The sequence below is a fragment of the Synechococcus sp. ATX 2A4 genome (genome assembly GCF_024346375.1).
Classification (GTDB): Bacteria; Cyanobacteriota; Cyanobacteriia; order PCC-6307; family Cyanobiaceae; genus MW101C3.
The window spans coordinates 1-82,875 of the sequence record NZ_JAGQCV010000013.1 but is presented as its reverse complement, the minus strand read 5'-3'; the positions used below and the strand labels follow the sequence as shown (position 1 = coordinate 82,875).

The window sequence follows — 82,875 nt, the reverse complement described above, 5'->3', positions numbered from 1 at the left end:
GGCTCCTGCATCACCTCCACTTCCATGAAGCTCGGTGCAGAAAGCCACAGCCCGGAGCCGTCAGCGTCAACAAGCCCGAACTCGCTGCAATCGGTGGACCGATTCTCTACGAGCAACAAACTCCTAGCTTTCGGATCATGCAACGTCAACCACGCCGTATCTCCATCACCATCAGCTATCAGGTGTACCAAACACTCCTGAACCGCTCGGAAGAGGAAGGCCGCTCCATGTCCAACCTCTGCGCCTTCCTGCTGGAGGAAGTGCTCCACCAACAGGCGCCTGCACCCAGCCAAGCGCCCTCCCCACAGCCGGTCAGCAGCGAAAGAAGCCAGCCTCAGTTCAGCCGCTACCTGCCTGATGGTGCGCTCACAACGAACGGCGCCTACTCCTGAGCTGGGCCGTTGGGCCGTTGCGGCGGCGAAGCCGTTGCAACGGAGGCAGACGACGGTGGCAGAGGGAGGCAGAACCCCTGAGATCAACCCTCAGGCCATCGCCTGCAGCTGTGGATGGGGAAGATCCAGGCAGTAGCCCATGCCATAGATCGTCTTGAGAAAGCGGGGCCGATGGGGCTCCGGTTCGATCTTGGTTCTGAGGTGGCGGATGTGGGTGCGGATGCACTCAATGTCGTCACCGGTGGGGTGGCCCCACACCTCCTTGAGAATCACCCCCCAAGACACCGCCTGGCCGTGGCGCTGCAGCAGGCAGTGCAGCAGTTCAAATTCCAGGCGGGTGAGGCGGATTGGCTGATCAAACCACTGCACTTCCAACTGCTCCGGGCAGAGCGTGAGCGGCCCGTAGGAAAGGATTTCGGGAGTGACCAGCGCCAGCGGGGTTTCCAGTTGGTGGCGCAGCAGCGCCCGGATGCGCACGAACACCTCCTCCACCTCGAACGGCTTGGTGACGTAGTCGTCGGCGCCGCAGTTGAAGGCCTTGATCTTGTCTTCCTTGCTGGCCAGCGCCGTGAGCACCATGACGGGCAGGCGGGCGGTGCGCTGATCACGCCGCAGGCGCTGGAGCACCGAGAGGCCGTCCAGCTTGGGCAGCAGCAGGTCAAGCACGATCAGATGGGGTTGGTGCTCCATGGCCATGGCCTGGCCGTGGTGGCCGTCATCGGCATGCAACACGCGCCAGCCCACCTGCTCCAGCAGGGGGGTGAGCACTTCGACCACCTGCGGCTCATGGTCGATGAGTTGGATCAGGGGCTGAACGCGCAACAGAAGGTAAGGACGATTGAACTGCCTCAATCCTGCTGACCTGCAACATCAAGTGAGTGGAATGTCTTGATAAAGAAATGATGAACCTCCTGATTTGCTTATGATTTCAATCAAGAATTCTTAGGGTTCTCAGAAACTCCTCAGCCTCGCGCCCCACTCAGGGTCTGGCACAGCCTCCCGGCTGTCCCCTGTCTTCGCCTGGGTTTTGGGTGGAAGCGTTCGGGTCGGTCTCGCCTTTGCTCGCCGGTTGAAGGCCCCTGAATCGATCGACGGATCAAGCCGCGTTGACAACTGGCCCACCAGAAGGACTTCGCCCGGCGCTCAGTTCGGCATCGTTACGAATTCCTCCGAAACGGTGGGGTGCAGCGCCATGGTGCGATCGAAATCGGCCTTGGTGGCCCCCATGCCGACTGCGATCGCTGCCATCTGAATGATCTCGGCGGCGTGCTCGCCCACCATGTGGCAGCCCACCACCTTGTCAGTGGCCACCTCCACCACCAGCTTCAGCAGGCAGCGGGGGCCGCTCTTGGGCAGGGCCTGGGCCATGGAGCGGAAGCGGGCCCGGTGAATGCGGATCGCGTCGGCGCCGAAGCGCTCGATCGCCGCCTCCTCGCTCAGCCCCACGGTGGAAAGCTCCGGCTGGCTGAACACAGCGCTGGCCACGAGGTCGTGGTTCACCTGGCGCGGTTTGCCGCCATACACGCTGTCGGCGAAAGCGCGCCCCTCATCCACCGCCACCGGGGTGAGGTTGATGCGGTCGGTGACGTCGCCCACGGCATAGATGTGGGGCACGTTGGTGCGTTGATCGGCATCCACAGGGATGCGGCCCCCTTCGCTGGTCACACCGGCGGCGGCCAGATGCAATGGCTCCAGCCGGGGCCTGCGGCCGGTGGCCAGCAGCACACCGCCGCAGGCGAGCTGCTCGCCGTCCTGGGTGGTCACCTGCAGATCGCCGGGGGTGCCGCTGATCGCGGCGGGGCTGTGGCTGAAACGGATATCGATGCCCTCTGCTTCCATGCCCTCGCGCACGGCGGCGGACAGTTCCAGGTCAAAACCGCGCAGCAGGTGATCGCCGCGCACCAACTGGGTGACGGCCACGCCGAGGCCCTTGAGGATGCAGGCGAATTCGCAGGCGATGAAGCCCGCACCCACGATCACCACGTGCTTGGGCAGCTCTTCGAGCAGGAACATGTCGTCGCTCACCCAGGCCAGCTCGGCGCCTGGCAGCAGTGGCCGCTGGGGCACACCACCGGCGGCGATCAGCACCCTCTCCGCCCGCAGGCGGCGGCTGGCGGTGCTGGCCGCTGCCTCACCTGCGGCGTCTTCGCTGGCCACCACATCCACGTGGTGCGAATCGGCAAACCGGCCCCAACCCCGCACCAGCTCCACGCCGGCTTTTTCAAGCAATCCGATGTGCAGGGCATTGAGCCGGTCGACCTCGGCGCGCACATTGGCCAGCAGCCGCGCCGGCTCACAGCGGGAGGCCTCCACGGTCCAGCCGAACGCCTCGGCGTCGTGAAGGAGATGGCGGTAGGCCGAGCCGTACACCAGCAGCTTCTTGGGCACGCAGCCGCGGATCACGCAGGTGCCGCCCACCCGATCGCCCTCCAGCACTGCCACCCGGGCGCCGTAGGAGGCCGCGCGCTTGGCTGCTGCCAGGCCGCCGGAACCGGCGCCGATCACCACCAGATCGAAGCTGTCTTCGGCGGGATGGGGAGATGCAGTCACGGCTGATCAGGGCACGATTTCCTTAATCATGCTGGGCCAGTGAGCGCACCAGCGCCGGCCAACCGCTCAGCCCGGCAGCTCATCGAGCTGGCAGGTCTGCAGGTCGCAGCCGCTCAGGTCGGCGCCACGCAGATCCGCCTGCCGCAGGTCGGCGCCGTAGAGGCACGCCCCCACGAAGCGGGCTCCTTGCAAGCGCACCCCCGAAAGGCGCGCAAAGCTGAGGTCGGCGTCGGTGAAATCGGCGCCGCTGAGGTCGGTGGGTTGATCCTGGCCCGGTCGGAAATCCGCCTCCACCAGCCGCGCTTCGCGCCACACGCTGCCGGCCGCCGCCACGCCGCGCAGGCAGCAGCGGTGCAGGGCGGCACGATTGAATTCCGCGCCCTGCATGCGGGCCCCGGACAGATCGGCCTCCTGCCAGGAGCTGCCGTGGGCCCTGAGCTGGCGCATGTCAGCGCCCCAGAGCAGGGCTTGCTGGAAGCAGGTCCCGGCCAGCTGACTGCCGCGCAGATCGGCGTGGCCGAGCCGGATCGCCCGGAACTGACCGCCCCGCAGATCACAACCCGCCAGCACGAGCTCCACCGCGTCGGCTTCCGGCAACGCCAGCCCCGGAAACGCCCGTTCGCCTGCCGCCAGGGAGGCGCGCAGGTCGCTGATGGTGGTGGGCAGCCGCGGGGCCATCAGAGGCTGGTGGAGAGAGCGTCGAGCTGTTGGCGCCGGGCGGCGAGCAGGAGGTCCTGGCAGGCGGCGATCAGCTGGAACACGTTGGAATCAATCACTTCGTAGAACACCAGGCTGCCTTCCGGCCGCCGCCGCACCACCCCGGCGATCATCAGCAGCTTGAGGTGTTTCGACACCAGCGCCTGGCTGAGACCGGTTCTCTCCACCACCGCTGTGACGTTGAGCGGGCCTTGGCGCAGGCACTGGAGCACAAGCAAGCGACTGGGTTCCGAGAAGACCTTGAAGTGTTCAGCCAGAGCTTCCATCATTCCTTCGCGCCCATCCACCGCCTTTGTGTCCAGACGCACACGTACGCGGTGAGCTTACCGCTCGCCGGGGCAACTCCCTGCCGCCGGGCTGGCAACCGCACAGGCGCAAAACAAAACTGATAGCACCAACTATCATAGAGAAATTGTGCCGAACTTGAACAGAGTGGTCGACAGCTTTGAGCAGCCGCCATCTGGAGCATCCGACTCTCCATTGAATGGCCATCAACAGCAAGCGCTGCAGCAATCACCAACAGCTGCCGATCACGATGAGTTGGCGGCGTTGCTGCTGTTAATCAGCGCTGGCATGTTTGCCTTCTTTGTGGTGTTGAACATATCGGCTTTGCTGCCGTTGCGAATACGCGAACCAGTTTGGGTGTTAACTGCAATCGGTTCAGTTTACGGCAGTATCTTTTACCCATTGCTGGCAGTAGGGATCATTATTCTGCTGGTGATTCTTCGGCCTGAGGATCCACGCCCCCGGCGCTGGCTTGCCCGCTGCCGCCGGCTGAGCATCGTGGTGATGCTGGGTTTCCTGCTATTGATTCCTCTGCAGATTTCAGGAATCGCCCGGCTGGCTGTTCTCCAGGATGTGCCTGCCACCCGCACACTCTCGACGATTACATCGGTGACCACCGAGGTGCGAGCCGCCACCACGGTTCCCCAGCTGGCGGCTGTGATCAGCAAGTTGCCGAATGCTCCCGAGCTCCCATCAAGCATCACCGCTGACACCTTCTCGCCTTTCAAAGAGCAATTGATTGGGGAGTTGGATCGCAACATCAAACGCCTTGAAGCAGAGCAGCGTGAGGCTCGGCAGCAGCGCTTTTTCAACGATGTCGGCACCGCTGTCAAGGGCACGGTCGTCTGTCTGCTGTTTTCCCTAGTGTTTGCGGGGCTGGCACAAAGCTCCCCCAGCAAGCCGTCGGTGCTGGGAGGGTTCCTGATGCAACGGGCCACCCGGCGGGAGCGCTCCGAGCAGCGGCGCCAGGAGTGGCTGGAAAGGCAGCAGCAACAGCGCCTCGACCGCGAGCAGGCCCTGGCGATGAAGAGTTTCCGCCAGATGGCCCAGGCCAACCGCAAGGCCACCGAACGGCAGGTCGAAAGCCAGCCCAAGCGCCAGGCGCCCCCTCCATTGCCAGGCGGCAAGCGCCGCTGGCTGCCTGGAGGCTGGGGCGCACCCAGCAACAAGGGTTTTGGCCCCACCTTTGATCGGGTTGATCCCTACATCAGCCAGCTCGCGGCGCTCAACGAAGCCGACGCCGCGGCGGATCCGGGTGAAGGGAAGGAGAATGGCAACGGAGCAGCAAGCCAGGATGCCGCAAACCAGCCGCCCAACCCTTAGCGCCTGCTCAACGTGCGCTGGGCCGGCGCTGGCTCAACAGGCGAGTGGCAACAGATTCTTGCTGGAGAGCTGCAATTCCTCTTTCAGGCACTGGCGCAGGTGCTGGGTAACCTGCTGCATCAGGGTCTTGAACGACGGTTGTTGTTCGGCGTAGGTGGCGCTGTAGGCGATGCCGATCACGTCTTCGTCGATTGGGGCCTGGTCAAGCAGGCAATAGGCATGGGGCTTGGGCAGTGCATGCACCTGCAGCTGGTTCACCACCCTGGCCACGGTGTGGTCGTGCTGCCGAGATTTGCGAATCGTGGCCGGGAGGATGCGGTAGCCCTCGGTTTCCAGGCGACGCACCAGCCGGGGATGGTGGAGTGTGGGGTCCAGCGCCAACCGGTCGAACCCGTTGCTGCCGATCGTTGCCGCCGCCAGACGCGGCGCCACCCGCCAGAGCGGAGTGCGAACCAACGCCTCCACGATCATCTGCTGGCCTTGGAATTGCACAATTTTGCGGCCCCGCTCCAGCTCCAGCTCATACAGGGAGCCGATGAAGGCATCGCACACCCGCTCGCCAAGCAACTGCAGGCTGCGGGAGATGTTGGCATGGCTGCGGGCCCAGCGCTCCAGCTTGAAGCCATGGGCCCCGAAGCGGATGAAGGGATCCACTTCAACCCGGCAAACCCCTTCGGCAGAGCGCATCTTCTGTGCTGTCGCACGCAGAGTGTCGAGCAGATCAAACAGATGACGGCTCTCCGCCTCAGCCAGCAACCCCTCCAAGCAACGATGGGCCCGGTTCAAGGTGGCCTGGGAGTATCTGCAATCAGCAGCGGCCCGGTTGCAACTTCCTGAGTAGGTGCACAGTTCGTAGAAGGGAAGCCACCGCATCACCATCCGGGTGTCTAGCCGTTCATCCATGCGGGCAGGCACTGAAGCAGAAGAACCTGCTACCACTCAACAGCTTCGAGAGGCGATTATCGTATTCTTGCTCAGAAGATGACCAACCTTTGGCGAGTATGCAGAAAATAGTTAATCCACACTATTTATTAAAGCCAATAGTCCCATTTTCAGCCAGCCCTGTCCTTTGTTGATTGGCAGCTGCATGGCGCGAATGGCTAGATGTCCCCGCAAGATGTCCCCGCAGCTGCCCCGGATGCTGGGTAGGAGCAAAAAACAACAATCACCCTGGTTTCAGGCGGCGAATCCCGCTCGCCTTGAAAGGCTCAGTCCATGGCTAATTGCCTTTCAGGTCTCCCGTCAGTGTGGCCGTGGCTACGGTCTGCCATGAAGTGAACATGCAACTGTGATAAATGATGCGGCCAGCTGTGCTATTTGTCGAACACCATGATCTGGCACTTGCTAAGCAGGCACGCTTTAAGTGTCTTGTGTGCTGGTCCTGTTGTCTGGCCTCGGCACTCGCCGGGACATGGGTGAACCATGGCCTGTTAGCCACCAAGTGCCTGCCTTCAGATGGTTGCCATGGGCTGGCTGCCTTCAGATGGTTGCCATGAGCTGGTTGCCATGAGCTGGTTGCCATTCCTTGCGGAAATCGGCCTGCTGGCGAGCCCCCGGCCCGGTGCGGCCTGCCTCTCCTGCCCTCTAGCGTGGGTTCTCGCCCCTCCCCCTGTCCCTTGCCGGACCTTCCCACCATTCCGTTGAGCTGGCCGGAGCTGGCAGCCTTGGCGCCTGAGCCCCCCGACCGGGTGCACGGTCCTTGCAATGCCCAGTCGCTGTTGCGCCTGTTCGGGCAACCGGAACGTGCCGTGCGCGTCACCCTGTTCCGTGACCATCACGCCTGGTGCCCTTACTGCCAGAAGGTGTGGCTGTGGCTGGAGGAACAACGGATCCCCTACCGGATCCGCAAGGTCACAATGTTCTGCTATGGCGAGAAGGAGGCCTGGTACGGCAGCCTGGTGCCCTCCGGCATGCTGCCCGCCGTTGACCTTGACGGCCGCGTCCACACCGAAAGTGACGACATCCTCGCGGCGCTGGAGCAGGCCTTCGGGCCCCTCGGCGATGGTCTGCAGGATGCGCGGGTGCTGCCCTTGCGCCAGCTGGAACGGGAGCTGTTTCGCGCCTGGTGCCTCTGGCTCTGCCGGCCGGGCCTGACCCCGCGCGCGGAAGAGCTCGCCGCCGCCGCCTTCGATCGGGTGGCTGCCCGGGTGGCTGGCGCCCTCGCTGCCACCACCGGCCCCTACTTTCTCGAACACTTCGGCACCGCCGATGTGGTGTTCACCCCCTACATCGAGCGTATGAGCGCCAGCCTTCACTACTACAAGGCCTACGGCCTTCGGCAGCGGCACACGGCAATCGCCGCCTGGTTCGAGGCCATGGAAACCCGCCCCACCTACCGCGGCACCCAGAGCGACTTCCACACCCACGCCCACGACCTGCCGCCCCAGATGGGAGGCTGCCACCCCAGCGGCACGCCCGCTCAGCAGGCAGCGGCCGAGCGTGTCGACCATGGGCCCTGGCCGCTCGGTGCGCCCGATCCCGAAACCTCCTGCCTTGAACCCTCCGGCGCAGCTGGAGAGGCATTGCAGCGGGTGTTGTGCCACCGTCACCACCTCACGGCCGTGAATCCAGCGCCGGTGGAAGCCTTTGATCTGGCGCTGCGCTGCGCGCTCACAGCCCTGGTGCAGGACGTCAGCTGCCCCCTGCCTGCCGACATCGATCCCCTCGCGGTCACCGGCCTGCTGTACCTGAGGGATCGCATCAGCGTGCCGCGCGACATGTCGTTGCATGCGGCACGCCGCCTGCGCCAGGCCCTCACCACCACCGCAAACGCTGCCACCGCAGCGATGGCGAGTGACCAGGCTCAAGCCATCCCCGCAGCGCCCGCCATTCCGCTGCGCCATCGCCGCGATCAGAATCCCGCCGCCTTTCACCGCCCCGCAGCGGCAGATGGTGAAGCGCGGCTGGTCGTCGGCCGGAGCCGTCCATGACCATGGCCCTGAGCTGGCCGGTTGCGGCTGCTCTGCCGATTGCTCTTGCCCTTCCCGACATCAGCACCGAGCAGCTGCAGTTGCTGCTGAGCCGCTGGGGCTACCTGGTGGTGTTCGCCGGCATGGTGCTGGAGAACGCCGGCCTGCCGCTGCCGGGCGAAACGCTCACCCTGCTGGGCGGCTATGCCGCCGGCAGCGGCCAGCTGCAGGTGGGCGGTGTGATCGGCGCGGCGATGGTGGGTGCGGTGATCGGCGACAACCTGGGCTATCTGGTGGGGCGCTGGGCCGGCTGGACGTTCGTGCTGCGGGTGGGCCGGCTGTTGGGCCAGCCCCCTGAGCAGATGGAAGATCTGAAGCGGCGCTTTCTGCGCCATGCCGATGCGTCGGTGCTGCTGGGACGGTTCGTAGCCGTGTTACGGGTGATCGCCGGCCCGCTGGCCGGGGCGGTGGGCATGCCCTACGGCCGGTTTTTGCTGTTCAACTTCGTCGGTGCCGCCCTCTGGTCCACCACGATGGTGACCCTGGCGTGGCTGGGCGGGCGCTGGATTCCCCTGGAGCGGATGCTGTCGAGTGTAGTGGGCTTCGGCCTTGGCGCTCTGGTGCTGATCGTGCTGATCCTGCTGCTGCCCCGCTGGCTGAGCAAGCTGGAATCCCCCCTGCTGGAAGCTCCCCTCTTTGAAGCCCCGCTGATTCAGCCGCCCACCAACGACACCCCCTGATGCTTCCCCCCACCCCCTGGCGAGGCAGCGCCCTCACAACCATCTTTGGCGAGCGCCCCGGCGCTTGCTCCGCCCGGCTCACTGCGTTCAAGGGCGCGATGGTGGCCTTGGCTCTGGTGCTTGCTCCTTCGCTGCCAGTGGCCGATCTCGAGCCCCCCGCGGCGGCGCTGGAGATCCGCGGCTCCACCTATTTCCGCAAGGGCCCCTTCCAGCTCAACATGATCACCTACTCCTCCAACGTGTCCCAACCGTGGCCGGAGTACTACGTGACGATCCCGATGCCGGAGCAGGCAGGGGCCAATCTCGGGGCGTTGGAGATTCAGCAGATCGGAGGCGCCGACTGGCAGTTCGGCTTTGATGCCAGCCGCACCCGCGCCTTTATCGGTAAGCCGCGTCGCGAAGGTCGGCAGGTGCCGGTGGAGGCCAGCTTCGATCAACAGCGGCGCCAATTTCTGATTCGTTTCCCCCAGCCACCCGTTCCAGGTGAAACCGTCACAGTGGCGCTGCGGCCGATCCGCAACCCCATTCAGGCCGACACCTATCTCTTTACGGTGAGGGCCTTTCCCGATGGGCCCCAGCCGGTGGCCACCCCGGTGGGGGTTGGCCGGGTGCGCATCTACGACCTCTACTGGGACTGATCCTCCGGGAGCAGCAGGTCTTCGCTGCTCTGATGCAGCTCGAAATCCTCGAAGCTGAAGCCGGGTGCCACACAGCAATGCACCAGGGTCCAGGGGCCGCTGCTGCGCGCCGCCTGCCACCAGCCGGCAGGAATCAGCTGGAAGGGGGCCTGCTCCGGCTGCGCTGGGCTGCGCGGACCGAGCACCAGCGCCTGCGGCGGCGCGAGGGCTGGGTCTTCCGCTCCGCGCCAGAGCAACAGCGGTGCACCGGCCAGGTGATGCCAGCTCTCCTCGGCGCCGTTCACCCGGTGCCAGCGGCTGGTCACCCCGGCCGGCAGCAGGAAATGAATCACGGTGAAGGCGGAGCGCAGGGCGCCGTCCTCGCGGCGCACCTGCAACGGCGAGCGATGGATCTCCCGGTAGAAGCCCCCTTCCGGGTGGGGCAGCAGGCCTAGCTCAGCGATCAGCTCGTTCATGGCGTCGACGGTGGTGCAGGGTCGGGGGAGCTTTCACCCACCCGATCGAGATCGGCCAGGCCGATCACCGCCTCGGGCTGGGCATACCACTTGAATTCAAGCCAGTTGCCTGAGGGGTCAATCAGAAAGAAGCTGCGGTGCTCCAGCAGCTCGCCGGGAAAGCGGGTTTTGGCGTCCACCCCGAACCGCAGTTGCTGCTGACGCGCCCGCTGCTCAAGGGCCTCGAAGGCGCTGGCTTCGGCAAACACCAGCCCGAAGTGGCGCGGGTAGATGCCCCGCTGTAGGGGTTGGAGGGCCTGAGCGCCGCAGTCCAGCACTGGATCCGGCCCCTGATCCGGCCCCTGATCCGGCACCAGATGGGCCACCAGCTGATGGCCGCCGAGGCCAAGCACCAGGGCCGTGGCGCTGCGGCGACCGCGCCGGCAGCCGAGGCCATCCACGTACCAGCTCTCGGTGGCCGCAAGATCGAACACCGGAAACGACAGATGAAATGGCGCCTGTGACGTCATCGCCGACTGGGGCGCACGACCGCCGAACGGGACTGGATCCCTGCGCTCAGAGCCGGCGGCGGAAGCCGTCGCTGAAGCCCGCATTGGTGGCACGTTCGTCGTCGCTGGAGCGGCGCAATTGCCACACGTTGCGGCCGACGCGCTCGGCCACGACGCCGGCCCGCCGCACCCGGGGGGCACCGGGCCGGGCACCCAGCAGCAGGCCCACCTCATGGGTGGAGAGCGGGGCCCCGGTGCTGATTGCCAGGGCGATCGCTTCGAGGCGCCCCTTGATGGATTGAAGTTGCACCGGGCTTTCCAGATCAAAGCCATCGCTGGGGGGCACCGGCAGGCCCATGGCCCCGCCGCCCATGCCGCGCATCAGGCCCAGCCCCACCACCGCCAGCGCCTGTTCCGGCTTGACCCCCTGGTCGATCGCGCCCGCGATCCAGCTGGCGAACGAACCGTCACCGTTCTGCTCGCGGGGGATCGGTGTGGTGGAGCCGGTGGTGGCTGCCGAAGAACTGGTGCGCTTGGTGGTCATGACCGGAGAGAGACACACGTGGCCGGAAATTACCGGTTCCAGTGCGTCTCAGCCAGTGGGTGGCACCCCTGAAGCCATCGCCGCGATCAGCCGGATCGGGAGACAACCGGGCGGCAGGCGCGGGATTGCCCAATTCCCGGCCGCCCAGCTCGTGAACCTGGCCCGCGTGCGCGCCGCGCCGAAGCCGCCACTCAGCCCAGCTGCGTGAGGGCCAAACGGTAGGATCCGCACCAATTGAACGCCCCACGCTCAGGGGAATCGGCCTGCGGTGCACAGGCCCGGCGGAGGCAAAGCCAGCCGATTGCACCCGTCCGCCGATCGATCCCACTGCCAGCGAACGTGTCCTTCAGCCCCGGCGATTCCAGAGCGCAGCCCGCCCGCCGGTCCAGCCTCACGCGTCTCACCGGCAGCCATAGCCCCTCGATTCAGCTGGGCGCCGAGATCGAGCTCAGGGCTTACGTGTTTCTCGATTCGCTCCAGCCCCAGCTGGCGGCCTACATGGGCACCGTTTCGCAGGGGTTTCTGCCGATTCCCGGCGATGCCTGCCTCTGGCTGGAGGTGGCGCCGGGCATGGCGGTGCACCGCCTCACCGACATCGCCTTGAAGGCCAGCACGGTGCGGCTGGGCCAGAAGGTGGTGGAGCGAGCCTTCGGTTCACTGGCGCTTTATCACCGCGATCAGAGCAGCGTGCTGCTGTCCGGCCAGGCCGTGGTGGATGCCATGGGCACCACGGTGGAGCGACGCGGGCGTTGCGAAGTCACATGGTCGGAGATCATCCGCGCCATCACCCCTGACCATGCGGTGCTGATCAACCGCCAGAACCGCCGTGGATCCATGATCCAATCCGGCATGAGCATGTTCATCCTCGAAACTGAACCCGCCGGTTATGTGCTGATCGCCGCCAATGAGGCGGAGAAGTCGTCGAATATCACCGTGGTGGATGTGAAGGCCGTGGGGGCCTACGGCCGCCTCACCCTGGCCGGCCGCGAGGGCGATATCGATGAGGCCTCAGCTGCAGCGATGCGCGCCATCGAGATCATCAACCGGTAGCTGGATGGCTTGAGGCTGCTTGGGGCAAGCGCTTGAGGCTGCTTGGGGCATGGGCGGCAAGAGGCTCCCAGGCCTGGGAGCCACCGGAACTCAGACGCCAAGCAAGCGCCGTAGCTCCGGCGCCAGCTGGCGTGCGGCTTTGGCGCGGCTGCCGAGCTTTTCGAGCTGGTGCGCGCCCATTTCGGCCAGCGTGCAGCCGGCCTCCCGCACATGCAGCAGGGTGTTGTAGCCGTAGCCGGGGGCCTGCACCGGCCGGGTGAGGATCTCGCCGCGGCAGATGCCCTCGGCTTCCAGCACGGTGCGGCCGCTGGGGTTCGCCAGCGCCAGGGCCGACACGATGGCAGCGCTGCGGTAAGGGGTGTCGCCCAGCTCCTGCAGCAGCCTGCTGATCCGCTCGGCGTCGGTGGGGGCATAGCGGGCCGAATAGATGCCCGGCGCTCCGCCGAGGGCATCGACGCACAGGCCGGAATCATCAGCCAGGGTCCAGCGGCCGGTGAGGGCGGCCACGGTTTCAGCTTTGAGCCGGGCGTTCTCCGCGAAGGTGGCCCCGGTTTCCTCGATGTCGAGGCCCTTGGGCTGGGGCAGCACCTGCAGGCGGGCCGCCGCCAGCATCGCCGCCAGCTCGCCAATCTTGTGCCGGTTGCCGCTGGCGATCACCAGCACCGGCCCCTCCAACGTTGCGGCGCGGCTCACCGGCTGGCGGGAGCCGGAGCACGCTTCTGGCGCGGCAGGGGGCCGTCGCGGTCGGAGCGGAAGATCAGCTCCAGGCCGGCGGCATGCAACGGCAGCAGATCGATCAGGGTTTGCAGGGTCTGGCGGGTGAGCGGAGCGCCTTTGGTCATGGCTTCGCCGCTCATCAGCACCACATCGAGCTCGGGGCCATCGGCCTGGGGTTGCACATCGGCGAACAACTGCACCGCCAACCCCTGGGGCGGAATCCGCAGCAGGCCGCTCAGATGCACCGGCCCCTGCTGATCGATTTCGGTGCCCAGCTGAACGAGTGCCGGCAGCAGAACAGGAATCAGATCCTGTTCGGCCGCCGGCCCGCGGGGCTTGAGAACCATGATCAATCGAGCCATGGGCGTCAGCGAATTTCCGCATCCTGGCTCAGCGTCCGCCCAAAGCGTCGCCGCCATACGCGAGACGCAACGCGAGCCAGGTGGTGGCTTCAGCGGTGCTCGATCAACTCCGCTGCGGTGTAGCGGATCTTCGCCAGGCTGGCGTACTTGTCGTCGGCGGAGCGGTAGCCGGCGACGCACACCACCGCGCTGCGATACGGCGAGGAGTCAAGCCCCAGCAGCCGGTCGTAGTCGGGGGGAGAGAAGCCCTCGATCGGGCAGGTGTCGATGCCGAGCAGGGCCGCCGCGGTCATGAAGGTGCCTAGGGCGATGTACAGCTGGTTGGTGGACCACTGGTCGATCAGGGCGCTGCGGGGACCATCCAGCAGATCTTTCTGCATCATCGAGCGGTAGAACGCCAGCTGCTCGATCGGTTGCTCGCGGATCGTGCTTGTGGCCTCGATCAGGCGATCGAGATCGGCGCCGTCGATCGTGCGTTTGGCCAGGAACACCACCAGATGGGAGGCGTCGGTGATCTGCGCTTGGTTCCAGGAGAAGGGGCGCAGCTCACTGCGCAGGGCCGGATCCTCGATCACCAGGAACTTCCACGGCTGCAGGCCGTAGGACGAGGGGCTCAGCACCAGGGATTGCTCGAGGCTGCTCCAGAGCGCAGCGGGAATGGTGCGCGCGGCGTCGAACGCCTTGGTGGCGTAGCGCCATTGCAGAGCCTCCACCAACGTGTTCGGGTCGGTGGCGGGGGTGGGGGGCATGGGGCGCGAGAGCGTGCTGAGGGGATTCTGACCTCAGGGGGCTGGTTTGGCCTGTCGTGATCGATAGGCTGGGCCGATGCAGCGGCCGTTGGGCTCCGATGGAGATGCGCCGGGGCAGCGGCGCCAGTGGGCGCTCAACCGCGCCAACTTCGATGGCCACTGGCAAGGGCCCACCCGCTGGTATCTCCGCGGGCCCGGCGGCTTCGATTTCCAGCGGCCTTCGCTGGAGATTCCGCAGAGCACCTACGCCATTTCGTTCAGCGATGCCGACCACGGCACCTGGCACGGCACCGGCCTGCGCTTCGCCCCCGGCAACGAGCGGATCCTGCCGCTCAGCCGCAGCACCTACAACAGCGGGGGCAGTTGCTGGCAGTTTCCCGGGGCGGGGGGCCAGTCGAGCCTGACGATGACCAGCGAGGCGCCGCGCTGCGGCCACGAAGTGAACCTGTTCAGCGGCCGCTCCCGCTCCATGCTGATCGCCCTCTATGCGCCGCTGGGTGATGGTGCCGTGCAGCTTGAATCGGTTGCCGCCACACCGTTTCGCTGCCAGCGGGGCGAGATCGATCCGCCCCGCGCCCCGCTCGCCTCCGCCGCCGAGTTGCTGGAGCGGGTGGCCGGTTGGCCGGGGGAGCGGCAGGTGCTGGAACCGGGCCTCTGGCCGGAGGCCTGCCCTGCCGCGGAGCCGATCGCCGGCTTCGAGCCGGTGGCGTTCGCCCTCCATGACCACACCACCGCCTTCGACGACAACCTGGTGTGCTCGCTGCCCGATCGCCTGCCTGCCGGAGCCTTTCAGCTGCAGTTCGGCTGCCTGCTGCAGGCCGACCACTTCGCGCAGGTCTGCCTCAGTTTTGACGCCAACCATCGCCTCAGCCGCTGGGAGTTGCGACGGCACCGGCCAGCCCCAGCGCCGCGAACCTCGGGGTGAGCCGCGTGGCCGCAGATCGGTGCGAGGTTGGGGCAGCAGGCAGGTGGCGAAAACCGTCCGCTCCCACCCCTTATCCGAAGTGACTATGACTTAACCTGACCGTGACGACGCCGCCAGGCGTTGCAGCGATCCGTACGTACCGCATTCCTTCCCATGGCTGTCATCGACCGTGTTCCCAGCGTGATCTTCAAGACTCGCGTGCGCGACGAATCCGTGGAGGGCCCCAACCCCTTCCGCTGGCAGGACCTGAGCACCGACGAGCTGTTCAAGGGCAAGAAAGTGGTGGTGTTCTCCCTGCCCGGAGCCTTCACCCCCACCTGCTCGTCCAACCACCTGCCCCGCTACGAGGAGCTCTCCGCCGAGTTCGAGGCGCTGGGCGTCGATCAGATCGTCTGCGTCTCCGTGAACGACGCCTTTGTGATGTACCAGTGGGGCAAGCAGGTGGGCGCCGACAAGGTGTTCCTGCTGCCTGATGGCAACGGCGAATTCACCCGCAAGATGGGCATGCTCGTGGAGAAGAGCAACCTGGGCTTCGGTCTGCGCTCCTGGCGTTATTCGATGCTCGTCAACGACGGCACGATCGAAAAGCTGTTCGTGGAACCCGGCTTCGACGACAACTGCCCCAGCGACCCCTTTGAAGTGTCCGACGCCGACACCATGCTCGCCTACCTCAAGGGCACCCAGTCGCCTGGCGTTTCGGCACCGGTGCGCGCCTTCGTGGGCTGATCGCCGATCCACTGCGCCGATCCCCTGAGCTGAACCTCAGGGATCACGCGTTCACCTTGCCCAGCGGTGTTGCCGCTGGGTTTTTTGTTTGTTCGAACGGTGATCCACGAAATGGTCTGCGCAGCTTCCGAGCCTTCGCTCACACCTGGGCCATGGCATCCTTGCCGCCAAATCAACGTCAACGACTGGTTTCCGGCCAGCTGCCGTGGGGTGATCAATGATCCGCTCGCAAGGCCCGACAACGTGATGGAATGCAAAGTACCCGTAGGCCCCCCGCGGCACAGGCCCTCCGAACCCTTCACCGATCTGGTGAGGTCCGTTCTGTGTTCGCTAACACCCGCTGAGCCGACCCATGTGTGAGCTGCTGGCCCTGAACGCCAATACCCCCACCGATATGGGCTTTTCCTTCCGGGGCCTGCGCCGGCGCGGGGGGGTCACCGGCGAGCACGCCGACGGCTGGGGTCTGGCCAGCTTCACCCCCGATGGCCATGGCCTCACCCTGTTGCGGGAGGACGCCCCTGCGGCCTTCTCCGCCCTGGCGGATCAGCTGGCGGAGCGCTCCCCCAAAGCACTGGTGAGCATCGCCCACATTCGTAAGGCCACCCGCGGCGTGGTGACCCTCGACAACTGCCATCCCTTCTCCCGTTCCTGGCAGGGTCAGCGCTGGGTGTTCGCCCACAACGGTGATCTGCAGGGGGAGATCCCTCTGGGAGAGCAGCACCGCCCCTGCGGCAGCACCGACAGCGAAGCGGCCTTCTGCTGGATCCTGCAGCAGCTCGACGCGGCCTGTCCCGATCCTGAACACCCCGAAACCCTCTTCGCCCTGTTGCACCGCTGCACCGCCGTGCTGGCGCAACGCGGCACCTTCAATGTGTTGATCAGCAATGGTCGCTGGCTGTTTGCCAGCGCCACCACCCGGCTGCATTGGCTCACCCGCCGGGCGCCGTTCGGCATGGCCACCCTGGCGGATGTGCCGCTGCAGGTGGATTTTTCCTCCGTCACCACCGCCAACGATGTGGTGACGATCCTGAGCACCGAGCCGCTCACCACCGATGAGCATTGGCAGCCATTCGCGCAGGGCGAATCGATGCTGCTGATCGATGGGGAAATCCGGCGTCGGCGGCAGCCCGGCAGAAAAGAGCTGATGAGCCTGCAGATGTAGGCGGGTGGCGGAAAGCCTTGCTGCGTGAGCAAACGGACAAGCCATCAGCTGTGAGCCTGTGGCAGCGCCATCAGCTGTGAGTCTGGAGCTCAGGTTTCAGATGTAAAACATCGGTTGGGGCTGGAGACGTTTGTTTGGCTCGGCCAGCAGATCGGCCAAGGTGGTGCTGGAGAGGAGCGACGCGCGCGCTTCATCCAGCTTCTGATCCAGTGCCTTGAGCACCTGAAATTCCGGATCTTCCCGGTCGCCTTGGCGCTCGTTGCTGGGTTCACCTTCCAGGCAGATCTCCACAGCGGCGATGGTGATCTCTTCCGGCGTCCGGGCCAGCTGGAAACCACCCCGCGGCCCGCGGATGCTGGTGAGAAACCCTCCTTAGCGCAGGGCCGTCAGCATCTGCTCGAGGTAGCGCAGCGGTATGCCGTGCCGGCGACAGATGTCGCCGGTTTAAAGCAACGCGCCGGTGCCATGGGCATCGGCCAGATCGATCAGGGCGATCAGGGCGTACTCCGTTTTCGCGCTGAACGCCATCTTGCTGAGTCCAGAAGGTCCACTGTGCCAGCCAAAGGCCGCTTCACCGGTAGGAAAGCCTGCAGGGCCGTGGTTGGCCAGCGGCTCAGAAGCAGAACGGCAGGAACTGGGTGCGGCAGGCGGCGTAGCCGTCGACCAGCGGGCCGAGGCCGATCTGGTGGGCGATGCCGGCGCCGGTGAGCGCTTCGGTGAGGATGCCGATCACGATGCCGAGCATGGCGGCGCGGCCGTTGAAACGCTCAGCGCGCTGGAGCTGCTCCATGTGCAGTTGCTGCTCATCGCGCTCAGGGGCATAGCTGGCGTTGATGGGGGTGTTGGTCATGGCTGGGGTGGCGACAGGAAGGAGGTGAAGGGATTGAAAAGCAGGTTCAGTCGGAGATCGGAGCGGGTTGGAGCAGAGCTCCTACCAACCAGGCACCGAAGAGAAGGAGCGTGAGGGTGGCGATCATTGGCGTTTCGAGGAGAGGTCGCTGGGGCGGGTGAGCATGAAGATCACCATGCCGGTGAGCACCACCACGAGGGCGAAGACAGCGGCAATGGCGGTGGTGTAGTCGGTGCCCATGGCGCTCAGGAGAGGCCGAGTTGGGAAAGAATGCCCTGACCGGTCAGCAGCTCCGTGCCGAGCCCGATCACGAAGCCGAGCATGGCCAGGCGGCCATTCCAGGTTTCGGCGAAGGCGACGAAACCGAAGCGGGAGGTGTCAGCCATGGGGTGTTGCGGAATGTTTCAAAGACTGTAACAGATTGTGACGGGTGCGTCGATTGGCTGCTGGCTTACCCGTTCCATATCGCCCCGCGCCGTAGGCGCTGGTTGAGGGTGTGGTGGATCTGCTGCAGAACCCAGACGGTGTCATCAAGGCCGGCGTTGAAGCGGGTCCAGCTGCCGGAAACGTGACGGGCACCCAGCGCTACCGAGCGGAGATGCTCCATATCGCGCGTCTTGCGCAGGATCCAGGGCTCCTTATCCCCACCCGCCGCCACAGCCCCGCTCGCCGAACCGCTGACGGCGATCAGGTGGGAGATGCAGGGCACGTTCTCCTTGCCCTTGCGGTGCTGGGGGCGGTGCAGTTCATCAGCCCTGAGCAGGGCCTGCCAGTTAGCGGCTCGTGATCACCACGGGATGTCTGGGGTTAGTCAAAGGGTTGGGGGCGTCCGTTGTTGAGCCGCTGCATCTGCCAGGTCACGAAGGTGCCCACCGGGCTCCAGAGCAGGTAGGGCACCAGCAGCAGGGCCGCCAGCGCTGACTCCTGCAGCACCACCACAGTGAGTGCCAGGCCCCACACCCAGCCAGCGAATCCCACGGCGGTGCCGTTGGCAAGGCGGCGGGTGCGGCAGATCAACCAGGTGTAGCTGTGCACCAGCAGCAGCAGGCCCAGATAGCCCGCCATCAGCCCCCAATTCCAGCTGGCATTCCAGGCCAACAGCGCCGAGGCGTAAAAGCAGGCGTAGATCGCCAGCCAGATCACCGGAATCAGGCGCTCGAAGGTGAGCCACACGGGCCGGCGCAGGCGGATGAACCAGGCGAACTGCTCGCGTCCGGGGTTGAGCAGCACCCCCACCGCCACCATCACCAGCAGGATCAGCAGGGCAGCAGCCATGGCGCTTGGTGGGGGCAGCTCCAGCCTGGCGCGCCCATCGCCACATGGGCCCCACCACGAACGCCCAAGCTGGGCCCGGAGTCTCTGGTTGCTGCCTTGGCTGACGCGCCCTATCTGATCTGTCTGGCCCTGCTGGAGCAGGACGCGCAGCGGGCCATGCCCCTCAATGGCCTCTCGCTCAAGCAGGCCATCGCCCCGGGCTCAGATCCCGGCGAGGCGGGGAAGACCCTGGCCCTGGAGCTGCTGATCCGTCTGTGGCAGCGCAGTGATGCGCAGCCCGTGAGCCGTTGCGCTGGCGAGGCCAGCCTGCTGCTGCTGCAACTCCCCCTGCCGGTGATGCAGGAGCAGCTGCCCGCGCTCAAGGCCCGCTGGATCCGCGATGGCGACAGCGAAGGATTTCTCGATCAGCTGCGCCGGCAGGGCGAAGGACTCTGGCGGCTGAGCCTGGCCCGCTACGAACCGCTTACGTTCACGGCGATGTGAGCCTGCTGCCGTGAGCCTTCAGCTGTATTCGCCGGGCACATCGTTTTTGCGCACCGTCACCTTGTCGAACTTCTGACCAGACGCCCGCAGCAGCTCATCCCCCGAGAATTCAAAGCCCAGCTTCACGGCGATCTGGGCCACATCGTCGGCGGTGGAGGACGCCAGCACCTGCTGCTTCAACGCGGCGTCGTTCTGCATCCGCAGCAGAAACGCCTTGAGCTGCTCGCGCGACATGGACCCCTTGTCAACCTGCCTGCATTGTCCCTGACGGCATCAGAAGGTGGTGGGTTCAGGGCTGAGGTTCTGAGCACTGGGCACGCGCCAGCCTTGGTGACCCGAAGCGCACAGATCAGACAATTGGGAACAGAGGAAGGCAGGGACAATCTGAAGCGCAGGCATGCATTCGAATCTGGCGGGGTAAGCGTATGGCCTGCACTGATGGCCTGCACTCTGTGATAGCGCGCAGCTTGGTTGCGGGTGGCTTGAGTGAATGCGGCTTGAGTGTTCGCGGCTTGATGATGAGCAGCTTGATCATGCGCGACATGATGATGGACAGCCGAGTGATGGGCTGCTGTATTGGGGGTATATCGATCAAACGATTGACGTTGTGAGTTGCTGCTTGGATGCTTTCCCCTAGAATGGCAATACACTGAGGCTATGACGCTACTTTTCAGTTGTACATCGGCAGGCCACTGCAGTGGTGATTCGAAGCTGATCTGAAGGCCCCTATGCGTCCAGGGTTGTCATTGCTCAGAGTTCAGTGAGGGCGAAGCGTTCGCCCTTTGGCCAATGCTCTCCACTCAATCAGTGCCGCGATATACTTGCCGTGATATCCACGCAGGGATAGACACGTCGGGACATCTACGCCGCGTTATCAGCTGTGACATCGCCTGCAAAGCCCACCATTCTCCTTCCCCACCTACCATCGAGCGAACGGCTCGATCCATGCAAAGCGCAGTGACAGACAGATCGGAGAAACCGATTCTCCTGTTGATCAACCTCCACTCCAGGCAGGGGCTGGAACGGTTTGGCGAGGTGGTGGCGGCGTTCAACTCCCTGGGGGTGAGATACATCATTGGTCAGGTGATGCGCTCGGAGGACTTTTCCCATTGCATTCGCTGGCATCAGGAGCAAGTGTCTGCAGTTGTGATCGGCGGTGGTGATGGCACCGTGAATCTCGCGATTGATGCGTTGCTGGAAACCAACCTTCCCCTGGGCCTCCTGCCCCTGGGCACAGCCAACGACCTGGCCCGCACCCTGGAGCTCCCTCTGGAGGTGGCCGAAGCCTGCAGCGTGGTGGCTGGTGGCCATCGCCAATCGATTGATCTGGGCAAGGTGAACGGCAAGTACTTCTTCAACGTGGCCAGTTGTGGATTGAGCATCAAGATCACAGATGCCCTCTCCAAAGATCTGAAACAGCGGTGGGGAATTCTGGCCTATGCGATTGCGGCGGTGAAGGCGCTGCTGACGCTGCGGCGCTTCGATGCCGAGATCCAGATCGATGGGGAACAGATCATCCATCGCCACACCCTGCAGATCGCCGTGGGCAACGGGCGGTTCTACGGCGGTGGGCTCACCGTGGCCAAAGATGCCGCGATTGACGATCAACGCCTCGATCTCTACAGCCTGGAAGTTCCCCATTGGTGGCAACTCTTCTTCGTGCTGCCGGCACTGAAATCCGGCCGTGGCAACTCGCGTTTTGGCATTCACCGTTGGCAAGGAAAAACATTTGAGCTGCGCACCCGATCCCACAAACGCCTCAATACCGACGGGGAGGTGACCACCAGAACCCCCGCCGTGTTCGAACTGTGCCCCGCCGCCCTCAATGTGTTTGTGCCGGCGCCAACCCCAACGGCGGACGCCTTGCCTGCTAATGCTTCCGCCCCCAGCTGATCAGCATCAGCACGCCCGCATAGGCCTCGCCGCTGCGGTAGTGATCGAGCCAATCCAGAGCTTCGGGGAACGCACCGGCGAGCTTGCGGGCATTGGCCTCAATGTCGAACAGCAGATCCGATTCCGCGAACCCATGGGTGGGCAGCCACACCTCCTCGCGTTGCAGTTCGCCCACCCCGGCAGCGCTGAGCAGGCCCGGCAGGGCACGGCCAATCCAGGGGTTCTCGAAGGAACGGATCCAGTCGTGCTGGATGCGCTCGCCCAACGCGCTGTGGGGGCCACCCAGCAGGAACGTGCCCCAGTCAGGTTCAGCGCACAGCACCACCCCGCCCCGGCGGGTGACGCGGGCCATCTCGCGCACCACCAGCTCCGGCTGGGCGATGTGCTGCAGCGCCCGGTCGATGCGCACCGCATCAAAGCTGCCGGAGGCGAACGGCAGGGCCTTGGCATCCGCCAGGTGGAACGTGGCAGAGCTGGCGGCATGGCGGGCCTCGGCGGCAGTCAGCAGTGTGCGGCTGCGGTCGGCGCCGACGGCGCGGGCGCCGGCAGCCACCATCTGGGCCACATCGTCGCCGAGGCCGCAGGCCACATCGAGGGCAGTACATCCAGCCACGAGCTGCAGCGCGGCGAGGGCGCGGGCCTTGTAGGCACGGCCGGCCGGCAGCTGGTGCAGGCAGTCGAGGCAGCGCACGCACTGCTCGGGTGCCGTGGCATCCACATCCCGGAAGCCGAGGGGCAGCGGTAGGGAGGGGGTGTCGGTCATGGCCGTCCGTCGGTGGGATCCAGCTGCTCGCCCAGCCAGGCCACCGGCAGCATCAGCAGCATCGGCAACGCGCACAGGGCCAGCTGCTCGAGGTTGAGCGGGGCGGTGCCGATCAGGCGGTTCATGAGCGCCGTCTGGCTGAAGATCCATTGCACCGCCAGGGTCCCGGCCATGCCCAGCGGCACGGCCGGCACAGCGGTGAGCGCCCGCCAGCCCAGGCGCGGCAGGGAGAACAGGGCGCGGCGCAGCTGGCTGATGCTGGCCAGATACACCAGGTGGGCCAGCACCAGGCCCTGCACCGCCATCGTGCGCGCCAGGGCCAGATCCCCGTAGCGCTCCAGGCTCCAGAGGAACAGGCCGAAGATTACCGCCCAGTTGAACAGCGACACCACCAGCAACCGCCGGATCAGGCCGGCGGTGAGCAGGGGCTGGTCGGGGGATCTGGGCTCCTGCTGCATCAACGCCGGGGCGATCGGCTCGAAGGCGAGCGCGATCGACATCGTGAGCGAGCAGATCATGTTGAGCCAGAGCACCTGCAGGGCGGTGACAGGCAGCGGGGTGCCGAGCACAGCGCCGAGCAGGATCGTCATTGACGCACCGCCATTCACCGGCAGCACGAAGGCCAGGGTCTTGCGCAGGTTGAGGTACACCGTGCGGCCTTCCTCCACCGCCGCCTCGATCGTGGCGAAGTTGTCATCGGTGAGCAGCATGTCGGCGGCCTGGCGCGCCACTTCGGTGCCCCCTTTCCCCATGGCGATGCCGATGTCGGCCTGCTTGAGCGCCGGGGCATCGTTGACGCCATCGCCGGTCATGGCCACCACCTCGCCGTTGGCCTGCAGGGCCTGCACCAGGGCGAGTTTCTGGTCGGGTGCCACCCGGGCGAACACATCGATCCGGTCCATGAGTTCAGCGATGGCATCCGGTGTCAAGGCCGCCAGCTCGCGCCCATCAATCGCCGCCACCTCCATCCTCTCGGCAGTGGCGTCTGTCTGTTCAGCGGTGGCATCTGCCTGCTCAGTGGCGGCATCTGCCTGTTTCGCCGCACCGGAAGGGCGGAAGGGTCGTCCGATGCCGATCTGGCGGGCAATCGCCCGGGCGGTTTCCACGTGATCGCCGGTGATCATCTTCACCTGGATGCCTGCGGCCTGACAGGCCGCCACGGCACTGATGGCCTCCGGACGGGGCGGATCGAGCATCCCCTGCAGACCGAGGAAGTCCAGGTCGGTGGCCACATGGTGGGGTTCCAGCTGGTGCGTGGCGGGATCGGCCTGGCCGATGGCGAAGGCCAGCACCCGCTCCCCGCGCCGCGCCATCACCGCCACCGCCGCCTCGATCGCCTCCCGTTGCAGCGGCTCCGGCTGCCCGCCGGCATCGAGCTGGCGGCTGCAGCGCTGCAGCACCGCTTCCACCGACCCCTTGATCAAGATGCGCGCGCTGCCATGCAGGGTGGCCATGTACTGCTGCTCTGAAGCAAAGGGGATCGCATCACGGCGCGGATGGCGATCAAGAGCGTTCTGGCGGTCCAGGCCCACCGAACGGGCCGCCACCAGCAGGGCCGTCTCGGTGGGATCCCCCACCAGGCCTTCCCGCTTGCCGGGACGGGCGTCGTTGCAGAGCAGGCCGGCCAGCACGGTTTCCTGCAGGGCCACGTTGGGCTGCTCGGCGCCGCCATTGGCGGTTGCCCGGCGGTTGGCGGGCCAGAGATCTTCGATCGCCACCAGCACACCGCCGCCATAGAGGTGCTGCACCGTCATCCGGTTCTGGGTGAGGGTGCCGGTCTTGTCGGTGCAGATCACCGTGGTGCTGCCGAGGGTTTCCACCGCCGGCAGCTTGCGGATGATCGCCCGCCGCCTGGCCATGCGGTTCACGCCGATGGCCAGGGTGATGGTCACGATCGCGGGCAGCTCTTCCGGGATCGCCCCCACCGCCAGGGCCACGGCCCCGTCGAACATCTCCTCGGCACCGCGGCCGCGCGCCAGCCCCACCAGAAAGGTGAGGCCCGCCAGCAGCAGGATTACCTTCAGCAGGGTGCGGCTGAAACGGCTGAACTTGCGGGTCAAAGGGGTGGTCAGATCCACCTGGTCCTGCAGGGAGGTGGAAATGCGGCCCACTTCGGTGGCATCGCCGGTGGCCACCACCAGGCCCTTGCCCTGACCAGCGGTGACGAAACTGCCGGCATAGGCCATGCCGATCCGCTCCGCCAGCAGCGCCGAGACCTCCACCGCCTTGGTGCCCTTGCTCACCGCCACCGACTCCCCCGTGAGCGCCGATTCATCCAGCTGCAGGTGGCGGCCGGCCAACAGGCGCAGATCGGCCGGCACCCGCGCCCCGGCCTCCAGCAGCACCAGATCCCCCGGCACCAACTGCTCTGACGCCAACCGCTGAGGCGTTCCGCCCCGCACCACCTCCACCTCGGTGCGCACCGACTGGGCCAGGGCCGCGATGGCGTTCTCGGCCTTGCTCTCCTGCACGAAGCCGATCACCGCATTGATCACCGTGACGCTCCAGATCACCAATGCATCGCGGGGGTGCCCCAGCAACGCCTTGATCGCCCCCACCACCAGCAGGGTGATCAGCAGGGGATTGTTGAACTGGAGCAGGAACTTCCACCAGCCGGGCGTGCCGCCCCGGTCGGTGAGGCGGTTGGGCCCATGGGCCAGCAGCCGGCGTTGGGCTTCCGCTTCAGGCAGGCCAGTGCTGCCGTCGCTCCCCAGCTCGCTCTCCACCTGCTCGGTGGTCAGGGCGTGGGCAGGAACAGTCAAAAGCGGCATGGCAGCGGGGCGAGGTTGGGCATGGCGAAGCGTGTCCTTCGTACTGCCTCCGCCTCAGGCCACGCACTTGCGAACCATAGGTTTGGGTGACGGCGGCGTCAGCCTTCTGCCCGACACCGTCGGTGTGGTGCAAGGCCGTTGCTTCTGCAGACCTGAACGGATGGCGATGACCTTCAGCACCGTGTTTCATGAGCTGGCCGCCATCTTGATCCTCGCGGGGGTGATCGGCATCGCGGCGCAGAAACTGCGCCAGCCGCTGATCATCGGCTACATCCTCACCGGCATTCTTGTGGGGCCAGCGCTGTTGGGCTGGGCCTCAGGTGGCAGTGAATTGAAGTTGCTCTCCAGCATCGGCATTGCGGTGCTGCTGTTCCTGGTGGGGCTCAAGCTGGATGTGGGTTTGATCCGCTCGGTGGGTCCGGTGGCCTTGGCCACTGGCCTGGGTCAGATTGTGTTCACCTCGCTCTTCGGTTTTCTGCTCACGCTGGCGTTGGGATTCACGCCGGTGAAGGCGATGTATATCGCCGTCTGCCTCACCTTCTCCAGCACGATCATCATCGTGAAGCTGCTCTCCGACAAGCGGGAGATCGATTCCCTGCATGGCCGCATTGCGGTGGGGTTTCTGGTGGTGCAGGACATCGCCGTGATTCTGGCGATGATCCTGCTCACCGCGTTCAAGGCGGATGCCAGCGGTGGCATGGCGGCGCCGGCGCTGCGGTTGGTGCTGGTGGGCAGTGTGTTCGTGTTGGGCACAGCCGCCACGATGCGCTGGGTGATGCCGCCGCTGCTGGGGCGACTGGCGCAGAACCAGGAGCTGCTGGTGCTGTTTGCGGTGGCCTGGGCGGTGGGGCTGGCGGCACTGGCGGATTCGGTCGACTTCAGCAAGGAGGTGGGCGCGTTTCTGGGCGGAGTATCGATTGCCTCCACCTCCTACCGCGAAGCGATTGCCTCACGACTCACCGGGCTGCGTGATTTCCTGCTGCTGTTCTTCTTCATTGATCTGGGCTCAGGCCTCAATCTGTCGGCGGCGGGCCTGCAGCTCTGGCCGGCCCTGGTGTTGTCGGTGTTTGTGCTTGTGGGCAACCCGCTGATCGTGGTGGCGATCATGGGGGTGATGGGCTACCGGCGCCGCACCGGCTTGCTGGCGGGTCTCACCGTGGCCCAGATCTCGGAGTTCTCCCTGATTCTGGCGGCGCTGGGGTTGAAACTCGGCCAGCTGGCAGAAGCCGACGTGAGCCTGATCACCCTGGTGGGCGTGATCACGATCGGCCTCTCCACTTACATGATCCTGGGCTCCGATCGCCTGTACCAGTGGTTGCAGCAACCGCTACGGGTGTTCGAACGGGCCAATCCCTACAGCGAGATTGCCGACAGCTCCGCCCGGCCGGCCCAGGTGGATGTCATCCTGCTGGGCCTCGGCCGGTTCGGCAGTGCGATTCACCGCCAACTGTTGCCGCACAACCTTTCGCTGCTCGGCATTGATTTCGATCCCCAGGCCCTGCGCCAGGCGGCCGCCAGAGGCATGGCGGTGCAGTATGGCGATTCGGAAGACCCGGAGTTCACCGCCTCGTTGCCGCTCTCGCCCACCACGGTGGTGGTGAGCACGTTGCCATCGGTGAAGGCCAATGCCGCCATCAGCCACGGCCTGCAATCCGCGGGCTTCCGTGGCCACTTCGTGGCCACCGCTCACAATGATGCGGAAGTGGCCCGGCTGGAATTCCTGGGCGCCCAGCGCACCTTGCTGCCCTTCCTCGATGCCGCCGAACGGGCTGCGGTGCTGATCGTTGACGACCTCAAGGGCCTGCAGCCGCAGGACTGAGCGGGCACGTCATGGCGGTGGCGTCACCAGCACCTTGTCCACGCGGTTGCCATCCATATCCACCACTTCAAAGCGATAGCCCTGCCAGAGAAAGTGATCCGACGACCGGGGAATGCGCTCCAGGACATGAATCACAAAGCCCGCCAGGGTGTGGTAGGGGTGCTGCTCATCGGAGCTGAGCAATTCAGTACCGAGGCGGTCATCGAAGGCGTTGATGTCGAGGCTGCCATCCACCAGCCAGGAGCCGTCTTCGCGGGTCACAAAGGCCGGATCTTCGTCGTCGTCGAGATCGGGCAGATCGCCCACAATGGCCTCCATCAGGTCGTTGAGGGTCACCAGACCCTCCACCCCGCCGTATTCATCGGTGACCAGGGCGATATGAATGCCCGTGCGTTTGAACTGCTCAAGCACTTGGAGTGCACGGCTCGACTCCGCCACGTAGAGCGGTGGCTGGCACAGCACCTCCAGATTCAACGGCTCATGCCCCAGCTGGGCAGTGAGCAGGCTGCGCACACGCACGATGCCGGCGCAGGCATCAAGGCTGCCGCGGCCCACGGGAAAACGGGAATGATTCGATTCCTTCACTTCAACGAGGACCTCAGCTTCTCCTGCTTCCAGGTCCAGCCAGCGGATGTCCGTGCGCGGGGTCATCATCGTCTTGATTGTGCGATCACCCAGGCGCAACACCCGTTGCACCATGTCGTGCTCGCTGGGCTCGAACACGCCGGAATCAGCCCCCTGGCGAATCAGCGCTTTGATCTCCTCCTCGGTGATGTCGGGCTCGCTGCTGGCGGAAACATTCAGGAGCTTGAGCAGTGCATCGGTGGAGGCACCGAGCAGGTGCACGGCTGGCGCACTCAACCGCGAGAGTGTGCGCATGGCCGGGGCGATGCGGCAGGCGATCGACTCTGGGTGGGTGAGGGCGATGCGCTTGGGCACCAATTCACCGATCACGAGTGAGAGGTAAGTGATCAGGGCCACCACCAGGGTGACGCTCAGACCTTCGCTATAGGGCTGCAGCACCGGCAGCTGATCAAGGAAGGGCTTGAGCTTCTGCGCCACGGTGGCGCCAGCCACAGCACCACTGAGCACACCGATCAAGGTGATGCCGATCTGCACGGTGGAGAGAAAATCGTTCGGCGATTCCGCCAGGCGCAAGGCGATGCGCGCCGGCCGGTTCCCCTTGTCGGCCAACTGCTGCAGCCGCACCTTGCGGGCTGAAACAATCGCGATCTCAGAGCCAGAAAAGATCCCGTTGGCCACGATCAACAACAGGATGAACAGAATCTCCAGCGCCAAGCAGGGATCAATGGCTCATGATTTGTTGATTCTACAGATATGGTCCTGGCAATGCCTGCAGGGGTGTGGCTGATCTGGCATGCCTGCCTGGCTACGGCTGCCTTGATACGGCTGCCTGGGTATGGCTGCCTTGATACGGCTGCCTTGATACGGCATCCTGGATATGGCGCTGTGGATATGGCTGTGTGGTTTGGGTGCGTAACGTTCCCGTTTCGGCCTGAAGGCTCGCAATATCTACGGGATGCATCAGCCACTTCAACAACTTTTGCTGCCCATAGAACGCTTGCTTCCGTTCAGGGCTGGCGGTACGGCCGATTTGGCGGCAGTCGAGCGATCACGATCGGTCGTGCTGACATTCGCTGGCTCAGATTCGATGGCAGAGCTTCGCCCGCTTGAGACAGACCGTAGAACCAGCGCCCAGATAGTCGAAAGAACAAGTCTCTGGCCATCATCAAGAAGCATTGCCGCCAGCGACATGCGAACGCATCAGAAGCCCATTGAAAAGGCAGCATGCGAACAGTCCATCATCAGCCGCAACACATCAGCCGCAACACATCAGCCGCAACACACCGGTATTCACCCTCAGTCTGCCACTCCAGGCACCTTCGCCATTGCCTCTAATGTTGTGGTGATGTTGCCAACGAACTCCTCATCCAGTTCGGTGGCGGTGATCTCTTCGCCCACCAGATCCTGGATCAGCGGATAAAAGCGCACATCAAACCACTTGCGGAACACGGGGTAGGTGCGTTCTGCCGGCCAGGCGCCGATGTCGCGGTGCCAGTAATCAAGCTCGGCTTCGAAGATCGCCTCGTACACCTCCGAGAGGATGTCTTCCGCCTCCTCCTGGGTGTCGTAGTCGGGGATCAGGTAAAGGCAGGGCTCCCGGGCTCCGGCCGCATCCACCTCCAGCTCCAGTCGCCGGGCCCAATCCAACAGTTGCTCACTGGGGTAGACCCCTACCGCACATCGGTTCACCACAGCCATGGCCACCTGGCGGAAACTTCTTCACGCTAGGCACAGCCTGCAAGGCGGGCATGGAAGCGTGGGTGCTGCAGCAAACCTGTGGCTGACGCCGCCACTGAGGTTGGGGCTCACGCCAGGGCGCCATCGGGCCCGACGGTGGCCGGCAGATGACCGGTCTTCACCCAGATCGTGCAGCCGGCCTCACTCCAGGGCCTGTGCACACTGCCGGGGGCATGGCGCAACCAGCTGCCGGCGCGATAGGTGCCGTGCTCATCCTGGAACACCCCCTCCAGCACGAAGATTTCCTCCCCACCGGGGTGGCCGTGCAGTGGAAACACTGTGCCGGGCGCCCAACGCACCAGCGCCACATGCTCCGAGCCAAAACCATGCAATGGCAGCACCTGCAGCCCACTCACCAGACCAGGCCGCCAATGGGCGCTGCCTGTGTCGATGCAGACGCGCTGCTGATCGGCCGGGTGCATCTGCTGCAGCTTCACCAGGATCGTGCAACCGGCTGCGCTGAACGGAGCGTGGCTGGAACCCACCGGGTTGCGCAGGTAGCTGCCGGCGGGGTAATCACCCTGCCCATCAGAAAAGATGCCGTCCAGCACCAGGAATTCCTCGCCGCCCCCATGGCTGTGCGGCGCAAAGTGACTGCCCGGCGCATAACGCACCAAGGAGGTGGCCCGCGCCACTTCGTCGCCCTGGCGGTCGAGCAGGCGCCGCTCCACCCCTGGCATCGGTGAGGGGCTCCAGGGGAGGGCGTTGGTGTCGACCACCACGCGCTGGCTCAGATCGGCATGCAGGTCCATGAACCGATTCTGCTGTGTTGCGCGTGCCTGCGGACACCGCCAAAACGGTGGTCAACGATTGAAGCAGAGTGCCAGCCACACCGATGCCTCCGATCACCCGCTGGCTCAGGCACGCATTCAACCCCTAACTCCCGACGCGGATGCCCCGCAGGTTGTCCGTCAGGCCCAGCAAATTAAGCAGCCAGATGACAACAGCGATGACAACAACAATATTGAGGATATTCTTGATTTTGCTATCCATCGGGATGTAGTTGTTGACAAGCCACAACAGCACTCCAACAACAATCAGTGTAATGATCAGTGAGATCAGCGTCATTGGATGGCTTTCCTGAAAACGAGCGTCATGAAGGGGCCGAAATGGAGCGTTGCATCGCAGCAGCCGAATCCGGCTTCCTGCGCCGCGCCATCACCACACCCCTTCCATGACTAGCCACGGTTCCGGCTGATTGGTCAACAAATCAGATGGAGACATGATGAATTGGGTCAGATGGTCATGGCACTTGCCGATGGGATGATGCAGATCTGCAGCGAACAAGGCGCTGATCTGCTGGCGGTTGGGCTCCAGATGGGGAAGTTGGTCTCGGGCCCACGTGAGCACAAGGGAGCGCGGGTCATCGCTGGTCAGCGCGGGTCATCTCCCCATCCTCAAGGGGCTGCTGGATTTCACAGCACTCAGCAGCATCGGCAGCGACATAGCCCTGGGCCCACTCGTCTCTGATCCCGTTGCACCAGTCGCGGCAGATCCGGCGGCCCCAGAGATCAGGGAACGGCTCCCACGTACAACCCGCGACGCGCCTGATCGCTTCGGAGGCGGGGCCAGCGCCCATGGGGGCTAGGAGGCGGGCCATGCGCCGATGCCGCTGTTGTCTTCCTGCCAGGGATCTTCCTTGGTGACATCGCTGAATGTCGTGCAGTGCCTCCAGGGTTGGGAGCACCCCCCGGCAAGCGCCTGGAGGTTCTTCCTCACCCGAGTGGCCCACGGATCAGCTTCCTTGGATGACGGCAATTTCAGCGATCACTGCTTGAGACACACCTCTAGCAGGCGCCATACAAGTCAACAATGACCGGAAATACTGTGGCCCAGCAATCCCGTTCAACGCCGTGCCAGACAGCCGTTGCTGGCGACAACAGCGAAAATCATGCTGGAAAGGTTCAGGCGGACGCCACAACGGAGATGCGTCATGGCGCTGGCCGGGAAGGACGCCTCCTGCTGGCAGGGACCCTGGTCGAGACATCTTGCATGCGGATTCCGGTTTAATCACGCCAAAGCCCCCAGAGGGCGTTGCATTGGGGAGATGCTCAGGTCCCAGGCGCGGCCCTGCAGGCGTTGATTGCCAGTGCTCGGTTCAGGTTCCTGGCAAAGGCTCTAACGGCAGACCGCGCAGTTCCGTTCAACACCCAACGCCCGCCAACCCCCACCCTCAAAGCCCCCCCAACCCCTGCTTCAACCCCTCAGTCACGTTGGCAAGAAAGGGCAGATCCAGGGTGTCGATCGTGTCGCTCATCTGGTGGTAGTGGGGATTGCGCAGGAAGGACGTGTCCGTCACCATCGCGGCGTTGTAGCCCGCATCCCAGAAGGGGCTGTGATCGCTGAGCCGCACCTCGGGCATGGCATGGCCGGCAGCGCGAACCGGCAGCAGCTTGGTGATCACCTGCTTGCCCATGCGGCTGACGATCCCCGACAGCAGCGGTGTGGCGCTGATGTTGCCCACCACAGCGATGAACTCACCGCGATCGCCATACACCGTCCGCATAGCCGGAATCGGGTAGCGCTGTGTGGCGCTGGTGAAGGCGAGCATCTCCAGGCTCACCATCAGCTTCAACTTCTGGCCACTGGCCTTGAGCTCATGGGCCAGCGCGCTGCTGCCGAGCATGCCCCATTCCTACTGATCAAAGGCCACGATCCACACTGTCCGGCGGGGTGGATGGGCCTGCCAGTGTTTGGCCAGTTCGAGCAGGGCCGCGAGGCCTGACGCGTTGTCGTCGGCGCCGATCGAATGCAAAGGGCCGTCGTAGTGGGCGGCCACGAGCAAGGGATCGAGATCTTCTTGCTGGCCAGGCAACTTGAGGATCAGGTTCGTGCCGGCATCAATGCCTTCGCAGAAGCAATGCTCTTCCACCACACCAAGGGCGCCGAGCTGCTCGCTGAGATAACTGCGAACTGCCATCAAGCCAAGCGGATCCCAACGGGCATGGCGCGGCCGGGCCAGGTGCTGCAGGTGCTCCAGCAGCCGGGAGTGGTCGGGAGCGGGAAGGGAAGCGGGACGATCGATACGGAATCAACTGCGGGGTGCCAAGCTTACCCACTTGACACCTGCACTGCAAGTGTGGATAATGGAGGGATGGTTAAGGTCTCCACTCCCGCTGATGCGCACTACGGCCTTGAGGACCTGCTCCTTGCGGCCGGTGAGCTCTTGGGTGAGGAGATTTCATCACGCACGGTGCGGCTCTATGCCACCCAGGGGTTGATCGATCGCCCCGGCAAAGCAGGCCGTAGTGCGGTTTATGGCCACCGGCACCTGTTGCAACTGGTGCTGGTGCGCGCCCTCGCCCGGCGCGGCCTCAGCCTCTCGGCCATTGCACCCCTGTGCGCACTGGATGATGTCGAACTGGAGCAGCAACTGGAGCAGCTCGATGGGGTTGGGGCGGCGGCCACCGCGCCTTCCTCCCTGGCCTCCAGCTCTGCCCTCGATTACCTCCGGGATCTGCAGTCCTCGGAGGATTCCACCGCCGACGATCTCTCTGCCTCCACCGACCTGCCCGCCTCCGCTGCCGCCTCCATCCACCTGTCTGGTTCCGCGGCCTCTCTCGCCTCCCGGCTGGGCAAAGCCCAACCCTTCAGCCGCATGCTCGGGATGCTCAGCGATCCCCTTTCCAGTCAGGTTCGAGCGGAACGTCCATCCTCCGGTTCCCGCACGGGCGGGAGCTCGCGGGAAGCCTCCAGCCGTTGGCGGCGTTACACGCTCGCCCCAGGCATTGAAGTCCACGTGCGCGAATCCGTGTCGCTTCCTCCCGCCGGCCCCAGGCGCGAGCAGTGGCTCAACAGCCTCCTGGCTCGGTTCAAGCAACTAATTCACGACCCCTCTGGCTGACGGCCTTCCTTACGCCCACCACCAACACTTCTCCCTCCCACAAACAAACACCCCACACCCAAACACCCAAATACCAAAACTCCCCACACCCCACACCATGACCCTCCCCCACCTTCGCTTCCGGCCGCTGCGGCCGGCGGTGGCTTCCGATGGCCCGTCGCGTCTGGATCTCCTGCTCACGATCACCACACCATCTGCCCCCACCGTTCCAGACCACGGCCGGCAGCAGCGGCCGCCGTTGAACCTGGCCCTCGTGATCGACCGTTCCGGCTCGATGAGCGGCACCAAGCTCAGCTATGCCCGCAAGGCGGCCCGCTTCCTGGCCGGGGAACTCACCAGCCGTGATCGTCTCGCCATCGTCACCTTTGACAACGACGTGAAGGTGGTCGTGCCTTCTACACCCGTGGCTGATCCGCAGCCCTTCATCAACGCGATCAACACCATCCACAGCGGCAGTTGCACGGCCCTCTTCGATGGCTGGTTGGTGGGAGCCACCCAGGTGGCAGAACACCTCGACCCCACCCACATGAACCGGGTGCTGCTGCTCTCCGACGGCCAGGCCAATGAAGGCCTCACCGATCACGCACAGATCGCCGCCAAGGTGGCGGGCCTCACCCGGCGCGGCATCAGCACCAGCGCCTTCGGCCTGGGGGTTGATTTCGACGAAGACCTGATGGGAGCGATGGCCGCTGCGGGTGACGGCACCCTGGCCCACATCGAAACCCCCAGCCAGCTGGCGGATCTCTATGCCTCCGAGCTGCAGGGCCTGGCCACCACCTGCGGTCGGCGGGTGAGTGTGGGTCTGCGCGCCAGACACGGCGCCACGGTGCTGGATCTGCTCAACGACCTCAAGTCCACCAGCGCCGGCAACCATCAACTGCCCAACCTGCGCGCCGGCCAGGAGATCAATGTGGGACTGCAACTGGAGCTGCCGGCCTGGAGCCCGAACCAGGAGATCCTCAGCGTGCGCCTGGCATGGGACGCACCCGGCAACAGCGAACGCCTGAGCCTGGTGGAGGTTCTGCGCCTGCCGGTGCTGGCGAGCGAGGATCTCGACCAGCTGGATACCGATGCTGAGGTGGCCGAGCAGTTGGCGCTGCTGGCGGCCAATCGTGAACGCAGGCGTGTGATTGAGGAGCTCGATCGTGGCGATCACAGCACCGCCAGCACCAGCTTGATGCACATGCGCGACAGCTTGATGTCGATGCCTGGCAGCGTCACGATCAGCAGGGAGCTGGATCTGCTCAACCAGAAACTGCTGTTGCTCAAGAGCGATCCCAAGCTCAGCCGTAAACGCCTGCGGCGCGAATCGCTGCGCTCCAACACCACCGTCTGGGAGAGCAACGATGACCAGGCCTGATGTGGTGGCGATCGGGGATGTGCACGGCTGCGCCGCTTTGCTTGAGCAGCAACTGCTGCCGCATCTGGATTCGGGAGTTGAGCTGATCTTTCTCGGCGATCTGATCGATCGGGCCCCCGAACCCGATGGTGATCGCAAGGTGCTGGAACGGGTCTGGCAGCTGCAGAACAACCCGGGCGCCTATGGCCTGGCGGCGGTGACGGTGCTGCGCGGCAACCACGAGCAAATGCTGCTGGAGTCGTTGGCGTCACCCAAACCAGGGCTCGCCTTCGATCTGTGGCGCAGCAACGGCGGCAACCCCGCGCTGCTCCCCCTGGCGCGTGAGCACCGGGAGTGGTTCGAGCAATTGCCGGTCACGGCGATTCGCGGCCGCCATCTGTTCGTCCATGCCGGCGTGCGGCCAGGTGTGCCGCTGGAGCGCCAGAGCTTCGAGGATCTGATCTGGATCCGCCAGCCCTTCCTCACCAAGCCCCATGGGCTTCCTTACATCGTGGTGCATGGCCACACCTTCCGGCCTGACTACAAGGTGATGCATCTGCCGCACCGCATCGGGATTGATACTGGGGCGTATGTCAGTGGCAGGTTGACGGCGTTAAGAATCGACTGTGGCTCTAGCTGAAAGCTTGAACCCATCGTGGCTGGCCAATTCAGTTGGCCTTACGCTTGTCATGGCGAGCTGATGAACGTGGTCAGGAGACTTCGGCCGCTGAATCAGGGTGATCCTTGATCGCCCTTAGACGTCATCCCTTTTGAGGCCGCAATCCAGCTGTTGTTGCAGCTTGTGAAGGGCCCAACCGATGGATTTAATCTTTAAAAGTCAATCGGGGCGACAGGATTCGAACCTGCGACCTAGTGCTCCCAAAGCGAAATTCCATCCCTTCCGCCCCAGGGCGCGTCTGATAGGATCCTAGTTGTAGCAAGGGATCTCGGCCGCAAGTTGCGGCAAGTGGACCAAAGCTGCAGCTTCCCAGCTCCCGCTCAGCTCCCGCCCATGCCCGTATTGATTGCCAAGTCCGGTCATCCCGTTCCCCCCTGGGTGCTTGGCCTGAGGCAGACCGTTTCCTCCAATCCAGGCAGAAAAAGCTGGTTGCTGACGGAGCACCGAGGAACCACAAAACTCCAGATCCGTGTTGGAACGACCCGCCCCTCCGTCAAGCTGCCTTTGGATTGGTGCCAGGCAAACGTTCCTGAGATCGTTCGCCTCTGTGACGCCATCGCGTTCCACTTGGAGAACGGGTCGAGCCTGGCCAATGCTGTCAAGGCGTCCATGAAGGGAACAGCTCGCGCGGGAGAAGCAGGAGCACTGGCACACCATGCAGGAGTGGCTGGTGACTGGCGAGCAGCTTCGGAGCGCTTCAAGACGCAGAAGCTTTTGCATGGCAATGCAATCAAGGCGCCCACCTGGCGGCTGACCTATGAGCCTGTGATTTCCGACGCTCTATCCCTGCTCCAATCGCCAAACCCACCAAGGACCTCGGCGGATCTCATCGATCTAACCGTCAGAGCATGGGCTCCTGGGTCGCGAACCCGTCAGATCCGGGCACGCAACCTCGCCCAGTTTCTCAATCATTGCGTCACCAGAGAGGGGTTTCCCCTTTTTTGGTCCCCGCCGGCTGATCTCGCTCCTCATATCGGTAGAAAGCCGGCCGGGACCCGTTCTGGCGGGGGAGATCCCTTTACCGATCAACAAATCCTCAACCTGCTCGCTGGCATACCTGACGATGCTGTGGGCCATCGTTGGCTCGATGCCCTGCGCCTTCTTGCCGAGCTTGGCTTAAGGCCCGTTGAGCTCGGTCACTTATCAGTGCGGTCCGATCCGGCTACGGGTGAAGCCCACTGGTGGTGCAGCTATGAAAAGGCCAGTGGTGGCGGGGTCACCAAGGCCCGCCGCATTCACCCGCTCCCCCTGGTCGACCACACGGGTGCTCTTGTTGAGTGGCAGCTACTGAGGCGTTGGCAGCAAGGACTGATCGAGCTTCCCCCGCTGGAGAGCGGGAACGGAGCTGGAGATGCCCTCGCTACCTATCTCAAGCGGCGAGCGGCCTGGCGGAACCTCAGGCAGGAACTTGCCTGCAAGGGTGAAGTCGCTGTCCCTTACAGCTTCAGGCACAGCTACAGCCTCCGGGCTCATCACAGAGGAATTGACCCAGGTGCCGTCTCCCAATCGATGGGCCATTCCCTTGAGTGCCATCTGCGCTCTTATGCCTGGTGCTCAGAAGGAACGACCGCCGCAGCGTTCAACCGTGCTGATCTGGCTTTGCGCAGGCGCTGTTCAAGCCAACTGAGCCTGGTAAGCAACCTGGTGACCCAGGACGTTGCGTGAAGCGTCCCCCACTCAGAGCCACTACGCAGCCCGTGGTTCCGGGAGCTGGTTCTTGGGCCGTCAATGCTCCGATACCTCCACGGTTGTCCCACCGTCCGACCTTGCGCCCTGCGATCTGATAGGGTTTTGAGAAGGGCCGGTTCATTACCGTCGCCAGCCCTGGCCTAAGCAGCCGAATGCTCACCCCAAATCAACAACCTCAATCATTCCACCCCAATCAGCCGCCCCCGAACGAACCCGCGATATCAATAGAAGCCGCACCGTCCTCGATACCACACCTTCGCTGAACTCCTAGGAATCCCCCTCGCCCCTTCGCCCAGCCAACTCTGGCCGACGAAGGGGTCTTGGGCCCACTGGAAAAATCACATATCCCAAGAACCACCAAAAAAATGAAACCAATCAGCAACTCGGAAAGCTCTTCTGCTGCTTAGGAATCCCCGACGGGAATTTCTAATCCAATGGCTCTCGCAGCCCCGTTCACTCAAGAAAAACCTCGCTGGGTCACAGAGCGCGAGCTCTGCGAGCTCATCGACTTATCGCGCGATACCCTCCGCCGTCGTCGCAAGGAGGGCTTGCTGAAGCCTGCCGTCCATTACCGAACGACCGGCTACAGCCGCAACAGCTGCTTGCGCTACGACCTTGAGGCCGTCAAGGCCGAAATGGCGAAGTGGGCCCGTACCAGAACCCGTACGTTCCAGACCGCGAGCCCGCTGACTGTCCGCTTCTCTGAGGACAGGGCATGACCTTTGACGACATCAAGCCCTTCGTCGAAGGCGACGAAGGCGGCAGTGCCAATGACGCTGCCAGCCCAGGCTCCGCCCTGGCTGGCGTCACGAACTCCGGTGTGGAGGGCCTTCGGGCCCCCGACGGTCGCTTGGTCTGCGACCACCAGTCGCCAGACACACCTCATACAACTGAGGTTCCGCTTCCAAAGGCAAGTGCCTCTACGCCACACACGGACAGAGCCGCTGACAAGAGCGGCTCAACCTTGGCCGACAGTGGCGAAAGGCTGGGTCCATCTCACCGCGCCAGTCGCAGCAGCACCGTTGAGCCCCCCGTCGTGGGCGCTGGAACTCGAGAAGGGCAGGAAGGACACCACCGTCCCATGGGTGTCGACGACCCCATCGTCGGCCCCAGTTCCGATGATTCCAAAACCAGCGTGCTGAACCAGAACGCTGAGATGGGCGATTGCTCGAACGCCACCTGCGACCCATTGACCCAGGCGACGGCCAATGCGCTTGCTCAGCTAGGGCAGTACGCCGGAGGACTCGTCAGGGACAACACCGCCCACCCCATGGTTCACCTGCGGACAAAGGCCCGTCAACTGAAGCTGCTCTGCAGCAAGGCGCAGCTTGAACTCATCCTTGGCGAAGCACAGGACCAAGCGTCAGAAGACCAGCGTCTGCCGCACAGGGGTGGTGACACCATCTCCCTGAAACCCACCACCTGGCTCTTGATGGGAGTCTTGATCAGGGGCGCTCTCAACGTCCTTGTCGGACCAGGCAAGATCGGGAAAACCGCTCTTGTCATGGGTCTTCTAAAGGCCATGACCCAAGGTGCGTCCTCTTATTTGGGACTCCCGGTCACGGGCCCTTGCCCTCCTGTCCTGCTGGTAGGCACGGACCAGCCGCTTTTGGACTGGACCTCAATGCTGTTGGAATACGGCCTCGCGTTTCGGCTGGACGACGGGAAGGTGCAGCTCAACCCTACGGTTTCAGAGCTTTACGACTCGCAGCATCCGCTCTGGCTCAACCAGAATGGGATTTCTGCTATCGAAGCGTGGTGTGTACGAAACCCAGGCGGTCTGGTCATTCTTGACTCTGCCGCCTCGCTGACCCTGGGCCTGGGCATCTCAGAGAACTCGCGAATGTTCGCCAGGCCCTTTTCGAACCTGATGACTGCGGTTTCTCCCCATGGAGCCACGGTCATCCTGATCCATCACACCTCAAAGGCGAGCAAAGGATTGGATCCAGCCCAGGCCTGTCGCGGTACATCTGCCCTTCCGGCCCTTGCTTCCCAGCTTGTTGGCTTGTTTCACTATCCGGCCGGCAAAGGATCGGTTTCAGACCCTCGCATCGTCTTGGTGAGCAAGGGTCGTGGGGGTGCTCCCACCGAATTGGTGATCGAAAGGTCTGAGGCTGCCACCTGGATCTCTCACGGCACGCTGGAGGAGGTGCAAGCGGCAGCTCAACAGTGTAACGTCCACATCACTCCCCTGAACGATCGCCAGCGTTCGATCTACGAAGCCCTTGAGGAGCAGCATCGTGCCACCGGACTGCTGCAGACAGCGACCCAGATCAGGTCGCACCTGCCAGTGGCCATCACCGACCTTGATGCTCGTTTGCTCCGCAGGGCCCTCGAACAGCTAGAAGCCAAAGGACTGCTCGTCGTCCAGCACGACGTCGCCACATCCAGAGGTCGTGAAAACCTCTACGGATCAAAGGCGGTCCAAGAGCAGATCGACGCCGACGAGTTGGCGAGGCAAGAGCAGGGAGAGGAAGTGGAGGCTGAACAGGGAGAAACGACGCCCGACGGTTCTACGCGTCTCCCCCTTGGCGACGAGAACAGCAGCGCTGGGGACTCTGTTGAGCTTCCCGGAGTGTCATCTTCACCAAGCACGCCTGGCGATTCCGAGTTGCCTGCAGCGAAACCGGTGTCCGACCCGTCCTACCCCTATTTCAAGGATTGGGCCAGTCTTCTCAAGGTACCGCGTCTTGATGACTAGCTAAACGACGAGGAGAGTTCTGCTGACAGCTGATGGATTCCCACATGGTCAGGCCTTTGACATCAGTCCACCCGGCCTGACTCAAGAGTCCCAGCCCTACTGAATGACCTCACTCGTGCCGAGGGAGTGATCACCTCCAGCCTTCCCACGGGGCCAACGCCAGCCCCCTGTCTTGCCAGACGGGGGGTTTCTCGTGTCACTGGATTGCTCGTCCGACATTCCACCCGCGCCTTGTTCGGCAAGATGTCCATTCCTCATCCTGGTTGTTACATCAGACATGGGTATCCATCAAGACCGCATAGCCGCCAAGACTGGCGCGTGCCTCCCAGAGGGGGAACAAAGCCCCAAAACTTCAGATTCTACTTATTACACCTAACGCCTTTTATAAGGCGATCTTATCACTGTGTTCGGTCATTGCCAACCCATTCGCGCCAGTCATCGCTGAAATCTTCAATTGAATCCTTCGGTTTCCCATCTACGCCCTTTTCAGCCACCTTCATCCCTGCAGGTAAAGCGGTGCAGCCCGCGACAGCGGAGCTGCACCGCCGGCCGTCAGGCCGAAACCTGCTCCCGCAGGGTGGCCAGCGCCTTCTTCTGGGCCCGCAGCACGGTCATCGGGCTGATGCCGAGTCGCCTGCCGGCCGCGCGGAGACCGAGCCCCTCCATCACCGTGAGCCTCAGGGCCGCTGCCTGAGCGGTGGGCAGCTGATCGACCATGGCCTCCAGCCCCAGGTCCCGCGCTTCTGCCGTTTCGGCAGACGTGTTGTCTGGGCTGGCCAGGCCATCGAGCCAGCTGCTGCCGCTTTCAGGGTGGACCTGATCGAGGCTCTGATGGGTCCAGTGGGCTTCTCCGCGAGCGTTCTTCGGCAGGCGCACCATCAGGGCCCGATCTCTGAGCCAGTGGGCCAGAGCGCCTTGGATGCAGCGCTTGAGATAGGCCGCTGCCGTGCTGTGGTCCTTGATGCGGCCGCAGGCCCTCACCAGCTCCAGCTGGGCCACACTGCGCGCCTCATCGGCCTCGATCAAGTTGGCGTAGCGGCGGTGGTACTGATAGGCCAGGGCACCCGCGAGGGAAAGGTATTGGTGCACAAGCTGGTCGCGTTGAGAGAGAGGGCGCATCGTGGTGGGGACGCAGGACGCCCCCCCAACCCGCAGCACCGCGTAGGGAAAATCGGGGGAAGACCAAGCCACCGCCACGACGCCTCTCGCCCCGCGTGCCGCGCCAGCAAGACCCCGAGATGTGAACCCGACAGACCACCGCCCGAGCCATCGCGCTGCCAAGGCGCTGAAACCCACCGGGGAGTGACAACGACCCGACCGCTGAGCTCAGCAGCTGCGGCCTGCTGGACAGTTCAACCAGCTCCAGCCCTGCCTCCAGCAGCAACCCCCACCCGCGCCACGGGCGGGCGCAGCGCAACCCCGAGCAGGCGCGAGCGGGTGGAGCGCAGCCCGCAGGCTGGGGTCATCCAACAGATCCCCTCCGGTTGAAATCAAGCCTTGGCGACAGCGAAAACTGAGCCGGAGGCGACCTCGATAGGCACTCTCTTCACCCTTCCCAGCAACACCCACCCGCGCCACGGGCGGGCGCAGCGCAACCCCGAGCAGGCGCGAGCGGGTGGAGCCGGCATCGCAGGCGCTGGGAACCTCCAGGCGCTGCTCGACGAGCAGCACGTTTCACATTAGGGAGAGGGAAAGGGGCCGCAGCCCCTCAGGCGTCAGTGCAGCTCCCAGCTGCGTTCACGGCGCCGCAGCTCCAGCTCGATCGCCAGCTTGCGCGGCAGTTGATGCAGAGGCCAGGCCAGCCCCACCAACCAGCGCAGCTGACGCGTGTGGCGGTAAAGCCACTTCCAGCAGGTGATCTTGTACAAGCGGCTTTTCATGGCTGAGGCGCCAAAGAACACCGCTCCCGAAACCCGGGGTCGGGTTTGTCAAGGGGGCCGCAGGCCCTTGCAACGCCCTTGACGGACCTGGCCGCAGACCCAAAGGCGCAGCCAAAGAACAGACCTGCCCACCGGGTTACGGTCTGCGGTGTCTGGCGCAGCGGTCATGAAACTGCCGCGTCAGGGCGCCTCAAAGGGATAGAAGCCCGGTTGCTCTTCCACCTGCTGGCGATCCAGATAGGGGTTGGAGGACCAGCTATCCCAGGCCGAACCCAGCAGGCCCTGGTCGGCAGCAGGCAGGGAGAGTTCAGCCTGCAGGCACTCCGGCTCAGGCTCCTGCCAGCCCTGGGCACAGGCAACCTGCCAGGCCTCGATCGTGGTGGCCAGCTGGGCGTCGGTAGTTGCAGGTTGGAGTGGAGTCGGCTCCATGGCAGGAACGGCGTAGAACACCGTCCCCAACCAGCGGCTGCAGCAACTCAGGCAGGGGGGACCTTCAGGTCCTCGCGTCAGCCCTTGCCGGTTGCTGCCCCCATCCCCTGAGCCAAGTGAAGGTCGATGGGGTGCCGCTGGATCATCGGGGTGGGGTTCGCCGGTCCTGCCAGAGTCGAGTCCGCTCCAGACAGAGCAGTCACTGGCTTTTTGCACCAGACCGCATCCTGGGTAGGTGGTTCAGTATTGCTAGGAAGCCATTTCCGCCCTTGCAGGCAAAACACGTCGCGGAGCTGTACCCGAAGAAGCGTGCAATCGGTGCATCCCCGCGTGTGAGGGAAAAACGTTGGCGGTGGCTCCGGTGGCGATCCCGTTGAGCGGTCCATCCCCTCGTGTGAGGGGAAAACGCGAAGCCTTCCCAGCCTTCGGTGCTGACGTGCGATCCATCCCCGCGTTTGAGGGGAAAACTCATCGCCCAAGTGCTGCGCGCCAGTCAGCAGCACCGCGGTCCATCCCCGCGTGTGAGGGGAAATCGAACCGCTGGCACCTGATCGATGCGGCGAAGTTCGGTCCATCCCCGCGTGTGAGGGGAAAACCACCGGCAAACCTCCCGCTCTTGTCCCGCTTGTACGGTCCATCCCCGCGTGTGAGGGGAAAACGCAGGAGAAGCTGCGCGCATTTGATCCCTCGACGGTCCATCCCCGCGTGTGAGGGGAAAACGGGCCAGCGCGGCGCCTTGCAGCAGATGCTCGCCCGGTCCATCCCCGCGTGTGAGGGGAAAACAGTCCATGGCCTGGGCGGGATGATGCCCCCGTTCGGTCCATCCCCGCGTGTGAGGGGAAAACGCGGGCGATGCTGAACTGTGAACGGCTCACGCCGGTCCATCCCCGCGTGTGAGGGGAAAACCGGCTTCCGACTTCGCCACCGCATCGGCATAGACCGGTCCATCCCCGCGTGTGAGGGGAAAACTCATCCTGGAGTTGCCCGATCCGGTCCTGATTGCGGTCCATCCCCGCGTGTGAGGGGAAAACCCAGCTCCTTCAGCCAGTTGTTCAGCGGTCAGGCCGGTCCATCCCCGCGTGTGAGGGGAAAACGGCTCTGATGCTGCTCACCGACACCCCGCAGGCCGGTCCATCCCCGCGTGTGAGGGGAAAACGTTGCGGTTGAACCAGCAACGCCAGCATCATGAGCGGTCCATCCCCGCGTGTGAGGGGAAAACTTTATGGCCCAGGAACCCAAGCGCCTGATGGTCGGTCCATCCCCGCGTGTGAGGGGAAAACTCCGCCAGCGCGTTGCCGCGCTCGTTGACCGTCGGTCCATCCCCGCGTGTGAGGGGAAAACGCCTCAGCCTGCGCAACACAAGCAACGCGAGCGCGGTCCATCCCCGCGTGTGAGGGGAAAACGCATGGGGCTGCCGGGCGGAACGTCAAACGAGCGGTCCATCCCCGCGTGTGAGGGGAAAACTTCGCGCTTCCCATTGCTTGATAGCGGCATCGGCGGTCCATCCCCGCGTGTGAGGGGAAAACCGCCGTTCTGCGAGCGCAAGGCAAGCCGTTTTACGGTCCATCCCCGCGTGTGAGGGGAAAACGGCTGAAATCCAGCGGGGGTCTGCCTGCCTCCACCGGTCCATCCCCGCGTGTGAGGGGAAAACGATCCTGCGCCACAAGGGAACACAGGTCTTCCACCGGTCCATCCCCGCGTGTGAGGGGAAAACGCAAGTGCTCTCATGAAGTCCAGCCGTATCGGCCGGTCCATCCCCGCGTGTGAGGGGAAAACGCTTGATACCACCTTGGGTTGGGGTGTTACCGACCGGTCCATCCCCGCGTGTGAGGGGAAAACCGGGGGGAGCCTGAGCCTCGCGTGGGGTATGACCGGTCCATCCCCGCGTGTGAGGGGAAAACCTGGTTGCTTGACAGCCTCAGCAAGCGCATGGACGGTCCATCCCCGCGTGTGAGGGGAAAACTCGCCTTCAGAGAGCACGTCGGCAGGGCGTTTGATCGGTCCATCCCCGCGTGTGAGGGGAAAACGCAGCGGCTCGGGCATCCGTGGCGTCCGTACGCGCGGTCCATCCCCGCGTGTGAGGGGAAAACGAAGGCGGAGGGGCCCCCGGCGGGGGCCGACAGCGGTCCATCCCCGCGTGTGAGGGGAAAACCCTGATGTCATCCAGGGTGGCGGTGGGGAAGTCCGGTCCATCCCCGCGTGTGAGGGGAAAACTTTTCTGTTAAACCGTCAATAGGGGAAGCTAAAGCGGTCCATCCCCGCGTGTGAGGGGAAAACTTGCGCCGGGTTGCTCGCCGGAGTCGCAGTAGCGCGGTCCATCCCCGCGTGTGAGGGGAAAACGGAAAATGTGTTGCGCTCTCAGCGTGAGCTTGATCGGTCCATCCCCGAGTGTGAGGGGAAAACTGGTATTGCCCGCTTGGGCGATGCTGGCTCGCGCGGTCCATCCCCGCGTGTGAGGGGAAAACTGGAAAACGTGCCGCCCAGTGGCAGATCCATCCCCGGTCCATCCCCGCGTGTGAGGGGAAAACGCGTTCAGGGCCCCTGTGAACGCCAGCCATGCCGGTCCATCCCCGCGTGTGAGGGGAAAACGCAATTCGCGCCAATCGTTCGGCGGTGACGTGCGGTCCATCCCCGCGTGTGAGGGGAAAACACTTGGACCCTACTGGCTTTGAGACTCGTTATTGCCCCCGAAGTCTCCCTCCACCTCAGTGGAGGAGCTGGCATGGAGCCGAAACCGAGCGCAAGCCTCCCGCCATGCAGCGTCCTTGATGGCGATCATCGGGATTCCTTCAAGGTCCAGAAGGGTGGAGGAGACCAGGCCATGCACCCGAAGGTCATAACCAGGCTCACCGCGGCGGCTCCAGATCTGGATCACTCGTCCGGAGCGCACCTTGCTGACCGCCAATGTCCAAAGCTCCTCGCGCACGAGCGCAGACACCCGGCCCACATGGACACCAGAGCCGACCGGAGTCAGCCAGCGGCTCAATTCGCCACGGAGAACCGTGGGAACCGACTCAAGAATCATCACGAGCATGTTGTACACCTCCGCATAGGTTCCCTGTTGGGTCCCAGATCTCAGTGACTTTTTCAGAAGTGGCGATTGCCGCATCCTCTGGCAGAGCTTGAAACAATCCAGGGATCAGCCGCGTGAGCCGATCCTGAATCCGCTCATGGCAACAGCGATCCCGCAGGATGCGACGGGCTCTTGATTCCACACTTTCAGCACCACCACTGGCGGCTTCAAAGGCTGCCGGAAAACTGGTTTCGGTCTTGACAAGATCAGCAACGTCATAAACGAAGGACAACTGCTTGCCGGTGTGAATGAACCCCAGAGATGGGCTGTAACCAAGAGAGTGCAGTCCAGCCAGAACGATGGCATATAGCGCTGCATTGGCGGCGGAGAGTGCCTTGTTCACAGGGTCTGCCGATTCCCATGCGGCCCGCTCATAGCGCCGACCCACCCAGGGGACGCCAAACTGCTTAGCGAGCCGATAGTAGGTGTCGCGCACACGAACACCTTCTTTCCCCCTGATCTGCTGAAGGCTGAGGCCGGCAGGCAGTGGATCAGTAAAACGTGCCGTGTACATCCGGCGCACAACGGCAAGGTGTCGGGCAGGATCGGCCCAATGGTGAGCCTGAAGCTCAATGCCGGTGCTCAAGCGCGTCTTTGCCTGGCCGCAGGCATAGAACTGAAGGCCATCGCCACCGGTCCACGCCACAACGCTGCCGCAGTCTGCCAACACCTTGATGGCAGCATGCGTAATGCGGGTGCCAGGGCCAAGGATCACACAACTGAGATTCGCAGCAGGAAGGGTGATCCTTCCGTCTGGTGTGAATGCAGCAATCGAGTGATCTTCCCGTTCGATCACGGCATGCTCCAGGTACACGTGGCTGAGGCTGTCCGTGTAGCGAGCGAGCGCTCGCAGATTCGGATTGGCCATCAGCTGCGGATCGGAGCCACCGACACCAGACCGAGGCCAAGCAATCGCGCATGGCCCACGCCCTGGCGGATGCCAGCGGCCAGCGCAGTTGGGTCAGCAATCACAGCCTGCCCTTCAAAGAGGGCGGCTGCGACCGTCAGCACCCCGCCACCGCGCCTGCACCGAAGCCTCGCAGAGCTGCTCACAACAGCGGCGACAGAAGCCAGACCGAGCTTGGCGGCCTGGCGTTCCATCCAGGCGAGCTGCTCCTCTTCTTTCCACAGTCCAAGGCGTTTGCGGTTGCCTCGCGCGACTGAGACCGGGCTCTCTTGGTTTTCAGGGGCTGGAGGGACCCGACAAACCGTTGGGTTCGCGCGAAGACGGAACCGCAGCCGCCGCCCCTGCCGCAGCACCTCCTCTGGTGACCAGGAACGGGCCTCCTGCTCGATCAGGTAGTTCAGGGGCAACTGGCCCCATTTCGGCTCACTTTCAGATTGCACCAGGACCTCGGGTGGTTGTGCCTCACGGCCTGGCTCAAGCCGCCAAAGAAAGGGGCGCACCTCTGACTCCGGGCTATCCGCAAAGGCGCGCACCAACGTGCGGTGCATGTCATAGGGATTGCCAAGATCCCGGCGAACGTCGCGCTGGCCCACATTCAGCCGGAGTCGGCTGAGGATCAAGCTCATCGATCCACTCCTGTCGAGGCGGTAGGAACGGCGGCGGAGAGGACGCGCACCCGCCGATTGCCAAAGCGACGCTCTGCGAACGGTCCGATCGGCTGGTCGGGCCGGCTTTGCGGCCCCTCAGGGTCTTCCAGGACGAGCCGATAACGCTCCAAACCGTCAGCGAGGGGAACCGCTTGCAGCAATGCCTCCTGCAAAGGAAGATCCAGCACTGTTCCGCTTCCTGGCGGGCAGGTCGGAGGACAGCTCTTACGGCCAAGAACAAGCGGCCAATGCGGCTGTTGGAGAGCCATGTGGATGCTGCGAAGCAGGTCGCATGGTCCCTCCAGTCCAGCCAGAAAGGCAGCATGGGCGAGATACCAGCGGTTGGAAACAACCGTCCGCAGATCGCTGCCACTGGCACCGATCACATTCATGGCCGTGTGAAAGTCGCGGGTGGAGCGGCCTTCCCGGTCCACGCGCACACCAAAACGCAGAGCGGCAAGATCGTCGATCGGCTCGCTGCGGTCGCGGCCCAGGGCAGCGCAGCAGAGGCCAATGACGCCACTCTTGCTGGGCTCAGAGGCGGATTGGCGCAAGGCGAAACGGGAGTCGAGGCCCCACGCCTGCAAGGGGCCAACCAGGGGAATCAGCAGTGTCGCGTTCATGCCACTGCCTCCAGTTCTGCTTCCACTTGAGCAAGCAATGCCTCCATGGAAGCGAGGCTTTCTCCTTTCCATGCACCCGAGAGGTCAAGCACCTTGAGCCCAAGGTCAAGACCGAAGGCCTGGCTCAGCTGGTTGGCATGTGTTTCAAGCCGTGCAACCGACGCAGCAGTGAGGCTCTGCTTGGTGTCTGCTCGAACGGGCTGCTCAAAGGCATTAGCAAGACTGATCGGCTGCGAATTGTGGATGGCAATACCGATAAAGGCTGGGAGATTATGTGCGGCAAACGTGTTCTGCCGGCCAGAAGGAATGGCCATGATCGCTGCACGCAGGAAGGCAAGCAAGCCCTTCCTGGCAAGCAGATCATCACCACCAAGATTTCTGGAGAGCTGATCTTGGTTGACCACTGCATACCGATACTGGCAGGAAGAGTTGAACTCCACGGTGCCCAGCATCCCAGCATCAGCTTCATCATCCTCGGTCCAATCATCCACGGCCGTGAAGAAGTCGGACTCCCGGTCGACCCGATGCGTAGAGATGGCATGGGCAACCTGCGCGGCAGCATCAACGTTCAGCTCTTTTCGATCAGCGAGCATGCGACCAAAGAGCGCTACATCAACCGCAGAAGCCGAGCCAATGCAGTCGTCGATCGCCTTTTTGGCCTCCCGGCTACTTTTGCCACTCTCCAGCAGCTCGTAATGGGCTTGGATCACCCCTGCCAGTTCATCAATGCAGGTGTTGCTGAGAAACAGCAGGTATTCCGTCTGCGAGACGGCCTCTTTGTTGGCAGGCCCATCATCATCCGCCAAGAATCCCTTGTCTTGCTTGCTCTTCACCTTGAGCTCAACGATGGCAAGAGCCTGCTCAATCGCTTTCTGCGGGGCATCAATTCCCTTGTCTTTCAGTTTCTCCACCAGCAAAGCCACGACGTTTCTGGTACGGATGCCGAGCTCATCCTTGTTCAGGAGCCCGAGGCTCGTGAAGGCAAGGCGAGAGGCCCTCTTCAGGCACTGGCTGGAGATGCGGCTGCGCCGGTAACCACCGAACATGGCGTCTTTCGGTGCTCCCGTATCGTCTCGGTTCAAGCAAGAGGGAGCGAAGTTCTGAATGATGTGAAGCTCAACGAACTGAGTCATGAGAGATGGTTGCGAATGAATGGAGGGACGATGCAAGGCATTCAGCTGCGGCTGGCCCTAACACTTGCTTTTGCTTTCGTTGCAGAAGCCGACCAGAACAAGCGCGCCCAGGCCGTCTGAACCCAGCGTTTCTCGCTGCCCCACTGCCAGAGGTCATCCAGCAGGGATGGCCAGTCAACAGCGATCGAGGCCGCCGCCAGTTGGGAGGTGAGATGGCGCAGACGCCATGGCAGCTCATCAGGATCTGCATCGAGCAGGGTGGTGAACCGAGCTTCGAGGCTTTTGCCGCCTTGCTGGTGATTCACCATCAAAGCCTTGACAGCAAGCGGAAGCCTGAGGGGGGCTCCTTTTTCGCGGCGTGCAGCCAACGCCCAACACCCCGCAACGAGATAGGCCGTAGCGCGGCGCTGCTCCCCAAGCTCCATCAGCGAAGGCTCGATGTAAGGAAAGGCTGGAGGGTAAAGGCCCGGTGGATACGAGGCTGATCGGCGCAAGGTTGCCACAAGCGCAGAATCAGACTCAGCAAGCTCTTGGAGCTTTTCAAAGAATGCAGTGGTGTTCATGAGATGCCAAGGCGGAAATGGTTTTGGACTGTGAAAGGGGTCATCGGGTTATGCCTTGATTCCCGCCACAACTTTTCCGAATTGATGACTTGTGTGGCTGGCCGCCTTGAGCGCTCGGGCATCGAGCCCCAAGGATGAAGTTGCTTGTTGCTGAGCGGCCGAAATAACAGCCCTTAGAGTATCGCGCCATTGATCAAGAGTTCTTTCAATATCACCTTTCTGGCTCAGATCATGAACAAACGACCAGAATTCAGGCTCCAGGCTGCTCCAGAAGAAGGCGCTGGCCTGAATCGATTCACCAAGGCTGCGCACCTTCTGCGGGTCGGGTTTGCCGTCGCCACTGCGTTGCAACCACTCGGTAAAGAGCGCATAGAGCGCCTTCCCTAAACCGACACCAGCGTTCTCCGCCAGCTCAAGAGCCTTATCAACGGCATCCTTCAGCCTGGGCTCACGCAAAAGATTCGGCGAAAGTCTGCGTTCTTCGAGCCGCCAGAGCACGATTTTTGCTTGATCAGGCAGCAACCCTCCCGCAAGGATCTCGATCGGCCGTTCGTTGCCCTGCTCCTCGCGAATCCCGCTGGCGTGGCTGAGGGTACCGGCAGGGGTGCTGCCCTTGCTCCCCACCAGAGACTGAAAGTCGCGCCACAGTGCCTTTTGCTCCGAGAGCAGAAGAGGCATGGGTCCTTTCTTTCCCTGCACCACCGCTGCCATCGGGTCAGCTGTGGGCGTGTTGGCATCAGTGGCAATCACTCCTTCCGCATAGAGCAGATGGGTCAGCTGCCCCCCGGAAGGCTGAAGAAGGATGGACCTGCTCAGCAATGTGTAGCGATGAGCAGGTCCTTTCAGTACAAGCTCCTGGGGATTGCGTAACTCCTCAAGGCTCAGCGGTGGCCTCTCCCAACTCGGCAGGTCTGCAGCAAATTTCTCCCCAGACTGCGGAACGATCGAGAACGCCAAGGTTTCCTGAAGGGTGGCACCGATTGGAAGCGTCAGGAGAACCCCGCAGGCAGGCCCCCGAACGGCAGAGGTGCGTAATGCCTTCACCAAGCCCCCCGGGGTGAACTGCAGATGCGCCACGAGAAGGCGTGCCGCTGCACTGAGCGTGAGAGGGCTGGGCGTCGCATCCATGCTGTGGTCCCAGATCATCCGGGCTGCACCCGAGGATCGCTCCATCGCCAGCCGGGTCCACGGTGATGGAGTGAGGTTCGCCTCGGCCAAGGCCGAAACCTGAAGAAAGGGAGTCGTTGGATGCAGCAGATCAAAGTGGTCGCTCCATCGCTCCAGATAGGCCGCCAACTTTGCCCGGGGCCAGTGGTCAACCAGATCGGTTCTTGGTTCTGATTCAGGCCCAATTGCTCGGTGGCTGATGGCGACCATCAGCCGATAAAGCCCAAAGACCTCAACAGGAATGATGCTGTCGATCCCCAGCCAGCGCTCCGGCTCCAACAGCGCCTCACTGAGAGAAGCCTCTCGCCGCTCTCCGTCAACAGAAATCAGTGGAATCCACGGTTCCGTAAGCAGTGAGAAGGTCATGACCTACTGGCGGGTTGGGATTGCGTCAAGTGTGGAGGGTTTCGTAGCTCGTTGCTGATCTCCTCGTGCGAAAGACAAGCCTTGTTCCAGCCAGCTCATCCAGAACTCGCCACCACCAGGCCTAGGTCAGCATCCAGCCAGGCTTCAACCGGGCAACCAAGGACTCGACCGGCTTCGTCGAGGCGAAGGGGGAGGTGCGCAGCCAGCCCGGGCAGGCTTCGCCAGCCTTCCGGAAGTGGTGCCTGCCGAACGGCCTGGATCAACCTCTTATTGCTGATGCGCATCACCTGCTGCGCCAATACGGTGGCCCGGCCCTGCAAATCCGCCAGATCAGCTGGGTAAACAGGCACCACAGACTGGCTGTCCTCCCCGAGACGGGTGCCGAACCGCAGGACTCCAGACTCGGCGTCATCATCATTTGAGAACGGGGCGTTGGGGACGACGCTCCACTCGTCAGGCATCGCCAGCCTTGCCTGACGAGCCAGGTCTTCCATGGCCTGCTGGTCGGCTTGGTGGGTCTTCAAGGCTTCGGCCAGGGCTTTCAGGAGCGCCGCTGATCCCTGGGGCTCCCAGCTTCCATACACGTCCTGAACCGGCCGATCGATGTCTTCTGGCAGCTGCAGAACGCGGTTGGCCTGCAACCAGGCAAACGAGCGCAGAACATCCCATTGGTCATAAACGAAGCTTGTGAGCTCCTCACTAGGCAGCTGCTCATCAAGATCGGCGACGTAGACCAGAGGCTGCTCAAATCCTTCCGGACGAGCGCGGTCGTGACGATGGATTCGTCCCTCTCTTTGCAGGACCAGGTCGACAGGGGCTGGATCGGTGATCAGAACGTCACAGTCAATGTCAAGGCTTTGCTCCGCCACCTGGGTGGCCACCAGCACGTGGCCTGCCGTTGCCGAGCCATCAGGACCGAACAAGCCCAACACGCGCCGCTCAATCTCCAGCCGCTGGTCCATCGGGAAACGGGCGTGAAAGAGAGTGCACGGCACCTCTTCCAGCTGCCGGTATAGCTCTTGCGCACGAGCAACCTTGTTGACGACCACCAGGACCCGCGCCCCTTCCCGGGCCCATGCCATTGCCTGTTGAGCAACAGCCTGGGTGCTTGAGGGAATGGAATGCAGCTCAACGCGTTGCCGGCGGCTGGCCGCAAAGGAGACCGAGTGGACCGCATCGGGCACTGCCCAGCTGATCCGTGGGTAGCTGTTTTCCTGGGGAGGCAAGGCCACAGAACCGCTCCAAGCCTTCAACAGCGCTTCACGCTTGGAAGCAGGCAAGGTGGCCGACATCACCACCACGCGACAGCCCAGCACCTGGAGCCAGGCGATCAACCTTTCAATCAGACCACCCGTGTACGTGTCGTAGGCATGAACCTCATCAAAGATCACTGTGCGGCCACTGAGGCCGTAAAGGCGCACAAAGCCATGGCGTGTGCTCAGGACGCCGATCAAGCCCTGATCAACGGTGCCGATTCCATCAGCGCACAGCAGTGATCGTTTCGAACCGCGGAACCACCAACCTGCACCGGCGTGGCCATCGCTGGTTCCCAAGCCAATTTCCCTCAGGCGAAGATTGGCCGCCTCAGGTCCGCCGGATCCGTGGGCGAGCGCAAGCAGCTTGCTGGCCCCCTGGCCTTTCTGCCGTTCAAGGAAGGCTGCAAGCCGGGTGAACAGGGCATTGCTGGTGGCCTGTGTCGGCATCGCCAAGTACAAGCCTCGCGAGCCGAGCGAGCTACTCAAGGCCGCTTCTGTCTTGCCCTCACCCATCGGAGCCTCGATCACGATGAGGCAGGGTTCAGCAGGCAAGGAATCCATCAGTGAAGCCATCTCCTGCTGAAGCGGGCGTGGCCGGTGTGCAGGGCCGAGGGCAACCTGGACGGCCTCTGCACCGCTTACGGGAGGGGAACTGACGGCTGGATGGAGGCCAGCTTTCAACAGCGCCTCTTCGGCAACGAGCCTTGAGCGCTCGAACCATAGACGCGAATCCCCAGACCATTCGGAAAGCCGTTCCGAACGACAAACCCCCTCACTGGAGCCGAGCCAGTCGGCTGTCGTGGTGAGGCCCATCAACCACTGCAGAAAAGCAGCACGGTGTTTTTTATCCGTTGGGAGAGACGGCAGACCTTCGGCACCGGTGCCATTGAGGACCTCTTCAAACAAGGCTTCATGGGCTTGCTCCCAACTGGGAGAAATCACCCACTCGGCCTCAGTGATTTGTCCTTCAGGAAAAGGCTGGCCGTGGTGCGCACCAACTGCCAGGGCAAGCCAGTTGGTACGGCGATGGTCCAGGCCCCTGCGCTTGAGCGTGTTCCTCAGCAAGAACACCGTGCACATGTCATGACGCTGCTGGCATTCGCGTTGATTCGCCTCCAACACATAGTTGCCCACGGCCGTGAGGCCCAGCTTGCGCTGAAAACCAGGCGAGGCCTTGCCGAAGTCATGAAGGCCAGCAAGCGCAGAAACCCACGCCGATGAACATGGCAATGGGACGGGGCAAGGAACCACAGGAAGGAGAGCCTCTGCCACGGCAGCCACATCAAGAAGATGAGGAAGGAGTGGGTATCCCCCAGGACCCTCAGCCGACATGACTGATGCGGATTTAGCCCATAGAACAAGAACGGGTATTGGTTCAGCCCCGACGGATGAAGAGGCCAAAGTGGTTGCTCATGTTGGGGCAATCAGCTTAAGCAGAATCTTGATGACAACATTCCAACCCCGCAGACTATTCGGTATCTGACTGGCCTCACCAGATTGGCCAACTTAGCCCCTTCGCTGACGACGTGCCCTTCACCAAGTAGCGGAGGCCGCTGGGCTGGGCTTGGAGCTCATCCCACTTCCGGCGCCCAGCCCCTCTGCCGCACCAGGTCTTGGGTCCAACCGCTGCAACGAGATACCAGATGCTCCCCCTGGGCGATCAGCCCCTGGTGCAGCTGGCAGGTGAGCAGCGGGATGCAGTTGGGGCCCATGGTGGCGAAACCAATGGCAGGTGATGCACACCTTGCGGCTCCGACTGGCCTGGAGCACCCCGAGATCGAGGTAATCCCACTCCTCTAGAGGGTCCTCACGGGCAGCCTGGGAACGGGAGCGACGAACAGGAGGCACTAGAGAGCACTAGTACATGGCTACCACTGTAGGCCTGATGAGGGCAATGGCAGGGCGCTCGGTGCGGCTGGTGCCACTGAGCCAAGCGGTCATTAGCGGGGAGGGGCGTCACAACCGTCACAGCGAAGAACCTCAGTGGCTGCAGTGATCCTGACGGTTGTGACGCCGTGACGGTGCTGCGGCAGACACCCGGCCCGCCAGGTCACAGGCACTTGATCACCAGGCCAGCCGCTGCAGCACCAGCGTTCCAGACGGCAGGCCCCCGAGCGCATCGCCACCGCAGTCGCGGGTAGGCCGCTCGGCCCATCGTGACCTGAACCACCCAGCCCGGCGGCGGCGAGGGGGCTTTGAAACCACGCGAGCGCAAGGGTGCGGGACTGGGCTCAGTTGTGTGGAATCTGTTGAGCAAGCGTGGGGCTCAAAGAGCGTTCCGCACTTGCGTAGCCCTTGCGCCGCGTGACAACGTCAACCCCCGCCGCCGGGTGGGTTGGTGGCTCATGAGCTTGCGGTTGGGCTCACTAATGGCATGTGCGCCACCAGCTGTTTCAAGCAAAGGTTGGCAGGATCTTCCTGCCTTTTGCTGATGCGGCAAGTTGTGCCGACCACGATTCAGCGTCCGACGTCCACGCAGGCGTCTATAAAATGAATAACTGACTGGCCACCGGTCTGCTCGAAGCAATGGCTAGCTCCGGCTCGAAGTTTCTTCAGATTTCTGGACCAAGCGAACGGCGGCGTGGATCGTCGCGAGATAGAAGTAGAAGATCCAACTAAGCCATATTAAGCGATCATAGTCGATCTTCTGTCGTGCGTTGTGATGCCGAATCCCAAAGTTATTGGCGATGTTAAACAGGTCAGCTTCGTCCTGTGAGCGGAGCACATTCTTTAATTGCGGCCGCAGATGCTCAAGGACATCGGCCAAGTCCCTGATGGCGTCCCGGCGATCTTCAATCGAAGACTTACGCCGCCGAAATTTCTCAACGGCAGCTTCAACGCGTGCTGATACATTTGACGGGTCGTAAGCTGGCACAGCGGCTTGGAGCAGGGGCTCTAGAGATCCGCCTGGAAGGCTGAGGATTTCGCCCTTGCGCGAGAGTTCATAGCCCTCATTGTAGTCTCTTAGCAGATCGTTGATCTCATCTCGAAACTCGTCCTGCGCAGATCCCTGTATGAACTCCGAGTAATGATGGCCGCACTGGTTCCAAGAGTGGTAATGCCCGCTTGAGGGGATGGGTTGCGAGACATGATCATAAAGAAACTCGATTAGGTCGAAGATTTCATCCTCTGTAAAGTCATCCTTACGACTAAGGATAGGGAACAGGCCCTTTCGACGGAGCTTTCGGAAAGAGTAGAGAACAACGTCACCCACGCTCCCATTGATATACCCGTCGACGCAGTTGATGCCCAGCCTTTCTTGGAAATAGCCTTTGTTTTCGAATGCCTCGTAGATAGCAACGAAGAACTCCCTGAGCACTTGGAGGCTCAATTCCGTGTTTCCCTTAAGCCGGCCAGTCCTGACCGAGTAATACCGTCGATCACTCATACGGGCGAAGAGAGTTGACTTAAGCCGACGCTTGAAGTCCGCGGAAAGCAAAAGCGTAGCTTACGAGGTCTGCCAGGTGCATTGTACGCATCAACTTCAGATTGCGTCATAGACTCTGCCTTCAATGAGGCCGCCGGTTGAAAGAGTAATCTCAAGGCGTTTAAACAGGGCAAAAAAGTCTGCGATGTTCATGTCGACGCGAATTTCTCTTGCTTTGATCGAGTCGCCCATTGACTGCAGCATTTCAGGAATATTGTCGTAGCCATTCAGTGAAGAAACCAAGAACTTCACTCTTACCGGGTCTCGATGTGTTCCGTGGTTTTCACCAACCCACATGGAAATGCCTACAACATACTCGTCAGTGATATGACCATTGTGTTTTAACCACGTCTCGGCGTCGGTCTTGTCGGCCCAGTCAGCAGCAGCGCTGCCGGTGAGATCGTTGTATTGAGCTGAGGCTTCAAAGACTTCCATTCGGAGCTCCTGAGGTTGTGATAATGCCAACTCTGATTGAGCGGTCCTGGTGAAGGGGAACCTAGTTCTAGGCATTGAACCCTAAACGCGGTTGGTTCTCAGGGCAAAGAAGCTCGAAGTATTGCCGGACGAACGATCCCTGGCTCATCTGGACAGATGGTCCATGTTTTTTGCGAATCACTAGAAAACAGTTCGCTGGTCAGCTGAAGGTATGAGGTCCATTCCCTCAACTACTAGCCACTCTAGTACCGCCAGCCGTTCCTGCAAGATCATGCCCCCCCTGGCTAAAGCCACCAGATTTGCCACCTATTCCACCCTCTCCAACAACCCCTTTCAACCTCCCTCGACCTGCTGAACCCGAAACCCCATCACACAGCTTCTCTCAACTGCCTCCACCACCACGCTGCAGCTTCCACCTGAAGCCTGGGACGCTTCGGTGTATTCCTTGCGTCAACCAAAGTTTCCGTCACTACTGACCCCTAATGGCCTTATGCGTGAGTCCGACCCACTCGATTCCATGCCCGAGCCGGTCCTGATCCCCTAAACCTCACCCACTACTACCCACAGCTACTTCGCCACCACCCACAGCCCCACGTCAAGCAGGAACCGTTCAAGGAACGCCTGAGCCGATTCCAGCTGGTGCTGCCCCAAAAACCTGCTCACTGCCTCCTGAGATTCACCCGCCAGGCGCAGCTCCGACAGCGCGTTCAGCAACCACTCCCAGTCCAGGGCCGGGTAGCGGTACTGGTAGTGCTGCACCACCACCCGCACCCGGCTCTGCTCTAGCGCACCCAACTGCCAGACCAACCCTCCGCTGACGGGTGACGCCACACCCTTCACCGCCTGGAGGACGGGTTCATCGCTGTCCGACCCCACTGGTGCACCCAGCGCTGCCAACACCCTCGCCTCATCGGCAGGGGTCGGACAGGTCGGACAGGGCAACGCACACTCTTCCATGACTGCAGGAGCCTTGCGCCGCTCTGGCACCAAGCTCAGATGACGGACTGCCCGCATCAATCTCTGCAGCGTCTTTGGCGGGGCCGGTTGATCCGTCTGCTCCAGCTGCTGAGTGGCCAGTCGCGTTGGTTCATGCGACTGCTCTTCCACCTGCTGGGACCGCTGCGGCATCTCCTGCACCACCGTCATCTTCGGCGTCACCAGCGGTTCCAGCGTCAGCACCGGGTGCTGCACCACTCCCTGCTTTGTCTCCCTCTCCACCTGCTCCTCCTTACGCCCCTTACGCCTCTTACGCCCCTCACTCCCCTGCTCTCCTTTGTTCCCAGCGCACCCGTCTGCGCCTTCTTCCGCCAGGCTCCCGTCACCCTCACCAGCCTGGTCTTTGCCCTTGAACCCCGCCAGCGTGGGCAGCAGCAGAAAGCGCGGGTTGGTGTTGACGAACCGCTCCAGGCCGGCAAACAGCGGCGCTGACCACTGAGCGGAATGGCACGTCGCCTTGGCCCGTGTCACTGCGACATAGCGCAGGTTCAGCTCCTCTTCCCGCAGCACCACCACACCGCGAAAGCCCTGCGCATCCCACAGCACCTGCGTCTTCTCGGGATCGCAGGGCACACCATCCACAACCTGCAGCGGGTCGCCCACCAGCTGATGCTCCGGGAAGTCCTGGGCCAGCTCCACTTCGTTGAACTCCAACCCCTTGGACTTGTGCACCGTCGCCAGGGACAACACACCATCGCCGGGCTGGTCGATCGCACTGCGCCTCAAGCCCGCCACCAGGTCCGGGATCTGCTGAGCCCACATCCGCACAAAGCTGCGCTCCAGCAGTTGGCACCAGGCCCTCAGGTCACGCACGTTCTGCTCCTCTGCGTAGCTGCTCAGCGCCGCGTAGCTCTTGAAAGCTGCGACAAAGGGATCCCGCACCTGCTCCCGATCACCACGATGCAGGTGCCACAGATCCAGCAGCAGCTCATGCCGGTAGCCCTCGATGCCGCCGCACCAGTGCAACGGCTGCCCCCGGTTCAGCAACCCCACCGCCTGCAGGAACAGGGCAGCATTGCCCCGGGCAATGAAGGCATGACTTCCAGCAGCTGGTTGCTCCCGCAGCCCCCGCACCCTGCGGCTTTCCCCTTTCACCGCCAGCAAGCGGTTGGCCGCTGCCGCGATCTCCTCACCAAAGCGAAAGCTGCCGGTCAAGGCCAGCTCCTGCCACTCCCCACCGCCTGCCATCGCATTGGTGGCGTGTCTGAACTGGTAGATCTGCTGGTGCGGATCGCCCACCAACACCTTGGCGCACTGCTGCTGCTCCAGGATCGCCAGCGTCACCGGGTTGGTGTCCTGTGCCTCATCCAGCAGGATCACGTCAAAGCGCAGCTGCGGCCTGGAGAGCTGATACAGCTTGAGGTAGCCGTCATGCAGCATCGGCACCCGCCGGTCTGACGGGTCCTGCATCAACCTCCACAGCTGCTCTGCAGCCTGCAGCACCTGCCGGGGATACCGCTCACCCACCTGCTGGGCAAAGCCAGAGAGATCCCAACAACCACTGCAGAGAAAGTGCTGCAACGCCTGCAAGGCACCATCGGCCAGCACCAACTGCTCACGGTCACCACCAAGCCCCAGTGCCTCTGCCGCCTGATGGGCCCGCAGCGATCCCCGCAGCTTGTGGCGGTAGTGATGCCCCACTGCCCGATACGCCAGGCCATGGATCGTCAAGCAGCGCACATGCTCCCCGAACGTGCCTTGGGCCTCCTGCGCCACGGAACGGTTGAAGGCCAGATACAGCATCCGCACACCCGGTCGCGCCTGGGCATAGGCCCTCAACGTTGTCGTCTTACCGGTCCCGGCAAAGGCCACCACCCGCAGCGCGCTCGCCTGGCACTGCACGATCGCCTCTTGCTCCTCGCTCAATCTCCTCCCACCAGAAGGTGGGATCACTCCTTTGCTCATCGTCCTGCTCCAAAATCATGGGTTGGTGTTCCAGGCCTCCCGCCACTTCCACCCAATGATTAAGTCAGTTGGAAGCAGCGGCAGGAACCCTGAAACGACAATCAGCCCGTTTTCCAGCGCGCTGAAAAAATGAAAACTTGAAAAGTGTTGCATCGGGCTTGCGGTCAACGTGGACTGGTAACTGCACCACAAATAGAATCACTAAATATCAGCTTTTTCACTTGCCTGCTGTCTTCAGCCGAACCAGGATTGGTAAAGCCCGCCAGGCGACCCCAACCAGAGAGCCAGGGGTTTCACCAGGCGGGTGCCACCCTGCCGCCACCCGATTGCCACCCGAACTACCCGACAGACTCAAGTCATACCAGTGGTTTTACCCTTGTACGCCAACCGCGCCAGGCAAAACTCACTTGTTCGCCTTCCCTGAAGCTGTGACCCTGATTCGGTTTCTTAGGGCTACCCATCTCCCCCCCCTTTTTCACTCTTTTCAGAAGTTGAGTAAGTTGGGTGGCGCGGGTGGCGGGGCAAACCGATCTGTCAAGAATCCTTGACTAATCTGGGGTGATCGCGGGTGGCGGTTTGGTTGGCAGGTGGCCGGCCGCCGGCTGGTTGTACCCCCCCCCCCCCCAGCTCCCTGGCTGTTGGCGCCGCGTGCCAGAAGGCAGACCCCAGGAAAAAGCCCAGCCCGATATGGGCTGGGCCGCTGGTGGCTGAGACCTACTGGCCTCAGCCACCAGGCAGCCAGCAACGCTTGGTCTTGCCGTCAAATGGGATGCGAACCCATAGCCAACCCATCCCCTCCATGATCTGCCTGATGCGTTTGTGGATATGGTTGTTCAGCTGGCTCTTGGGAATCTCCAGGTGGGTGTAAATCACCTCGTAGGTGACATGGAACTTAGTCGCTGGGTGCTTGATCGCCGCGTACCGGGTTCTCTCCCTCGCCACGATCTCTTCCACTTCGGCAACCCAGGGATCCACCTGTTGGTGGTCACCATTGCGCTCTTCAATCTGAGCGGCTTCTTCTGGCGTGCTCCACCAGGACATACCGGCGTGATACTGCTCCACCGCTTTGGCCCAGATCGCGGCGCGGTGAAGTTCCACTTGGGCCACTGGTAAAGGCTGCTTGGCCAGCGGGATGCAGACAAAGCGACGAGCGCCGCTGGGATCGCGCAGCGGCGAGCTGTTCGAGGTCCCCCAGAACACGGTCCGACGTGGCATCGACTCCTCGCTGCGGCCGTACTTGCGACGCTCCACATCGACGGTGCGAGTCATAAACGCTTTGAACGCCTCCAGATCCGACCGTCTGGTGATGCCGTCCAGCTCCGCCAGCTCCAGGCACCAGAAGCGCTGCATCCGGGTGACGTCATCCACATCCAGCTTGTTGCTGAGCTGATCCCCGTAGTGGGCTTCGCCAAACAGCACCCGGCCCAGACGGGACTTGCCGATCCCCTGCGGACCGATCAGCACAGGGCTCTGATGCACATCGCAGCCGGGCGCATGCAGCCTCGCCACTGCAGCCACCAGATAGCGGGGCAGAAAGGCAGCGGCGACAGGATCATCGATGCCCAGCAGCAGCTGATCGAGCCGCTGCCACTGCTCCTGCGGCAACGGACGCACACCCGACACCAGACGGTTCAGATCCTCCAGGGCAGGGTCAAAAGGAGATCTGTGCGCGTGGTAGATCAGCGCGTCGTAGGTCGTCTCCTTCGGCCAGGAGATCTCCTCGGTGCTCAGCTTCAGGTAGAGACGGCTGGCATCATCACCCGAGAGCACTGCATCAGGCAGGTGGATCGAGCGGGTCCGCACGTTCAAGCGCACCAACCCCAACTTCTCCAGCAGCAGTTCCCGCACCTGGGCGGGGCCGAGGCGCTGGCATACCACTTTCTCCTTCTTCCCTTCCTTGCCCTTGCCGCTTGTGGCATGGGACCCAACAGGACGGGGCTTCCACCCCGCCTGCTGCGCGTGGTACCAGAAAGTGCCGGCGGTCACCTTGTCGCAAGACGAGGCCGCAACCTGGTCGAGCTCCTTGAACTGCGGTGAATGCTCGCGCAACATCGCTTTGGCCACCTCCACGTCAGCACCGACCTGGCGGCAGGCATCGATCAGGCCCCAGAGCAGATTCCGGTACATGGGGTACTGACCCGTGTCAGGCACCGCTGCCGGGATGAGCGAGAGCGCCGCTTTGATGTCAGCCAGGTCGCGGGGCTGGTGGCTGGTGGTGGCAGTGTCACTTGCAGCAGAAGCCGCCACCTCGCTGGCCACCGCCTTACCCTCCACCAACGGGGGCAACACCTGCTCCAGCTGCTCCGCCGTGTAGCGAACGCCAGCCTCACTGACGATCTCGGTCATCACAAGCGGCTGAACGTCCTGTGGGGCTTTCAGGTAGTAGCAGCCCGGCAGCCGCATCACCCTGGAGAGGTTTTTCAAGGTGAGGTCCGAGCCGGTGTGGGCCAGCAGTCGGGCCTGCAGATCACGCCAGCAGGAGGGTTCGATCGGTTCCTCGAACACCCAGTAGGAATGGATCGAGCGACCACCGCTGTCCACCTGCATCGTCGGCTCCGGGAGACCCAGCTCCTGCCAGGCCGTCAGTTGCCAGTCCTTCTCGCGGTTGTCCCACTCACAGAACAGAGCCCGGCAGCTGGAGATGGATTGGTCACTTTGGCCACCATCGTTGATGACGACGTAGACGTTGAGGCCCTCATGCTGCCACCTCTCTACTTGCGCCGAGTCCCAGCAGGGGTGTTTACGGCCTCGATCGCGCTTGGGCTCCGTCAACTTCGCGTGGCCCTTCGGGTAAACCGCGCGCAGGCAAGTGGTTGCCGGCTTTTTGCCCAGCAGCGCCAGAAAGTGTTGTGATCGCTCGTGGTTCGGCGATACACTTGAGATAGAAAGAGAGTTCATAATTCATACGAAACGATGTATGGGTTGCCGAAGGACCAGGTCCTTCCGGATGGTGAAGAACCACGGGCGATACGCAAGGCAGCAGAACGTCCATGGCTGGAAGAGCAGGCCCCATCAGGGGCCGTTTCTTTCGGATGTGCACCGATGGATCCGGCACGCAGGAGCAGCGCCCCTACCACGCGAATCCATCGTTGCGAGTGAAATCGGTCCTTCATGACGAGCCCCCTGATCAGGGCAGCCTCGGCATCTTTCACGTTGAGCAGCAAGATCTTGCCACAGGATGAATTCGCCTTGGCCATGAACAGAGGAGTCACCGACGTCACTACGTTCAATGTACACCTCCTGAGCGATTGCTCCAAGTTGAATTCAAGTAGGGTTTCCCCTAATGAGTTGCGGCAAGTTGCGGCTTTCAGGTGAATTCAACCCTGCGATCCATGGACATCTGGCCTTCCCCGAAGCAGGGAGACTGAATGCAGATTTCTATGCTGTGCCTCGGGGACATGCACAAGCGGGCTCCGACATCGGCAGATCAGAAAGCCACTTCCGCTACTGCCATGTCGATACATACGGCAGGACCTCTCAGGCACGTTGCCCATGCTCACCCAGCGGAGGAGGGCGACCATGAACTGACGGGCGCCCCTGTCCCTACAGACTTCCTATGGATGCCTCCACAGGGGAGGCCGACGCAGCGGAGGGGTGAAGGTCGCCTCCAATCAAGTGAGACACGGCTACGCACAGAAACCAGAACCGCTCGGTGTGGGGGTACCTGACACGTGTTTTGAATCCTTCTGCAACGGTGATGCTCACAACCGACGCCTCTCTGGGTCTCAAACCAGAGCACCCGCAGCGAGCGCCTCAAACCCTGAGATGCCCTCTCAGCTTCCGCGCTGTTCCAGCAGCAGGGTTGAGAGGTCGTGCTTCAGAGGATGCGCTTAGAAGACCTCGCCTTGAAGGAAGAAGCAGCCAGCTCCCGCTCAGCTCCCGCTTGGATCAGAAGTAGCCGAGAAGTCAATCGGGGCGACAGGATTCGAACCTGCGACCTAGTGCTCCCAAAGCACCCGCGCTACCAAGCTGCGCCACGCCCCGTCCAGTCCAACCATACCTCACCAATCCCTGGTGGGATCTGATGCACCGAGCCGCCAGCGGGCTTGGCCTTGTGCAGTCGGGCTACCTTGGGTCACCAGGCCGAGTGACCCAGGGCCTGGGTCACTGGGTCAATCGGTGTCAGCACGCGTCCAGGTGAGGGCTGTTCGGGCTGCCATTGGCTCAGAGTTCCACGGTGATGTGTTCTCGCCAGGCGCAACTGTGAGCCACTGTTCTAAGCGCAGCGAACGATCAAGTTCGTCCGCAACGATCTGTACTGGATCAAGCCATGGGCCTAGCCAACTGCTCAACGCCAAAGCCCAATCTCACACCCCCAACCCCCGACCATATCGGGGGTTGACTATGCCAGTAGTGACTCAGCCATTGAGCCAGCAGCGGGCGCTGCGGAATCGATTCAGTCTTTGATTTTGGCCACCTCTGCTCTGGCACGTTCCAGTACATCGCCCGTCAGTGGCACGAAGCCGAGCCCGGCAGCCTGTTGCTGCGGACCTTCTTCCAGCGCCCAGGTCAGGAACGTGCGAACGGCTTCTGCCTTGTCTTTACCTTGACCACTTTGGAAGGCAAGGATCCAGGTGAAGGCCACGATTGGGAAGCTTTGCGCACCATCGGGGTTGCAGTCTTCGCCGCCAAGGCGCTCGTCAAGTTTGATGTTGTTGGCTGCTGCTGCCCCAGATTCTGAATTTGCCAACACAAACTGGCCGGCTTTGTTCTGCAGTGCGGCAGGTTTCACCACACCACGCAGAAACGCTTGGTTCACATAGCCAATTGAGCCGGGTGTGTTTTGAATCAGGCCTGCCACACCTTCATTGCCCCTGGCGCCGAGCCCAACCGGCCAGTTCACTGCCTTGCCTACGCCGACCTTGCTCTTCCATTCCGGAGAGAAACAGGCGAGCGAGTTTGTGAAGTTGAATGTGGTACCAGCTCCATCGGAGCGATGCACCGCAACCAGCGTGCGGGCCGGGCAACCCAGCTCGCTCCAATTCTTGATTTTACCGAGGAAGATATCCGCGAGTTGCGTCTGGGTGAGCTTGAGATCAGGACAGTCGGGATTGTTATACGCAGGGCTGATTGTGCCGCCCAGCATGGGAATCTGCACGGCGCCGCGTTGACTGGCCATGCCGGCCTTGAACTCCTCATCGCTGAGCTGCTCATCGGTGGCTCCGAAATCCACCGACCCCGCCAGGAACGAGCGCACCCCTTGACCAGAGCCCACCGACTGGTAATTCACTAGATAGCCTTTCGACTCCTTGTAGTCTCCCGCCCAGCGTTGGTAGGCAGGCGCCGGGAAGGAGGCTCCAGCCCCATTGATCGACGGCAGCCGGCGGGTGCCATCACCGCAGGCACTTGTGCTCAGGAGCACCGCCACCAGGGACAACGGCAGCAACGTCTGGCCACGTTTGGTGCTGCTTTCGGGCTGGGGGCGGATCATGGATTTTCAGCTCTTTGCCAACTCCAGCTAAAGCCGATCTGAGCGTTGTTTTGTTTAAGGTGACAGTAAGAGTGCTGGCGAACACCTGGGCCCGTGTCCGTGCGGCGATGCTGAACGCTCATTTCAAGGTGATCTTCAGGTCGACAGACTTGTTGGCTTTGGCTCCATCTAGCTGACGTTGTCTCCATCCAGTTGCCTTTTGCTCAATCCAGTTGACGTTGCCTCCATTGCGTTGATGTCCACTCGATCAAGTTGCCCAAGGCTCCACCATGGACGCATCGACGGTTGATGGCATGTGGCGACCCAGCTGACTCCACAGTTCAATGCTGATCAGGCGCAATTTCGTTCATGCTCCATCCGGCGGCGTGATTGAGCTTCAATTTCTTGCCATGCGCCATCGAAATCCCTGGGCCGGCTCAAGCTCCACCTCCTGTGGCCGGTTCTGCGCCCAGGGGATGAAACCTTCAAGGTCAAGCTCGGGTGGCCTTTGACCTGCCAAGATTGCCTCCCGGTTTCTGCATCTTTGCCTCCAGCCGCGCGCTGCGGTATCAGCATCGCCAGGGAACGCCTCCCAACCACCACAACCGATTCCAATGGGATTCGCCTCACCCCGCACCTACACCCTGGTTTCGGTGGCGGCGGCGGTGGCCACGATCGTGCTCAAAACCGCGGCCTGGAAGCTCACCGGCTCAGTGGGGCTGCTCTCCGATGCAATCGAATCCGGCGTGAACCTGGTGGCGGCGCTCGGCGCCTTCTGGGCGCTCACGCTTGCCGCCAAGCCGGCCGACCGCACGCATCCCTACGGCCACTTCAAAGCCGAATACTTCTCCAGCGGTCTGGAGAGCGTGCTGATCGTGGTGGCGGCGCTGGCGATCATCTCGGCGGCCGCCGGGCGCCTGCAGCAGCCAGAGCCCCTGGAGCAACTGGGCCTTGGCCTGGTGCTGTCGTTGGTGGCCACGGCCCTCAACGGCCTAGTGGCCTGGTTGCTGCTGCGGGCGGCGCGCCGCTTCCACTCGATCACCTTGCGGGCCGATGCGTATCACCTGCTCACCGACGTGTGGACCTCGGTTGCGGTGGTGCTGGGAATTGGCCTGGTGAAGCTCACGGGCCTGACGATCCTTGACCCGCTGATCGCCATCGCGGTGGCGCTCAACATCCTGTTCACCGGCTGGAAGCTGTTGCACGAAACCGCCTCCGGCCTGCTCGATCGGGCCCTGCCCGAGGCTGACCAGAAACAGCTCGAAAACTTGCTTGCCGCCCATGCCACGCCGGAGCTGAAGTTCCACGCCCTGCGCACGCGCGTGGCCGGGTCACGCCGCTTCGTGGCCTTCCATGTGCTGGTGCCGGGCGACTGGACGGTGCAGGCCGGCCACGATCTCTGCGACCGTCTGGAGCGGCAGATCGCCCATGCGCTGCCCCGCACCCACGTGCTCACGCATCTCGAACCGCTTGACGATCCCAAAGCCTGGGACGACCAGGGATTCGGTTGGGACGAGGGTTGAGGCTCAAGGTCGCTGGTCCTGATCTTTGGGCCTGGGTCCAGCCACGGTGCTCCGTCCTGTGAGACGAGCAAGGCGCCCACGGGTTGGCACGCCTACGGATCAGCGGCTGTGGCGGGAGAGGGAGCGGGCATAGTGGCAAGACGTGGACCAAACGCCCCGTTGAGCGCCCCTGACGCCTTGGTTCAGACCCCTTCAGGGCGTTTGTGAGCGCATGGTGTTTCCCTTTCTCTCGGGCCATGGGGCCGCCGCTTTCGGCTCCAGCTTTACCGCCATCACCCTGGCGGAGCTGGGCGACAAGACCTTTTTCATGGCGCTGATCCTGGCGGCCCGCCACCGGGCCCGCTGGGTGTTCATCGGTTCCTTTGCTGCCCTCACGGCGGTCACGGTGATCTCGCTGGCCATGGGCTACGGCCTGCGGGAGCTGCTGCCGCCCTCAGTGGTGCCCTGGCTGGCGTCGGTGCTGTTTCTCGGCTTCGGCATCAAGTTGCTGATCGATGCCCAGGCGATGGCACCGGGGGCCGCCGCGGCCGAGGCCGGCGATGCCCAAGAGGCGGTCGAGGCGGCCGAGCGCCACCAACGGATCACCACGCCCCTGGCGGTGATCTGGGAATCCTTCGCGCTGGTGTTCATCGCAGAGCTGGGTGATCGCACCCAGTTCGCCACCATCTTTCTGGCCACGGCGCCCTCCTTTCCCTTTTGCGCGCTGCTGGCGGGAACCCTCGGTGGCCATGCGCTGGTCACCGGGCTGGCGGTGGGAGCCGGTAAGTGGATCGGCCAGAAGATCAGCGAGCAACTGCTTTACCGCCTCAGTGGCGGCTTGTTTCTGGCGTTCGGATTGTTCGCGCTACGGCAGGCGATGGGCTGACCCCACCCGCTTGCGCTGCGCTTCACAGGGCAGACCCACCGGCCAGTCTTGACTCTCCAGTTGAGTGGAGACCATACGGTGAGGGTCGCTGACGCAACGCCATGACCCCTCCCCGTCTGCCGCCGCCCGTGCGACTGCATCGCATGGCCATCACCGGTCGCGTCTGCCCCTATGGGGAGCTGGCGGTGGCGCTGCTGCAGGAGCAGGGGATTCCCTTCGACGACCAACTGCTGCTCAGTCAGCTGGAGGTGGAGCGCTTCAAGGCGGCCCATGGCGTGAGCACGACCCCCCAGGTGTTCGCCGCTGGCGAACACATCGGCGGCTACACCGACCTGGCCCGCCGGCTCGGGGTCAAAGCGCGCTTGCCAGGGGGACGCAGCTACCGGCCGGTGATCACCGTGTTTGCCACCGCAGCCCTGATCACGCTGGCGCTTGGCAGCGGCCCGCAGGGCTTCATGGGCATGGCGTTGGTGTTGTTGGCCTGCCTGAAGCTGCTGGATCCACCGGCGTTCATTCGCTCCTTTCGCCGCTACAACCTGCTGAGCCAGTGGCTGGCGGGCTACGCCAGCGTGTTCCCGTACCTCGAGTTGCTGCTGGGCCTGGCCCTGTTGGCTCGCCTTCAGGCCGCACCGATCGCCCTGCTGGCGCTCGCCATGGGCCTGGAAGGAGGGGTATCCGTGGTCAAAGCCGTCTACGTCGACAAGCTCGATCTCGACTGCGCCTGCGTGGGCGGCAACAGCCGCACCCCGCTGGGGCTGGTGAGCGTGCTTGAAAACGTCGCCATGGTGGCGATGGGGCTGTGGATGCTGCTGAGGGGATGAGGCCCAGGCCACCGCGTGCATGGATCAACGCAGCGCAGGGGAGCAGCTCCATTCGGCTTGACTCTCCCGTTGAGGGGAGACCATACGGTACGTGCACCCCTGCCCGACGTCATGCGCGCCTCCTCTGTTCCCGCCGCCCTGTTCGGCCTCGCCACCGCTCTCACGCTGGCGCTCCCCGGCCTGGCCCAGAGTCCCCCCGGGGCGAATCATGGCGGCCCGCATCATGGCTCCCACAATCATGGCGGCCATGAGCACGGCGGCCATGATCACGGCAGCCAGAAGCCTGGCAACCCCGGCCATTCCGGCCATGACGCCCACGCTGGTCACGCCCACGATGTGGGTCCCGCCGGCGCCACCTATGACCTGCGCTTCATCGACGGCATGGTGCAGCACCACACCGGTGCGCTGCGCATGAGCGAAATCGTCTTCGGCATCGGCCAGCCGGGTGTCGGGGCACTGGGCAAGACGATCTGGCGCGAGCAGGCCAGCGAGATCCGGGCGATGGGTCTCTGGCGCAGGGCCTGGTTTCCCCAGGCACCCGTCTATCCCGTGGCGTTGGCCAGCGGCGGCGATCCCAACAGCCTCACTGGCCTCACGCGCATGAGCAAGGCTCAGATCGACGGCATGCGCATGATGGGCGCCCTTCCCACGCCGGCGAACCGGGTGGTGTGGTTCCTTGAGGGCATGCTCGAGCACCACGGCGGCGCGCTGGTGATGGCCCACGACGCCCTGGTCAAAAGCACCAATCCCACAATCCGGCGATTTGCCCGCGGCGTGATACTGGCGCAGCGGGTTGAAATCATGGAGCTGCGCCGGATGCTGGCCGTGGAGGGCCTGCGCAAGCCGGAATACCACCGCTACGACGCCCTGTTCAAGATCTGATCATGGGCGCACAGGCGGCTGGCGCCCCTATGCCCAGCGTTGAGTGCAATCTCCCGCCGAGGCCATGCTCAGGCCATGCCCCTGAGCAGACAACGGCTGCAGGCGCAGATCACTTACAACCCTGAACGGAGATGCGATAGCTGAAGCCAAGCGCGCCAGGATCGTTGCTGGCACCCACCTTGAAATTCATCTGGCTGGCCTGCTTGCCGGGAATGGCCGGGAACGGACCGAACATGCGGCCACGCCCGATCGGCGGATTCATCGTTTCATTCACCACCTGCAGGTTGGAGCCATCGCTGAACTTCATGAACGCCGCCACGGGGTAGGCGGCGTTGGCGTCGGAGGAGTTGGCGGTGAAGAAGAACTTGAAGCTGGTGTAGGGCTGGTCAACGATGAAATCGGTGTTCCAGTTGGTTTGGCCCAAGAGCCGGCCCGCCCCTACCGATTTGGCCACGATCGGGCTGCCCGTGCCGCCGATCGGTTGCAGAAACTAGCAGGTGGGCGCGGCGATGACCCCGCCTGCTGAACCGATCAGCAGCGGCGCTGCCAGCAGAGGGAGCAGGCGAGAGAGCATCGATGGCGGGCAGGTGGCGGTGATCGTAAGGCGTTCCTGAAAACTTGAGAACCTTTTGCCCCATCGCCTGAGAAGAGGCTGTCAACTTCCCCACTCCTGGCGGCCCCATTCGCGCCGCAGACCAGCGGGACTCAGGGGCGAAGTGATCATCAGCGGCGGATCAGCTCGGCTCATCCGTTCAGAGCTGCTGACCAGCACAACGCTGAACACCGCACCACGGATTGCCAGCCCGCAGGTGTTGCGCTTCCCGTCGGGGCCAGATCCGCTCAGCTGTCCTCGTCGTCCTCTCCTTCGTCACATTCGTCGTCGCCTTCTTCCTCCAGCTCCAGATTCACCACCACCGGCGCATGGTCGCTGGGCTGCTCATGGCCCCGCTCCCCTTTGTCGATCACGCAGCCGGTGGAGCAGGCCAGCAGCTCGCCACTCAGATAGATGTGATCGATGCGCCAGCCCCGGTCACGGTCCCAGGCGCCGCTTCGGTAGTCCCACCAGCTCCAGTGGCCGCTATCGGGCTCGAACACGCGGAACACATCCACCAGCCGCTCCCCCAATGCCGCCGTGAGCGCGTCGCGCTCCGCCGCGCTGGCCATGATGCCGCCGCTGAGGCGCCCGGGATCGTGGATGTCGCGGTCGTCACGGGCGATGTTGAAGTCACCCACCATGCAGAGCGGATCTCCTTCCTGCTCCTGGGCCTCCAGGTAACGGCGCAGGCCGCTGAGCCAGGCCAGCTTGTATGCGTATTTCTCCGACGTCAGCCCTGAGCCATTCGGCACGTACAGGTTGAGGATCCGCACGCCGTCCACCAGGGCGCTGATCACGCGCTTCTGCTCGTCCAGGGCCCCGGCTTCCGGATCGTCGGGCAAGAGGGCGCTGAAGCCGATGTTCACCTGCTCGAGCGGCAACAGGCTCAGAATCGCCACGCCGTTGTAGGCCTTCTGGCCGCTGATCGCCACCGCGTAGCCCAGGGCGGTGAAGGCAGCGGCGGGGAATGTGCTGTCCTCCACCTTGGTTTCCTGCAGGCACAGCACATCGGGCCGCTCCCGCCGTAGCCAGTTGGTCACCTGCTCCAGTCGCATCCGGATGGAGTTCACATTCCAGGTGGCGATGCGCATGGGCGGAAGCGGCAGCCGAAGACCCCTAGCATTGACCCACGTCCCGTTTCCTCCGGTCACCCGTCATGGTCCGCCCCGTGGCCCTTGCGGCCCTCGCCGTGCTCGTTCTGCCGCTGGCGTCAGCGCCGGCCCGTGCCGAGAACCCCTATGCCCCTTCCACCAGGCCGCAGAACGTGTTCGATGGTCCCGGTGAAAGGCCCAAGAACGTGCTTGATGCTGCCAACCCGATGGAGCTGATGAACCAGCTGCGCCGCGGCAGCGCCATGGACAACGCCACCAAGCCGGGTGATGCCGTCGACCGCGCGCTCAGGGAGATGGAGGCGCAGCCGACGCCGGGTTCTGCGGGAGTGAAGGGGCCGTAGGCACCTGATTCCCGGCCGTCGGCATCTCCGTGGTCGGGGCCGGGTTCTTTGTGTCTGTTCCCTTCGTTGGGCGCTGTAAGGGCCTCAGGCCCCAGCTGGCGGCCACCTGATCCACCCGGGCATCCCACTGCTCGGGTTTCATTGACCTTGCCTTGGCGATCAGCTCCAACGCCAGTTTGCTGTTCCCTTGTTGCTGGTTGAGCAGGGCGCGGGCCAGCACGGGCCGCACATCGCCAGGGAAGCTGGCGGCAAGACCGCGGTAGAGGCCATCGGCCTGCTCCAGCTGGCCGCGCTGCTGCATCAGGTCGGCGAGGATCAGGGCGATCGGCAGGGCCTGGGGCTTGAGCTGGGGCTTGGTGGCTGCCACATAGGCGGCGGTCAGCAAGCTCTGGGCCTGGGCACCACGCCCCTGTTCCAGCAGCAGCAGCGCCATCAGCTGCAGCGCCTCAATGCGGTCGGGCTTGAGGTTGAGCAACTGGCGCACCTCCCGTTCGGCGCCGGCTCGATCGTTCTGGTCGCGGCGCAGCTCCGCCAGCAGCAGCCGCAACGACCAACGATCCGGTTGCTGGTCCGCCATGGCCTCCAGCAACTGGGTGGCCTCCGCCGGTTGGTCGAGGGCGAGCAGCAACTGCAGCAGCCGTCGCTGCTCCACATCGCTGGCCTTGCCATCGGCCTGTTGCTGCCGCAGCCGCAGCATCTCCTGTTGCAACACCTGCCGCGATTGAAGTTCGGCGCTGGTGCTGGGACTGTGCCGGCCGAGCCACCAGCCACCCGTGAGCGAGGCCAGCACCAGCAGGGCCACCCCAAAGGCCGCCACCAGGCCGGAGCGCCGGGAGAGGGCTGGGCCGACAGACGAACGGGGCGACATGTGCAGCGATAGCTGCGTCAAGTCTGCCGCCTGAAGGCACAGCTAGATTCCAATCTGGAGCGCGTGTCGGAGGGTCATCCCCTGTTCACGCCACCACCACCTTGATCAATGTGGGGTTTTTCCTGCTCTGATCCCCGTCAGCCCCATTTGCCAGCGCCCGCTCCAATGCGCCTCCATCCGATTTCTCCGGTCACCGAGCCGATGCAGTACCGGGCCATCGGCGTGGTGCAGGGCCGGTACGTCGCCACGGATCCGGAGCACGACACCCGCGGGCTGATCCGCACCGACGACGGCACCGAGCTGGAAGCGGTGCTGCTGGGCAGGGTGCTGAGCCTGGTGCGGCGGCGCCTCGATCCCGACAAGCCCCATTTGTGGGTGGTGTATCCCCGCTGCCGCGATACGGGCACCCTGCACCTCCAGATCGTGGGCGTGTGGGAACCGAGCACGCTGCTGGCGGCCGAAGCAGAGGCGGCCGATGCAGACTCCCCCGCCGAACCCGCCACCGACGAGCTGCCGGAAGGGGATGGCTATTTTTCGGTGCGCGGTGAGCTGGTGTTCACCCGGCCGGAGAGCGGCGAACTGGTGGTGAAGGTGCGCCAGCAGGCCCGTGGTGAGGAAGTCCGCCCGCAGCCGTTCAAGCTGCAACTGCGCGGCGAGATCCCGCTGGAGCACCTGCGTCACTTCGTGGCCTTGCAACTGAGGCGCGATGGCCAGGCGCTGCGGGTGGAGTCCTTTGAGGTGATCGGCCCAGTGGCCCAACGGGGCACCCGCGGCGGCAAAACGCGTGGCACCGGTCGCGATGGCGCTGGTCGTGGCGCGCCACGCAGCGGCGGGCGCCGTGCCGGGGCGCCGGTGGGATCGAGCGCCGCCGGTGCGCCGTCGACCGGAACGGCGCCAGGCACCCCCGCCCGCGACCCCCAACGCACCGCCATCCGCCGCCCGGGGGCCTGAGGCCATGGCTGCGCCGGGTCCCGCAACGCCTGCGGGTGATGGCTCCACCGCCGCGCTCAACGCCGGCATCGCCGTGATGGCGATCACCCTGCTGGCGGTGATCGGCCCGGTGCTGGGCCTCTCGCCCTGGATCATCGCCCTGGCGGCCGGCGGCGCCCTCACGGCGCTCAGCCTTGATGCATGGCGTTACGGAGGGCGCGGCGGCCACCTGCTGGCTGAAGCGCTGCCGGGCGGTGCCTCCCGTCTGCGCAGGATCGCGCTGCACGAGGCGGGCCATGCCCTCGCCGCCGACCACGACCAGCTGCCGGTGAGGCGCGTGCTGGTGGGCAGCCTCGCCTGCCTGAGGCAAGGGCTGAGCGCCAACGGCAGCACCGAATTCGAACTGCCGGCCCATGCAAAATTGCCAGCCGAGGAGCTGCGCCGCTGGAGCCGGGTGTTGCAGGCGGGCATGGTGGCCGAGCAGCTCCTTTATGGCAATTCCCGCGGCGGTGCCGACGACAAGGCCCTGCTCGGCCGCCTCTGGGGCCTCTCCGGCTTTGATGTGGCCACCGCCCAGTTGGAGCAGCGCCGCGCCCGTCGCGAGGTGGAACAGCTGCTGCGGGCGCGGCAGAGCGATCTGGAAGGCCGCGCCGAGGCCCTGGTGGCGGCCGCACCGCGGCTGCTGCGCCGCACGGAGCGGCGGCAGGCTTCCACCCCCGTCTAACCGCCATGGCCCTGGCCTTTCTGGATTGTCCGACCGGGGTGGCGGGCGACATGCTGCTGGCCGCCCTCTTCGATCTGGGCCTGCCCCGCCCCGTGGTGGACGGCCCCCTGGCGCAACTTGGGTTGGCGGGCGCCTACCGGCTGGCCGTCACCGAGGCCCGCAGCAGCGGCCAGCGCGGCATTCGCGTGTCGGTGGAGGGCCTGGAGCCGCACCCACCGCACCGCCGCTGGCTCGAGTTGCGCGAGCAGATCGGCGCAGCGCCAATGGAACCGGCCCTGAAGCAGCGGGTGCTGGGCGTGTTCACGCGCCTGGCCGAGGCCGAGGGCCAGGTGCATGGCCATGCCCCTGAGCAGGTGCATTTTCATGAGGTGGGGGCAGTTGATGCCTTGGTGGATGTGGTGGGCGTTTGCGCCGGGCTGCTGCACTTCCAGGTGGAGCCGCTGATCTGTGCGCCGCCGCCAGCTGGCCACGGCACCGTGCGCACCGCCCATGGCCTGCTGCCGTTGCCGGCACCGGCGGTGCTGGAGCTGGCCCGTGCGAGGCGTGTGCCCCTGGCCGGAGCCGCTGACCTGCCGGCCGGAGAGCTCACCACCCCGACCGGGATGGCGCTGCTGAGTGAATGGGCCGCTGGCTTCGGCGCCCAGCCGCCGATGGTGCCGCGCGCCGTGGGCATCGGCCTGGGACACCGCGTGCTCGATCGCCCCAACCTGCTGCGGCTCTGGCTGGGCGAAGCCAGTGCCCCCCCGAACGCCGGGGACGCGCTGCTGGAGACGGTGGTGGTGCAACAGGCGCAGATCGATGACGCCAGCGCCGAGGACCTGGCCTTCCTGGCCGACGAACTGCGCCGGGCCGGCGCCCTGGAGGTGTTCAGCCAGTCGGCGCTGATGAAGAAGGGACGCAGCGGCGTGCTGCTCAGCGTGGTGGCACGCCCGCAGGCAGCGCCGGCGCTGCGGGCGATCTGGTGGCGGCACGGCACCAGCCTCGGGGTGCGGCAACAGCTGCAGCAACGTTGGTGCCTGCCCCGCCACCAGGCCCAGGTGGACACCCCCTGGGGGCCGGTGCGGGTGAAGGTGTCACTGCTGCCGGATGGCCAGCGGCAACTCAAGGCGGAGCACGACGACCTGATTGCCCTGGCACGGCGTGAACAGCTCAGCCTGCGGGAGGTGCGCGTGGTGGTGCAGCAGGCGCTCGCCGATCCGGCCGCCCTGGCCGATCACAATGCGGCGGCGAGACGGGACCAGGACTGATGCCCAACCTGCGCCACCTGCTGACGTCCCTCCCCGGCGGCGTGCGGCTGTGGGCGAGCCTGCTGAGCTTCGGCTTTCTGTTCGCCGCCCTGCTGGCCAATGCGCCGCAATTGCTGGCGCTGCGGCTGGATGCACAGGGCTGGCTGTGGCTGGTGATCGGCACGGGGGTGAGCCTGCTGAGCCTGGTGGTGAACGGGCTGGCGTGGAGCGTGGGCCTGCACTGGCTGGGGGCACGGCCCCGCTGGGACACCTGCGTGCGGCTCTACCTGCGCAGCAACCTGCTCAAATACCTGCCCGGCGGGTTCTGGCATCTGGCCTCCCGCGTGCAGTCGCTGCGAACGGGGCCGCCAGAGCCGGCCACTGATCTGCCCACCCCACAGGAGCCCCATCCGCTGGCGAGCCGCGCGCCGGTGGGCACGGCGCTGGCGTTGATGGCCGTGCTCCTGGATCCGTTGCTGGCGGCGAGTGCCGCCCTGGCGCTGGTGCCGCTCGGCGGCTGGCAGGACGGGCTGGCCCTGCTGGCGCCGCTGCCATTGATCGGGCTGTCGCCGCGCTGGTCGAATCGGCTGCTGGGCCGGCTGCAACGGCAACGGGCGCGTCAGCTGTCGCTCGAAGACGGCACCAGCACGCTGCCGCCGGTGGCACTGCCCAGCTACCCACTGCTGCCCCTGCTGGCCCAGTTCCCGTTCGTGTTGCTGCGCTTCGCGGGCTTCGCCTGCGCCGTGATGGCCTTCGATCAACAGCTGGCACTCAGCTGGCCGCTCTGGCTGGCCGGATTCGCCCTGGCCTGGACGGCCGGACTGGTGGTGCCGGGTGCCCCCGGCGGGCTGGGGGTGTTTGAAGCCGTGCTGGTCCTGCGGCTGGGCACCCAGGTGCCGGAGGCGCCGCTGCTGGCCGTGGCGCTCAGCTACCGCGTGTTGGTCACCGTGGCCGACCTGCTGGGTGCTCTCACGGCCCGCCTGGATGAACGCCTGGCCTGCGAACGCGCCTGATCGGCACCAAGCCGGGTTGCCGGCGAGACATCCGCGTCGCCCGAACCGGCCCAGACCCGGTGACCCCTGAACACTCAAAACAACAGGATGATGCGTCGGGTATTCGCAACAGCATCTATTGTTGAGAAGCCCAGCTCCCTCCCTGTGCCAACCCGTTCAACCGCTGGAGCAGGGACGGCGACCCAGGTTCCGGCGACCCAGGTTCCCGAGGGCCTGCGCAACAGCCTTCATGGCCGCGGGCAGCGGCTGACGCCCCAGCGTCAACGGGTGCTCGACCTGTTCCGCCGGATTGGTGAGGGAAGCCACCTGAGCGCCGAGGAGGTGCACCAACGGCTGCTGGGCGAGCAGACGCGGGTGTCCCTGGCCACTGTTTATCGCACGCTGCGCCTGCTGAGCGCCCTGGAGCTGCTGCGAGAGCTGGAGCTGCCCGAGGGGGGACGCCGCTTTGAGCTGGCCAGCGACAGCCACCGCGATCACCACCACCTCGTGTGCGTGAACTGCGGCCGCACCGAGGAATTCGACAGCACCCAGGTGATGGCGGCTGGCGAAGCAGCGGCCACCACCCATGGCTTCAGGTTGATGGAGTGTGTGCTTACTGTGCGGGCGCTGTGTCCCCGTTGTGCCGCTGCTGCGCCCCGCTGAGCGGCACCACAACGGTTGCTTTCGGGGTGTCATCTGACTCCGCAGAGCGCAGCACACCGGAAAAGCCCATCACAGAGGCGCTGAGGCCCAGCTGTTGATGGGCCCAGTTGGTGGCCAGCGCGGCCAGCAGGGAGGCACGGTCACCGCGGATGCGAAGCATGGGGAATGGGGCGGGAATGGCCTCAGGTTGGGGCGACTCCGCGCCGACGCCAGCACTGGCGCCACAGCCAACAGGCCCAAATGACACCAGACGTCGTGGCCAAGGCCAATACCGCCAGGGCCCATGCCCTCTCTCATCGGTACGAACGCGTTGTGGAAAGCCCGCCTCTGCCCGGCATGAGATCGTCTCCAAGAGAGACCCAACGCGAAACATCGATGTCCGGTCCGGTGCCCGGCCTTGCAATTACCAGTTGCTATTGAGAACCACTTGCAAAAAGGCGAGATTGCTGTTTAGAGTGCGAGTCATTCTCAATAAGTCGCGTCCGTGAGTTTCCGCTTCCTGCCCGATCTGCCCGCGGCCGCCGTGCGTATGCCCATCGGTCAGACCGTGCTGCTCGACCCCCTGCACCGCCCCAGCGGCAGCTGCATCGAGGTGCTCGAAGGCATCGCCCGCGTGTACTGCCCCTGCGAGGAAACCGAGGGCATGACCCTCGCCTTTCTCCAGCCGGGCGATCAGCTGCGCACCGACCGGCTCTGCAGTGAAGGGGTCTGCGTGGAGGCGCTCACGCCCCTCTGTTTCCGCAGTGATGGCGAAGCGGGCACAAGCGATGGTTTCGACCCAGTGAACGAATGGACCCTGCAACTGCTGCGCATCCGGCACCTGGGCAGCGCTGAGCAGCGCCTGCATGCCCTGTTCGGTCTGCTGGTGCGCCGGCTGGGGCGCCGCTGCGGTCCCTGGTGCGACCTGCCCTTCCGCCTGACCCACGAACGCATCGGTGAACTGATCGGCACCACCCGCGTGACCACCACCCGGCTGATCTCGCGGATCCGGCAGGCGGAGTTGCTCGAAGCCCCCAGCGGCCAAAGCGGCATGCGCCTGGCGCCCTCTCTGGTGGAGTCCGCCCCGCTGGCGGCCGCCTGAACGGAGCCGCGATCGTGGTGTTTTCTCCCTTTTTGCCGCCTCCCTCCACACAGGAGGCCTGCCGTTCAACCCCCTCTCACCCCCACTCCGCAGACAGCCTGCTGGGCAGCCTTTGCCGTGAGATGGGCAAGGTGCTGAGCCGACGCAGCCAGATCCATGCCCAACTGCCGCGCTGCCGTGATGCCGGCTTGATTCGCAGGCTGCAACGGGAGTTGGAGAGGATGGCCGTTCGCCAGGCCGAAGTCCATGCCGTTGGCCTGGCCTTGCGCAGCACGCCAGGCCTTGATCCGTTCGGGGTCGCCTTCCTGGTGGAGCTTTGCCGTCGCCACAGCCTGGCCTGATCACTCCTGGCCTGGTTGTGGCGGGATGTCAGTCCGCCAACTTGGCGGGACCTGCCTTGCCGCCGGCCAGTTCGGCATCCAGGATCAGCAGCGCCGCCGGTTCGCCGCCACACAGACGCCAGCGACCAAGACGGTGGGCCGCCTCATCTTCAGAAGCCGTTTGATTGTCAATCAACGGGTCGAGAAACACTGTGGTGCGCACATCGCCAGATTGCTCAGCCAATGCATAGAGCTGGTTCAGCGAAGTGGTCACATCCACCTCCATCTGAAAGACGGAGCTGAGAATGTCTTCGATGTCGTTCCACACTTGCTTTGGCGCATTGATGCTGCCAAGGGCCACTGGTTGTCCCCGCACGATCAAGTAGTCCGCAAACAGGCCAGCATGGTTGCGCTCCTGATCCGATTCCTCCTTGAAGGTGCGTGAAAAGCCACGCAACTCGCGCTCGGCGAACCAAACGGCCAGGGCCCAATAGGCGGAGCTGGCATTCAACTCCATGGCCAGATGCTGCTGGAGAGCCTCAAGCAGCGTTTCCTGCATGGGCTGGGCCACGGGCCGCCCGCCGCTTTGGAGGGTGCCGGTGGCGTGCTGCGTGCCGAGAACCATGTGCGAAAACCGTGAGGTGTGCGCTCAGTTTAGGGAGCCCGCAGGTCGAACAGTTCAGCCGCATGATCCGGCACCGCCCCGTGTTCGATTTGTCACATGTTGAAGGTGCTGATGCTGAGGCTTCCATCGTCACCGCCACCTAATATGCAAGGAGCAACTTTCCATCCCATGGCCGTCCTGGCCGCAATCCCCGAGCAAATCACAGTGATGGCGCAGCGCCGCGATCGCATCCGTGTTTCCAAAAAGAAAAGCTGCAAACGCTCGAAGTGTTCGAACTGGAAAGGCGGTTGCTGCCGTTGCGGCCGGTCGTAATCCCTTCCTCGCTTGTCTGGACTGCGCTTTGTTCGTCAGTCAAGCATCTCCTCCTTTAGGTCTTTTACATGCTCCAGCCCCTTGGACCGGATGGCGGTATGCCTTCCGGTGCTGATTGTCTGCACGCGATCGAGCTACAGGGTCTTTGGCACCGCTTTCCCGGTCGCTCAGGCGGATCAGAATGGACCCTCCAAGGCATTGATCTGCGGCTTGAACACGGGGAGCTGGTGGGTTTGCTGGGCCCTTCCGGGTGCGGCAAAACCACACTGCTGCGCCTGATCGCGGGCTTTGACTGGCCGGAGCGAGGGGTGATCCACCTGGCCGGACGCGAGGTGGCCGGACCCACCCACTGCCTTGCTCCTGAGCGCCGCGGTGTGGGCATGGTGTTCCAGGATTACGCCCTTTTTCCCCACCTCACGGCCTGGAGCAATGTCTGTTTCGGCCTGAAGCACCGCCAGAACAGCGCTCGCGCCGCCTGGCTGCTGAATCTGCTGGGCCTGAGCGAGCTGGCGGAGCGCTACCCGCATGAACTCTCCGGGGGCCAGCGCCAACGGCTTGCCTTGGCACGCGCTCTGGCACCGGAACCGGCGGTGGTGCTGCTTGATGAGCCCTTCTCCAACCTTGATGTGGAAGTAAGGCTGCGGCTGCGCAGTGAGCTGCCCACCGTGCTGGCGCAGTGCGGCACCAGTGGCCTGCTCGTCACCCACGACCCCGAAGAGGCGCTGGCGATCTGTGATCGGGTGGCCGTTCTGCATGACGGACGGCTGCACCAATGCGCCAGTCCACAGCAGCTGGTCCATCAACCTGCCACCTCCTTCGTTGGGCGGTTCGTGTTGCAGGGAAACGTGCTGCCTGCCTGGTGGCAGGGATCAGATCTACACACATTGCTGGGGCCGGTGCCGACGCTCAGCCCGTCTTCCCCCCCGCGCCAGCGCGATCCGGAAGCATCCCTGGAGGTGCTGGTCAGCCCCGACGACATTGAGATCGACGCCGACGATTCCGGCGCCGCCAAGGTGATGGGCCGCGAGTTTCTGGGCCGTACCTGGCTCTATCAGGTGGAGCAGGGGGATGTGCGGCTGCGGGTCAGACGGCCCATGGACCTGCCGCTGCAGATCGGCCAGCATTGTGGATTGCACCTGCGGCCAACGGCTGTGTTAAAAACGTTCCCCGCCGATTCCAGCCTTCAACCCACGCTGGTTACAACCTGAAAAAAAACTCCCCCAGCCCACCAGGTGAGGGAGTCCGTCTCCGCCAGGAGTGTGGAATGAATCGGGCGGGGTGGGTGTCTCGTTCGGCGCCATTTCCTGTCGCCGATGGCACCACAGACTCGGCGGATGGCAAACCACCCGCAGGTCAACCTTCTGGGTCATAGTCGATGCGCATCCACAGGGTGCGGTGGCTGTCAGCCTTCATCAGCAATTCAAGGTGCTCCCGTTTCAGGCAACGGGCCGCCTCGGTATCGCTCTGCCGCTCCAGCTGAGCAATTCGTTGCAAGCACCACTGCTGAAGATCATGGAGTTCATCGGTGCGCTTCTTGGTGCGCTCCTCCACAGGCAGGCTGGGAAGATCACCGTGGGGTTCGTTGGCCATGGGGAATTCAGTGGGAACGTGAGTGTTGACTTCAACGTGAAAGCGAGTGTGGAACTCAGTGTGACCCGATGAGGCTCATGGATTGCAGAATCAGCTGTGCAGACCTTAGCCTGCATGCAGACCTAGGCCAACAAGTCGTGGACTGCAGACCGTGGCCTGCAAGTTGACAATTCAGTCGTTGGCCTGCAAGTTGACACTGCAGTCTTTGGCCTGCAATTTTGGGCCTGGAAATCGTGTCTGGCAGATCGTGGCCTGCAGATTGCAACCTGCAGAATCTGGTCTCTGAATTCTCTCCAAATCACCAGGCGCTCATGGCGATGAAAGTTACCAGTGGTGGTGATCGATGCTCCAAGCGGCAGCCGTGAGCAATCACCCACATCACCCTGGGCAGCCACGACAACCTGTGAACGCTTTGCTGCGCAACGCCCCTGAGTTGCTAGATCATTACGGCTAAACACAGCAGGGTGCCACTTGAAAGAGTTGACGCAAGCGATCAATACGCATCTGGAGGCTGAGTTTCATGCCAGCCACAGCTACCTTTCGATGTCGATCTGGCTGCGGGAGAAAGATCTGGCCGGATTCTCCGAATACATGCTCAACAAGAGCAATGAAGAGCGAGGCCACGCCTCCCGCATGATCGACTATCTGCTCGATTGTGATGAACAGGTGATCCTGCCCACGATTCAGTCACCGCAGCGCGCCTGGGATTCCACCCAGGCACTGTTCGATCAGGTCTTGGTGATGGAGAAAGCAGTTACCGCCTCCATCAACCGCCTTTACACCTTGGCTGAGGCGGACGGAGAACGAAGCGCTTCCGCCATGTTGGATTGGTTTGTCGAGGAGCAGATTCAAGAAGAGGCAGAGGCCCGCTTTGTGCTTCAGCGCCTGCGCTTGGCAGGCGATAACTCCGCTGCCTTGCTGCTGTTAGATCAACAATTTCTGGATGGCACCGCCCTCGCCAGCGTGAAGCGCGCGGCCAACCGCTCACGGGGCGCCGTTGGAAAGGGCACAGAATGAATGGTGCATTGATACAAACTTCCGTGCGCATTCACCTGCGTAGGTGTCGTCAATCTCGCATCAATGATGCCGTGATCAACGTACATTGACCTTGCCTCGCGCAAGCTTGATGCAATCTTATGGAAACCCAAAAGTCAACTATGACTGGTGGGCGGGAAATTCACTGGTGACCAATGAAGCTGGAACCTTCATTTCAGCGCACGCCGCCCATGCCGGCTTGATCATGTTCTGGGCAGGCTCCTTCACCATCTATGAGCTGAGCCGCTACAACGCTGCCCAACCGATGGGCGAGCAGGGTCTGATACTTCTGCCCAACCTGGCGCGCCTCGGTCTTGGTGTGGGTGATGGTGGGGTGATCACCCACGCGGAGCCGATCATCGCCATCGCGGCCTTCCATCTGGTGAGCGCTGCCGTATTGGCAGCCGGGGGAATGTGGCATCTGTTCCGATCGCCCACTGACCTCTCCACCACGCAGGGAGGTGCGAAGCGCTTCAACTTCAGCTGGGATGACCCCGCCAAGCTTGGGGTGATCCTGGGCCATCACTTGACCTTCCTCGGCCTAGGCGCCATTGCCTTCGTTGAATTTGCGCAGCGGGTGGGCATTTACGACCCTGCTTTGCAAGCTGTGCGTGCGGTGCAGCCACACGTGGATCTGGCAACGATCTGGGCTTATCAAACCAGCTTCCTCTCTATCTCCAGCCTGGAGGATGTGATCGGCGGCCACGTGGTGATCGCCTTCATGCTCACCATCGGTGGTGTGTGGCACATTCTGGTGCCTCCATTCGCTTTCGCCCGCAAGCTGCTTGTCTTTTCAGCGGAATCCATCCTGTCCTACTCGGTCGGTGCCGTTGCTCTCATGGGTTTTGTGGCCAGCATCTGGTGCGCCTCCAATACCACCGTCTATCCGGTGGAGTTCTTCGGGCCGGCACTTACGATGAAATTCTCGTTCTCTCCCTATTTCGCCGACAGTGTGGAGTTGCCATTGGGCGTCCATACTGCCCGTGCCTGGCTTGCGAATGCACACTTCTTCCTCGCCTTTTTCTTCCTGCAGGGCCATCTTTGGCACGCCCTTCGGTCGCTCGGCTTTGATTTCCGCCGGGTGAGCAAGGCACTTCAAATGATGGAGCCTGCCTGAACAACGGGGTGGAGTCAATCACCACTTTGCTCTCGCTTAAAGCGCTCCCTGGTTTACAATGGGCCCTGGCCGAAAGACCAGGGCTTTGTGCTGCGTGCAACCACTGGCTCAGAGTGGCTGCGATCCGCAGAGGGAGTGAATGAGTTCCCGCTCAAGCTCAGCCTTAAAGGCCTCAGCCACCTGCAGGGTGTGGTACATCTGGCTCAGCTCGGTGTCCTGGGCTTGGATGCGTTGCACCAGAGAAAGCTGCTCATTGGTGAGATCGGGATGATCATGGCAGAGCCTATGAATCGGCTGCTGCTGGCGGATCTTCCCCAGCAGCGTTGGTATATGTGGGGCTGGCGTGTTGTTGTGCTGCAATGTGAATCCACACGCAGGCCAGGCAGAGATGGCGGCGAAGCTGAGGGTGTTGGTCATAGGACAGGAGGCAACAGGATCAAGGTACGTTTGATGACCGGCGGCCCTGAATCGATTGATGCGGGCTTGATGTTGGGAAAGTCACGCGTCGATGTCATGCCATGGGAGTGCTACGGGGTTGTTCGTGATTAGAACATCAACGTTCTGATTCAGCACAATGCCCGTTCGCATTCTCTTTGCCACCACCACCGGAAAAACGGAGGACGTTGCCACTCGCCTGGCTGAACTGATCGGATCCACCGCCAATGTTGAGGATGTGGGTGATCTCGATGCCACCGAGCAGCTGGAAGAACCTGGTGATTTGATTTGCTGTGTACCCACCTGGAACACCGGAGCCGACTCCATGCGTTCCGGTACCGCGTGGGACAGCCACGTGGAAGCCATTCCTGACTTACAACTGACCGGACGATCCGTGGCCATCGTTGGGTTGGGTGATTCTTCCTCTTACTCAGACTATTTCTGTGATGCCATGGAAGAGCTCTACACGGCGTTCATTCAAGCAGGAGCATCACTGGTCGGTAAGGTGTCACCCGATGGCTACAACTTCTCCGAATCTAAGAGTGTTGTTGACGGAATGTTCTGCGGCCTTGCTCTCGATGAAGATAGTGAGCCCGATCTCACCGATGATCGGCTTGTGCAGTGGGTGAAGCAACTGAGAAAAGAAGCACCGGGAATGTTCTGATCTCTGCCTCCTAGTCTCGGGTTTTCCAGCAGGAATGAACCCAAAGGGTTTTCCACGCGTTGGTTTCTACCAACATCTCCAGATGCTCGCTGGTCAAACAGCGGGCATCTTCCATGTCAGATCTCAGCGACAACACAGATAGGCGCTCCATGCACCAATCTCTGAGGCTGGTGAGTTGTAGGATCCGATTGAGAGTCTCGATGTCATCGCTCGAGTCCTGCCGCGATTCGTCCATCATTCCATGGCGCTGAGGTGTGATCATCTTCATGGTCTGCACTGTGGCTTGCCAGATAAAGGTGACGATCAGGCGTAACAAAATGAACACCTCCACTCAAGCCCTATTGTTCTTCAGTTCATCATTGATCCACTGACACTACCGTTCTCCTGTTTCACCACTTCTCCTAGCGCATTCCCCTCTCCTTGTTGATAATCATGCGATTTGCAAGGCCCATGGCTCGTGGCATGGCTCCACCCATGTCGCGTGCCATGAACAAGACCCATGTCACACGACATCACCCATGGTTCACCTCCGCCGCTTGGCTGAAAGACACCCCACAGCCCTCTGTGGGTGAACAAAAGCTCCAGGCACCACAGCGGTCGGAACAGCGTCATCGTGGGCTTCAGATCTGTGCTTAGTCGTTGTGATCCCTCTAGGAGCCTGTCGCGCATAGGTCAGCAGCCAGCCTCTCCACAGACGCCTATTAATCTGCCCAGATCCTAGTGACAGCAGTGGATCTGAGCGAAACAATGGGGCATGCAGAAGCCCAAGTCCTTCCG

At 63.4% G+C, this 82,875-nt stretch carries 79 protein-coding genes, 1 tRNA gene, 3 pseudogenes and 1 CRISPR repeat array; of the genes and pseudogenes, 33 read left to right on the top strand and 50 right to left on the bottom strand.

The features are described 5' to 3' along the window. Positions 1 to 392: ribbon-helix-helix domain-containing protein (locus KBY97_RS12475; protein WP_255147400.1), on the top strand; the 392-nt coding region annotated here is incomplete at its 5' end. Positions 393 to 482: 90 nt separating this feature from the next. On the opposite strand, the gene KBY97_RS12470 is transcribed toward KBY97_RS12475, so the two are convergent. The 4 genes from KBY97_RS12470 to KBY97_RS12455 all read right to left on the bottom strand — a co-directional run bounded on the left by KBY97_RS12470 (position 483) and on the right by KBY97_RS12455 (position 3,967). Continuing rightward, on the bottom strand, positions 483 to 1,214 hold the full coding sequence (locus tag KBY97_RS12470) for a response regulator transcription factor (RefSeq protein WP_255147399.1): 732 nt from the start codon (positions 1,212 to 1,214) through the stop codon (positions 483 to 485). Between the two features lie 321 nt (positions 1,215 to 1,535). Then, positions 1,536 to 2,942 carry a glutathione-disulfide reductase gene (gene gorA, locus KBY97_RS12465; protein ID WP_255147397.1) on the bottom strand — a complete coding sequence of 469 codons (1,407 nt, stop codon included), beginning with the start codon at positions 2,940 to 2,942 and terminating at the stop codon, positions 1,536 to 1,538. 66 nt (positions 2,943 to 3,008) lie between these two features. After that, positions 3,009 to 3,620, bottom strand: a complete 612-nt coding sequence (locus tag KBY97_RS12460; RefSeq protein WP_255147395.1) for a pentapeptide repeat-containing protein — start codon at positions 3,618 to 3,620, stop codon at positions 3,009 to 3,011. After that, positions 3,620 to 3,967, bottom strand: coding sequence for a helix-turn-helix transcriptional regulator (locus tag KBY97_RS12455; protein WP_255147393.1), 348 nt, complete (start codon positions 3,965 to 3,967; stop codon positions 3,620 to 3,622). The genes KBY97_RS12460 and KBY97_RS12455 overlap by 1 nt, the downstream gene beginning before the upstream one ends. Positions 3,968 to 4,376: 409 nt before the next feature. Here KBY97_RS12455 and KBY97_RS12450 point away from each other — a divergent pair, with 409 nt between their 5' ends. Next, positions 4,377 to 5,267: a hypothetical protein gene (locus KBY97_RS12450; protein WP_255147391.1), complete on the top strand. Its 891-nt coding sequence runs from the start codon at positions 4,377 to 4,379 to the stop codon at positions 5,265 to 5,267. Between the two features lie 33 nt (positions 5,268 to 5,300). On the opposite strand, the gene KBY97_RS12445 is transcribed toward KBY97_RS12450, so the two are convergent. Further along, positions 5,301 to 6,053, bottom strand: a complete 753-nt coding sequence (locus tag KBY97_RS12445) for a hypothetical protein (RefSeq protein WP_255147390.1) — start codon at positions 6,051 to 6,053, stop codon at positions 5,301 to 5,303. A gap of 830 nt (positions 6,054 to 6,883) precedes the next feature. Between KBY97_RS12445 and KBY97_RS12440 the strand changes: the two genes are divergently transcribed. Genes KBY97_RS12440 through KBY97_RS12430 form a run of 3 tightly spaced genes read left to right on the top strand, consistent with a single transcriptional unit; the run spans position 6,884 to position 9,554 of the window. Beyond that, the gene (locus KBY97_RS12440) at positions 6,884 to 8,197 is read left to right on the top strand and encodes a glutathione S-transferase (RefSeq protein WP_261356562.1); all 1,314 of its coding nucleotides are present in this window, start codon (positions 6,884 to 6,886) and stop codon (positions 8,195 to 8,197) included. Then, positions 8,194 to 8,916, top strand: a complete 723-nt coding sequence (locus tag KBY97_RS12435) for a DedA family protein (RefSeq protein ID WP_255147389.1) — start codon at positions 8,194 to 8,196, stop codon at positions 8,914 to 8,916. The genes KBY97_RS12440 and KBY97_RS12435 overlap by 4 nt, the downstream gene beginning before the upstream one ends. Continuing rightward, positions 8,916 to 9,554, top strand: coding sequence for a DUF2808 domain-containing protein (locus KBY97_RS12430; protein ID WP_255147388.1), 639 nt, complete (start codon positions 8,916 to 8,918; stop codon positions 9,552 to 9,554). The genes KBY97_RS12435 and KBY97_RS12430 overlap by 1 nt, the downstream gene beginning before the upstream one ends. On the opposite strand, the gene KBY97_RS12425 is transcribed toward KBY97_RS12430, so the two are convergent. Genes KBY97_RS12425 through KBY97_RS12415 form a run of 3 tightly spaced genes read right to left on the bottom strand, consistent with a single transcriptional unit; the run spans position 9,542 to position 11,041 of the window. Continuing rightward, positions 9,542 to 10,009, bottom strand: a complete 468-nt coding sequence (locus KBY97_RS12425; protein WP_255147386.1) for a cupin domain-containing protein — start codon at positions 10,007 to 10,009, stop codon at positions 9,542 to 9,544. The genes KBY97_RS12430 and KBY97_RS12425 overlap by 13 nt on opposite strands. Next, positions 10,006 to 10,518 carry a VOC family protein gene (locus KBY97_RS12420; protein ID WP_255147385.1) on the bottom strand — a complete coding sequence of 171 codons (513 nt, stop codon included), beginning with the start codon at positions 10,516 to 10,518 and terminating at the stop codon, positions 10,006 to 10,008. Before KBY97_RS12420 ends, KBY97_RS12425 begins: the two co-directional genes overlap by 4 nt. A 46-nt stretch (positions 10,519 to 10,564) precedes the next feature. Then, positions 10,565 to 11,041 carry a hypothetical protein gene (locus tag KBY97_RS12415; protein ID WP_255147384.1) on the bottom strand — a complete coding sequence of 159 codons (477 nt, stop codon included), beginning with the start codon at positions 11,039 to 11,041 and terminating at the stop codon, positions 10,565 to 10,567. A 339-nt stretch (positions 11,042 to 11,380) separates the two neighbouring features. Here KBY97_RS12415 and KBY97_RS12410 point away from each other — a divergent pair, with 339 nt between their 5' ends. Further along, complete coding sequence (locus tag KBY97_RS12410) at positions 11,381 to 12,091, top strand: BMC domain-containing protein (protein ID WP_255147382.1); 711 nt, start codon at positions 11,381 to 11,383, stop codon at positions 12,089 to 12,091. Positions 12,092 to 12,181: 90 nt separating this feature from the next. On the opposite strand, the gene rdgB is transcribed toward KBY97_RS12410, so the two are convergent. The 3 genes from rdgB to KBY97_RS12395 form a co-directional block, all read right to left on the bottom strand. Continuing rightward, the gene (gene rdgB / locus KBY97_RS12405) at positions 12,182 to 12,784 is read right to left on the bottom strand and encodes an RdgB/HAM1 family non-canonical purine NTP pyrophosphatase (RefSeq protein ID WP_255147380.1); all 603 of its coding nucleotides are present in this window, start codon (positions 12,782 to 12,784) and stop codon (positions 12,182 to 12,184) included. Then, the gene (locus tag KBY97_RS12400; protein WP_255147379.1) at positions 12,781 to 13,155 is read right to left on the bottom strand and encodes a hypothetical protein; all 375 of its coding nucleotides are present in this window, start codon (positions 13,153 to 13,155) and stop codon (positions 12,781 to 12,783) included. The genes rdgB and KBY97_RS12400 overlap by 4 nt, the downstream gene beginning before the upstream one ends. A 104-nt stretch (positions 13,156 to 13,259) precedes the next feature. Further along, on the bottom strand, positions 13,260 to 13,919 hold the full coding sequence (locus KBY97_RS12395) for an NAD(P)H-dependent oxidoreductase (protein ID WP_255147377.1): 660 nt from the start codon (positions 13,917 to 13,919) through the stop codon (positions 13,260 to 13,262). 76 nt (positions 13,920 to 13,995) lie between these two features. On the opposite strand from KBY97_RS12395, the gene KBY97_RS12390 reads away from it, so the two are divergent. From KBY97_RS12390 to KBY97_RS12380, 3 genes are all read left to right on the top strand, one after another. Further along, complete coding sequence (locus KBY97_RS12390) at positions 13,996 to 14,844, top strand: hypothetical protein (RefSeq protein WP_255147375.1); 849 nt, start codon at positions 13,996 to 13,998, stop codon at positions 14,842 to 14,844. 153 nt (positions 14,845 to 14,997) lie between these two features. Then, a complete protein-coding gene (locus KBY97_RS12385; protein WP_255147373.1) occupies positions 14,998 to 15,570 on the top strand; it encodes a peroxiredoxin in 573 nt (190 codons plus the stop codon). Positions 15,571 to 15,922: 352 nt separating this feature from the next. Next, positions 15,923 to 16,732 (top strand): class II glutamine amidotransferase, encoded by an 810-nt coding sequence (locus KBY97_RS12380; RefSeq protein WP_255147372.1) that lies wholly within the window; start codon positions 15,923 to 15,925, stop codon positions 16,730 to 16,732. A 96-nt stretch (positions 16,733 to 16,828) separates the two neighbouring features. Here the strand turns inward: KBY97_RS12380 and KBY97_RS12375 are convergent. From KBY97_RS12375 to KBY97_RS12355, 5 genes and pseudogenes are all read right to left on the bottom strand, one after another. Next, positions 16,829 to 17,089: pseudogene (locus KBY97_RS12375) on the bottom strand (Rrf2 family transcriptional regulator); the annotation flags it as partial. A gap of 256 nt (positions 17,090 to 17,345) precedes the next feature. Next, entirely contained in the window at positions 17,346 to 17,582 is a 237-nt protein-coding gene (locus tag KBY97_RS12370; RefSeq protein ID WP_255147371.1) for a chlorophyll a/b-binding protein, read from the bottom strand. A 245-nt stretch (positions 17,583 to 17,827) separates the two neighbouring features. Next, a complete protein-coding gene (locus tag KBY97_RS12365; RefSeq protein WP_255147369.1) occupies positions 17,828 to 17,968 on the bottom strand; it encodes a chlorophyll a/b-binding protein in 141 nt (46 codons plus the stop codon). A 65-nt stretch (positions 17,969 to 18,033) separates the two neighbouring features. Next, positions 18,034 to 18,291, bottom strand: a complete 258-nt coding sequence (locus KBY97_RS12360; RefSeq protein WP_255147368.1) for a hypothetical protein — start codon at positions 18,289 to 18,291, stop codon at positions 18,034 to 18,036. Positions 18,292 to 18,389: 98 nt separating this feature from the next. Continuing rightward, entirely contained in the window at positions 18,390 to 18,857 is a 468-nt protein-coding gene (locus KBY97_RS12355) for a TspO/MBR family protein (protein ID WP_255147367.1), read from the bottom strand. Between the two features lie 96 nt (positions 18,858 to 18,953). Between KBY97_RS12355 and KBY97_RS12350 the strand changes: the two genes are divergently transcribed. Next, positions 18,954 to 19,340: a hypothetical protein gene (locus KBY97_RS12350; protein ID WP_255147366.1), complete on the top strand. Its 387-nt coding sequence runs from the start codon at positions 18,954 to 18,956 to the stop codon at positions 19,338 to 19,340. 18 nt (positions 19,341 to 19,358) lie between these two features. On the opposite strand, the gene KBY97_RS12345 is transcribed toward KBY97_RS12350, so the two are convergent. Next, entirely contained in the window at positions 19,359 to 19,574 is a 216-nt protein-coding gene (locus tag KBY97_RS12345; RefSeq protein ID WP_255147365.1) for a Nif11-like leader peptide family natural product precursor, read from the bottom strand. A 555-nt stretch (positions 19,575 to 20,129) separates the two neighbouring features. On the opposite strand from KBY97_RS12345, the gene KBY97_RS12340 reads away from it, so the two are divergent. Further along, on the top strand, positions 20,130 to 21,233 hold the full coding sequence (locus tag KBY97_RS12340; protein ID WP_399217775.1) for a lipid kinase: 1,104 nt from the start codon (positions 20,130 to 20,132) through the stop codon (positions 21,231 to 21,233). Here the strand turns inward: KBY97_RS12340 and KBY97_RS12335 are convergent. Further along, entirely contained in the window at positions 21,211 to 21,996 is a 786-nt protein-coding gene (locus tag KBY97_RS12335) for a methyltransferase domain-containing protein (protein ID WP_255147363.1), read from the bottom strand. The genes KBY97_RS12340 and KBY97_RS12335 overlap by 23 nt on opposite strands. After that, positions 21,993 to 24,767 carry an HAD-IC family P-type ATPase gene (locus KBY97_RS12330; protein ID WP_255147362.1) on the bottom strand — a complete coding sequence of 925 codons (2,775 nt, stop codon included), beginning with the start codon at positions 24,765 to 24,767 and terminating at the stop codon, positions 21,993 to 21,995. The genes KBY97_RS12335 and KBY97_RS12330 overlap by 4 nt, the downstream gene beginning before the upstream one ends. Positions 24,768 to 24,933: 166 nt before the next feature. Here KBY97_RS12330 and KBY97_RS12325 point away from each other — a divergent pair, with 166 nt between their 5' ends. Beyond that, entirely contained in the window at positions 24,934 to 26,586 is a 1,653-nt protein-coding gene (locus KBY97_RS12325; protein ID WP_255147360.1) for a cation:proton antiporter, read from the top strand. 9 nt (positions 26,587 to 26,595) lie between these two features. Here the strand turns inward: KBY97_RS12325 and KBY97_RS12320 are convergent, their stop codons facing one another. From KBY97_RS12320 to KBY97_RS12300, 5 genes and pseudogenes are all read right to left on the bottom strand, one after another. Continuing rightward, the gene (locus tag KBY97_RS12320) at positions 26,596 to 27,885 is read right to left on the bottom strand and encodes a hemolysin family protein (RefSeq protein WP_255147359.1); all 1,290 of its coding nucleotides are present in this window, start codon (positions 27,883 to 27,885) and stop codon (positions 26,596 to 26,598) included. A 582-nt stretch (positions 27,886 to 28,467) separates the two neighbouring features. Further along, a complete protein-coding gene (locus KBY97_RS12315) occupies positions 28,468 to 28,869 on the bottom strand; it encodes a hypothetical protein (RefSeq protein ID WP_255147357.1) in 402 nt (133 codons plus the stop codon). A 107-nt stretch (positions 28,870 to 28,976) separates the two neighbouring features. After that, positions 28,977 to 29,660 (bottom strand): cupin domain-containing protein, encoded by a 684-nt coding sequence (locus KBY97_RS12310; protein WP_255147355.1) that lies wholly within the window; start codon positions 29,658 to 29,660, stop codon positions 28,977 to 28,979. Between the two features lie 124 nt (positions 29,661 to 29,784). Then, positions 29,785 to 29,976: a Thivi_2564 family membrane protein gene (locus KBY97_RS12305; RefSeq protein WP_255147354.1), complete on the bottom strand. Its 192-nt coding sequence runs from the start codon at positions 29,974 to 29,976 to the stop codon at positions 29,785 to 29,787. Positions 29,977 to 31,081: 1,105 nt separating this feature from the next. Further along, positions 31,082 to 31,828 (bottom strand): annotated as a pseudogene (locus tag KBY97_RS12300) (M20/M25/M40 family metallo-hydrolase). Positions 31,829 to 32,002: 174 nt separating this feature from the next. Here KBY97_RS12300 and KBY97_RS12295 point away from each other — a divergent pair. From KBY97_RS12295 to KBY97_RS12275, 5 genes are all read left to right on the top strand, one after another. Next, complete coding sequence (locus KBY97_RS12295) at positions 32,003 to 32,752, top strand: MerR family transcriptional regulator (RefSeq protein ID WP_255147352.1); 750 nt, start codon at positions 32,003 to 32,005, stop codon at positions 32,750 to 32,752. A 97-nt stretch (positions 32,753 to 32,849) separates the two neighbouring features. Next, positions 32,850 to 34,112, top strand: a complete 1,263-nt coding sequence (locus KBY97_RS12290) for a VWA domain-containing protein (RefSeq protein ID WP_255147351.1) — start codon at positions 32,850 to 32,852, stop codon at positions 34,110 to 34,112. Next, complete coding sequence (locus KBY97_RS12285; protein ID WP_255147350.1) at positions 34,099 to 34,731, top strand: metallophosphoesterase family protein; 633 nt, start codon at positions 34,099 to 34,101, stop codon at positions 34,729 to 34,731. Before KBY97_RS12290 ends, KBY97_RS12285 begins: the two co-directional genes overlap by 14 nt. 372 nt (positions 34,732 to 35,103) lie before the next feature. Further along, complete coding sequence (locus tag KBY97_RS12280) at positions 35,104 to 36,435, top strand: site-specific integrase (RefSeq protein ID WP_255147349.1); 1,332 nt, start codon at positions 35,104 to 35,106, stop codon at positions 36,433 to 36,435. 1,105 nt (positions 36,436 to 37,540) lie between these two features. Next, positions 37,541 to 39,160: an AAA family ATPase gene (locus KBY97_RS12275; RefSeq protein WP_255147347.1), complete on the top strand. Its 1,620-nt coding sequence runs from the start codon at positions 37,541 to 37,543 to the stop codon at positions 39,158 to 39,160. Between the two features lie 552 nt (positions 39,161 to 39,712). Here the strand turns inward: KBY97_RS12275 and KBY97_RS12270 are convergent. The 19 genes from KBY97_RS12270 to pstS form a co-directional block, all read right to left on the bottom strand. After that, positions 39,713 to 40,279: a sigma-70 family RNA polymerase sigma factor gene (locus tag KBY97_RS12270; protein ID WP_255147346.1), complete on the bottom strand. Its 567-nt coding sequence runs from the start codon at positions 40,277 to 40,279 to the stop codon at positions 39,713 to 39,715. 596 nt (positions 40,280 to 40,875) lie between these two features. Beyond that, positions 40,876 to 41,040, bottom strand: coding sequence for a hypothetical protein (locus KBY97_RS12265; RefSeq protein WP_255147345.1), 165 nt, complete (start codon positions 41,038 to 41,040; stop codon positions 40,876 to 40,878). 180 nt (positions 41,041 to 41,220) lie between these two features. Continuing rightward, a complete protein-coding gene (locus KBY97_RS12260) occupies positions 41,221 to 41,469 on the bottom strand; it encodes a hypothetical protein (RefSeq protein ID WP_255147343.1) in 249 nt (82 codons plus the stop codon). Between the two features lie 316 nt (positions 41,470 to 41,785). Then, positions 41,786 to 44,119: direct repeats of the CRISPR family, unit length 29 nt; unit sequence CGGTCCATCCCCGCGTGTGAGGGGAAAAC. Between the two features lie 9 nt (positions 44,120 to 44,128). Continuing rightward, a complete protein-coding gene (gene cas2e, locus KBY97_RS12255) occupies positions 44,129 to 44,503 on the bottom strand; it encodes a type I-E CRISPR-associated endoribonuclease Cas2e (RefSeq protein WP_255147342.1) in 375 nt (124 codons plus the stop codon). Next, positions 44,484 to 45,410 (bottom strand): type I-E CRISPR-associated endonuclease Cas1e, encoded by a 927-nt coding sequence (gene cas1e, locus KBY97_RS12250; protein WP_255147340.1) that lies wholly within the window; start codon positions 45,408 to 45,410, stop codon positions 44,484 to 44,486. The genes cas2e and cas1e overlap by 20 nt, the downstream gene beginning before the upstream one ends. Further along, a complete protein-coding gene (gene cas6e, locus KBY97_RS12245) occupies positions 45,410 to 46,075 on the bottom strand; it encodes a type I-E CRISPR-associated protein Cas6/Cse3/CasE (RefSeq protein WP_255147339.1) in 666 nt (221 codons plus the stop codon). Before cas6e ends, cas1e begins: the two co-directional genes overlap by 1 nt. Further along, positions 46,072 to 46,719, bottom strand: a complete 648-nt coding sequence (gene cas5e / locus KBY97_RS12240) for a type I-E CRISPR-associated protein Cas5/CasD (protein ID WP_255147338.1) — start codon at positions 46,717 to 46,719, stop codon at positions 46,072 to 46,074. The genes cas6e and cas5e overlap by 4 nt, the downstream gene beginning before the upstream one ends. After that, the gene (gene cas7e / locus KBY97_RS12235; protein ID WP_255147337.1) at positions 46,716 to 47,852 is read right to left on the bottom strand and encodes a type I-E CRISPR-associated protein Cas7/Cse4/CasC; all 1,137 of its coding nucleotides are present in this window, start codon (positions 47,850 to 47,852) and stop codon (positions 46,716 to 46,718) included. The genes cas5e and cas7e overlap by 4 nt, the downstream gene beginning before the upstream one ends. A 41-nt stretch (positions 47,853 to 47,893) precedes the next feature. Next, positions 47,894 to 48,415, bottom strand: a complete 522-nt coding sequence (casB, locus tag KBY97_RS12230; protein WP_255147336.1) for a type I-E CRISPR-associated protein Cse2/CasB — start codon at positions 48,413 to 48,415, stop codon at positions 47,894 to 47,896. A gap of 48 nt (positions 48,416 to 48,463) precedes the next feature. Continuing rightward, positions 48,464 to 49,948 (bottom strand): type I-E CRISPR-associated protein Cse1/CasA, encoded by a 1,485-nt coding sequence (casA, locus tag KBY97_RS12225; RefSeq protein WP_255147335.1) that lies wholly within the window; start codon positions 49,946 to 49,948, stop codon positions 48,464 to 48,466. 95 nt (positions 49,949 to 50,043) lie between these two features. After that, positions 50,044 to 52,605 carry a CRISPR-associated helicase Cas3' gene (cas3, locus tag KBY97_RS12220; RefSeq protein WP_255147334.1) on the bottom strand — a complete coding sequence of 854 codons (2,562 nt, stop codon included), beginning with the start codon at positions 52,603 to 52,605 and terminating at the stop codon, positions 50,044 to 50,046. A gap of 1,129 nt (positions 52,606 to 53,734) precedes the next feature. Beyond that, the gene (locus KBY97_RS12215; protein ID WP_255147332.1) at positions 53,735 to 54,523 is read right to left on the bottom strand and encodes a hypothetical protein; all 789 of its coding nucleotides are present in this window, start codon (positions 54,521 to 54,523) and stop codon (positions 53,735 to 53,737) included. A 165-nt stretch (positions 54,524 to 54,688) separates the two neighbouring features. Next, on the bottom strand, positions 54,689 to 55,066 hold the full coding sequence (locus KBY97_RS12210; RefSeq protein ID WP_255147331.1) for a hypothetical protein: 378 nt from the start codon (positions 55,064 to 55,066) through the stop codon (positions 54,689 to 54,691). 567 nt (positions 55,067 to 55,633) lie between these two features. Beyond that, complete coding sequence (locus KBY97_RS12205; protein WP_255147330.1) at positions 55,634 to 57,928, bottom strand: UvrD-helicase domain-containing protein; 2,295 nt, start codon at positions 57,926 to 57,928, stop codon at positions 55,634 to 55,636. A gap of 54 nt (positions 57,929 to 57,982) precedes the next feature. Further along, a complete protein-coding gene (locus KBY97_RS12200) occupies positions 57,983 to 58,135 on the bottom strand; it encodes a hypothetical protein (protein ID WP_255147328.1) in 153 nt (50 codons plus the stop codon). A gap of 555 nt (positions 58,136 to 58,690) precedes the next feature. Next, positions 58,691 to 60,739 (bottom strand): virulence-associated E family protein, encoded by a 2,049-nt coding sequence (locus tag KBY97_RS12195; RefSeq protein WP_255147327.1) that lies wholly within the window; start codon positions 60,737 to 60,739, stop codon positions 58,691 to 58,693. A gap of 122 nt (positions 60,740 to 60,861) precedes the next feature. Next, the gene (locus tag KBY97_RS12190) at positions 60,862 to 61,179 is read right to left on the bottom strand and encodes a hypothetical protein (RefSeq protein ID WP_255147326.1); all 318 of its coding nucleotides are present in this window, start codon (positions 61,177 to 61,179) and stop codon (positions 60,862 to 60,864) included. Positions 61,180 to 61,877: 698 nt separating this feature from the next. Continuing rightward, a tRNA-Pro gene (locus KBY97_RS12185) sits at positions 61,878 to 61,951 on the bottom strand. A gap of 412 nt (positions 61,952 to 62,363) precedes the next feature. After that, positions 62,364 to 63,398: a phosphate ABC transporter substrate-binding protein PstS gene (gene pstS / locus KBY97_RS12180; protein ID WP_255147324.1), complete on the bottom strand. Its 1,035-nt coding sequence runs from the start codon at positions 63,396 to 63,398 to the stop codon at positions 62,364 to 62,366. A 593-nt stretch (positions 63,399 to 63,991) separates the two neighbouring features. Between pstS and KBY97_RS12175 the strand changes: the two genes are divergently transcribed. The 4 genes from KBY97_RS12175 (at position 63,992) to KBY97_RS12160 (ending at position 67,468) form a co-directional block, all read left to right on the top strand. Continuing rightward, a complete protein-coding gene (locus KBY97_RS12175) occupies positions 63,992 to 64,900 on the top strand; it encodes a cation diffusion facilitator family transporter (protein ID WP_255147322.1) in 909 nt (302 codons plus the stop codon). Positions 64,901 to 65,111: 211 nt separating this feature from the next. Continuing rightward, positions 65,112 to 65,765 (top strand): TMEM165/GDT1 family protein, encoded by a 654-nt coding sequence (locus KBY97_RS12170; protein ID WP_255147320.1) that lies wholly within the window; start codon positions 65,112 to 65,114, stop codon positions 65,763 to 65,765. Positions 65,766 to 65,866: 101 nt separating this feature from the next. Next, a complete protein-coding gene (locus tag KBY97_RS12165) occupies positions 65,867 to 66,586 on the top strand; it encodes a MauE/DoxX family redox-associated membrane protein (protein WP_255147319.1) in 720 nt (239 codons plus the stop codon). A 111-nt stretch (positions 66,587 to 66,697) separates the two neighbouring features. Then, on the top strand, positions 66,698 to 67,468 hold the full coding sequence (locus tag KBY97_RS12160; protein WP_255147318.1) for a DUF305 domain-containing protein: 771 nt from the start codon (positions 66,698 to 66,700) through the stop codon (positions 67,466 to 67,468). Positions 67,469 to 67,577: 109 nt separating this feature from the next. On the opposite strand, the pseudogene KBY97_RS12155 reads toward KBY97_RS12160, so the two are convergent. Together KBY97_RS12155 and xth are read right to left on the bottom strand one after the other, a co-directional pair. Further along, a pseudogene (locus KBY97_RS12155) lies at positions 67,578 to 68,042 on the bottom strand (hypothetical protein). A 266-nt stretch (positions 68,043 to 68,308) separates the two neighbouring features. Further along, a complete protein-coding gene (gene xth, locus KBY97_RS12150) occupies positions 68,309 to 69,154 on the bottom strand; it encodes an exodeoxyribonuclease III (RefSeq protein ID WP_255147317.1) in 846 nt (281 codons plus the stop codon). Between the two features lie 65 nt (positions 69,155 to 69,219). On the opposite strand from xth, the gene KBY97_RS12145 reads away from it, so the two are divergent. Further along, positions 69,220 to 69,516 (top strand): hypothetical protein, encoded by a 297-nt coding sequence (locus KBY97_RS12145; protein ID WP_255147316.1) that lies wholly within the window; start codon positions 69,220 to 69,222, stop codon positions 69,514 to 69,516. Here the strand turns inward: KBY97_RS12145 and KBY97_RS12140 are convergent. Beyond that, a complete protein-coding gene (locus tag KBY97_RS12140; protein ID WP_255147314.1) occupies positions 69,461 to 70,384 on the bottom strand; it encodes a M48 family metallopeptidase in 924 nt (307 codons plus the stop codon). The two genes, KBY97_RS12145 and KBY97_RS12140, sit on opposite strands and share 56 nt — an antisense overlap. A 165-nt stretch (positions 70,385 to 70,549) precedes the next feature. Between KBY97_RS12140 and KBY97_RS12135 the strand changes: the two genes are divergently transcribed. The 7 genes from KBY97_RS12135 to KBY97_RS12105 all read left to right on the top strand — a co-directional run bounded on the left by KBY97_RS12135 (position 70,550) and on the right by KBY97_RS12105 (position 76,341). Then, positions 70,550 to 71,335 (top strand): hypothetical protein, encoded by a 786-nt coding sequence (locus tag KBY97_RS12135; protein WP_255147313.1) that lies wholly within the window; start codon positions 70,550 to 70,552, stop codon positions 71,333 to 71,335. Positions 71,336 to 71,339: 4 nt separating this feature from the next. After that, positions 71,340 to 72,038: a hypothetical protein gene (locus tag KBY97_RS12130; RefSeq protein ID WP_255147311.1), complete on the top strand. Its 699-nt coding sequence runs from the start codon at positions 71,340 to 71,342 to the stop codon at positions 72,036 to 72,038. Positions 72,039 to 72,043: 5 nt separating this feature from the next. Next, positions 72,044 to 73,285 (top strand): nickel pincer cofactor biosynthesis protein LarC, encoded by a 1,242-nt coding sequence (gene larC / locus KBY97_RS12125; RefSeq protein ID WP_255147310.1) that lies wholly within the window; start codon positions 72,044 to 72,046, stop codon positions 73,283 to 73,285. Further along, positions 73,285 to 74,277: a flippase-like domain-containing protein gene (locus KBY97_RS12120; RefSeq protein WP_255147309.1), complete on the top strand. Its 993-nt coding sequence runs from the start codon at positions 73,285 to 73,287 to the stop codon at positions 74,275 to 74,277. Before larC ends, KBY97_RS12120 begins: the two co-directional genes overlap by 1 nt. 144 nt (positions 74,278 to 74,421) lie before the next feature. Then, positions 74,422 to 74,919, top strand: coding sequence for a Fur family transcriptional regulator (locus KBY97_RS12115; protein WP_399217762.1), 498 nt, complete (start codon positions 74,422 to 74,424; stop codon positions 74,917 to 74,919). A 484-nt stretch (positions 74,920 to 75,403) separates the two neighbouring features. Further along, complete coding sequence (locus KBY97_RS12110; RefSeq protein WP_255147308.1) at positions 75,404 to 76,000, top strand: helix-turn-helix domain-containing protein; 597 nt, start codon at positions 75,404 to 75,406, stop codon at positions 75,998 to 76,000. A gap of 14 nt (positions 76,001 to 76,014) precedes the next feature. Then, positions 76,015 to 76,341, top strand: coding sequence for a hypothetical protein (locus KBY97_RS12105; RefSeq protein WP_255147306.1), 327 nt, complete (start codon positions 76,015 to 76,017; stop codon positions 76,339 to 76,341). Positions 76,342 to 76,369: 28 nt separating this feature from the next. On the opposite strand, the gene KBY97_RS12100 is transcribed toward KBY97_RS12105, so the two are convergent. Continuing rightward, complete coding sequence (locus tag KBY97_RS12100) at positions 76,370 to 76,945, bottom strand: ferritin (protein ID WP_399217760.1); 576 nt, start codon at positions 76,943 to 76,945, stop codon at positions 76,370 to 76,372. Positions 76,946 to 77,355: 410 nt separating this feature from the next. On the opposite strand from KBY97_RS12100, the gene KBY97_RS12095 reads away from it, so the two are divergent. Next, positions 77,356 to 78,465, top strand: a complete 1,110-nt coding sequence (locus KBY97_RS12095) for an ABC transporter ATP-binding protein (protein ID WP_255147304.1) — start codon at positions 77,356 to 77,358, stop codon at positions 78,463 to 78,465. A gap of 145 nt (positions 78,466 to 78,610) precedes the next feature. Here KBY97_RS12095 and KBY97_RS12090 read toward each other — a convergent pair whose 3' ends face one another. Next, entirely contained in the window at positions 78,611 to 78,847 is a 237-nt protein-coding gene (locus KBY97_RS12090) for a hypothetical protein (RefSeq protein WP_255147302.1), read from the bottom strand. A gap of 471 nt (positions 78,848 to 79,318) precedes the next feature. On the opposite strand from KBY97_RS12090, the gene KBY97_RS12085 reads away from it, so the two are divergent. Together KBY97_RS12085 and KBY97_RS12080 are read left to right on the top strand one after the other, a co-directional pair. Beyond that, positions 79,319 to 79,864 carry a ferritin gene (locus KBY97_RS12085; protein ID WP_255147300.1) on the top strand — a complete coding sequence of 182 codons (546 nt, stop codon included), beginning with the start codon at positions 79,319 to 79,321 and terminating at the stop codon, positions 79,862 to 79,864. Positions 79,865 to 79,973: 109 nt separating this feature from the next. Then, the gene (locus KBY97_RS12080) at positions 79,974 to 80,999 is read left to right on the top strand and encodes a chlorophyll a/b binding light-harvesting protein (RefSeq protein WP_255147401.1); all 1,026 of its coding nucleotides are present in this window, start codon (positions 79,974 to 79,976) and stop codon (positions 80,997 to 80,999) included. Between the two features lie 108 nt (positions 81,000 to 81,107). On the opposite strand, the gene KBY97_RS12075 is transcribed toward KBY97_RS12080, so the two are convergent. Further along, entirely contained in the window at positions 81,108 to 81,416 is a 309-nt protein-coding gene (locus KBY97_RS12075; protein WP_255147299.1) for a hypothetical protein, read from the bottom strand. Between the two features lie 157 nt (positions 81,417 to 81,573). On the opposite strand from KBY97_RS12075, the gene fldA reads away from it, so the two are divergent. Further along, positions 81,574 to 82,098: a flavodoxin FldA gene (gene fldA / locus KBY97_RS12070; RefSeq protein ID WP_255147297.1), complete on the top strand. Its 525-nt coding sequence runs from the start codon at positions 81,574 to 81,576 to the stop codon at positions 82,096 to 82,098. Between the two features lie 10 nt (positions 82,099 to 82,108). On the opposite strand, the gene KBY97_RS12065 is transcribed toward fldA, so the two are convergent. Next, positions 82,109 to 82,429: a hypothetical protein gene (locus KBY97_RS12065; protein WP_255147295.1), complete on the bottom strand. Its 321-nt coding sequence runs from the start codon at positions 82,427 to 82,429 to the stop codon at positions 82,109 to 82,111. Between the last annotated feature and the right edge of the window lie 446 nt (positions 82,430 to 82,875).

What these genes read in the sequence shown, in the direction of transcription:
- KBY97_RS12460 (WP_255147395.1), bottom strand. Translation starts at nt 3,620, where the DNA reads ATGGCCCCGCGGCTGCCCACCACCATCAGCGACCTGCGCGCCTCCCTG.
- KBY97_RS12435 (WP_255147389.1), top strand. Translation starts at nt 8,194, where the DNA reads ATGACCATGGCCCTGAGCTGGCCGGTTGCGGCTGCTCTGCCGATTGCT.
- KBY97_RS12430 (WP_255147388.1), top strand. Translation starts at nt 8,916, where the DNA reads ATGCTTCCCCCCACCCCCTGGCGAGGCAGCGCCCTCACAACCATCTTT.
- KBY97_RS12425 (WP_255147386.1), bottom strand. Translation starts at nt 10,009, where the DNA reads ATGAACGAGCTGATCGCTGAGCTAGGCCTGCTGCCCCACCCGGAAGGG.
- KBY97_RS12420 (WP_255147385.1), bottom strand. Translation starts at nt 10,518, where the DNA reads ATGACGTCACAGGCGCCATTTCATCTGTCGTTTCCGGTGTTCGATCTT.
- KBY97_RS12415 (WP_255147384.1), bottom strand. Translation starts at nt 11,041, where the DNA reads ATGACCACCAAGCGCACCAGTTCTTCGGCAGCCACCACCGGCTCCACC.
- KBY97_RS12400 (WP_255147379.1), bottom strand. Translation starts at nt 13,155, where the DNA reads ATGGTTCTCAAGCCCCGCGGGCCGGCGGCCGAACAGGATCTGATTCCT.
- KBY97_RS12395 (WP_255147377.1), bottom strand. Translation starts at nt 13,919, where the DNA reads ATGCCCCCCACCCCCGCCACCGACCCGAACACGTTGGTGGAGGCTCTG.
- KBY97_RS12390 (WP_255147375.1), top strand. Translation starts at nt 13,996, where the DNA reads ATGCAGCGGCCGTTGGGCTCCGATGGAGATGCGCCGGGGCAGCGGCGC.
- KBY97_RS12385 (WP_255147373.1), top strand. Translation starts at nt 14,998, where the DNA reads ATGGCTGTCATCGACCGTGTTCCCAGCGTGATCTTCAAGACTCGCGTG.
- KBY97_RS12380 (WP_255147372.1), top strand. Translation starts at nt 15,923, where the DNA reads ATGTGTGAGCTGCTGGCCCTGAACGCCAATACCCCCACCGATATGGGC.
- KBY97_RS12370 (WP_255147371.1), bottom strand. Translation starts at nt 17,582, where the DNA reads ATGACCAACACCCCCATCAACGCCAGCTATGCCCCTGAGCGCGATGAG.
- KBY97_RS12365 (WP_255147369.1), bottom strand. Translation starts at nt 17,968, where the DNA reads ATGGCTGACACCTCCCGCTTCGGTTTCGTCGCCTTCGCCGAAACCTGG.
- KBY97_RS12355 (WP_255147367.1), bottom strand. Translation starts at nt 18,857, where the DNA reads ATGGCTGCTGCCCTGCTGATCCTGCTGGTGATGGTGGCGGTGGGGGTG.
- KBY97_RS12345 (WP_255147365.1), bottom strand. Translation starts at nt 19,574, where the DNA reads ATGTCGCGCGAGCAGCTCAAGGCGTTTCTGCTGCGGATGCAGAACGAC.
- KBY97_RS12340 (WP_399217775.1), top strand. Translation starts at nt 20,130, where the DNA reads ATGCTCTCCACTCAATCAGTGCCGCGATATACTTGCCGTGATATCCAC.
- KBY97_RS12335 (WP_255147363.1), bottom strand. Translation starts at nt 21,996, where the DNA reads ATGACCGACACCCCCTCCCTACCGCTGCCCCTCGGCTTCCGGGATGTG.
- KBY97_RS12330 (WP_255147362.1), bottom strand. Translation starts at nt 24,767, where the DNA reads ATGCCGCTTTTGACTGTTCCTGCCCACGCCCTGACCACCGAGCAGGTG.
- KBY97_RS12325 (WP_255147360.1), top strand. Translation starts at nt 24,934, where the DNA reads ATGACCTTCAGCACCGTGTTTCATGAGCTGGCCGCCATCTTGATCCTC.
- KBY97_RS12315 (WP_255147357.1), bottom strand. Translation starts at nt 28,869, where the DNA reads ATGGCTGTGGTGAACCGATGTGCGGTAGGGGTCTACCCCAGTGAGCAA.
- KBY97_RS12310 (WP_255147355.1), bottom strand. Translation starts at nt 29,660, where the DNA reads ATGGACCTGCATGCCGATCTGAGCCAGCGCGTGGTGGTCGACACCAAC.
- KBY97_RS12305 (WP_255147354.1), bottom strand. Translation starts at nt 29,976, where the DNA reads ATGACGCTGATCTCACTGATCATTACACTGATTGTTGTTGGAGTGCTG.
- KBY97_RS12295 (WP_255147352.1), top strand. Translation starts at nt 32,003, where the DNA reads ATGGTTAAGGTCTCCACTCCCGCTGATGCGCACTACGGCCTTGAGGAC.
- KBY97_RS12290 (WP_255147351.1), top strand. Translation starts at nt 32,850, where the DNA reads ATGACCCTCCCCCACCTTCGCTTCCGGCCGCTGCGGCCGGCGGTGGCT.
- KBY97_RS12285 (WP_255147350.1), top strand. Translation starts at nt 34,099, where the DNA reads ATGACCAGGCCTGATGTGGTGGCGATCGGGGATGTGCACGGCTGCGCC.
- KBY97_RS12280 (WP_255147349.1), top strand. Translation starts at nt 35,104, where the DNA reads ATGCCCGTATTGATTGCCAAGTCCGGTCATCCCGTTCCCCCCTGGGTG.
- KBY97_RS12275 (WP_255147347.1), top strand. Translation starts at nt 37,541, where the DNA reads ATGGGTGTCGACGACCCCATCGTCGGCCCCAGTTCCGATGATTCCAAA.
- KBY97_RS12270 (WP_255147346.1), bottom strand. Translation starts at nt 40,279, where the DNA reads ATGCGCCCTCTCTCTCAACGCGACCAGCTTGTGCACCAATACCTTTCC.
- KBY97_RS12265 (WP_255147345.1), bottom strand. Translation starts at nt 41,040, where the DNA reads ATGAAAAGCCGCTTGTACAAGATCACCTGCTGGAAGTGGCTTTACCGC.
- KBY97_RS12260 (WP_255147343.1), bottom strand. Translation starts at nt 41,469, where the DNA reads ATGGAGCCGACTCCACTCCAACCTGCAACTACCGACGCCCAGCTGGCC.
- cas2e (WP_255147342.1), bottom strand. Translation starts at nt 44,503, where the DNA reads ATGCTCGTGATGATTCTTGAGTCGGTTCCCACGGTTCTCCGTGGCGAA.
- cas1e (WP_255147340.1), bottom strand. Translation starts at nt 45,410, where the DNA reads ATGGCCAATCCGAATCTGCGAGCGCTCGCTCGCTACACGGACAGCCTC.
- cas6e (WP_255147339.1), bottom strand. Translation starts at nt 46,075, where the DNA reads ATGAGCTTGATCCTCAGCCGACTCCGGCTGAATGTGGGCCAGCGCGAC.
- cas5e (WP_255147338.1), bottom strand. Translation starts at nt 46,719, where the DNA reads ATGAACGCGACACTGCTGATTCCCCTGGTTGGCCCCTTGCAGGCGTGG.
- cas7e (WP_255147337.1), bottom strand. Translation starts at nt 47,852, where the DNA reads ATGACTCAGTTCGTTGAGCTTCACATCATTCAGAACTTCGCTCCCTCT.
- casB (WP_255147336.1), bottom strand. Translation starts at nt 48,415, where the DNA reads ATGAACACCACTGCATTCTTTGAAAAGCTCCAAGAGCTTGCTGAGTCT.
- casA (WP_255147335.1), bottom strand. Translation starts at nt 49,948, where the DNA reads ATGACCTTCTCACTGCTTACGGAACCGTGGATTCCACTGATTTCTGTT.
- KBY97_RS12210 (WP_255147331.1), bottom strand. Translation starts at nt 55,066, where the DNA reads ATGGAAGTCTTTGAAGCCTCAGCTCAATACAACGATCTCACCGGCAGC.
- pstS (WP_255147324.1), bottom strand. Translation starts at nt 63,398, where the DNA reads ATGATCCGCCCCCAGCCCGAAAGCAGCACCAAACGTGGCCAGACGTTG.
- KBY97_RS12175 (WP_255147322.1), top strand. Translation starts at nt 63,992, where the DNA reads ATGGGATTCGCCTCACCCCGCACCTACACCCTGGTTTCGGTGGCGGCG.
- KBY97_RS12170 (WP_255147320.1), top strand. Translation starts at nt 65,112, where the DNA reads ATGGTGTTTCCCTTTCTCTCGGGCCATGGGGCCGCCGCTTTCGGCTCC.
- KBY97_RS12165 (WP_255147319.1), top strand. Translation starts at nt 65,867, where the DNA reads ATGACCCCTCCCCGTCTGCCGCCGCCCGTGCGACTGCATCGCATGGCC.
- KBY97_RS12160 (WP_255147318.1), top strand. Translation starts at nt 66,698, where the DNA reads ATGCGCGCCTCCTCTGTTCCCGCCGCCCTGTTCGGCCTCGCCACCGCT.
- xth (WP_255147317.1), bottom strand. Translation starts at nt 69,154, where the DNA reads ATGCGCATCGCCACCTGGAATGTGAACTCCATCCGGATGCGACTGGAG.
- KBY97_RS12145 (WP_255147316.1), top strand. Translation starts at nt 69,220, where the DNA reads ATGGTCCGCCCCGTGGCCCTTGCGGCCCTCGCCGTGCTCGTTCTGCCG.
- KBY97_RS12140 (WP_255147314.1), bottom strand. Translation starts at nt 70,384, where the DNA reads ATGTCGCCCCGTTCGTCTGTCGGCCCAGCCCTCTCCCGGCGCTCCGGC.
- KBY97_RS12135 (WP_255147313.1), top strand. Translation starts at nt 70,550, where the DNA reads ATGCGCCTCCATCCGATTTCTCCGGTCACCGAGCCGATGCAGTACCGG.
- KBY97_RS12130 (WP_255147311.1), top strand. Translation starts at nt 71,340, where the DNA reads ATGGCTGCGCCGGGTCCCGCAACGCCTGCGGGTGATGGCTCCACCGCC.
- larC (WP_255147310.1), top strand. Translation starts at nt 72,044, where the DNA reads ATGGCCCTGGCCTTTCTGGATTGTCCGACCGGGGTGGCGGGCGACATG.
- KBY97_RS12120 (WP_255147309.1), top strand. Translation starts at nt 73,285, where the DNA reads ATGCCCAACCTGCGCCACCTGCTGACGTCCCTCCCCGGCGGCGTGCGG.
- KBY97_RS12100 (WP_399217760.1), bottom strand. Translation starts at nt 76,945, where the DNA reads ATGGTTCTCGGCACGCAGCACGCCACCGGCACCCTCCAAAGCGGCGGG.
- KBY97_RS12095 (WP_255147304.1), top strand. Translation starts at nt 77,356, where the DNA reads ATGCCTTCCGGTGCTGATTGTCTGCACGCGATCGAGCTACAGGGTCTT.
- KBY97_RS12090 (WP_255147302.1), bottom strand. Translation starts at nt 78,847, where the DNA reads ATGGCCAACGAACCCCACGGTGATCTTCCCAGCCTGCCTGTGGAGGAG.
- KBY97_RS12080 (WP_255147401.1), top strand. Translation starts at nt 79,974, where the DNA reads ATGCAATCTTATGGAAACCCAAAAGTCAACTATGACTGGTGGGCGGGA.
- KBY97_RS12075 (WP_255147299.1), bottom strand. Translation starts at nt 81,416, where the DNA reads ATGACCAACACCCTCAGCTTCGCCGCCATCTCTGCCTGGCCTGCGTGT.
- fldA (WP_255147297.1), top strand. Translation starts at nt 81,574, where the DNA reads ATGCCCGTTCGCATTCTCTTTGCCACCACCACCGGAAAAACGGAGGAC.